The 105,978-nt window shown below is 71.7% G+C and carries 102 protein-coding genes (1 of these 102 running past the window's edge); 70 read left to right on the top strand and 32 right to left on the bottom strand.

Translation table 11 applies throughout. The annotated features are described in order from the left end of the window. The first annotated feature begins 497 nt into the window (after positions 1-497). The 8 genes from rpmH to KM427_RS25340 are packed head-to-tail and all read left to right on the top strand — an operon-like array spanning position 498 to position 5,678. Positions 498-635 carry a 50S ribosomal protein L34 gene (rpmH, locus tag KM427_RS25375; RefSeq protein ID WP_011758123.1) on the top strand — a complete coding sequence of 46 codons (138 nt, stop codon included), beginning with the start codon at positions 498-500 and terminating at the stop codon, positions 633-635. A 26-nt stretch (positions 636-661) separates the two neighbouring features. After that, a complete protein-coding gene (gene rnpA / locus KM427_RS25370; protein WP_215525779.1) occupies positions 662-1,009 on the top strand; it encodes a ribonuclease P protein component in 348 nt (115 codons plus the stop codon). Further along, the gene (yidD, locus tag KM427_RS25365; RefSeq protein ID WP_215525778.1) at positions 1,006-1,287 is read left to right on the top strand and encodes a membrane protein insertion efficiency factor YidD; all 282 of its coding nucleotides are present in this window, start codon (positions 1,006-1,008) and stop codon (positions 1,285-1,287) included. The genes rnpA and yidD overlap by 4 nt, the downstream gene beginning before the upstream one ends. A gap of 36 nt (positions 1,288-1,323) precedes the next feature. After that, on the top strand, positions 1,324-2,286 hold the full coding sequence (gene yidC, locus KM427_RS25360) for a membrane protein insertase YidC (RefSeq protein WP_252275454.1): 963 nt from the start codon (positions 1,324-1,326) through the stop codon (positions 2,284-2,286). Next, complete coding sequence (locus tag KM427_RS25355) at positions 2,279-2,851, top strand: Jag family protein (RefSeq protein WP_215525776.1); 573 nt, start codon at positions 2,279-2,281, stop codon at positions 2,849-2,851. Before yidC ends, KM427_RS25355 begins: the two co-directional genes overlap by 8 nt. A 3-nt stretch (positions 2,852-2,854) precedes the next feature. Then, positions 2,855-3,598 carry a 16S rRNA (guanine(527)-N(7))-methyltransferase RsmG gene (gene rsmG, locus KM427_RS25350; protein WP_215525775.1) on the top strand — a complete coding sequence of 248 codons (744 nt, stop codon included), beginning with the start codon at positions 2,855-2,857 and terminating at the stop codon, positions 3,596-3,598. After that, entirely contained in the window at positions 3,598-4,695 is a 1,098-nt protein-coding gene (locus KM427_RS25345) for a ParA family protein (protein WP_353846992.1), read from the top strand. The genes rsmG and KM427_RS25345 overlap by 1 nt, the downstream gene beginning before the upstream one ends. Positions 4,696-4,697: 2 nt before the next feature. Beyond that, a complete protein-coding gene (locus KM427_RS25340) occupies positions 4,698-5,678 on the top strand; it encodes a ParB/RepB/Spo0J family partition protein (protein WP_502887145.1) in 981 nt (326 codons plus the stop codon). A gap of 48 nt (positions 5,679-5,726) precedes the next feature. Here KM427_RS25340 and KM427_RS25335 read toward each other — a convergent pair whose 3' ends face one another. Both KM427_RS25335 and KM427_RS25330 read right to left on the bottom strand, forming a co-directional pair. Further along, positions 5,727-6,494 (bottom strand): lysophospholipid acyltransferase family protein, encoded by a 768-nt coding sequence (locus KM427_RS25335; protein ID WP_215525773.1) that lies wholly within the window; start codon positions 6,492-6,494, stop codon positions 5,727-5,729. 15 nt (positions 6,495-6,509) lie between these two features. Further along, a complete protein-coding gene (locus KM427_RS25330) occupies positions 6,510-7,724 on the bottom strand; it encodes a pyridoxal phosphate-dependent aminotransferase (RefSeq protein WP_215525772.1) in 1,215 nt (404 codons plus the stop codon). A gap of 61 nt (positions 7,725-7,785) precedes the next feature. On the opposite strand from KM427_RS25330, the gene KM427_RS25325 reads away from it, so the two are divergent. Further along, the gene (locus KM427_RS25325; RefSeq protein ID WP_215525771.1) at positions 7,786-8,466 is read left to right on the top strand and encodes a GNAT family N-acetyltransferase; all 681 of its coding nucleotides are present in this window, start codon (positions 7,786-7,788) and stop codon (positions 8,464-8,466) included. 44 nt (positions 8,467-8,510) lie between these two features. Here the strand turns inward: KM427_RS25325 and trxA are convergent, their stop codons facing one another. From trxA to KM427_RS25290, 7 genes are all read right to left on the bottom strand, one after another. After that, entirely contained in the window at positions 8,511-8,837 is a 327-nt protein-coding gene (gene trxA / locus KM427_RS25320; protein ID WP_286674247.1) for a thioredoxin, read from the bottom strand. A gap of 85 nt (positions 8,838-8,922) precedes the next feature. Then, entirely contained in the window at positions 8,923-9,948 is a 1,026-nt protein-coding gene (trxB, locus tag KM427_RS25315) for a thioredoxin-disulfide reductase (RefSeq protein WP_215525770.1), read from the bottom strand. Positions 9,949-10,038: 90 nt separating this feature from the next. Next, positions 10,039-10,767, bottom strand: a complete 729-nt coding sequence (locus tag KM427_RS25310) for a hypothetical protein (protein WP_215525769.1) — start codon at positions 10,765-10,767, stop codon at positions 10,039-10,041. A 46-nt stretch (positions 10,768-10,813) separates the two neighbouring features. Next, positions 10,814-11,509, bottom strand: coding sequence for an RNA polymerase sigma factor SigM (sigM, locus tag KM427_RS25305; protein ID WP_215525768.1), 696 nt, complete (start codon positions 11,507-11,509; stop codon positions 10,814-10,816). 7 nt (positions 11,510-11,516) lie between these two features. Continuing rightward, positions 11,517-13,346, bottom strand: coding sequence for a protein kinase family protein (locus KM427_RS25300; RefSeq protein WP_215525767.1), 1,830 nt, complete (start codon positions 13,344-13,346; stop codon positions 11,517-11,519). Positions 13,347-13,423: 77 nt separating this feature from the next. Continuing rightward, the gene (gene murJ, locus KM427_RS25295) at positions 13,424-15,094 is read right to left on the bottom strand and encodes a murein biosynthesis integral membrane protein MurJ (protein WP_252274889.1); all 1,671 of its coding nucleotides are present in this window, start codon (positions 15,092-15,094) and stop codon (positions 13,424-13,426) included. 7 nt (positions 15,095-15,101) lie between these two features. After that, positions 15,102-17,300 (bottom strand): DUF6049 family protein, encoded by a 2,199-nt coding sequence (locus KM427_RS25290; protein WP_215525766.1) that lies wholly within the window; start codon positions 17,298-17,300, stop codon positions 15,102-15,104. A 99-nt stretch (positions 17,301-17,399) separates the two neighbouring features. On the opposite strand from KM427_RS25290, the gene KM427_RS25285 reads away from it, so the two are divergent. Then, a complete protein-coding gene (locus KM427_RS25285; RefSeq protein WP_215527760.1) occupies positions 17,400-18,818 on the top strand; it encodes a CCA tRNA nucleotidyltransferase in 1,419 nt (472 codons plus the stop codon). Positions 18,819-18,928: 110 nt separating this feature from the next. Here the strand turns inward: KM427_RS25285 and KM427_RS25280 are convergent, their stop codons facing one another. From KM427_RS25280 to KM427_RS25270, 3 genes are all read right to left on the bottom strand, one after another. Next, positions 18,929-19,783 (bottom strand): hypothetical protein, encoded by an 855-nt coding sequence (locus KM427_RS25280; RefSeq protein WP_215525765.1) that lies wholly within the window; start codon positions 19,781-19,783, stop codon positions 18,929-18,931. A gap of 300 nt (positions 19,784-20,083) precedes the next feature. After that, the gene (locus KM427_RS25275) at positions 20,084-21,169 is read right to left on the bottom strand and encodes an inositol-3-phosphate synthase (protein WP_183595673.1); all 1,086 of its coding nucleotides are present in this window, start codon (positions 21,167-21,169) and stop codon (positions 20,084-20,086) included. Positions 21,170-21,198: 29 nt separating this feature from the next. After that, the gene (locus KM427_RS25270) at positions 21,199-21,846 is read right to left on the bottom strand and encodes a PadR family transcriptional regulator (protein WP_183595672.1); all 648 of its coding nucleotides are present in this window, start codon (positions 21,844-21,846) and stop codon (positions 21,199-21,201) included. A gap of 205 nt (positions 21,847-22,051) precedes the next feature. Here KM427_RS25270 and KM427_RS25265 point away from each other — a divergent pair, with 205 nt between their 5' ends. Together KM427_RS25265 and KM427_RS25260 are read left to right on the top strand one after the other, a co-directional pair. Continuing rightward, positions 22,052-24,400 carry a transglycosylase domain-containing protein gene (locus KM427_RS25265; RefSeq protein ID WP_183595671.1) on the top strand — a complete coding sequence of 783 codons (2,349 nt, stop codon included), beginning with the start codon at positions 22,052-22,054 and terminating at the stop codon, positions 24,398-24,400. A gap of 29 nt (positions 24,401-24,429) precedes the next feature. After that, the gene (locus KM427_RS25260; RefSeq protein ID WP_252274887.1) at positions 24,430-25,881 is read left to right on the top strand and encodes a glycosyltransferase family 87 protein; all 1,452 of its coding nucleotides are present in this window, start codon (positions 24,430-24,432) and stop codon (positions 25,879-25,881) included. Here the strand turns inward: KM427_RS25260 and KM427_RS25255 are convergent. The 3 genes from KM427_RS25255 to KM427_RS25245 all read right to left on the bottom strand — a co-directional run bounded on the left by KM427_RS25255 (position 25,823) and on the right by KM427_RS25245 (position 29,552). Then, positions 25,823-27,136, bottom strand: coding sequence for an ISL3 family transposase (locus tag KM427_RS25255; RefSeq protein WP_215525763.1), 1,314 nt, complete (start codon positions 27,134-27,136; stop codon positions 25,823-25,825). The genes KM427_RS25260 and KM427_RS25255 overlap by 59 nt on opposite strands. Positions 27,137-27,324: 188 nt before the next feature. Then, positions 27,325-28,407, bottom strand: coding sequence for an alanine racemase (locus KM427_RS25250; RefSeq protein WP_215525762.1), 1,083 nt, complete (start codon positions 28,405-28,407; stop codon positions 27,325-27,327). Beyond that, entirely contained in the window at positions 28,407-29,552 is a 1,146-nt protein-coding gene (locus KM427_RS25245) for a lipid II:glycine glycyltransferase FemX (RefSeq protein ID WP_252274885.1), read from the bottom strand. The genes KM427_RS25250 and KM427_RS25245 overlap by 1 nt, the downstream gene beginning before the upstream one ends. A gap of 177 nt (positions 29,553-29,729) precedes the next feature. Between KM427_RS25245 and KM427_RS25240 the strand changes: the two genes are divergently transcribed. The 3 genes from KM427_RS25240 (at position 29,730) to KM427_RS25230 (ending at position 32,646) form a co-directional block, all read left to right on the top strand. Continuing rightward, complete coding sequence (locus tag KM427_RS25240; protein ID WP_215525760.1) at positions 29,730-30,347, top strand: RNA polymerase sigma factor; 618 nt, start codon at positions 29,730-29,732, stop codon at positions 30,345-30,347. Between the two features lie 145 nt (positions 30,348-30,492). Continuing rightward, entirely contained in the window at positions 30,493-30,954 is a 462-nt protein-coding gene (locus KM427_RS25235) for a carboxypeptidase-like regulatory domain-containing protein (protein WP_183595661.1), read from the top strand. 6 nt (positions 30,955-30,960) lie between these two features. Beyond that, entirely contained in the window at positions 30,961-32,646 is a 1,686-nt protein-coding gene (locus tag KM427_RS25230) for a S8 family peptidase (RefSeq protein WP_215525759.1), read from the top strand. A 349-nt stretch (positions 32,647-32,995) separates the two neighbouring features. On the opposite strand, the gene KM427_RS25225 is transcribed toward KM427_RS25230, so the two are convergent. Next, a complete protein-coding gene (locus KM427_RS25225) occupies positions 32,996-33,208 on the bottom strand; it encodes a hypothetical protein (RefSeq protein WP_183595663.1) in 213 nt (70 codons plus the stop codon). Positions 33,209-33,241: 33 nt separating this feature from the next. On the opposite strand from KM427_RS25225, the gene KM427_RS25220 reads away from it, so the two are divergent. Both KM427_RS25220 and KM427_RS25215 read left to right on the top strand, forming a co-directional pair. Then, on the top strand, positions 33,242-35,110 hold the full coding sequence (locus KM427_RS25220) for a CHAT domain-containing protein (protein ID WP_215525758.1): 1,869 nt from the start codon (positions 33,242-33,244) through the stop codon (positions 35,108-35,110). A gap of 83 nt (positions 35,111-35,193) precedes the next feature. Further along, a complete protein-coding gene (locus KM427_RS25215; RefSeq protein ID WP_215525757.1) occupies positions 35,194-35,517 on the top strand; it encodes a hypothetical protein in 324 nt (107 codons plus the stop codon). A 360-nt stretch (positions 35,518-35,877) separates the two neighbouring features. Here KM427_RS25215 and KM427_RS25210 read toward each other — a convergent pair whose 3' ends face one another. Genes KM427_RS25210 through KM427_RS25675 form a run of 3 tightly spaced genes read right to left on the bottom strand, consistent with a single transcriptional unit; the run spans position 35,878 to position 38,566 of the window. Next, positions 35,878-36,675, bottom strand: coding sequence for a deoxyribonuclease IV (locus KM427_RS25210; protein ID WP_215525756.1), 798 nt, complete (start codon positions 36,673-36,675; stop codon positions 35,878-35,880). After that, positions 36,672-37,640 carry a threonine dehydratase gene (locus tag KM427_RS25205; protein WP_252274883.1) on the bottom strand — a complete coding sequence of 323 codons (969 nt, stop codon included), beginning with the start codon at positions 37,638-37,640 and terminating at the stop codon, positions 36,672-36,674. Before KM427_RS25205 ends, KM427_RS25210 begins: the two co-directional genes overlap by 4 nt. A gap of 5 nt (positions 37,641-37,645) precedes the next feature. After that, positions 37,646-38,566: a serine/threonine-protein kinase gene (locus tag KM427_RS25675; protein ID WP_252274882.1), complete on the bottom strand. Its 921-nt coding sequence runs from the start codon at positions 38,564-38,566 to the stop codon at positions 37,646-37,648. Between the two features lie 190 nt (positions 38,567-38,756). Here KM427_RS25675 and rpsF point away from each other — a divergent pair, with 190 nt between their 5' ends. The 4 genes from rpsF to rplI all read left to right on the top strand — a co-directional run bounded on the left by rpsF (position 38,757) and on the right by rplI (position 40,614). Then, complete coding sequence (gene rpsF / locus KM427_RS25200) at positions 38,757-39,047, top strand: 30S ribosomal protein S6 (RefSeq protein WP_183595669.1); 291 nt, start codon at positions 38,757-38,759, stop codon at positions 39,045-39,047. Between the two features lie 118 nt (positions 39,048-39,165). Further along, positions 39,166-39,738 carry a single-stranded DNA-binding protein gene (locus KM427_RS25195; RefSeq protein WP_215525754.1) on the top strand — a complete coding sequence of 191 codons (573 nt, stop codon included), beginning with the start codon at positions 39,166-39,168 and terminating at the stop codon, positions 39,736-39,738. Positions 39,739-39,916: 178 nt separating this feature from the next. Next, positions 39,917-40,153, top strand: a complete 237-nt coding sequence (rpsR, locus tag KM427_RS25190) for a 30S ribosomal protein S18 (protein ID WP_179661957.1) — start codon at positions 39,917-39,919, stop codon at positions 40,151-40,153. A gap of 14 nt (positions 40,154-40,167) precedes the next feature. After that, a complete protein-coding gene (rplI, locus tag KM427_RS25185; protein ID WP_183595633.1) occupies positions 40,168-40,614 on the top strand; it encodes a 50S ribosomal protein L9 in 447 nt (148 codons plus the stop codon). A gap of 77 nt (positions 40,615-40,691) precedes the next feature. Here rplI and KM427_RS25180 read toward each other — a convergent pair whose 3' ends face one another. Next, the gene (locus KM427_RS25180; RefSeq protein WP_215525753.1) at positions 40,692-42,038 is read right to left on the bottom strand and encodes an MATE family efflux transporter; all 1,347 of its coding nucleotides are present in this window, start codon (positions 42,036-42,038) and stop codon (positions 40,692-40,694) included. Positions 42,039-42,643: 605 nt separating this feature from the next. Here KM427_RS25180 and dnaB point away from each other — a divergent pair. Together dnaB and KM427_RS25170 are read left to right on the top strand one after the other, a co-directional pair. Continuing rightward, on the top strand, positions 42,644-44,989 hold the full coding sequence (gene dnaB / locus KM427_RS25175; protein ID WP_215527759.1) for a replicative DNA helicase: 2,346 nt from the start codon (positions 42,644-42,646) through the stop codon (positions 44,987-44,989). A gap of 315 nt (positions 44,990-45,304) precedes the next feature. Then, positions 45,305-45,802: a pyridoxamine 5'-phosphate oxidase family protein gene (locus tag KM427_RS25170; protein ID WP_183595630.1), complete on the top strand. Its 498-nt coding sequence runs from the start codon at positions 45,305-45,307 to the stop codon at positions 45,800-45,802. Positions 45,803-45,924: 122 nt separating this feature from the next. Here the strand turns inward: KM427_RS25170 and KM427_RS25165 are convergent, their stop codons facing one another. Continuing rightward, positions 45,925-46,155, bottom strand: a complete 231-nt coding sequence (locus KM427_RS25165; RefSeq protein WP_215525752.1) for a mycothiol transferase — start codon at positions 46,153-46,155, stop codon at positions 45,925-45,927. A gap of 130 nt (positions 46,156-46,285) precedes the next feature. On the opposite strand from KM427_RS25165, the gene KM427_RS25160 reads away from it, so the two are divergent. The 12 genes from KM427_RS25160 to KM427_RS25105 all read left to right on the top strand — a co-directional run bounded on the left by KM427_RS25160 (position 46,286) and on the right by KM427_RS25105 (position 60,043). Then, entirely contained in the window at positions 46,286-47,122 is an 837-nt protein-coding gene (locus KM427_RS25160; protein ID WP_183595628.1) for a FadR/GntR family transcriptional regulator, read from the top strand. A 228-nt stretch (positions 47,123-47,350) separates the two neighbouring features. Beyond that, entirely contained in the window at positions 47,351-49,009 is a 1,659-nt protein-coding gene (locus KM427_RS25155; RefSeq protein WP_215525751.1) for a class I adenylate-forming enzyme family protein, read from the top strand. Then, complete coding sequence (locus tag KM427_RS25150; protein ID WP_215525750.1) at positions 49,006-49,800, top strand: class II aldolase/adducin family protein; 795 nt, start codon at positions 49,006-49,008, stop codon at positions 49,798-49,800. The genes KM427_RS25155 and KM427_RS25150 overlap by 4 nt, the downstream gene beginning before the upstream one ends. A gap of 89 nt (positions 49,801-49,889) precedes the next feature. Then, on the top strand, positions 49,890-50,723 hold the full coding sequence (locus tag KM427_RS25145; protein WP_215525749.1) for an alpha/beta fold hydrolase: 834 nt from the start codon (positions 49,890-49,892) through the stop codon (positions 50,721-50,723). A 36-nt stretch (positions 50,724-50,759) separates the two neighbouring features. Then, positions 50,760-52,010 (top strand): amidohydrolase family protein, encoded by a 1,251-nt coding sequence (locus KM427_RS25140; RefSeq protein ID WP_215525748.1) that lies wholly within the window; start codon positions 50,760-50,762, stop codon positions 52,008-52,010. Positions 52,011-52,233: 223 nt separating this feature from the next. Continuing rightward, positions 52,234-52,491: a hypothetical protein gene (locus KM427_RS25135; RefSeq protein ID WP_215525747.1), complete on the top strand. Its 258-nt coding sequence runs from the start codon at positions 52,234-52,236 to the stop codon at positions 52,489-52,491. Between the two features lies 1 nt (position 52,492). Further along, positions 52,493-53,893: an amidase gene (locus tag KM427_RS25130; RefSeq protein ID WP_215525746.1), complete on the top strand. Its 1,401-nt coding sequence runs from the start codon at positions 52,493-52,495 to the stop codon at positions 53,891-53,893. Between the two features lie 20 nt (positions 53,894-53,913). Continuing rightward, on the top strand, positions 53,914-55,545 hold the full coding sequence (locus tag KM427_RS25125; protein ID WP_215525745.1) for a sugar ABC transporter ATP-binding protein: 1,632 nt from the start codon (positions 53,914-53,916) through the stop codon (positions 55,543-55,545). Continuing rightward, the gene (locus KM427_RS25120; protein WP_215525744.1) at positions 55,538-56,539 is read left to right on the top strand and encodes an ABC transporter permease; all 1,002 of its coding nucleotides are present in this window, start codon (positions 55,538-55,540) and stop codon (positions 56,537-56,539) included. The genes KM427_RS25125 and KM427_RS25120 overlap by 8 nt, the downstream gene beginning before the upstream one ends. Before the next feature lie 225 nt (positions 56,540-56,764). Further along, positions 56,765-57,856: a sugar ABC transporter substrate-binding protein gene (locus KM427_RS25115; protein WP_215525743.1), complete on the top strand. Its 1,092-nt coding sequence runs from the start codon at positions 56,765-56,767 to the stop codon at positions 57,854-57,856. Positions 57,857-57,920: 64 nt separating this feature from the next. Further along, positions 57,921-58,439: a nuclear transport factor 2 family protein gene (locus tag KM427_RS25110; RefSeq protein WP_183595618.1), complete on the top strand. Its 519-nt coding sequence runs from the start codon at positions 57,921-57,923 to the stop codon at positions 58,437-58,439. A gap of 350 nt (positions 58,440-58,789) precedes the next feature. Next, a complete protein-coding gene (locus tag KM427_RS25105; protein ID WP_183595617.1) occupies positions 58,790-60,043 on the top strand; it encodes a pyridoxal-phosphate dependent enzyme in 1,254 nt (417 codons plus the stop codon). Positions 60,044-60,068: 25 nt separating this feature from the next. Here KM427_RS25105 and KM427_RS25100 read toward each other — a convergent pair whose 3' ends face one another. Beyond that, positions 60,069-61,253, bottom strand: coding sequence for a PucR family transcriptional regulator (locus tag KM427_RS25100; RefSeq protein ID WP_215525742.1), 1,185 nt, complete (start codon positions 61,251-61,253; stop codon positions 60,069-60,071). A gap of 137 nt (positions 61,254-61,390) precedes the next feature. Here KM427_RS25100 and KM427_RS25095 point away from each other — a divergent pair, with 137 nt between their 5' ends. From KM427_RS25095 to KM427_RS24990, 22 genes are all read left to right on the top strand, one after another. After that, on the top strand, positions 61,391-62,623 hold the full coding sequence (locus KM427_RS25095) for a M24 family metallopeptidase (RefSeq protein WP_183595324.1): 1,233 nt from the start codon (positions 61,391-61,393) through the stop codon (positions 62,621-62,623). A 17-nt stretch (positions 62,624-62,640) separates the two neighbouring features. After that, positions 62,641-63,324: an SRPBCC family protein gene (locus KM427_RS25090; protein WP_215525741.1), complete on the top strand. Its 684-nt coding sequence runs from the start codon at positions 62,641-62,643 to the stop codon at positions 63,322-63,324. After that, positions 63,321-64,217, top strand: a complete 897-nt coding sequence (locus tag KM427_RS25085) for an FAD binding domain-containing protein (RefSeq protein WP_215525740.1) — start codon at positions 63,321-63,323, stop codon at positions 64,215-64,217. The genes KM427_RS25090 and KM427_RS25085 overlap by 4 nt, the downstream gene beginning before the upstream one ends. Then, positions 64,214-64,759 carry a (2Fe-2S)-binding protein gene (locus KM427_RS25080; protein WP_215525739.1) on the top strand — a complete coding sequence of 182 codons (546 nt, stop codon included), beginning with the start codon at positions 64,214-64,216 and terminating at the stop codon, positions 64,757-64,759. The genes KM427_RS25085 and KM427_RS25080 overlap by 4 nt, the downstream gene beginning before the upstream one ends. Beyond that, positions 64,752-67,157, top strand: coding sequence for a xanthine dehydrogenase family protein molybdopterin-binding subunit (locus KM427_RS25075; protein WP_215525738.1), 2,406 nt, complete (start codon positions 64,752-64,754; stop codon positions 67,155-67,157). Before KM427_RS25080 ends, KM427_RS25075 begins: the two co-directional genes overlap by 8 nt. Beyond that, on the top strand, positions 67,154-68,320 hold the full coding sequence (locus KM427_RS25070; protein WP_183595328.1) for an ABC transporter substrate-binding protein: 1,167 nt from the start codon (positions 67,154-67,156) through the stop codon (positions 68,318-68,320). The genes KM427_RS25075 and KM427_RS25070 overlap by 4 nt, the downstream gene beginning before the upstream one ends. 24 nt (positions 68,321-68,344) lie before the next feature. Next, entirely contained in the window at positions 68,345-69,214 is an 870-nt protein-coding gene (locus KM427_RS25065) for a branched-chain amino acid ABC transporter permease (protein WP_183595329.1), read from the top strand. A 3-nt stretch (positions 69,215-69,217) separates the two neighbouring features. Continuing rightward, complete coding sequence (locus tag KM427_RS25060; protein ID WP_215525737.1) at positions 69,218-70,234, top strand: branched-chain amino acid ABC transporter permease; 1,017 nt, start codon at positions 69,218-69,220, stop codon at positions 70,232-70,234. After that, the gene (locus KM427_RS25055) at positions 70,231-71,052 is read left to right on the top strand and encodes an ABC transporter ATP-binding protein (RefSeq protein ID WP_215525736.1); all 822 of its coding nucleotides are present in this window, start codon (positions 70,231-70,233) and stop codon (positions 71,050-71,052) included. The genes KM427_RS25060 and KM427_RS25055 overlap by 4 nt, the downstream gene beginning before the upstream one ends. Next, complete coding sequence (locus tag KM427_RS25050; protein WP_183595332.1) at positions 71,036-71,758, top strand: ABC transporter ATP-binding protein; 723 nt, start codon at positions 71,036-71,038, stop codon at positions 71,756-71,758. Before KM427_RS25055 ends, KM427_RS25050 begins: the two co-directional genes overlap by 17 nt. Beyond that, a complete protein-coding gene (locus KM427_RS25045; RefSeq protein WP_215525735.1) occupies positions 71,755-72,792 on the top strand; it encodes an LLM class flavin-dependent oxidoreductase in 1,038 nt (345 codons plus the stop codon). The genes KM427_RS25050 and KM427_RS25045 overlap by 4 nt, the downstream gene beginning before the upstream one ends. A 64-nt stretch (positions 72,793-72,856) precedes the next feature. Next, the gene (locus tag KM427_RS25040; RefSeq protein ID WP_183595334.1) at positions 72,857-73,828 is read left to right on the top strand and encodes an LLM class flavin-dependent oxidoreductase; all 972 of its coding nucleotides are present in this window, start codon (positions 72,857-72,859) and stop codon (positions 73,826-73,828) included. 23 nt (positions 73,829-73,851) lie between these two features. After that, a complete protein-coding gene (locus KM427_RS25035) occupies positions 73,852-74,253 on the top strand; it encodes a RidA family protein (RefSeq protein WP_183595335.1) in 402 nt (133 codons plus the stop codon). Continuing rightward, on the top strand, positions 74,246-74,917 hold the full coding sequence (npdG, locus tag KM427_RS25030; RefSeq protein ID WP_215525734.1) for an NADPH-dependent F420 reductase: 672 nt from the start codon (positions 74,246-74,248) through the stop codon (positions 74,915-74,917). Before KM427_RS25035 ends, npdG begins: the two co-directional genes overlap by 8 nt. 36 nt (positions 74,918-74,953) lie before the next feature. Further along, entirely contained in the window at positions 74,954-75,622 is a 669-nt protein-coding gene (gene cofC / locus KM427_RS25025) for a 2-phospho-L-lactate guanylyltransferase (RefSeq protein WP_183595337.1), read from the top strand. Between the two features lie 49 nt (positions 75,623-75,671). After that, positions 75,672-75,824, top strand: a complete 153-nt coding sequence (locus KM427_RS25020; protein ID WP_215525733.1) for a hypothetical protein — start codon at positions 75,672-75,674, stop codon at positions 75,822-75,824. A gap of 105 nt (positions 75,825-75,929) precedes the next feature. After that, on the top strand, positions 75,930-77,459 hold the full coding sequence (locus KM427_RS25015; protein ID WP_183595339.1) for a Re/Si-specific NAD(P)(+) transhydrogenase subunit alpha: 1,530 nt from the start codon (positions 75,930-75,932) through the stop codon (positions 77,457-77,459). A 3-nt stretch (positions 77,460-77,462) separates the two neighbouring features. Beyond that, entirely contained in the window at positions 77,463-78,884 is a 1,422-nt protein-coding gene (gene pntB / locus KM427_RS25010; RefSeq protein WP_183595340.1) for a Re/Si-specific NAD(P)(+) transhydrogenase subunit beta, read from the top strand. Between the two features lie 78 nt (positions 78,885-78,962). After that, positions 78,963-79,343: an MmcQ/YjbR family DNA-binding protein gene (locus KM427_RS25005; protein WP_246391565.1), complete on the top strand. Its 381-nt coding sequence runs from the start codon at positions 78,963-78,965 to the stop codon at positions 79,341-79,343. Positions 79,344-79,421: 78 nt separating this feature from the next. Continuing rightward, the gene (locus tag KM427_RS25000) at positions 79,422-79,862 is read left to right on the top strand and encodes a MarR family winged helix-turn-helix transcriptional regulator (protein WP_215525732.1); all 441 of its coding nucleotides are present in this window, start codon (positions 79,422-79,424) and stop codon (positions 79,860-79,862) included. Next, positions 79,859-80,491: a hypothetical protein gene (locus KM427_RS24995; protein WP_215525731.1), complete on the top strand. Its 633-nt coding sequence runs from the start codon at positions 79,859-79,861 to the stop codon at positions 80,489-80,491. The genes KM427_RS25000 and KM427_RS24995 overlap by 4 nt, the downstream gene beginning before the upstream one ends. Before the next feature lie 87 nt (positions 80,492-80,578). After that, positions 80,579-81,214 carry a dihydrofolate reductase family protein gene (locus KM427_RS24990; protein ID WP_215525730.1) on the top strand — a complete coding sequence of 212 codons (636 nt, stop codon included), beginning with the start codon at positions 80,579-80,581 and terminating at the stop codon, positions 81,212-81,214. Positions 81,215-81,232: 18 nt separating this feature from the next. On the opposite strand, the gene KM427_RS24985 is transcribed toward KM427_RS24990, so the two are convergent. Both KM427_RS24985 and KM427_RS24980 read right to left on the bottom strand, forming a co-directional pair. Continuing rightward, entirely contained in the window at positions 81,233-81,814 is a 582-nt protein-coding gene (locus KM427_RS24985; RefSeq protein WP_215525729.1) for a GNAT family N-acetyltransferase, read from the bottom strand. A gap of 47 nt (positions 81,815-81,861) precedes the next feature. Beyond that, positions 81,862-82,548 carry a winged helix-turn-helix transcriptional regulator gene (locus KM427_RS24980; RefSeq protein WP_215525728.1) on the bottom strand — a complete coding sequence of 229 codons (687 nt, stop codon included), beginning with the start codon at positions 82,546-82,548 and terminating at the stop codon, positions 81,862-81,864. 138 nt (positions 82,549-82,686) lie between these two features. Here KM427_RS24980 and KM427_RS24975 point away from each other — a divergent pair, with 138 nt between their 5' ends. Then, the gene (locus KM427_RS24975) at positions 82,687-83,508 is read left to right on the top strand and encodes a class I SAM-dependent methyltransferase (protein ID WP_215525727.1); all 822 of its coding nucleotides are present in this window, start codon (positions 82,687-82,689) and stop codon (positions 83,506-83,508) included. Positions 83,509-83,595: 87 nt separating this feature from the next. On the opposite strand, the gene KM427_RS24970 is transcribed toward KM427_RS24975, so the two are convergent. From KM427_RS24970 to KM427_RS24960, 3 genes are read right to left on the bottom strand one after another with little or no spacing between them, the layout of a single operon-like run. Beyond that, positions 83,596-85,008, bottom strand: coding sequence for an NAD(P)/FAD-dependent oxidoreductase (locus KM427_RS24970; protein ID WP_215525726.1), 1,413 nt, complete (start codon positions 85,006-85,008; stop codon positions 83,596-83,598). After that, positions 84,995-86,302, bottom strand: coding sequence for an aspartate aminotransferase family protein (locus KM427_RS24965; RefSeq protein WP_215525725.1), 1,308 nt, complete (start codon positions 86,300-86,302; stop codon positions 84,995-84,997). The genes KM427_RS24970 and KM427_RS24965 overlap by 14 nt, the downstream gene beginning before the upstream one ends. A gap of 29 nt (positions 86,303-86,331) precedes the next feature. Continuing rightward, positions 86,332-87,846 (bottom strand): CoA-acylating methylmalonate-semialdehyde dehydrogenase, encoded by a 1,515-nt coding sequence (locus KM427_RS24960; protein ID WP_183595375.1) that lies wholly within the window; start codon positions 87,844-87,846, stop codon positions 86,332-86,334. An 82-nt stretch (positions 87,847-87,928) separates the two neighbouring features. Here KM427_RS24960 and KM427_RS24955 point away from each other — a divergent pair, with 82 nt between their 5' ends. Then, positions 87,929-89,524: a PucR family transcriptional regulator gene (locus KM427_RS24955; protein WP_215525724.1), complete on the top strand. Its 1,596-nt coding sequence runs from the start codon at positions 87,929-87,931 to the stop codon at positions 89,522-89,524. A 112-nt stretch (positions 89,525-89,636) separates the two neighbouring features. On the opposite strand, the gene KM427_RS24950 is transcribed toward KM427_RS24955, so the two are convergent. Both KM427_RS24950 and KM427_RS24945 read right to left on the bottom strand, forming a co-directional pair. Continuing rightward, positions 89,637-90,278, bottom strand: coding sequence for a LysE family translocator (locus tag KM427_RS24950; protein WP_183595377.1), 642 nt, complete (start codon positions 90,276-90,278; stop codon positions 89,637-89,639). Positions 90,279-90,323: 45 nt separating this feature from the next. Beyond that, positions 90,324-90,764 carry a nitroreductase family deazaflavin-dependent oxidoreductase gene (locus KM427_RS24945; RefSeq protein ID WP_215525723.1) on the bottom strand — a complete coding sequence of 147 codons (441 nt, stop codon included), beginning with the start codon at positions 90,762-90,764 and terminating at the stop codon, positions 90,324-90,326. A 75-nt stretch (positions 90,765-90,839) separates the two neighbouring features. Here KM427_RS24945 and KM427_RS24940 point away from each other — a divergent pair, with 75 nt between their 5' ends. From KM427_RS24940 to KM427_RS24890, 11 genes are all read left to right on the top strand, one after another. Continuing rightward, a complete protein-coding gene (locus tag KM427_RS24940; RefSeq protein ID WP_183595379.1) occupies positions 90,840-92,069 on the top strand; it encodes a YibE/F family protein in 1,230 nt (409 codons plus the stop codon). Positions 92,070-92,095: 26 nt separating this feature from the next. Next, positions 92,096-93,193, top strand: a complete 1,098-nt coding sequence (locus KM427_RS24935; protein ID WP_215525722.1) for a carbohydrate kinase — start codon at positions 92,096-92,098, stop codon at positions 93,191-93,193. Then, complete coding sequence (locus tag KM427_RS24930) at positions 93,190-94,116, top strand: pseudouridine-5'-phosphate glycosidase (RefSeq protein WP_215525721.1); 927 nt, start codon at positions 93,190-93,192, stop codon at positions 94,114-94,116. Before KM427_RS24935 ends, KM427_RS24930 begins: the two co-directional genes overlap by 4 nt. Before the next feature lie 310 nt (positions 94,117-94,426). Beyond that, positions 94,427-94,576, top strand: coding sequence for a hypothetical protein (locus tag KM427_RS24925; protein ID WP_183595382.1), 150 nt, complete (start codon positions 94,427-94,429; stop codon positions 94,574-94,576). Between the two features lie 46 nt (positions 94,577-94,622). After that, positions 94,623-95,807, top strand: coding sequence for a cytochrome P450 (locus tag KM427_RS24920; protein WP_215525720.1), 1,185 nt, complete (start codon positions 94,623-94,625; stop codon positions 95,805-95,807). Beyond that, positions 95,804-96,283: a helix-turn-helix domain-containing protein gene (locus tag KM427_RS24915; RefSeq protein ID WP_215525719.1), complete on the top strand. Its 480-nt coding sequence runs from the start codon at positions 95,804-95,806 to the stop codon at positions 96,281-96,283. The genes KM427_RS24920 and KM427_RS24915 overlap by 4 nt, the downstream gene beginning before the upstream one ends. Positions 96,284-96,297: 14 nt before the next feature. Beyond that, positions 96,298-97,950, top strand: a complete 1,653-nt coding sequence (locus tag KM427_RS24910) for a DUF429 domain-containing protein (protein WP_215525718.1) — start codon at positions 96,298-96,300, stop codon at positions 97,948-97,950. 526 nt (positions 97,951-98,476) lie between these two features. Beyond that, entirely contained in the window at positions 98,477-99,727 is a 1,251-nt protein-coding gene (locus KM427_RS24905) for a hypothetical protein (protein WP_215525717.1), read from the top strand. A gap of 366 nt (positions 99,728-100,093) precedes the next feature. Then, on the top strand, positions 100,094-100,597 hold the full coding sequence (locus tag KM427_RS24900; RefSeq protein WP_215525716.1) for a mycothiol transferase: 504 nt from the start codon (positions 100,094-100,096) through the stop codon (positions 100,595-100,597). A gap of 412 nt (positions 100,598-101,009) precedes the next feature. Then, the gene (locus tag KM427_RS24895; protein ID WP_215525715.1) at positions 101,010-101,321 is read left to right on the top strand and encodes a helix-turn-helix domain-containing protein; all 312 of its coding nucleotides are present in this window, start codon (positions 101,010-101,012) and stop codon (positions 101,319-101,321) included. Beyond that, a complete protein-coding gene (locus KM427_RS24890) occupies positions 101,318-102,580 on the top strand; it encodes a type II toxin-antitoxin system HipA family toxin (protein ID WP_215525714.1) in 1,263 nt (420 codons plus the stop codon). The genes KM427_RS24895 and KM427_RS24890 overlap by 4 nt, the downstream gene beginning before the upstream one ends. Before the next feature lie 15 nt (positions 102,581-102,595). Here the strand turns inward: KM427_RS24890 and KM427_RS24885 are convergent, their stop codons facing one another. The 3 genes from KM427_RS24885 to KM427_RS24875 all read right to left on the bottom strand — a co-directional run. Beyond that, positions 102,596-104,059, bottom strand: coding sequence for an SDR family NAD(P)-dependent oxidoreductase (locus KM427_RS24885; RefSeq protein ID WP_215525713.1), 1,464 nt, complete (start codon positions 104,057-104,059; stop codon positions 102,596-102,598). After that, positions 104,056-105,345, bottom strand: a complete 1,290-nt coding sequence (locus KM427_RS24880; protein WP_252274879.1) for an MFS transporter — start codon at positions 105,343-105,345, stop codon at positions 104,056-104,058. Before KM427_RS24880 ends, KM427_RS24885 begins: the two co-directional genes overlap by 4 nt. A gap of 132 nt (positions 105,346-105,477) precedes the next feature. Further along, positions 105,478-105,978: the end of an IS110 family RNA-guided transposase gene (locus tag KM427_RS24875; protein ID WP_215525712.1), read on the bottom strand. The gene runs 570 nt beyond the window's last position; only the last 501 of its 1,071 coding nucleotides appear in the window; its start codon lies off the right edge, out of view — the gene reads right to left on this strand; the stop codon is at positions 105,478-105,480.

Here is a 105,978-nt window from a genome sequence, read left to right as displayed (position 1 = left end):
TGCTCGCTGTCCAGAACTGTGTGTCCACAACTTTGTCCACAGGTTGTGAACCTGATCCTCTCACTGTGGAGAGAGTCGGTCCGAGACACGACCCAGACCCGGTCTACCTCGCGTTTCCGCAGGTCAGACGGTCTGTGACGGCCGCTGTGGCGGGCGTCACACGCCCTGTGGAGAGGTAGTGGATCATGGCCGGCGGGGAACCTCGGTCACCACGAACGTAACAAGCCGACGACCGGAGCGGCAAGACGTCATCCACAGGCGGGCGCCGAGCGGGCCGTGGCCGGTTTGACCCTGTGGATTGCGGACGCGTACCGTTGGGCGGTCACCCGGTGTCGACCGGTGCCGCATGTCCACGAAGAGCAGTCGCCCACCTGGGCGTTTGTCGTGGGTGGGCGGTGCCAGCCGAAGAGGCTACTGCACGCGTCGCCCGGCCCGGGATGGCTGTTCCTCGGACTTCGCCCGACCGAATCGGGCCCGACCAGCATGGAGAGAAGCTCGTGAGCAAGCGCACGTACCAGCCGAACAACCGTCGCCGGCACAAGGTGCACGGCTTCCGACTGCGCATGCGCACCCGTGCGGGCCGCGCGATTCTGTCGTCGCGTCGTCGCAAGGGTCGCAAGAGCCTCGCCGTCTGAGGCACGGCCGCGGCCCACGCCGGCACGTGCTCTCCACGGCTCATCGCCTCACCGACAGCAGCTCTTTCCAGCAGGTCGTTCGCGGCGGACGCAAGGCGGGTTCCCGGACGCTGGTCGTCCACCTCGCTGAGTCCGCCGAGCCTGCTCGGGTGGGGCCGCTCGTGGGGTTCGTGGTCAGCAGGGCCGTGGGCAGCGCCGTGGTCCGCAATCGCGTGAAGCGCCGACTTCGTCACCTGGCCCGGGAGCACCTCGCGTCGCTCCCGGGCTCTGCTGTGCTGGTGGTCCGGGCACTCCCCGCCGCCGCGACCGCGTCGTACGCGGAACTCGAGGGCGACCTCCTGCGTTGCCTGGTTCGAGCGGGGGTGACGGTGTGAGGTACGACCCCGTCCGGTACGCCCTGATCGGGTTCCTGCGCGCCTATCGATTGCTGATCAGCCCGCTGTACGGCCAGGTCTGTCGCTATCACCCGTCGTGCTCGGCGTACGCACTCGACGCGGTGACCCGGCACGGCAGTCTCCGTGGCACCTGGCTGGCGGTCCGGCGGCTGGCCCGGTGCCATCCGTGGGCTGCCGGCGGCTACGACCCGGTGCCACCACCTCGCACTTCCCGCTCCTCGGCGGGCACGTTCCCAACATCTGAGCAAGGAGCCTGACCCGTGGGATTCCTGGGCGACCTCGGCGGCCTGATCATGACGCCGCTCTACTACGCGATCTCGGCGGTGCTGGTCGCGTGGCACTGGCTGTTCGACACGATCGGGCTGGACCCGGACAGCGGCCTGGTGTGGGTGCTGTCGATCATCGGACTGACCCTGACGGTGCGCGCGGCGCTGATCCCGCTCTTCGTCAAGCAGATCAAGTCCAGCCGGAACATGCAGCTGATCCAGCCGAAGGTCAAGGAGCTGCAGAAGAAGTACGGCCACGACCGGGAGCGTCTCGCCCAGGAGACGATGAAGCTGTACAAGGAGAGCGGGACGAACCCGTTCGCCTCGTGTCTCCCGCTGCTGATCCAGATGCCGATCTTCCTGGCGCTGTTCCGGCTGCTCGACCACCACGCGGCGAAGGGCGACGGCAAGGCGTTCATCACCTCGGACCTGGCGACGAGCTTCCAGAACGCCGAGCTGTTCGGGATCCCGCTCAAGGCGACCTTCCTGAAGGCGGACGGCGACGTCGCCGTGATGATCGTCGCCGCCATCCTGGTGATCGCCATGACGGCGACGACGTTCACCACCCAGCGTCAGCTGATGAGCAAGAACATGCCGCCGGACGCGCTGAGCGGGCCGTACGCCCAGCAGCAGAAGCTGCTGCTGTACGTGCTCCCGGTCGTGTTCGCGGTGGGTGGCATCGCCTTCCCGATCGCCGTCCTCTTTTACTGGACCACGTCGAACCTGTGGACGATGGGCCAGCAGTTCTACGTGATCCGGAACAACCCGGCGCCGGGTACCGCGGCCGCGAAGGCCAAGGAGGAGCGCGACCGGCTGAAGGCGGCCAGGCACGGAAAGCCCGCTGAGGTGGAGGTCGCTCCCGAGCCGGAGCCGGAGCAGCGCCCGCAGCAGCGTCAGCAGCCGAAGCGCCAGTCGCGCCAGCAGCGCCGGAAGAGTCCGGACCAACGACCAAGCCCGAAGCCGAAGCCCGAGGGAGGCACCCATGACTGAGGAGACCGTGACCGAGGAGAGCGTGAGCGAGGAGAGCGTCGCAGACGAGGCCGGAACCGACGAGGCCGGAACTGACGAGGCCACGGCGTCGGTCGAGGAGGGCGCCCGCCTCGAGCAGCTGGAGCAGGAGGGTGACATCGCGGCGGACTACCTCGAGGAGCTGCTGGACATCGCGGACCTGGACGGCGACCTGGACATGGACGTCGACGGAGATCGCGCGGCCGTGTCGATCGTGGGTGCGGACCTGTCCCAGCTCGTGGGTGACAACGGTGAGGTGCTGGAGGCGCTCCAGGAGCTGACGAGGCTGGCCGTCTACCGGGAGACCGGCGAACGGACCCGGCTGATGCTGGACATCTCGGGCTTCCGGGCGCGCAAGCGCGAGGAGCTGGAGCGGCTCGCGGAGGAGTCGGTGGCCACCGTGAAGGAGAGCGGCGAGCGGCTGTCGCTCTCGCCGATGACGCCGTTCGAGCGGAAGGTCGTGCACGACGCGGTCGCCGCCGCGGGGCTGACGTCGGCCTCGGAGGGCGTGGAGCCGCGCCGATTCGTCGTGGTGCTGCCGGGCTGATCGATGGATCACCACGTTTCACGTGAAACGCCCTCCACGCCCGAGTTGGCGCGGAGGGCGTTTCCGTCCGACCGGCTGCGGCTCGCTGAGCGATACGCCGAACTGTTGGCGACCGAGGGCGTCGTCCGAGGCCTGATCGGTCCCCGGGAGGCCCCGCGGCTCTGGGACCGGCATCTGGTCAACTGCGCCTTGCTGACAGAGCTGCTGCCCGAGGAAGCCTCGGTGTGCGACATCGGGAGCGGTGCGGGTCTTCCCGGACTGGTGCTCGCGATCGTGCGGCCCGATCTGCAGGTGACGCTGGTGGAGCCGCTGCTGCGCCGGACCACCTTCTTGGAGGAGGTCGTCGAGGATCTCGGTTTGGAGGGGACCGAGGTGGTGCGCGGCAGGGCCGAGGCGCTGCACGGGACGCGCAGATTCCAGGTCGTCACCTCCCGCGCGGTCGCCCCGTTGGACCGGTTGCTGGGCTGGTCGATGCCGTTGGTCGAGCCGGAGGGAGCCCTGGTGGCGATGAAGGGAACATCGGTGGCTGCGGAGGTGGAGTCGGCCAGACAGGTGCTGGCCGACCTCGGTTGCGCAGAGCCCGAGGTGCGGGTGCTGGGCGAGGGCCTCCCGGTGTCGGCCACGGTTGCCGTCCGGGTGGCCTGGGCGGATCCGCGGCAGGTATCTTTGCCGCTTGCGACGGGCCCGGCGACGCGGCGGACCGCGGGTCGCGGACGGTCGACAGCGAAGCGGAGGCGCAGCAGGTGATGGAGAACGCCGGATCCGGGGCAGGGTTTTCCACCGGCTCGGAGGCGCCCCGTGAGCGTCCTTATCCACAGAACGAGGCGGTTCCTCCACAGGTGGACGGCGGAACGGAGCGACCGGCCGTTTCACGTGAAACCGGATCGGAGCGGCCGTTCCGAGTCCAGACCGCCGAGGAGCTCGCGGTCGGCGCACCCGCCTTCGAGGACGACCACGGGACGCCGTTGGCCCGGGCGGCGGAGCACACGGTGCTTGCCCGGACCGGGGTGCGGATGCGCCCGCCGATGGCACGGCCGGGTCGCACCCGCGTGTTCGTGGTGGCCAATCAGAAGGGCGGCGTCGGCAAGACCACCTCGACCGTGAACATCGCCGCTGCACTGGCCCAGCTCGGCCAGCGGGTCCTGGTGGTCGATCTGGATCCTCAGGGCAACGCCTCGACCGCACTCGGCGTCGAGCACCGACGCGGCGTGCCGTCGACGTACGACGCGCTGGTCGACGGAGAGCCCCTGGTCGACGTCGTGAGCGCGTGCCCGGACGTCGAGAACCTGTGGGCCGTCCCAGCCACCATCGACCTCGCCGGGGCCGAGATCGAGCTGGTCTCGGTCGTCGCCCGCGAGAGCCGCCTCCGCAAGGCGATCCATGGCCACCCCTGGGTGGGCTCGGCCGCCGAGGCGGGGGAGGAGCGGTTCGACTACGTCTTCGTCGACTGTCCGCCCTCGCTGGGCCTCCTCACACTGAACGCGCTCGTCGCCGGCGACGAGATGCTGATCCCGATCCAGGCCGAGTACTACGCCCTCGAGGGCCTCGGGCAGCTGCTCGAGACCGTCGAGATGGTCAAGGCCCACCTGAACCAGCGCCTCGACGTCTCCACGATTCTGGTGACCATGTACGACGCGCGCACCCGGCTCGCGTCCGGCGTAGCCGAGGAGGTCCGCGAGCACTTCGGCGACCACGTCCTCAAGACCACGATCCCGCGGTCGGTACGGGTCTCCGAGGCCCCCTCGTACGGGCAGACCGTGATGACCTACGATCCGGGTTCGCCAGGCGCGCTGTCCTATCTCGAGGCCGCGCGCGAGATCGCCGCCCAGGGAGCCAGCCAGTGAACGTGAACCGCCCGCAGCGTCGTGGGCTCGGCCGTGGCCTGGGTTCGTTGATCCCCACCGCGCCGACGACGGATCCGGCTGACCCGGCCGGTGCCACCGACGCCGTGGAGGGCACTCCGCCGCAGCCGCCGGGCATGCTCGACGGCACCGCGGGACTCGCCCCGGTCGCGGGCGCCTACTTCGCGGAGCTCCCGGTCGGCCAGGTCCGGCCCAACCAGGTCCAGCCCCGCCAGGTGTTCGACGAGGACGCGATGGCCGAGCTCGTCCACTCGGTGCGCGAGATCGGAGTGCTCCAGCCGGTGGTCGTCCGTCGGCGCGGGCCCGAGGACTACGAGCTGGTCATGGGGGAGCGGCGCTGGCGGGCCACCCAGGCGGCCGGCCTCGACATGATTCCGGCGATCGTCCGCGAGACCGACGACGTCGACATGCTCCGCGACGCCCTGCTCGAGAACCTGCATCGCTCGCAGCTGAACCCGCTGGAGGAGGCGGCGGCGTACCAGCAGATGCTGGACGACTTCGGTTGCACCCACGAGGAGCTGGCCGGCCGGATCGGCCGCTCCCGTCCGCAGATCAGCAACACGCTGCGGCTGCTCAAGCTCAGCCCCGCGGTCCAGCGGCGGGTCGCCGCCGGGGTGCTGTCGGCCGGACACGCCCGGGCGCTGCTGTCCGTGGCCGATCCGGAGGTGCAGGACCGGCTCGCCTCCCGAGTGATCGCCGAGGGGATCAGTGTCCGCGGCCTGGAGGAGATCGTCGCGGTCCGCGACGACGACGGCCCGACGGCCGTACGCGTGCAGCGCAACAAGCCGGTGGCTCCCGGACTCGCCGACCTCGCCGAGCGGCTCTCCGACCGGTTCGAGACGAGGGTGAAGGTCGACCTCGGTCGGGCCAAGGGCAAGATCACCGTGGAGTTCGGCTCGCTCGACGACCTGCAGCGGATCGTGGACATCATGGATCCGCGCAACCGGTCCGACCGGCCGATCTGACGGGCGGACCGGCCATAGATCACCAAGCAGATAAGCAGTCTTAGTAATCTATCTCTTTGTCGACTTATTGCTACGTCGCTCCCGACGTCGTCGCAGCTCCTCGGCGTCGAGGCGCAACGCCTCCTCGGGTGTCGGGGCGCCGCCGCCGTACGACGCGGGCAGCCACCACGACCCGGGCGGCTGCTCGCCGCTCGGATAGGCCCGGATGGTCCGATCCAGCAGCGCGGCCATCGCCGCCTTCAGCTCCGCGGTCTCCGCGACCGGATCGGCGCCGGTGGGGTGCAGCGGCTCGCCGACCGTGATCGCAATCGTCTTCCCGCGGGACAGGTCGCGGGGGTGGTCCTTGGTCAGCACCCGCTGGGTGCCCCACAACGTGACCGGGACCAGCGGGACACCCGCCTCCGCTGCGATCCGGACCGCGCCGGTCTTGAACTCCTTGAGCTCGAAGGACCGCGAGATCGTCGCCTCGGGGAAGATCCCGACCGCCTCGCCCCGGCGCAGGTAGTCGACCGCGGTGCGGAAGGACCCGACGCCCGCGCCCCGGTCGACCTCGATGTGGTGCATCGAGCGCATCACGGGGCCGCCGATGCGGTGCCGGAAGATCTCCCGCTTGGCCATGAACCGCACGAGCCGCCCCGACGGGTTCGCCGCGAGACCGCCGTAGATGAAGTCGACGTACCCGACGTGGTTGTAGGCGAGCAGCACGCCGCCCGACCGCGGGACGTGCTCGGTGCCGGTCAGCTGGAAGCGCTGCCCGAGCAGCCGGAAGGCCGCCTTGGCGGTGAGGATGATCGGAGGGTAGGTCAGGTCGCGCATCGTGAGTGACCGTCCTCAGCGACGGGTGGCGAGGAAGTCGGCGATCCGGCCGATGGCCTCCTCGAGCACCTGGACGTCGGGCAGCGTCACCAGCCGGAAGTGGTCGGGGCGGGTCCAGTTGAAGCCGGTGCCGTGGGTGACCAGGATCTTCTTGGCGCGAAGCAGCTCGATCACGAACGCCTCGTCGTCGTGGATCGGGTAGACCTCGGGGTCGAGGCGGGGGAAGCAGTAGAGCGCGCCCCGCGGCTCCACGTTGCTGACACCGGGGATCTCGTTGAGCAGGCGACTGGCCAGCTTGCTCTGCTCGTAGAAGCGGCCGCCCGGGACGATCAGCTCCTCGATGGACTGGTAGCCGCCGAGCGCGGTCTGGATGGCGTGCTGGGCCGGCACGTTGGCGCACATGCGCATGTTCGCCATCAGGGTGAGGCCCTCGAGGAAGTCCTCGGCGGTCTCCTTGGGGCCGGAGATCATCACCCAGCCGGCGCGGTAGCCGCAGACCCGGTAGGCCTTCGACAGGCCGCTGAAGGTCAGGCACAGGACGTCGTTGCCGGCGTACGTCGCTGCGTGGTGGTGCACCGCGTCGTCGAAGAGGATCTTCTCGTAGATCTCGTCGGCGAAGACGACCAGCTCGTGGCGGCGGGCGATGTCGATGAGGCCCTTGACCGTCGCCTCGCTGTAGACCGCACCTGTGGGGTTGTTCGGGTTGATGATCACCAGGCCGTGCGTGTTCTCGGTGATCTTGGCCTCGATGTCGGCGAGGTCGGGGTTCCAGCCGTTGCTCTCGTCGCACTCGTAGTGGACCGCGGTGCCACCCGAGAGCGTGACCGCTCCGGTCCAGAGCGGATAGTCCGGCGCGGGCACCAGGATCTCGTTGCCGTCGTCGATGAAGGTCTGGAGCACCATCGTGATCAGCTCGGAGACGCCGTTGCCGATGAAGATGTCATCGACGCCGACGTCCCGGAGCCCGCGCGACTGGTAGAACTGCGCGACCGCGGTGCGCGCCGGGTAGATGCCCTGGCTGTCGCTGTAGCCCTGCGCGTCGGGCAGGTGGTGCACCATGTCGGCGACGATCGCCTCGGGCGCGTCGAACCCGAACGGTGCCGTGTTGCCGATGTTCAGCTTCAGGATGTGGTGGCCCTCGGCCTCGAGGCGCTGCGCCTCCACGAGGATCGGCCCGCGCACGTCGTAGCGGACGTTCTGCAGCTTGCGGCTCTGTCGGATCTTGCGCACCCGGCCATCCTGACAGGCCGACGCCTACGATGGCTCCGGAGAGCACCCGACAGGAGGTGTGATGTCGCGCAAGGTCACCCGGCTGACGCTCGACCATCTCGAGGCGCTCTCGGCGCCGTGCCGCTCCTGCCTGTTCTGGGAGTTCGACCCGGTACGCCGCGAGCGGGTCGACGACCCCCGGGCCGAGAAGGACGCCTGGGTCTCACAGGTGCTGCGCGAGTGGGGCTCGTGTGGTCGGGTGGTGATCGTGGACGACCGACCGGTGGCGCACGCCGTCTACGCGCCCGAGTCCTTCGTGCCCGGCGCGGCCGGCTTCGCCACCGCGCCCGTCTCGGCCGACGCGGTGCTCCTCACGACCGTGCACGTGGATCCGGCGTACCGCGGCGGCGGGCTGGGCCGGATGCTGGTGCAGGCCGCCGCCGCCGACCTGGTGCGGCGTGGCGGGTTCGGGGCGATCGAGGCCTTCGGCGACCCGGCGGGACGCGGAGGGCGCTGCCTGCTGCCCGCGGAGTTCCTGGCGAACGTGGGGTTCAAGACCCACCGGGCCCACCCGGCGACGCCGCGGATGCGGATGGAGCTGCGCTCGACGGTCACCTGGCGCGACGAGGTCGAGGCCGCGCTGGAGAAGCTGGTCGGTGTGGTGCGGCCGAAATCGCAGCGAGGCCCGGCGCCGAAGGCGACGCGGGCCTCTGAGGTGCCTCGGACCGAGCTTGCTCGGTCCGAGATGCTGCACCCAGGTTGAGGAGCGACGAGCGTCTCGAAACCCGACTCAGCGCACCGCCACGATCAGCCCGTGAACTCCTCGAGTTCCTTGAGCAGCGTGGCCTTCGGCCGCGCGCCCACGATGCTCTTCACGACCTCGCCGCCCTGGTAGACGTTGATGGTCGGGATGCCGGTGACCCGGTAGCTGGAGGGCGTCACGGGGTTCTCGTCGACGTTCATCTTGAAGAACGTGATCTTGTCACCGTGGGCGGAGGCGATCTCGTCGAGGATCGGGGCGACCTGGCGGCACGGGCCGCACCACTCCGCCCAGAAGTCCACGAGGACCGGCTTGTCGGACTTGAGGACCTGCGCCTCGAACTCGGCGTCGGTCACGGCGTTGATGTTGCCCACGGAGGGATCCCTTCTTCGGTGAACTCGGAGGTCTGATCACACAACACGACGTCGGGAACGGATGTTCCCGGCACCGACCCGGTCCTCAGGCGCCCGCGGTCTGGACGACCTCGGTGATCAGCTCGGCGTCGGCGCGGTCCTGGGCGTCGCGCGGACCGGTCGCCGCGTGGTCGAGCTCGGCCAGGTAGCGCTCCGCGTCGAGGGCGGCGGCGCAGCCGGTGCCGGCGGCGGTGATCGCCTGGCGGTAGTGGTGGTCGACCAGGTCGCCGGCGGCGAAGACGCCGGGCAGGTTGGTGCCGGTCGAGGGGTGGCCGACCACGACGTACCCGTTGTCGTCGAGGTCCACCTGGCCCGGGAGCAGCTCGGAGCGCGGGTCGTGGCCGATCGCGATGAACAGGCCGGTCGCGGGCAGGTTCCGGGTCTCGCCGGTGACGGTGTCCTTGAGGGTGACCGACTCGAGGCGGTCGGCGCCGTTGATCTCCTCGACCACGGAGTTCCACAGGATCTCCAGCTTCGGGTCGGCGAACGCGCGCTCCTGCATGATCTTGGAGGCGCGCAGCTCGTCACGGCGCACGATGAGGGAGACCTTGGAGCCGAAGCGGGTCAGGAAGGTCGCCTCCTCGATCGCCGAGTCGCCGCCGCCGACGACCGCGATGTGCTGGTCGCGGAAGAAGAAGCCATCGCAGGTCGCGCACCACGAGACGCCGCGGCCGGAGAGCTCCTCCTCGCGGGGCAGCCCGAGCTTGCGGTAGCCGGAGCCCATCGCGAGGATCACCGCGCGGGCGCGGTAGGTGTCGGTGGCGGTCTTCACGGTCTTGATGTCGCCGGTGAGCTCGACCTCGACGACGTCGTCGGCGATCAGCTCGGCGCCGAAGCGCTCGGCCTGGGCGCGCATCTCGTCCATCAGCGCCGGGCCCATGATGCCGTCGCGGAAGCCGGGGAAGTTCTCGACCTCGGTGGTGTTCATCAGCGCGCCACCGGCGGTCACCGAGCCCTCGAAGACCAGCGGCTTCAGGTTGGCCCGCGCCGTGTAGAGCGCGGCGGTGTAGCCGGAGGGGCCGGAGCCGATGACGATGACATCTCGGACGACGTCGCGAACGGTGTCGGGCATGGAAGCCTGCTTCTCCTCGGTTGGATGTGGTCTGCGACCAGTAGAACCGATCGTAGGTGAGGAAACTTCCCGGCCGCAGCGCGGCACGGATCAGGGCGTCGGGACCGTCGTCGACCGCGTCGGCTCGTCGGCGCCGCAGAGGTACAGGTCGACCCGACGCTCTCCGGCCGCGGCCGGGCGTACGACGAGGACCGCGGGCTGCCCGTCGTACCGGGCCGGGACCTTGCGGCCGCGGCCGAGGTCGCCGGCGCCACAGCGCGACGCATAGCCGTCGGACAGGCTCTCCGGGGCGGCGCCCGCCCCGGTGCCGGCCGAGCCGGCGAGTCCCGTCGAATCGGGGGCGGCCGGGGGCGACGAGCCGTCCCGCAGGGCGCTCAGGTCGAGGTTGGTCAGCCGCCGCTGGAGCAGGGCGGACCGCCGTACCTGGCGTTCGAAGGTGTCGGAGTGCAGCACGAGCGGGGCCGGGGCAGGGGCCGACGCCGCGGCGTCGCCGCCGCTCTCGGACCGGAGGGCTTCGGACTGGTCGTGGGCGGCGGTGCCGGAGTCCGCGTCGCCGCCGGGAAGGTCGATCTGGGTGCTGCCGACGCCGACCACGACGACCGCGGCGGCCGCGAGCACCAGGTTGCGCAGTCGGCGGCGGCGTCGGGCGGCGTGGTCGGGCAGCGGCGCGACGGACGCCGGCGCCGTGTCGTCGCCGAGGTCGGCGAGCACCCCGTCGAGCCGGGCGGCGACGTCGGCGGGCATCGGCTCGTCGAGCCGGGCGTCGGCGAGCAGGGCGCGGATCTGCTCCTCGGTGGGTGTCAGGTCGGGCTCGGGCACGGGGTGTTCACCTCCTCGGGACGGTCTGGATCGGTGTGGGCGGGGCTCAGCCGGCGGCGGGGGGCCCGCGGGGAGCTTCGGTGGTTTCGACGGGTGCCGGCGGGACCGGGTTCCGACGCGGCGTGTCGCGCGGGTCACGGTCACGCTCGTCGAGCAGCGGCGCCAGCACCTCGGCGAGCCGGCTCCGGCCGCGGGAGCAGCGCGACTTCACGGTGCCGACGGCGCAGTCGAGGATCGCGGCGGCCTCGGCGACCGGATAGCCCTCCATGTCGACCAGCACGAGCGCGGCCCGCTGCTCCGCGGGGAGCCGGCGCAGGGCCGCCAGCACCAGTGCGCGCCGCTCGCCACCGGTCGCGAGATCGGCGGGGTCGTCGGCCTCGTCGGTCGCCGACAGCAGGGACCCCCGACGCGCGCCCAGTTCGTCGAGGTCGTCGGGCAGCGCCTCGGTACGACGTACCCGGGCCGCGCGGAGCCGGTCGAGACAGGCGTTGACCACGACCCGGTGCAGCCAGGTGGTGACGGCCGCGTCGCCGCGGTAGGTCCCGGCCCGCCGGTAGGCCGCGACCAGCCCGTCCTGGAGGCCGTCGGCGGCGTCCTCACGGTTGCCCATGGTGCGCACCGCCACCGCCCACAGCCGGTCGCGGTGCCGCGCGAAGAGCACGCCGAACGCGTCGCGGTCGCCGGCGACGTGGGCGGCCAGCAGCTCGCGATCGGTCCGGTCGTCCTCCGGGACGCGGCTCATGGCGCGCTCATCCGCGGACCGTCACCTCGGCCACCTCGCCGCGGAACTCCGAGCCGACCGCCGGGATCGACGTCAGCCAGACCACGACGTACTGCGCCTGGACGGGCTCGGGGAGAGGGATCTGCTGGGCGCTGTCGACGGTCGCCGACGCGGCGGGCGTCAGGCCGTCGACGGAGGTCGGTGCGGTGTCGCTGACGAAGAGCGAGACGCCGGTGGAGCCGCCGAGCACGGCCACGTCGACCGCGGAGACGTTGCGCACGGAGCCGAGGTCGAGCAGCAGGCCGACCCCGTTCTTCAGCCCGCCCGGGCCGAAGTTCTGCTTGTAGTCCATGGTCCGCCAGGCGGTCTCCGGGTCGCCGTCGACGGCGAGCTCGGCCAGCTCGGGGTTCTCGTCCGGGGGGTCGCCCTCCGGGTCGAAGTCGGTCGCGACCACGCCGCCGATCGGGTCGGAGGCGGGCGGGATCGGGGTCTGGCCGGCGGGCGTCGGGGCGGGACTGTCGTCGTCGGGTACGGCGCCGAGCGGGGTCCGCCCGCGACCCAGGTTGTAGGCGACGACGACCGCGAGCAGCAGCAGCACCGCGACCGCGATCAGGGCGGCTAGCCGCAGCCAGCTGCGACCGGGCACCTCCTCCTCGGGCTCCTCCGGCAGCGGGATCAGGCCGGTGCCGGTGTCCCAGGGCCAGAAGCCGCGACCGCCACCGGGTGGCGTGGGCGGCGGGACCGGGTGCATGGCCGGCGGCTCCGGGCGGGGGCGCGGCGTCCGGGCGGGGCCGCCGCCGGTCGGCGACGGCGCGAACAGCGGCCGCTCCGGTGGCTCCTCGAACGGCGGTGGGGGCGGCGCCGGCGTGCCGGGCGCGGAGAGCCACGAGACGTCGTCGTGTTCGTCGTCGAAGATCGGGAGGCCGGCCTCGGTCGGCAGGTCGGTGGACGGGCCGGGCTCGGGTGCGGGCTCGGGCCGGGGCTCCGGGGTGCGTGCCGGCGGGTCGGCGAGCGGGGGGAGCACCGCGATCTCGGTGGTGTCGCGGTGACCGGCCTTCGCCTCGGCCTCGGCGAGTCCGGTGGGGTCGCCGACGAACGTCGACAGGTAGTCGGCGACGCCCTGGGCCGACGACAGGTCGTGGGCCTCGCGGAGCCGGGCGCCGGCCGCGTCGGAGTAGGGGTTGACGACCTCGTCGCACAGCCCGTCGAGCGGGCGGGGGATGCCGGCCCGGACCTGGCGCGGCCGGAGCACCCGGCCCTGCACCAGCGGCGCGGGCGGCACCGCCGAGATCGAGACGCCCGGCCACTTCCCGGTCAGGGCGCAGTAGAGGAGTCCGCCGAGGTCCGCCACGTCGGTCGACATCCGTCCGGGCGGGAGCCCGTGCAGGGCGGCGTCGACGGCGTACCCGATGATCCGGACGGCGCCGGTGTGCTCGACGAGGACGTTCTCGGGGATCAGCCGGCCGTGGGCGACGCCGGCCTGGTGGCCGGCGGCGACGCAGCCCGCCACCTCCGAGACCAGCCACGCGGCCCGGCGCGGCCCGAGTGGGCCGGAGGCGAGCATGATGTCGAGCGAGTCGCCCGACCCCCACTCGTTGACGACGTAGCAGTACCCGTCGGCGCGGTCGGCGTCGAGCACCCGCAGCAGCCGCCGGTCGTGGATGGTCGCGGAGCGCTTGGCGGCGCCCAGCAGCGCGGCCGCGCGCTCGTCGTGCTCGGGGATCACGTGCAGCGCGACGTGGCGCTCGAGCACCCGGTCCTGGGCTCGCCAGAACCGGCCGCCCCCGCTCTCGGTGAGCAGGTCGACCAGGCGGTACCGGTGGGCGAGCACGTCGCCCGGCCGGATCGAGCTCGGCACTCAGCTCCCCTCGTGTCGGCTACCCGTGCGGCACCAGGACCCCGTCGTCGGGTCCGTGGGCCCATCGTAGGGCGGACTCAGGGCCGTCGTGGGATGGGCAGCCGCCGGGCGATCGTGTCGACGATCGTCGTGATCTCGTCGAGGCGCATCGTGCGCGCCGTGCCGAGCAGCACGAGGCCGCCCACGAGGCCGGTCACGACCACGGACACGACCGCCGCCCAGAGCCGGGCGACGCCGATCAGGTCGTGGACGAGGTACGCCGTGCCCGCGGCCGCCGCGGCGGCCAGGACGGCGGCGACGGCCAGCCGGGCGAGGAACCGCCACAGCTCCCGGGTGGGCAGGCCACCCAGCCGCCGGGAGAGCAGGGAGTAGGACACCAGCGCACCCACGACGTACGAGCAGGTGTAGGCGAGCACCAGCGCCGGGGCGGTGCCGGCGGCGTCGGTGCTCGCCACCAGCACCAGCGCGGCGACGATGTTGGTGCCGGCGACCGCGCACTGGATCCAGAAGACGGTCCGGGTCTGCTCCAGCGCGTAGAAGCCGCGCAGCACCAGATAGTGGACGGTGAAGAAGACGAGGCCACCGCCGAAGAGCGCGAGCGACGGCGCGTAGTCGGTGTAGTCGTCGGCCGCGGCGCCGTAGCCCCAGATCAGCCGGGAGACGCCGAGCGCGACGCACGGCATCAGCAGCGCGAACGGCAGGATCAGCGCGAGCGCGCTGCGCAGGGTCTCGCCGAGGGAGGTCGCCAGCCCGGCGTCGTCGCGCTCGGCCGCGCGGGCCGCCAGCCGGGGCAGGATCGCGGTGGCCAGCGACACGGTGATCACCGCGTGCGGCACCATCATGATCAGGAACGTCTGCGAGTAGATCGAGTAGCCGGTGCCGTCGGTGGACGACGCGGTGCCGCCCGACGCCAGCCGGACGACCACGGTGTAGGCGACCTGGTTGACGATGACGAACAGCACCGTCCAGACCCCGAGCCGGAAGGTGTGGCCGAGCCCGGTGTGCAGGAAGTCGAACCGCGGCCGGTAGTGGAAGCCGGTGAGGCGCAGGTAGGGCACCAGGATCGCGAACTGCGCGGCGATGCCGAGGGTCGAGCCGAGTCCGAGCAGCAGTTCCTGGTTCGCGTCGTACGGGCCGAAGACGTCCTGGGCCGGGCCGAAGACCACCAGGTAGACGACGAGCACCGCGATGGAGATGACGTTGTTGGCGATCGGCGCCCACATCATCGGGCCGAACCGGCCGCGGGCGTTGAGCACCTGGCCGATCAGCACGTACATGCCGTAGAAGAAGACCTGCGGCAGGCAGTAGCGCGCGAAGTCGACGATCGACTCCCGCTGCGCGGCGTACGCGGCGGCGTTCAGCTCGTCGGTGAGGAAGAGCTGGATCACCCACGGCGCGGCGACGACGAGCAGGATCGTCACGACGCCGAGGAAGAGCCCGGCCAGGGTGATGATCCGGTTCGTGTACGCGTCGCCGCGGTCCGGGTCGTCCTTGATCGCGCGGACCAGCTGTGGCACCAGCACCGCGTTGACGACCCCGCCCGCGAGCAGGATGTAGAGCATGTTGGGGATCGTGTTCGCGATGTTGAACAGGTCCGCATGCAGCTTCGCGCCGAGCGCCGCCGCCAGCAGCGTCGACCGGACGAACCCGCTGAGCCGCGAGACGACGGTGCCGGCCGCCATCACCGCGCTGTTGGCGAGGACGCGCCGGCGCTCGTCCTCGCGCCGCTCGTCGTCGAATGCGCTCACGACGCGGTCACGACCTCGTCGCCGTGCGGATCCGGCGGACGAGCCGCACGACGATCGTGGCGAACAGCAGCGCGACGCCGGTGCCGAGGATCAGCCAGATCACGTTGCTCACCCGGTTGGACCGGATCGGCAGCGAGTCCGACGACCCGATCGGAACACCGTCGCTGTCGGTGAGCAGCAGGGTGACGTTGCGGACGCCGATCGCCGACGACGAGGCGTTGAGCAGGATCGTGGAGCGCGAGTGGGGCGCGATCTCGACGTCGTCGTCGGGGACCACCACCTCGAGGGCGGGGTCGGTCTGCGCCTCGAGGCGCACCGTGACCGGCTGGTCGAGCCCGTTGGTGACGGTCGCGGAGAAGCGGCCGCTGCCGCTGGAGAGGATGACCGCCTTGGGCGCCTCGACGGTGACCGACCCCAGGCGCTGCTCGATCCAGGCGCGTGACCGCACCGCCGAGGCGCGGCTGACCAGCGGGAGGCGGCGGTTGGCGTACGACACGTCGGTGAGCGCCTCGTCCTGCACGTCCGTCCCGACCTGGTCGTTCAGGGTGAGCAGGTTCTGGAGCATCGCGCCGGCCTCGGTGAGTCCGTTGGCGGCGGCGAAGTCGAGCGGGTCGAGCTCGGCCTCGCGCTGACTGTCGGGGTAGACGATCCGGTCGGCGGGGACCTCCCGGCCGGTCCGCCGGGCGATATCGTCGACCGTGGTCAGGCGCAGCCAGCCGGTGTCGAGGCCGTCGAAGAAGCCGTAGCTCGTCTCGGGCGCCCAACCCTGCGGGAGCACGGCCACCAGCGGCTTGCGGCCGGGGGTCAGCAGCCGCACCGCCGCCTCGCTCACGATGCGCTGGCGCACCGACAGCGGTGAGAGCGGGTCTCCCGGACCGGGTCCGCCGCTCGCGGCGCCCGACGAGGCGACCACCATCGCGTGGCCATCGGTCCGGGCGACGGTGGGCGCGTTGTCGGCGCGGTCACCGAAGACCTGGTCGGAGACCAGCACCTGCGTGCCGGTGTCGGCGAGGTCCAGCGCGGCGGTCGAGAGGAAGCCGGAGGGCGGCGCGATCACCGGCGTCATGGGCAGTCCCCACGGGGCGAGCTCGGTGCCGGTCCGATCGCGGGCGGCGCGGTACGTCGCGGGGTCGTGGCTCGCGGCACCGGCCACGTCGAGGTCGCCGTACGGCAGGCCGAGCACCTCGTGCCCGTCGAGCGCGGACTGCAGCCGGGCCAGCCAGTCGGTCGCCGCCGCCGCGGCGGCCTCGGTCACCGCGGGGTCCTCGGTCCCGGTGTCGGGGGACGCGCCCTCGTCGGCCTCCCCGTCGGTGGCGTCGTCCGTGGCCTCGGGGTCCTCCGACGGGGACGGCGATCCGGACTCCCCGCCGTCCGGCTCCTCGGGCTCGATGGTCGGCTCGATCGTGCGCGGCGGGTTGCCCTCGCCGATCCGGACGGCCGCGTCGACGACGGCCGGGTCGACCAGCCACGAGATCGGGTGGTCGCCCGCGGTGGTGCCGAAGTCGGCGATCCGGCGCAGCTGGCCGGTGCCGCCGAAGGTCCGGGTCCAGCGCGTGAGGTTCGCGATCCGGCCGTCCGCCTCGTGCTGCACCGAGCGTCGTACCGGCAGCACGAGCGCGGTGTCCACGGAGCGCGAGGTCTCGGGGACCAGCGGCAGGAACGTCCGGGCCCGGCCGTCGGCGAACTCGTCGCGCGGCTCCGCCGCCTGGCCGAGGGCGTGGACGCCGAACCAGTAGACGCCGGGTGCGTCGACGGCCACCCCCCGCGGTGACTCGGCCGCGATCCGCTTCCGCGGGACCGAGAAGGAGAAGTCGCGGGTCTCGCCCGGCGCCAGCTGCTCGATCGTGTAGTAGGGCCCGGGGTCGGTGACGCGCTCGCCGACGAAGTCCTCGGAGCCGGCGGTCGCGGCGTCGGCGAGCTCCGCGGTGGTCGTCATCGGAGCGTCGGAGATGAAGGAGTAGAGGTTGATCGTCGTCCACGCCTGGTCGTCGACGTTGGTGACGGACCCGCTGACCCGCATCGGTCCGCGGCGCGGCAGCGTGGACGGCGACAGCGTCTCGAGGGTCACCTCGAGCGGCGCGGCGTCGACCTTCGACGTGGCCTTCGACGTGGCCTTGGTCTCGCCGGCGGTGGCGGGCGGCGTGAGCAGGAGCCCCGCGAGCGCCGCGGCCACGAGGGCAGGCAGCAGCGACACCGGGCGAAGCACGCAGTGACTCTACTGGCCGACCGTGTGCGAATCGGGCCCCCGGTGCCGCCACCACTAAACTCGTCTCCCGTGCCTGACGCCCCTCCGCCGCCACTCAACATGGCCGATGTCCAGCGCTCGGTCGCGAGCGAGCTGGACCGGATCGCGCCGGTGCTCGACGACCTCGGCCGCCGGTTCGCCGAGGCGGGCCACGAGCTGGCCCTGGTCGGCGGGCCGGTGCGCGATGCGATGCTCGGCCGGCAGCACAACGACCTCGACTTCACCACCTCGGCGCACCCCGACGAGACCGAGCGGCTGATCAAGGACTGGGCCGACGCGATCTGGGACATGGGCCGCGGCTTCGGGACGATCGGCTGCCGCAAGGGGCCCTGGCAGGTCGAGATCACGACGTACCGCTCCGAGGCCTACGATCCCGACTCGCGCAAGCCGGAGGTCGACTTCGGCGACACGCTCGACGGCGACCTGGGTCGCCGCGACTTCACGGTCAACGCGATGGCGGTGCGGGTGCCGGGCCGCGAGGTCGAGGACCCGTACGGCGGCATCGTCGACCTGGCCCACCGGGTGCTGCGGACTCCCGGCCGTCCGGAGGACTCCTTCTCCGACGACCCGCTGCGGATGATGCGCGCGGCGCGGTTCGCCGCGCAGCTCGGCTTCACGGTCGACCCGGCGGTCGTCGAGGCGATGCGCGCGATGGCGAACCGGATCGAGATCATCTCGGCCGAGCGGGTGCGCGACGAGCTGGTCAAGCTGGTGTGCGCGCCGTACCCGCGCCTGGGCCTGACGCTCCTGGTCGACACCGGCCTGGCCGCCCTGGTGCTGCCCGAGCTGCCGGCGCTCGCGCTCGAGCGCGACGAGCACCACCGCCACAAGGACGTCTACCAGCACACCCTGACCGTGCTCGAGCAGGCGATCGACCTCGAGGACCGGCTGCCCGACGGCGGCCCCGACTTCGTCACCCGGTTCGCCGCGCTGATGCACGACGTCGGCAAGCCGCGCACCCGGCGGTTCCTCGCCGACGGCACCGTCACCTTCCACCACCACGACGTCGTCGGCGCCAAGATCACCCGCAAGCGGATGAAGGCGCTGCGCTTCTCCAACGACGCGATCGACGAGGTCAGCCGGCTGGTCGAGCTGCACCTGCGCTTCCACGGGTACGGCACCGGCGAGTGGACCGACTCCGCCGTCCGCCGCTACGTACGCGACGCGGGCGACCAGCTCGACCGGCTGCACGTGCTCACCCGCGCCGACTGCACCACCCGCAACCGGCGCAAGGCCGAGCGGCTGCGGCGTACCTACGACGAGCTCGAGGCGCGGATCGCGAGGCTCGCCGAGCAGGAGGAGCTGGACGCGATCCGGCCCGACCTTGACGGCAACCAGATCATGGAGATCCTCGGCATCGGCCCCGGCCGCGAGGTGGGCGAGGCGTACCGGTTCCTGCTCGAGCTGCGCATGGACCACGGGCCGATGAGCGAGGAGGACGCCGGCGCCGCGCTCCGGGACTGGTGGGCGTCGCGGTGATCGGGCTGGCCTGGCTGGCTGGCCTGGCCTCACCGTTCTGAGCGTCGAGGCACCCAGAATGGCGGCCATCTGGCCGGTACGGCAGCCATTCCGGGTGTCTCGACGACTCTTCAGGCCGACCGGCGATCCAGGATCTCGTCGAGGGTGGGCGCTGCTGGCGGACCGACCCGCCAGTGACGGGTGAGGTGGACGGCGCGGGCCGCCGCCTGTTCCATCCGGCGGGTCACCTTGCGCGCGTCGCGCAAGTCCCGCCCGACCGTCTCGACGTACTCCAAGCCGACGTCGCGCAGGATCGCCTCGCGCTCGATGTCCGACTCGTGCCGGTCGATGTCCCGGTGGTCGGCCCCGGCGTACTCCCCGACGACCCCGCGGACCGGATCGAGCAGGTCCGGTACGGCGACCAGGCTGCCGCGCTCGTCGAGGATGTCTCGGTTGATCAGGGGGCGACCCCAGCCCGCGGCGTACTCCCAGATCAGACGGAAGCGATCCTCCTGTGGCGACCGGCATCCCTCGACGGACATCTCCACCGCCTCCTTGACCAGCCGGACGTCGCGGTACCAGCGGCGGGTCGCGGCGTAGAGCCGCATCCGCCTGACCGAGGTCAGCCGGCCGGCGTAGGCGGCCCCCGCCGCGACCGCCATCTCCGGTACGTCGCCGATGCGCCGCATCTCGTCGAACAGCGCCCGCTCGACCCGCGTGCACCGCACGCCATGGAGGTCGATCACCTCGTCCGGCGGGATGCGGTCCTCGACGATCCGCAGGCCGGACGCGGCCCGGACCCGGCCCTCGTTCGCCGCGATCGGGACCGGGAGGCGGGTCCGTCCGTCACGGGCGAGGCCGTCGAAGAAGCCACCGCCGTGGAGCCGCAGCGCGGCCCAGCCGGTCACGACCGCGTCGGTCCCGCAGCGGGCCCACGCCTCGACGATGCGTTGTTCGACCAGCGCGTCGCTCACGTGTCCGGGCACGAAGAGCCCCGGCCCGGTCCTGCGCCAGCCGGGCCCACGGGACTGGCCCCGGGTCGGTCCGGTCCGGCCTCGGGGGTCCACTCTGGCCGGCAGCACGAGACCGGAGACGGGCGGAGCGACCGGATCCCAGCGATGTGCCACGGATCCGGCATTCCCGGATTCGCCTGTGGACGAATCAGCTGTTCGGCGTACCTGTGGAAACGCGTCGAGACACCAGAAATGGCTGCCAGGATTAGATCCTGACAGCCATTCTTGGTGTCTCGACGGTCTCCGCGTCAGCGGAGGACAGTCAGCGGCAGGTCACTCTTCCCCGCGGATGAAGGCCTCCACGCGGCGGCGACCCTCGTCGTCGGGCAGCTGCACCGGCGGGGACTTCATCAGGTACGACGAGGCCGAGATGATCGGGCCGCCGATGCCGCGGTCCTTGGCGATCTTCGCGGCGCGGATGGCGTCGATGATGATGCCGGCGGAGTTCGGGGAGTCCCAGACCTCGAGCTTGTACTCGAGGTTCAGCGGCACGTCGCCGAAGGCGCGGCCCTCGAGGCGGACGTAGGCCCACTTGCGGTCGTCGAGCCAGGCGACGTAGTCGGACGGGCCGATGTGGACGTTCTTGTCCTCGATCTTGCCGGCCAGTGGGCCGTTGAGGTTCGAGGTGACGGCCTGGGTCTTGGAGACCTTCTTCGACTCCAGGCGCTCGCGCTCGAGCATGTTCTTGAAGTCCATGTTGCCGCCGACGTTGAGCTGGTAGGTGCGGTCCAGCACCACGCCGCGGTCCTCGAACAGCTTGGCCATCACGCGGTGGGTGATGGTCGCGCCGACCTGCGACTTGATGTCGTCGCCGATGATCGGGACGCCGGCGTCCTCGAACTTCTTGGCCCACTCGGGGTCGGAGGCGATGAAGACGGGGAGGGCGTTGACGAAGGCCACGCCGGCGTCGATCGCGCACTGGGCGTAGAACTTGTCGGCCGCCTCGGAGCCCACCGGCAGGTAGGAGACGAGGACGTCGGCGCCGGTGTCCTTGAGGACCTGGACCACGTCGACCGGCTCGGCCGCGGACTCCTCGATGGTCTGCCGGTAGTACTTGCCGAGACCGTCGAGCGTGGGGCCGCGCTGCACCTCGATGCCGAGGGTGGGCACGTCGCAGATCTTGATGGTGTTGTTCTCGGAGGCGTTGATCGCCTCGGACAGGTCCTTGCCGACCTTCTTGTCGTCGACGTCGAACGCGGCGACGAACTGGACGTCGGCGACGTGGTACTCACCGAACGTGACGTGCATGAGACCCGGGACGGTGCCCTCAGGGTCGGCGTCCTTGTAGTAGTGCACGCCCTGGATCAGGGAGGTGGCGCAGTTGCCCACCCCCACGATTGCCACTCGTACCGATCCCATCGGGATTCCTTCCTTGTTCACTGCTCGGTCTAGTTCTGCGGTGCGGCCTGCTGGCCGGTGGCCGGGTGGCCGCTGCTGGTGTCGGACCGGCGCTCCTGGCCGGAGGTGTCGGTCCGGGACCGGTGGAGGTCGCCGTTGCGCTCGGCGTTGATGAGGTCCGACAGCCACCGGACCTCGCGCTCGACCGACTCCACCCCGTGGCGCTGGAGCTCGGCCGCGTAGCGATCGACCTCCTTCTGGGTGATCGCGAGCTGGCCCTGCACCCGGTCCAGACGCTCCTGGAGGCGGGTACGGCGACCCTCGAGCACCCGCAGGCGGATCTCCATGTCGGTCGAGGAGAAGAACGCGAAGCGGATGTCGAAGTTGTCGTCCTCCCACGCGGTGGGCCCGACCTCCGACATCAGGCGCTGGAACTCCCGGGTGCCGGCCTCGGTGACCTGATAGGTGATGCGCGGACGCTTCGACACCGGGGTGCCCGGCGTCTTGGTCGTCATGGTCTCCTCGATCAGCGAGGCGCGCAGCATCTTCTTCAGGGCCGGGTAGAGCGACCCGTAGGAGAGCACCCGACCCCAGCCCAGCATCAGGTTGAGGCGCTTGCGGAGCTCGTAGCCGTGCATGGGTCCCTCGTGCAGCAGCCCGAGGACTGCCAGCTCGATGGTCTCCGCACGACGTGCCACGGGACCTATCGTAGCGATATATCCGCCCGTTGCGAATACCGGACCCGTCGGGGTGTTCCATCGGGTTTCCATCGCGCACGTCACCCTGCGTCGTCTTGGGCGGGTGTGGCGGCCCCCCGTACCCTGTCGAACGGCCCGGACGCCGTTCCGGCCCTCTCCCCAGCGGCAGAGAACCCCGAGCAACCGACCAGCGGAGCCAACGACCGTGAGTGGCAAGCGCCGGGCCGCCGGCCCCGCACAGAGCAGCGCCCCTGCGAAGAAGGGCGCGGCGACGAAGCGACCCCGCACCCGCAAGCAGCGGGTCTGGCGGGTCGCCAAGTGGTTCCTGATCGTCGGCCTGGTCTGCTCGCTGGTCGCCGTCGGCGGGTTCATCTACGCCTACCAGACCACGGACATCCCCGACCCGAACGAGGACTTCGAGACCCAGACGTCCTTCGTCTACTACTCCGACGGCCAGACCGAGGTCGGCAGCTACGCCACCCAGAACCGGCAGTCCATCCCGCTCGACCAGATGCCGCAGAACCTGCAGGACGCCGTGGTCGCCGCCGAGAACCGCTCGTTCTGGAGCGACAACGGCATCGACCCCAAGGGCATCCTGCGCGCGGCGTTCAGCAACGCGAAGGGCAACGCCACCCAGGGCGCCTCCACGATCACCCAGCAGTACGTCAAGATCCTCTACCTGACGCAGGAGCGCTCCTACCAGCGCAAGCTGAAGGAGGCGATCCTCTCGCTGAAGCTCCAGCGGGAGATGTCCAAGGAGCAGATCCTCGAGGGCTACCTCAACACGATCTACTTCGGGCGCGGGGCGTACGGCGTGCAGGCCGCCTCGGAGGCGTACTTCGCCAAGGACGCCAAGGACCTCAGCCTCCGCGAGTGCGCCGTGCTCGCGAGCGTGCTGAACAATCCCTCGTCGTTCGACCCCGCCAACGGCAAGGCCTCCAAGGAGTCGCTCAAGGAGCGCTACCGCTACGTGCTCGGCGGGATGGCCGACGCCGACGACGTCAGCGCCGAGAAGGCCGAGAAGGCGGCGCGGCGGCTGCCCAAGTTCCCCAAGATCCAGGCCGAGAGCAGGTACGGCGGGCAGAAGGGCCACATGCTCTCGATGGTCCGCAGCGAGCTCAAGGACCTCGGCTTCGACGACGAGCAGATCGACGGCGGCGGCCTGCGGGTGACCACGACGTTCACGAAGAAGGCGATGGACGCCGCGGCCGCCGGGGCGCGCGAGCAGCGCCCCGAGGGGCCGGAGTTCTCGGAGAAGAACCTGCACGTGGCGGTCGCCAGCGTCGAGCCCGGCACCGGTGCCGTCCGCGGCTTCTACGGCGGCCAGGACTACCTGCAGTCGCAGATCAACTGGGCGGTCACCGGCGGCATGGTCGGCTCGACGTTCAAGCCGTTCGCGGTCGCCGCCGCGCTCAAGGAGGGCTTCTCCCTCAAGGACACCTTCGACGGCAACTCGCCCTTCTACTACAACGAGCAGGGCACCGGCGCCCGGGTGCGCAACGAGGGCTACGGCTCCGACGGGCTCGGCACCGACTACGGGTCGAGGGTCAGCCTGCTGCGCGGCACCGAGGACTCGATCAACACGGTGTTCGCCGACCTGACGGTGTCGATGCCCGACGGTCCGGAGAAGATCATGCAGACCGCCGAGGACCTCGGCATCCCGAACTGGAACAAGAACCAGGCCGGCTACGACAACCTCGACAACAGCCCCGGCCTGGAGCCGGTCAGCGGCATCGCGCTCGGCTCGGCGACGATCGCCCCGATCAACATGGCCAACGCCTACGGCACCATCGCCAACGGGGGCCGCGCCGCCAAGGCGCACGTCGTCCAGAAGGTCGTGAGCAAGAGCGGCGAGGTCCTGTACCAGTTCAAGCAGTCGACCAAGCGGGCCGTCGACGAGGACGTCGCGGCCGACACGTCGTACGCCATGCAGCAGGTGGTCTCGGTCGGCACCGGTACGGCGGCACGAGCGCTGGGCCGTCCCGCGGCGGGCAAGACCGGCACGGCGACCAACAGCGACGACGACGTCGCGTCGGCGTGGTTCGTGGGCTACACCCCGCAGCTGGCGACGGCCGTCATGTACGTGCGTGGCAAGGGCCAGGAGCAGCTCGACGGGTGGCTGCCCGAGTACTTCGGCGGCTCCTACCCGGCGCGCACCTGGACCGACGTGATGGGCAGGGCCCTCGAGGGGACCGAGGTCGAGTACTTCCCGGAGCCGGCGTACCTCGACGGCGACGCCCCCGACGACGGGCACGAGCCGTACACGCCGCCGCCGAAGCCGACCAAGAAGCCGAAGCCGAGCAAGTCCGACAAGCCGACCAAGAAGCCGGACAAGCCGACGGAGACCCCCGACCCGACCGACACGCCGACCATCCCGGACACGCCGCCGACGATGCCGCCGCCCACGACCTGTGACCCGGCGGTCGGCTGCCCGCCGGAGCAGCCGGTGCCGCCGACGCCGACCGACCCGGCGGCGACGGTCGCCGTGCCGCCGACGCCGCCCGCGGCCCGCCAGGTGGCGCACCGCACCGAGCATCGGGTCCGGCGGGGCTGATGGCGGCGCCGGTGGGGGATCGCGCCTGGGTGGACCCCACCACCGACGACGCCGTCGTCACCACGCTCAGCGAGGGCGTCGGCGGACCGATCGGGACCCGCGCGGGGCGACATCCGTGGTGGACGCCGGTGCGGGTGCTGCTCGCCCTGACCGCGCTCTGCCTCGCGCTCGGGATGTTCCAGAAGGCCGGCTGCTACGACAACACCTGGCAGGACGGCCAGTCCCGCTACAGCCAGATGTGCTATTCCGACCTGCCCTACCTCTACACCGGCCGCGGCTTCGCCGAGCTGAACTGGCCCTACTCCGACGACCACCAGGTGCGGGACCGGTTCGAGGTGATGGAGTACCCCGTCGGGATCTCGTACTGGGCCTGGGGCACCGCCTGGGTGACGCACTGGATCACGGGGTCGCCGGACCTGGAGCCGAGGTACGCCGCGGACACGGCCACGGTCGCCGGCTGGCCCGAGGTGCACCGCGAGATCCGGGCGTTCGTGATCGTGAACGCGATCGGGTTCGCGGTGCTTGCGCTGCTGTGCACCTGGCTGCTCGCCGGCGTGAACCCACGCCGACCCTGGGATGCCGCGGCGTTCGCGCTCTCCCCGGCCCTGCTGCTCACCGGCCTCGTCAACTGGGACCTGGTGGCGGTGGTGTTCGTCGCCGGGGCGCTGTGGGCGTGGGCGCGCGATCGGGCACTGCTGACCGGCGTGCTGATCGGGCTCGGCACGGCCACCAAGCTCTATCCGCTCTTCCTGCTCGGCGGCGTGCTCGTGATCTGCCTGCGCGAGCGCCGCTATCGCCCCTTCGGGTTGACGCTCGCCGGCGCCGTCGGGGCCTGGATCGCCGCCAACCTACCCGCGCTGCTGACCGGCCCGGCGGAGTGGAAGGTCTTCTGGACCTTCAACTCCGACCGCGGCGCCGATCTCGGCTCGGTCTGGCTGGTCGTGCAGCAGGCGATGGACACGGTGCCGGACCCGTTCTCCTTCGACCCGCACACGATCAACCTCGCGTCGTGGGTCTTCTTCGGCGCCTGGTGCGTCGGGGTCGCCGCACTCGGGCTCACCTCGCCGTCGACCCCGCGCCTGGCGCAGCTCGGGTTCCTGATCGTGGCCGGCTTCCTGCTCGTCAACAAGGTCTACTCCCCGCAGTACGTGCTCTGGCTGCTCCCGCTCGCCGTGCTCGCCCGCCCGCGCTGGCGCGACCTGCTGATCTGGCAGGCCGGCGAGGTGCTCTACTTCGCGGCGGTCTGGTGGTACCTCGGCGGCTACCTCGCTCCGGCGGCCGGCGGCGACTCCGGCTTCTACTGGGCCGCGATCCTGCTGCGCACGGCCGCCGAGCTCTACCTGGTCGCGATGGTCGCGCGGGACCTGTGGCAGCCGCGGCGGGACCCGGTGTGGCGGACGCGGATTCCCCGGTTCACCCGCTCTACTGACGTATCTGTGGGTCGCGTCCGGGCAGTCGTGGTGGATGCGGTCCGCGGCTGAGCATGGCCAGGGCGATCAGTGGTTGGGGTGAGTGGAAGCCGAAGGCGATGCGGGTCAGGAGTCGGATCTTGGTGTTGACCGATTCCACGAGGGCGTTGCTGAGCTTGTGCGTCAAGGTCGCCTCGACGCGGTCGCTGATCGCGGTGATGCGTCGGGCGAGGTGTGCGAACTCCTCGATCTGGCTGGCGGTGGCCCAGGCCAGCCACTCGTGGAAGGCCTCGACAGCCGGGCGGCCTTGCATCGCGAACAACAGCCGTAGACCTTCCTTGAGCCGGTAGGCCTCCCACAGCATCGGGTGGGTGGCCGCGACCCAGTCCAGGCGTTGTCGTTGCCGGTCGGTGAGGTCCTCGGGGTTGCGCCACAGGGCGTAGCGGGCGTCGCGCAGCGCCTTGGCGTCACCGGTGGAGTCACGACGCTGCCGGCCCTGCTCGTGTCCGTTCTTCCGGGTCGCGCCGGCGGCGCGAGCGGCCCGCCAGGCGGCGGCACGGACGATGGCCAGGGCCTGGTTGGCCCATTTGACGATGTGGAACGGGTCGGCGCACTGCACCGCGTCGGGGCAGCGGGCGGTGACGACCTCAGCAATCCAGGTTGCGGAGTCGGCGGTGACGTGGGTGATCTGGCGACTGCGCTCGGGCCCGAGGTCGTCGAAGAATCGATGCAACGTGGGCCGGTCCCGTCCGGGTTCGGCCCACACCAGCCGGCCGGTGTCGTGGTCGACGACCACGGTCAGGTACAGCTGGCCGCGGCGGTAGGAGATCTCGTCGATCCCGATCCGGGTCAGCCCATCGAGCCGGGCCCCGGTCGGGCCCCCGTGCTCGGCGTCGATACTCGCCCAGACCCGGTCGACGATCGCGCCCACGGTGCGCCAGGCGACCCGCATCAGCTCGGTCACCGCGCTCTTGGACGTCCGGACCACCAGCCAGGCGACCTGGGCGTCGAAGGTCAGGGTGTGACCGGCGCCGTGCACGGCCCACGGCACATGCGCGACCACCACGCCGTGCGCCGGGCAGCGGACCCGCGGTGCGTCGGCCTCCAGGAATGCCATCGCGACCCCGTGGTCCAGGGTCCGCCACCGCCGGCGTCCCGAGCCGGGGTCGTAGCCCGGACATCGACGCCGGCACCGGCCACACCGGCCACACCGGCGTGCCATCGGCCGCACGTGGAAGACCAGCGACCCATCCGGATCCCTGGTCACGTTCTCGATAGCGGTGTGCTCCAGACCGAGCAGACCCCGCCATAGGCTGACCCCAGGCACGCCGTTCTCCTGACCCGGTTCCTGTTCTTCGACAGCTCAGAAACCTAGGCAGCGAACGGCGTGCCGCCATCCACGGCGCGCTCAACCACCCACAGATGTGTCAGGAGAGCCGGTTCACCGGGGATTCCGGGACTTCTCGGCCGATGCAACGCCTGAGAAGTGACAGTTCCGCCTGAGAAGTCCGGGCCTCAGTCCACGACGACACGGTCGAACGACGTCGCCGTGTAGCGCACCCGGACGTCGACCTGGTCGCCCACCGCCGGCACGCGAGCGCCGTGCGGGAGGAACAGCATCGACGCCTGCATGTGCGGCGGCTCGGCGAAGAGCCGCTGCTTGCCGTCGATCGAGAACGGCGAGCGCACGAAGCCGGCCGCGTCCAGGCCGCCCCGGGCGATCGTCGCGGCCCGGCCGCGCAGGCTGGCGTCGCCGAGTGGCGCCTCCAGGCCGATGCCGTGGGCGGTGCCGCCGCTGACGACCAGTACGTGGCCGGCCTTCGGGGCGGTGCGCAGCCGGTAGCCGAAGGAGTCGCCGCGCTCGACGGCGTGCACGTCGAGCACGGTGGCGGTGACCCGCAGCGCCCCGCGGTCGCCGAGCCACAGGTCGGTGCCGATGCGGGGACGGAAGGTGAAGTCGGGGTACGACGAGCGCAGCGCGGTCAGCTCCGCGGCACTGAGATGGCTCACCCAGACCGTGTCGAGCGGGAGCTCGGTCGCGACGACCTCGGTCATCAGCCGGTGCACCTCCGAGAGGTGCGCGCCGTTGGCGAGCGGCAGGTGCAGCGCGACGCCGGCGACCCGGGCCTTCGGGTTCGCCCGGACCACCTCCGCGGTCGACCACAGCTCACGGGCCGTCATGCCGTGCCGCAGCATGCTGGTCGCGCGCTCGAGCACGACCCGGGCCTCGGGCTGCCGGCCGAGCAGGTCGATCAGGTCGTCGACCCGGCTGACGGTGTGGATCACCCGCCGGGCCAGCGCCGGCGCGAGGCCCGCGGCGGGGTCGGCGGCCGCGCCGAAGGGGCGCCACGGAGTGAGGACGAGCAGGCCGCCGTCGTACCGGCTCGCGACCTCGGGCAGCTCCTCGTAGGTGCCGACGGCGAGCGTGTCGACGCCGAGGCCCTGGTCCTGGAGCCACTGGGCCCGGCGGGCCAGGCGGCCGAGGGTGAAGCCGTAGCCGTTGCCCTTCGCGACCGGCACCAGGTCGGGCTCGGCGATCGCGACCGCGCGCAGGTGGCCGCGCCAGCGGTCGCCGTCGACCGTGAGCGTGAGCGCCATCAGCGGGCCCCGGACCGGCGGCGCATGTAGACGTCGAACGCCGCGTAGAGCGCCTTGTTCAGCGGAAGGTCCCACTCGCCGACGTACTCGACGGCCTCGCCGCCGGTGCCGACCTTGAACTGGATCAGCCCGAGGTGCGGGTCGTCGGACGCGAGCGTGTCGGTGATGCCGCGCAGGTCGTAGACCTCGGCGCCGGCGGCGATCGCGTCGCGGATCATCTGCCACTGCACGGCGTTCGAGCCGCGCACGTCGCGCTTCTCGGTCGAGGAGGCGCCGTAGGAGTACCACGCGTGCGCGCCGACCCGGATCGCGATCGTCGAGGCGACCAGTGTGCCCTCGTGGCGGGCGTGGTAGAGCCGGATCCGGTCCGGCTCCTCGCCGCCGAGGGCGTCGACCATGGTGTCGAAGTACGACAGCGGCCGCGGCGTGAAGTGGTCGCGCTCGGCGGTGTGGACGTAGAGGTCGTGGAAGGACTTGAGCTCCGGCTCGATCGCCGGGCCGTCGTACGACGTGACCTCGACGCCCTCCTTGGCGGCCTTCTTGATGTTGCGCCGCCAGAGCTGGTTCATGCCGGCGAGCACCTGGTCCTCGGTGCGGCCGGCGAGCGGGATCTGGAAGACGTACTGCGGCTGGCCCGCGGCGAAGCCGCCCTCGACGGCCTGCGCCCGCCACCCGTAGTCGCGCAGTTGCGCGGTGACGCGCGCCCCGCCGTGGCTGCGCTCGGTGGGCGCGAGGTCGCCGAGGCGGCGTACGTCGTCGTCGGCGATGCCGGCCTTGACCGTCGCGGCGTCCCAGCGCCGGGTGACCACGGGCGGCCCCATCCGCACGCCGAACGCGCCGCGGCTCTTCAGGTACGCCGCCATCGGGCGCAGCCAGCCGGCGAGGTCGTCGTCGTCCCAGTCGATGACCGGGCCCTCCGGAAGGTAGGCCAGGTAGCGCTTGACCTTCGGCAGCTGGCGGTAGAGCACGAGGGCGGCACCGACCAGCTCGGAGCCGCGGAACCAGCCCAGCGACTCGTGCCGCCACTCCGACTTCACGCGGCCCCAGGCCGGGGTCTGCAGGAAGCTCGCGGAGTGCCGGCTCCGGATCAGCTCGAGGTGGTCGGCGGCCGGGATCTCGCGGACGGTGAGGGCGGCGCTGGACACCATTCGAGGCTATCGGACGGCGGGTGGCGGCCGACGCCTGCACCGGATCACCTGAAGCGGACGACTGCGGTATGGCGAATATCCGAATATCTTCTGCACCGGAGGTATCAGGACCGCATCAGGCCCCTCCTCAGGGGCGTGATCCTGACTGAGACGCATTGGGGAGCGAGACGTCCCATGAGCAGGACCGGGCACACCCGGGCGGGCGACGGCCCGGCCGGAGACGATCCGCGCCCCCAGGCGGTGTGGGCTCAGGCGACCGACGGCTTCAACCGGTGGATCGCCGGTGACCCCGCCGGTCTGGACGACCTGGTCGCCGTGATGACCCCGGTCCTCTGGCACGTCGTGCGCGCCTACCGGCTCAGCGACAGCGCCGCCGAGGACGTCATCCAGAACACCTGGCTCGCGCTGGTACGCCGCCGCTCCGCCATCCTCGACCCGGTGGCCGTCGGCGGCTGGCTGACGACGACCGCGCGCCGCGAGGCGTGGCGCACCGCCGGTGGCAAGTCCTCCCCGACGCCGGTCGAGGACGACGAACTCGCCCACGCGCTGCCGCAGCAGCGCTCGGCCGAGGACAGCGTCGTCCAGCGCGACGAGGGCGACCGGCTCTGGGCCGCCGTCGACGGGCTCCCGGAGCGCTGCCGGAGGCTGCTGCGCGTGGTCGCGTTCGAGAACCGGCCCGACTACCGCGAGCTCGCGACCGAGCTCGGGATGCCGGTCGGCAGCATCGGCCCCACCCGCGGCCGGTGCCTGGCGAAGCTGCGGGTCGCACTGATCGAAGCAGGAGGGATCTGAGCATGAGCACCCCACGCAATCGCGGGCTTCCCCCGCAACGCTTCACCCCACGGCCTTGCGGCTCCCCCGCTCCGCTCCTCCGCCACCAGCCCGCGGGGTCCCCGAAGCTTCGCTCCTCCACCCCACGATTCCGCGAGGACCCCGCATGACCGAGCTGAGCCGAGAGGCCCTCCTGGAGATCGTCCGCGACGTGTGGGAGCGCCACGACCCGGTGCCCGACCATCTCGTCGCGACCATGCAGGCCGCGGCCGCGCTCGCCGCCACCGACCTCGACCTGGAGCTCATGGAGCTCGTCGAGCGGTCCACCGAGCTGGCCGGGGCACGCGGCTCCACGTCGTACACGCTCCGCTTCGTGCACGGCGACACCGACCTCCTCCTGCGCATCGCCGTCGACAACGGACGCTCCCGCGTCGACGGCTGGATCGTGCCGGCGGAGCCGATGACCATCCGCGCACTGCCGGGCGAGACCCCGGCCGCACACGAAGCCGTGACCACCGACTCGGGTCGGTTCTCGCTGACCGGTCTGCCCGTCGGGCTGATGCGGCTCCAACTGGAGCCGCACGACACCGCCCGCCCGGCTTTCGCCACTCCCACCTTCGAGATCTGAGGAACCGTGGACAAGCCCGAGAACGACTCTCAGAACGACCCCCAGAACGACACTGAGAAGGGCCGCGACAAGACGCGCGACAAGAGCCAGCGCCCCGGGCGTCCCGGCCGCCGGCCCCTCGACCGCGACCCGCGCCCGCCGGCGTCGGCCACCATCGCCGCCGTCCAGGGCCGACTGCTCGACCCCGCCACCGCACTGGTCGTCGACGGTGTCGTGCCCCGGCCGACGGTGTACGTCGGGTCGCGCCTGCTCGTGTCGAAGGCGGTCGACGTCGACGGCGCGATCGCTGTGCTGCGTGCGGTGGCCGAGCCGCTGGGCTGGGACGTGGTCGCCGAGGAGGAGGACCGACGGACGGTGAACCTCCGCTTCGGCTACCTGCCGCTGCGCCTGATCGTCGCCTCCAACCGCGCCACCATCGCCCCCGACGCGTGGACGCTCCTGCAGCAGACCCGCGCGCAGTTCGGCGTCGACGCGGTCAAGGGCGTGAGCCTGGACCACCTGGTGGTGCCGGCCATCGAGGCGAGTCCGCTTCACAATGGTCATCCGTTGCATGACGGTCACCCGCTTCACGATGGTCATCCGTTGCATGACGGCCATCCGTTGCACGACGGCCATCCGGCTTCCGATGCCCGCAGCTCACGGGCGATCGCTTCGTACTTCGAGGCTGGATCAGGGGGACGTCAGCCCGTCGCCTACGTCGGCGCGGCGCCCGGTCGCCGGCCGGATAGCACGATGTCCGGTCGCCGGCCGGTGGTCGCGATCCTAGACACCGGCTGCGGGAGTCACCCCTGGCTCGACGGCATCGTTAAGAAGGATGTCACCCTGGATGGGGTGCCGATCGGCTACTCCGACGGGACCTCGGTCTCGCCCGAGGACGACGGGGACCAGTCCGGTCCGCTCGACGGGTCGATCGATCCGATCTCCGGGCACGGCACCTTCATCTCGGGCCTGATCCGGCAGCGCTGTCCCGATGCGGACATCCTCGCGTGGCGGGTGATGCCTTCGGACGGCCCGATCGTCGAGTCCGACCTGGTGGCGACGCTCGCCCAGATCGCCGAGCTCGCCCGGCGCCATCGCGCTGGCGAAGAGGGCGGACACCCGATCGACGTGCTCAGCCTGTCGATGGGCTACTACCACGAGACGCCCGAGGACGAGCTGTTCGACCCGACCATGTACGCGATCCTCGAGGAGCTCGGGCGCAACGGCGTGGTCGTGGTCTGCTCGGCCGGCAACGACGCCACCAGCCGACCGTCGTTCCCGGCCGCCTTCTGCCGCTGGTCCGACGACAGCGGGCCGATCCCCTTCGATCGGACGCTCGCCCCGATCGTCTCGGTCGGTGCGCTCAACCCCAACCGCACCGACGCCCTCTTCAGCAACGCGGGTCCCTGGGTGCAGACCTACGTGGCCGGCGCAGCGGTGGTGAGCACCATGCCGGCCTTCCGGGGTGGTTATGAGCCCGTGGCGCGTACCTCCGCTTTCGGGCGCGTCCGTGAGGCGATCGACCCAGATGACTTCCAAGGGGGCTTCGCGGTCTGGAGCGGCACTTCGTTCAGCGCACCGATTCTGGCTGGCGACGTCGCCGCTGCGCTCGTTGATCGACTGGAAGGCGTCGACGACCCCGTCGGCCCAGCCGACGCGGTCGCCACCGTGTGGACCGCTGTTTCCGCTTGCACTGGACTGGCGCCATCATGAGGCGGTGACTTCACCCCAGGAGCTGCACTCCCGGGGCGTCCACGCCGCCTACCGAGGACGTCACCGGGAGGCTCGGCGTCTTCTTGAGAAGGCCCGAGTGGCAGCAGGTCGCCAGGGTGAGTTGACTCCTGATCTCGACGCGCGCATTGCGACCAGCTTGGCCTACGTGCTGTCGGAGACTGGCGAGCATGACGCAGCGATGCTGCTGTGTCGAGAGATCTTGCAGAACGACGCGGTCGCCGACAGTACTCGTGGCACGCTCCACTCTCAGCTCGGTCTCCTGCACATGCTCCGGGGTGAGACTTCAGCAGCGATGGTCGAGTTCGATCAGGCGCTTGCGACTCTTGACTCACCAAGCGTCACGGCCCGGGTCCATCTCAACCGCGGAAATGTTCATCTCCAGCGGTGGGATCTCCCGTCGGCGAGATCTGACTTCCAGCACTCGTTCACGGCGTACCGCGAAGCTGGCGACGAGTACGGTGCCGCGAAGGCGCTGCACAATCTCGGATACGCGCGGTTCCTCGCAGGCGATCTGGTCGCTGCGCTGCGTGACCTCGGACATGCCTATCCAACCGTCGCCGCCGAGGGACCGGTCATGACGGCAATGGTTGAGCAGGACCGAGCCGAGGTGCTGATGGCGGCCGGTCAGCACGACGAAGGCGCAGCTGCTCTGGCGGCAGCGGTCGAGGCCTACGGCCGACGCCGTCTCTACCAGCGACGAGGAGAGGCCGAGCTCGCCCTGGCCCGCAGTCTGCTGCTGCGGGATCCGGATCGGGCACGCATCGCTGCCCGTGACGCGCTGCGGCGATTCCGACGTACCGGCGCCCGTGCCTGGGAGGTGCGTGCCGACGCCATCCTCCTCGGCGCCGAGGTCGAGGCCGGCGGCCGCGGGCTCGGGCTCGCCCAACGGGGTGCGCTCCTGGCCGACGAGCTGGCGGGCCAGGGCCTGCGGTGGGAGGCGGCGCTCGCCCGCATCGACGTGGCGCGCGTGCGGATCCGGCGCGGCGACCCCGACCTGGCCCGGGTCCACCTGCGCAGGGTGGGTGGCACCCGTCAGGCGCCGATCACGGTCCGGCTGCGCGACCGCGACGTACGCGCCGAGCTGGCGGCGGCGACGGGCCGCCGTACCGTCGCCCTCAAGCACCTGCGCGCCGGACTGTCCGACCTACATTCCTGGCAGAGCTCCTTCGGCTCGCTCGACCTCCAGACCGGGGTGGCCGGGCACGGCACCCGACTCGGGGTGCGCGGCCTCGCGCTCGCCGTGGAGTCGCGGCGACCCGAGGTGCTCTTCGAGTGGTCGGAGCGGGCGCGGATGCTGGCCAGCCGGGTGCAGCCGGTGCGCCCGCCCGAGGACGAGCAGATCGCCGCCGACCTCACCGAGCTGCGCGAGATGGCCGCCGAGCGGGTGCGCCGCGACCCGGCTCGCGAGGCGGAGCTGCGCCAGCGGGTGCGCGAGCGCGCCTGGCAGAGCCGCGGCTCGGGCGAGGTCGCCGACCCGGTGACGCTCGCCGAGCTGACGGCGGCGCTCGACGACGACACCGCCCTGGTCGCGTACGTCGTCACCGCGGACGCCGTCGTCGCGCTCGGCGTGACCTCCGACGGACCGACCTGGACGGACCTCGGCCACCGCGACGAGCTCGACCACCTGCTCGGCGGGCTGCTGCCCGACCTCGACATGGCGGCCTCGGACCTGCCCGACGCGATGGGTGCCTTCGTGCGGGCCGAGTTGGCGCAGCGGCTCGACACGCTTGCGGGGCTGCTCGTCGCGCCCGTGCTCGAGGCGGTGGGCGACCGCCGGGTCGTGCTGACCCCGTCGGGGGTGCTGGCCGGAGTGCCGTGGACGTTGCTGGCGGGCTTCGTCGGCCGTCCGCTGACCGTCGCTCAGTCGGCGACCGCCTGGCTCGCGCGTCGGGCGACGCCGCTGCGCACCAGGAGCGCCGGCTTCGTCGCCGGCCCGCGGGTCGCCCGCGCCGAGGACGAGGTGACCGCCGCGGCCAAGGAGTGGGATCGGTCCAGGGTGCTGGTGGGATCCGATGCGACGGCGAGCGCGGTGTCGACGATGGCCGACACCGTCGACGTCCTGCATGTCGCCGCCCACGGCCGGCACAGCGCGGAGAACGCCATGTTCGCCGGTGTACAGCTCGTCGACGGGCCGTGGTTCGGCTACGACATCGACCGGCTCCGGCAGGTGCCGGACGTCGTGCTGCTCTCCGCCTGCGAGGTCGGTCGCTCGACGGTGCGCTCGGGCGAGGAGCTGATCGGCATGACCACCGCCTGGCTGCACGCGGGCGCCCGCTGCGTCATCGCGTCGCCGGCGGCGATCAACGACCAGGCGGCGTACGACGTGCTCGTCGCCGTCCATCAGCGTCTGGCCGCCGGGCTGGACCCCGCGGCCGCGCTGGCCGAGGCGGTGCCGGCGGTGTCCGCCGCGAGCCCGCCGGTGCCGCTGGCCTGCTTCGGGTGACTCGACGAGGTATCTAGGGTCCGGGGCTTCGCTCCTCAACCGACGTCAGGGAGACCGATCGACCTGCGGAGGAGCACCCCGTCATGACGCTCATGGCCACACCCGGCACCATCGCGCGGGGCAGGACCGTCCACATCGTCCACGACCCCCAGCCCGGCCAGCGACTGACGGTGCCGGCCGGGTCCCGGCTGGCGGTGAGGTTCCGCCGCCGCGGCCTCGGCCTGAGCCGGTGGCAGGTCCTCGACCGGCCCGGCCACCTGCTGCCCCTCGAGGAGGGGCCCCACGGGTTCCTGTTCCTCGTCTTCGACGCCGACACCGGCCAGGAGCAGCCGCTGCGCCTGGTGCGCCAGCGGGTCGACCGCTCGGGCCCCGGTGAGGTCCGCGACCTGGTGATCCGGGTCAGCTGAGTCGTCCGCGCCGGTCGGACGCCGCGGGGGAGCGTCCGGCCGGCGCGGTCTCATCGCGGGTGGTGGGTGAAACTCCGCCTCGGAAGCGTCGCTCCATCAAGGGATGAGGGTGGAGCCTCGCCTCCCAGGCTGAGTTCGCCATGGGAAGCGTCGCTCCATCAAGGGATGATGTCGAACCGCCCGCTGCTCGGCCTTCATCCCGTGATGAAGCGCCCGCCACCGCACAGCGCCGGCACGACCGCAGCAACGGCCTGCAGACGCTCGGGTTTCGAGACGGCCGGGCACCCCGCCGCTGCCGCGTCGGTGTGCCCGGACCTCCTCAACCTCCTCGCTGAGGCTGCAGCCCGGGCTTCGCCCGGTCTACAACCGCTCGGACAGCCAGCCCGCGTCGGCGGTGTGCTCGGCGGCGCCACCCGGCGTCTCGAGGATGACCGGGGCGCCGGCGTCGCGGACGACGGCGGCCAGCAGGTCGGGGTCGACCTTGCCGGCGCCGAGGTTGGCGTGCCGGTCGGCACCGGAGTCGAACTCGTCGCGGCTGTCGTTGCAGTGCACCAGGTCGATCCGTCCGGTGATCCGGCGTACGTCGTCGACGACGGTCTCCAGCGCGTTGCCGCCCGCGTGGGCGTGGCAGGTGTCGAGGCAGAAGCCGACCAGGTCGAACTGCTCGGTCGCCGAGATCGCGTCCCACACCCGCTCGATGCGCTCGAGATAGCGGGTCATGGCGTTGTCGCCGCCGGCGGTGTTCTCGATCAGCAGCGGCAGCTTGAGGTCGACCGCCTCGATCGCCTTGCGCCAGTTGTCGAAGCCCTTCGCGGGGTCGTCGGCCTTGTTGACGTGCCCGCCGTGCACGATCAGGCCGCGCGCCCCGATCGACGCCGCGGCGTCGACGTGCTGCTGGAGCAGCTTGCGGCTGGGGATCCGGATCCGGTTGTTGGTGGTGGCGACGTTGACGATGTACGGCGCGTGCACGTAGAGGCCGACCCCCGCGGCCTCGGCGTCGGCCCGCAGCGCCTCCGCGCCCCCGGCGTACGCGAACTCCGGCCCTTTGTAGCCCTGCGGGTCGCCCAGGAAGAACTGCACGTGCGGCATCTGCCGGGCCTGCGCCTCGGCGATCGGGTCGGCCTGGTCGACGTGCGCTCCGATGGCGATCGCGTTCATGGGGCCACAGTAGGCGGCGCCGCGGACAGCGCCCCCGCCAGCACCTCGAAGTCCGCGTTGCCGCCGGTCTGCACCACCGCGACCCGGCGCCCGGCGACGAGATCGCGCTCGGCGAGCAGCCCTGCGAGGGCCAGCGACCCCGCCGGCTCGGCGAGGTTGTGCGTCGCTCGGTAGGCCAGCGCCATCGCCTCCCGCGCCTGCTCCTCGCTCACCCGCACGATCCGGGCGGCGCCGGCGACGATCCGGCGTACCGCCTCCGGGTCGGGCGTCCGGCAGGCCACGCCGTCGACGAAGGTGTCGGCCGCCGGCGTCGACACCGGCTCGCCCGCCGCGAAGGAGAGGGCGTACGCCGGGGCCCGATCGGCCACGACGCCGACGACCTCGGTGCCGGCGCCGACGAGGTCGCGCACGGCGATGTTCGCGCAGATCCCGCTGCCCATCCCGACCGGCACGTAGACGACGTCGAGCCCGGGCACCTGCTCGTGCAGCTCCGCGGCGTACGTCGCGACGCCCTCGACCAGCCACGGATGGAACGGCGGCACCGGCGTCAGGCCGCGCTCCTCAGCAAGCCGCATCGCGTGCTCGAGCGACTCCTGGAAGTCGCGGCCGTGGACGACGAGCTCGGCGCCGTACGCCGCGGTGGCGGCGTTCTTGTCGGGCGAGTTGCCCTCGGGCACCACGATCGTCACCGGCACCCCGTACGTCGCACCGGCGAAGGCCAGGCTCTGGCTGTGGTTGCCCCGACTGGCCGAGATCAGGCCGCGCGTGCCGCCGGCGTCGAGCAGGCGAGCGGCGAAGTTGAGCCCGCCGCGCACCTTGAAGGCTCCGGTGGGGTTGTGGTTCTCGTGCTTGACCCAGGTCTCGGTGCCGGTCGCGCGCTCCAGCAGCGGCCACCGGCGGGTCGGCGTCGGTGGGACGTGAGCGGCGACCCGGGTGCGGGCGGCGGCGAGGTCGGCGGCTTCCACGTTCCTCACCCTAGGAGGAGCATCGCGAGCGCCGCGCCGCAGAGCGCGATGGCCGCGACGAAGCACCCGATCGCCACCGTCGCCGCCCGCTCGGCCGCGTGGGGAGGTGGCGGCAGCCGGTCTGGTACGACGGGCCACGGGCCGTCGCGCGGCACGTCGATGCGCCGCAGCCGCCCGAGCGCGGCCGCGGCGGTCGGCCGCAGGGTCGGGTCGGGGTCGAGCAGCGCGCCGACCAGCGGCCGCAGTGGTCCCTCGGGCACGAGCAGCGGATGGCCCGGGCGGGGCGGTCGGTCGGTCAGCAGCTGGGTGGCGACCACGCCGGCGGCATACACGTCCTGGGCCGGATCGGGGACCGAGCGGTCCCGCTGCTCCGGCGCGAGGTAGCCGTCGGTGCCGACCACCGCCGGGCCGTGGGTGAGCCGCACGTCGTGGAGTGGCACCGCCACGCCGAAGTCGCCGAGGCGCAGGAACGGCGGGCCGTCACCGGTCGGATCGAGCAGCAGGTTGGCCGGCTTCACGTCGCGGTGCACGACGCCGGCGTCGTGCACGACGGCCAGCGCCTGGAGGAGCTGGTCGAGGAGCAGCGCGGCGTACGACGGGGGCAGCGGGCCGGTCTCGGCGAGCAGCTCGGCGACCGTGCCGCCGCGCACCAGGTCCATGCCGAGCACGACCCGGTGGTCGTCGGCCGCCCAGCCGCTCGGCGTGAGCACGTGCGGATGCCGGATCCGCAGCCCCTGCTCGCGGACGAAGCGCAGCAGCGTGCCGCTGTCATGGGGCCCGAGCAGCTTGGCCGCCACGAGCCCGCCGGTCCGGGCGTCGCGGGCCCGCCAGACCGTGCCCATGCCGCCGGTGCCGATCCGGTCGATCAGCTCGTACCGGCCGGCGAGCACGGTGCTCGGCGTACGCTGGCGCCTCGGTGGGGACATCGGGCGGACACCTACCCGGTGACCTGCGGATTCACGCGGGCGACGGGATTTCTGGGGACGGTCGCGCCACTGTTAGCCTTGGGCGTTCTCCGCGTCGGCCCACCGACGGGCGCGCCGCGGGTACCAACGCAAAGCCCTCCTGCCACGGAGAGTCCGTGGCCGCCTTAGTCCAGAGGAGGTGGAGACCGCTGTGCGTGCCTACGAAGTGATGGTCATCCTCGACCCCAGCCTCGAAGAGCGGACCATCGAGCCCGCGCTCGACAAGTACCTCAACGTCATCCGCAAGGATGGCGGCACCATCGAGTCCGTCGACGTGTGGGGCCGGCGTCGCCTGGCCTACGAGGTCAAGAAGAACGCCGAGGGCATCTACGCCGTCATCACGCTGAACGCCGAGCCGGCGACGGTCAAGGAGTTCGACCGTCAGATGAGCCTCAACGAGTCCGTCCTCCGCACGAAGGTCATGCGCCCCGCCGCCCACTGACGGCGCATTGACTGTGGACGACCACTTCCGCCTGTCGGCGCTTGCCGCAACGATGGGCAGCATGTGGTCGTCCGACCCGGACTGACTCCGATCAGAACCAACGCTTAGGGAGCCCTTCATGGCAGGCGAGACCGTCATCACGGTGGTCGGCAACCTCGTCGACGACCCGGAGCTGCGCTTCACCCCGTCGGGTGCGGCCGTGGCGAACTTCCGGATCGCGTCGACGCCGCGCACCTTCGACCGCCAGACCAACGAGTGGAAGGACGGCGACGCGCTGTTCCTCTCCTGCTCGGTGTGGCGGCAGGCCGCGGAGAACGTCGCCGAGTCCCTGCAGCGCGGCATGCGCGTGATCGTGCAGGGCCGTCTGCGGCAGCGCTCCTACGAGACCCGTGAGGGCGAGAAGCGCACCGTCATCGAGCTCGAGGTCGACGAGGTCGGCCCCGCGCTCAAGTACGCCACCGCCAAGGTCACCCGCACCACCCGCCAGGGTGGCGGGGGCGGCTACGGCGGCGGCGCACCGCAGGGTGGCGGCGGCGGGGACGACCCGTGGGCCACCCCGGCGCCCGCCCAGGGCGGCGGCAACCGCGGTGGCGGTGGCGGCGGGTACGGCGGTGGTGGCGGCCAGTCCGCCCCGGCCAACGACCCGTGGGGCGCCCCCGGCGGCGGCAGCTCCGAAGAGCCGCCGTTCTGAGCTCACCGGCCCGCTGCTGAGCCTGCGAAGCAGCGGATCGGCCGGGGAGATTGAGGAGCGGCACGGCCGAGCGAAGCGAAGCCGTGACCCGCGTCTCGAAATCCAATCATCCGAACACCCTCAACCATTCCGGCTCAACCCATTCGTGGGGCCGGGCTTCTAGAGAGGAAGCACCACAATGGCCAAGGCAGTGATTCGCAAGCCGAAGAAGAAGGTTTGCCAGTTCTGCAAGGAGAAGGCGACCGGTGTCGACTACAAGGACACCGCGCTGCTCCGCAAGTTCATCTCCGACCGGGGCAAGATCCGCGCGCGTCGCGTGACCGGCAACTGCGTCCAGCACCAGCGCGACGTGGCCATCGCGGTCAAGAACGCCCGTGAGCTCGCCCTGCTGCCCTACACCTCCACCGGTCGCTGAAGGGAGCCGACGACATGAAGCTCATCCTGACCCAGGAAGTCACCGGTCTCGGTGCCCCCGGCGACGTCGTCGAGGTGAAGGACGGCTACGGCCGCAACTACCTCGTGCCCCGTGGCCTCGCGCTGCGCTGGACGCGCGGTGGCGAGAAGCAGATCGAGTCGATCAAGTCGGCCCGCGCCTCCCGCGCGGTGCGCGACCTCGGCCACGCCGAGGAGATCAAGACCAAGCTCGAGGCCCAGCCGGTCAGCGTGCAGGTGCGCGCCGGTGCGGGCGGCCGCCTCTTCGGCGCGGTGACCGTCGGCGAGATCGCCGACGCGCTCTCCTCGACCTCCGGCGAGAAGGTCGACAAGCGCACGATCGTGGTCACCAACCCGATCAAGGCCCTCGGCACCCACGAGGTCTCGGTCAAGCTGCACGACGGGGTGTCCGCCACGGTCGCCCTCAACGTGATCCCGGCCTGACCCACCCGCAGCACGCCGTACAGGGGCCGTTCCTCCTCCGGGAGGAGCGGCCCCTGTCGCATTTGCTCGGGGCCGGGTCAGACCGCTGCGCCGGTGACGAGCCAGGCGTCGCCCCGCGCCCGCCGGACCAGGACGACGAGCCGGGCGCCCATGAACACGGTGCAGAACGCCACCCAGATCGCGACCAGGCCGGCCGACCAGGCCGCGAGCGCCAGCGCGACCGGGGCGTAGGCGACCAGCGTGACCAGGCCGGCGCGGGCCAGGTAGCGGCCGTCGCCGGCACCGATCAGCACACCGTCGAGCACGAACACGACCCCCGCCACCGGCTGGCCGAGGGCCGCGACGATCAGCACCACCACCAGCAGGTCCCGCACCGCCTGGTCGTCGGTGAAGAGCCCGCCGAGCCAGGGGCTGGCCACCGCGAGCAGCACGCCGGTGACCACGCCGCTCCACGCACCCCAGCGCACCATCCGGTCCGTGGTCTCGCGGGTGCCCGCGACATCGCCCGCGCCGAGCGAGCGGCCGGTCAGCGCCTGCGCCGCGATCGCGATCGCGTCGAGTACGAAGGCGAGGAACCCCCACAGGGTCATCGCGAGCTGGTGGGTCGCCAGGTCGACGCGCTGCTCCTGCCGGTCCAGCGCGCCGAGCGTCACGGCGTACGTCGTGAGCAGGATCGCCGCGCGCAGGGTCAGGGTGCGGACCACGAGCGGCCAGCCCGCGTGCGCCGCGGCGCGGATGCCGGGCAGGTCCGGCCGGAGCGGGGCGCCGTGGCGCCGCGCGGCCCGGACGACCACGATCACGAACACGACCGCGCTGAGCGCCTGGGCGATCACCGTGCCGAGGGCGGAGCCGGCGATGCCCAGGCCGGCGGGGTAGACGAGGACGAGGTTGAGCACGACGTTCAGGGCGTTGCCGCCGATCGCGACGTACAGCGGGGTCCGGGTGTCCTGCAGCCCGCGGAGCACGCCGGTCGCGGCCAGGATCGTGAGCAGCGGGACGGTGCCGAGGAAGGCGATCCGCAGGTACGTCGCGGCCTCCCCGGTCACGTCGCCGTCGGCGCCGAAGAGCCGGACCAGCGGCTCGGTGAAGATGACGCCCAGCACCGTCGCGACCGTGCCGATCAGCACCGCCAGCCAGATGCCGTCGATGCCGATGGCCAGGGCGCCGCGCAGGTCGTCGGCGCCGAGCCGGCGGGCGACACCGGCGGTGGTGCCGTAGGCGAGGAAGATGCACAGGCCGATCAGGGTCTGCAGGATCACGCCCGCGATGCCGAGGCCGGCCAGCTCGGTGGTGCCCAGGTGCCCGACGATCGCGGCGTCGGCCAGCAGGTAGAGCGGCTCGGCGACCAGGGCGAGGAAGGCGGGGACGGCGAGCCGCAGGATCTCGCGGTCCTGAGTCCGGTGGCTGCTGCGGGTCGTCACCATGCCCTGGTCCGCGCTCTAGTCACTGTCACGGGCATGGCGGTCATCTGATCCTTACGGGCACTAGTCATCGGTGCTGTGGACAACCCCGGGATAACCGGCGCCACCACGCTATGTCGACAAACCGCCAGGTGACGGGAAGGTGTCGTGGGCCTGAACAGAACTTCGATGCCGAGAATTTCCGTTCCACAACCGTTGGAACCCATTGTCGCAGGTCAGAGGGCTAGTGCAGGCCCGGGGGTGGCGGATGTCCACAAGAGACTCCCCAGCCTGTGCACACCTGGCGGCGTGTCGTCCACGCTCGATCGCCGGTTATCCCCAGGGGCTGGAGTGACCTGTGGATACGGGGGTGTCGCGAGCGGCCCCGAACCACGTACGGTCCGGTGGTCCGGCACTGTCGGCGGCCCCGTCTAGCGTGGCGCGCGCAGGGTCGGGACGGGGTCGGGTCTGGCAGCAATCGAGGGGAGCAGCAGGGCGGAATGAGCCTCACCGAGCAGGACTCCCGGAGCTTCCCCGAGCCGCCGCTCGACGACTGGGGCGACGGCCCGGTCGCGTACGCCCCCGGTGAGCGGCCGACCTCGCCCGGCGACCGCACCCCGCCCCAGGACATGGCCGCCGAGCAGTCCGTGCTCGGCTCGATGCTGATCTCCAAGGACGCGATCGCCGACGTCACGGAGGCGATCCGTGGCGTCGACTTCTACCGGCCCTCCCACGAGACGATCTTCGACGCGATCATCGACCTCTACGGCCGCGGCGAGCCCGTCGACATGGTCACCGTCGCCGCCGAGCTCCAGCGCCGGGGCGAGCTGCAGCGCATCGGCGGCGCGCCGTACCTCCACACGCTCTCGGCCAACGTCCCGATCGCCGCCAACGCCGGCTACTACGCCGAGATCGTCCGCGAGAAGGCGATCCTGCGCCGGCTGGTCGGCGCCGGCACCAAGATCGTGCAGATCGGCTACGCCGGCGAGGGTCAGGTCGACGACATCGTCGACCAGGCCCAGGCCGAGGTCTACAAGATCACCGACAAGCGGGCGACCGAGGACTACGCCCCGCTGAGCGACATCATGGACGGCGTTCTCGACGAGATCGAGGCGATCTCCAACCGCGAGGCAGGCCTCTACGGCGTCCCCACCGGCTTCGCCGACCTCGACGACCTCACCAACGGCCTGCACTCCGGCCAGATGGTGATCGTCGCGGCCAGACCCGCGATGGGCAAGGCACTGGCACTCGATACCCCGCTGCCGACGCCCGGTGGCTGGACGACGATGGGCGAGGTCCGGGTAGGCGACCGGCTGTACGACGCGCAGGGCCGCCCGACGACGGTCGTCGCCGCCACCGAGGTGATGACCGGACGCCCCTGCTACGAGGTCGTCTTCTCCGACGGCTCCACCATCGTCGCCGACGCCGAGCACCAGTGGCGCACCGAGACGCGGGCCGCGCGGAAGTCGAAGTGGGCGGCCGACCACCACTACAACCGGGCCCGCAACCAGAACATCTTCCCCTCCGTCGTGACGACCGAGGAGATCGCGGCGAGCGTCCGCATCAACTCGGAGCAGCGCGCCAACCACGCAGTCCTGAACGCGGCGCCGCTGAGCGCGGCGGACGCCGACCTCCCCGTGCCGGCGTACGCCCTCGGCGCGTGGCTGGGCGACGGACACAGCGCCTCGGCTCGGATCACCTGCGAGACCGCCGAGATCCCGATGTACCTCGAAGGGTGCGGACTGCGGGTCGACCATCACGGCGAGATGCTCTACAGCATCAAGCTGCCCGAGGGTGATCCACGAGGTTCGGTCCAGGGCCAGCTCCGCGAGCTCGGCGTCCTCAACGACAAGCACATCCCCACGGCGTACCTCCGCGCCTCGGAGCGGCAGCGCCGTGAACTGCTCGCCGGCCTCATGGACACCGACGGCACGGTCGTGAAGGGCGTCGGCTCCTGTCAGTTCGCGGTCACCAGCAAGCGGCTGGCCGACGACGTGCACGAGCTGGTCGTGAGCCTCGGCTACAAGTGCGGCCGCACCACCAAGCGGGTCCAGGGGCGCTCGGAGGAGACGTCGACCTGCTACATCCTCAACTTCTCGACGACCGACGACGTCTTCCGTCTGGAGCGCAAGCACCTGCTGCACAAGCAGGAGCGGCCCGCGACCACGGCACGGATCGGCCGCCGCTACATCACCGAGGTTCGTCCGATCCAGAGCGTCCCGGTCCGGTGCGTCCAGGTCGACAACGACGACCACCTCTACCTCGCCGGCCGGTCGATGATCCCGACCCACAACTCCACCCTGGCCCTCGACCTGTGCCGCGCGGCGTCGATCCACAACAACCTCGCCAGCGTCTTCTTCAGCCTGGAGATGACGCGGTCGGAGATCACCATGCGGTTGCTCTCCGCAGAGGCGAAGGTGCCGCTCAACCACATCCGCAACGGCCAGATGAACGACGACGACTGGGCCAAGCTCGCCCGCAAGATGGGCGAGATCTCCTCCGCACCGATGTTCATCGACGACTCCCCGAACATGACGATGATGGAGATCCGGGCGAAGGCCCGCCGGCTCAAGCAGCGCCACGACCTCAAGCTGATGGTGATCGACTACCTCCAGCTGATGACGTCGGGCAAGAAGGTCGAGTCCCGCCAGCTCGAGGTCTCGGAGTTCTCCCGCCAGATCAAGCTGCTGGCCAAGGAGCTCGAGGTCCCGATCATCGCGCTCTCCCAGCTCAACCGTGGTCCCGAGCAGCGCGGCGACAAGCGCCCGATGATGTCCGATCTCCGCGAATCCGGGTCAATCGAACAGGACGCGGACATGGTGATCCTGCTGCACCGCGACGACGTCTACGAGAAGGAGTCGACCCGCCCCGGCGAGGCCGACCTGATCGTCGCCAAGCACCGCAACGGCCCCACCCGCGACATCACCGTCGCCTTCCAGGGCCACTACTCGCGGTTCGTCGACATGGCGCACTGAGTCCGAGCCGACATGCCGACGATGATGAGGATGATGGCTTGAGCGCGGTCCTCGCGCGCCGCCGCCGGGCGCTGCTGAAGCGCCCACGCGTCACGATTCAAGTCTGCGCGGACCGGCACAGATGCCTACGCCTAGGCCGGGCCGCGGCTCCGTCGGGGCCTGCCGATGTCAGGCCCATCGTGTGACCTCAGGTGGTGTGCGCTGATGCCGAGCGGCCGACCCCCACGTCGCCAGCCAGGCACGAACCCGGTGCTCGGCCCTCAGCGGAGCATGGATGACCGATGAGTCCGCGTCCGGGTGGTAGTCGACTCCGGCATGACCACAGGACAGATCGACGACCGCTTCGGCGACCCCACAGCGGCGGCTCCCTCATGGGAGTCCGTGGAGGCCCTGCTCAACCGGGCCGAGCTCTACTGGTTGACCACCGTGCGGGCCGACGGACGTCCGCACGTGACACCCCTGGTGGGTGCCTGGAGCGACGGGCGCTTCGCGTTCTGCACCGGAGTCGGCGAGCAGAAGCACGTCAACCTCCAACACTCCCCGCTCGTAGCCGTGACGACCGGCAGCAACGGCTGGAAGTCCGGCACCGATGTCGTGGTGGAGGGGACCGCGCAGCGGGTCACTGGACGCGAGCGGCTTCGGCCGCTCGCCGAGGCCTGGTGGCGCAAGTACGGCGATGACTGGGCGTGGGACGCCGACGACGAGGGCTTTGCGGGCGGCGACGGCAGCCGTCCGTGGGTCTACGTCGTACCGCCTGCGAAGGTGATCGCGTTCGGCAAGGACCCACATTCGCAGACGACCTTTCGCCCCTAGGACGTTCCACGGGGCTTGCGGCTGGGACGCTCCCGACCCGCCGAGGTCAACCGGATCTGCCACGATCAGTGCGTCCCGCCGTGCTCCGCCATCCGCTGCGAGCCGGACGTGCGCCGTGCCGGTCAGTGCTCTCTGGTCTCGGTGGCGTACCGGTCGACCTGCGGGTTGGGGTCGTCGCACCTGACGGAGTAGACGACCTCGACGTTCAGCGCGTGCTCGGCGATGCCCAGCAGATTCGTGCCCGTGCGCGGCTCCCGCAGGTCGCGCTCGGCGAGGCCGTCCAGCTTCCACTCCAGCGCGTCCCGCGCGCCCTGGCGGTAGTCCTTCAGCACGCCCTCGGGCGCGGTGATCACGGATGGGCGTGAGACGGCCGGGTACCCCGTGGCCCCGATCGGCGGAGGAGTTCACCCGTCGGCGAGCTTGGTGGTCGAATCTTCCATATGATTGAGTCGGCGCGGTTCGGTGGTCAGCCGCCGACCGTCCATGTGGAAGGAGGCCGGTATCAATCCTCAAAGCGGCCGTTCGCCGGCGAGCAACGTGCGGTTCGCACGCCTCGCCGAGCAGGTTGCCGACGACCTGCGTAGTCGCCTGCTCGTCGGTGATCTCGTCGATGCCACCGAGCTGCCTATCGAGGAGTCGCTTCGCAGCCAGTACGGCGTCAGCAAGCCGACCTTCCGCGAGGCCATGCGGGTCCTGGAGGCCGAGGGCCTGATCACGATCCGGCGGGGCGCGATCGGTGGGGCCGTCGTGCACCGCCTGGAAGCCGAGCACGTCGCCTACACGCTCGGCATGGCCCTGGCCGGTCGGGGCGTCGACATCTCCGACGTGGCGCAAGCGCTGCAGGAGGTCGAGCCGGCCTGCGCGGCCGCGTGCGCTCTTCGCGCCGACCGGGCGCAGGTGGTCGTGCCGGTCCTGACCGAGTTGCACGAGCAGGCGGTCGCGGTGGTGGACAACCTCGTCGCGGTGACCACCCTGTCCCGGAAGTTCCACGAGGCGATCGTGGATCTGTGCGGCAACCAGTCGCTGTCGATGCTGGCGGGCGCGCTCGAGTCCTTGTGGAGCTCCCATGAGTCGGCCTGGGCCAACCGCCGCCCGGAGGGGCTCGACATCCCGCCCAGCGAGCGACTCGACGTGTTGGGTGAGCACCGCCGGCTGATCGACAGCATCGCCGACGGCGACGCCGATGCCGCGCGGTCGCTCGCCCTGCGGCATCTGATCAGCTCCCAGAACTACCCCACTGCCGAGTGGCCCGAGGTGTTGATCTCCCCCGCCTCGGTGCGCGCCCGGTTCATCGAGACCTCGACCGGCTCGCCCGGATAGCGGGAGCGCTGCCCCGCGGCCCATCGCGGTTCGCGGCATGAGTTCGGCCGGCTGAGCTTCGCCCGGTGAGTCGGTCGTACGACGTCGGCCGGGTAGGCGAGCCATGCGTTCGCGACCGGGGCGGTCCCGTGGTCCGACCATTCGTGGACGAGCCACGAGGGTGCCCCCTGCCCTCGTCCGGCTGCCCGGGGTTGACGAACACTCAAAAAACATCTAAAACATTTGACCATGAGAAGGGCTTCCTCGGCGTTGGCCGCTGAGTACCACCGGCGCGGCTGGTGGACGACGGACACGCTCTCGGCCGCGGTCACGCGGCACGCGGTCGACCGACCCGACGGGCCGGCCTACACCTCCGGCTCCGACACGGTGAGCTGGGCGGAGCTGGACGCGGGTGCCTGGCAGCTGGCCCGGTTGCTCGCCGGCGCCGGTGTCTCGCCGGGCGATCGGGTGGCCGTCTGCCTGCCCGACGGCATCGGCGTGCACCTGGCGTTCCTGGGGATCGAGCGCCTCGGTGCCGTCGTCGTGGGCGTCGGTGCCAAGGCCGGAACGCGGGAGATCGCACACCTGCTGGGCAAGAGCCGGTCCGGCGTGCTGATCACCGGGAGCGGTCGGGAGGGTGTCGCGCAGGAGATGCTCGGGCGGGGCGTCGTGATCCGGCACCTGGTCCTGGGTGTCGACGGCGGCGGTCCTCGGCTCGCCTGGGGCGTGGACGCCGGCTCGGAGGCGTCGGAGATCGTGCCCGCGCCGTTGCCGAGCGTGGAGCCGGATCCGGACGAGCTGTTCCTCATCAACTCGACGTCGGGGACGACCGGCCTGCCCAAGGCGGTGCTGCACACGCAGAACCGGTGGCACTACTTCCACACCCGTGCCGTCGCGAACGGCGATCTGCGGGCCGACGATGTCGTCCTGGCGATCGTTCCGGCGCCGTTCGGCTTCGGGCTCTGGACCTCGCACGTGACCCCGATCAAGCTCGGCGCCCACACCGTGGTCCTGCCTAGGTTCGATGCGCGGACCGCGGCGCTGGCCATCGAGGAGCACGGCGTCACGGTGCTCTGCTGCGTCTCCACGCAGTTCGTGATGATGCTGGCCGACGGCGTGCTCGACGGCGTCGACCTGTCCTCGTTGCGCGTGGTCTTCACCGGCGGCGAGCTGGTCCCGTACCGCCAGGCCCATGAGTTCGAGGCGCGCACCGGCGCCACGATCCTGCAGTTCTACGGATCGAACGAGACGGGGCTCCTCTCCGGCACCACGCTGGAGGACACCGCCGAGAAGCGGCTGCGGACCGCCGGCCAGGTGGTCTCGGAGATGAACGTGCGGCTGTACGACGGCGAGCGGGAGGTCACCGCCGGCGGTCGCGGCCAGCCGGCCTGCTGGGGACCCGGCCTCTCACTCGGGTATCTCGACGACGACGCGGCCAACCACACGTTGTTCACCCGTGACGGCTGGATGCTGATGGGCGACATCTGTGAGATCGACGCCGACGGCTACCTGTCCGTGGTCGGTCGGATCTCGGAGTTCGTCGTCCGCGGCGGCAAGAACATCAGCCTCGCCGTGGTCGAGGACGATGCGCTGAGCCACCCGGCGGTTCGCCAGGCTGCGGCCGTTCCGATGCCGGACCCCGTGCTGGGGGAGCGGGTGTGCCTGTTCGTCGAGCTGCTCCCAGGCGAGGCACTCGACCTCGACGCGCTCGTGACCCACCTGGCCGCCCAGGGCGTGTCGCGCGAGCTCTTCCCGGAGCGACTGGAGGTCGTCGACGAGCTGCCGCGCTCCAGCGGCGCCAAGGTGGCGAAGAGCGTGCTCCGCGAACGGATCGCGGAGCTGCTCGCAGCCGAAGCGCCCGGTAGGCCGTTCGCCGCATCCCATCTGAGAACAGGAGCAAGGACATGACTGACATCTCGACCCTCGACCAGGACAGCCCTCGTCGTGGCGGCCTCGAGGTCTGGGCGCCGTCCGTGATGCCGGCGGTCGGCGACGGCGCGCTGAGCGACGAGCAGACGCTCGCGGCCGCGTTTCGCGTGCTGGCCAGTGAGGGCTTCTCGGAGAACATGGCCGGCCACATCACCTGGCAGCGTCCGGGCGGCACCGACATGCTGGTCAACCCGTGGGGACTGTGGTGGGCCGAGCTCACCGCCTCCGACATCTGTGTGGTGAACGAGGACGCGGACGTGGTGAAGGGACGCTGGGACGTGACCCCGGCGATCCACATCCACACCGAGTTGCACCGGCTGCGTGAGGATGCCCGGGTCGTCGTCCACAACCACCCCTACCACGTATGCGTGCTGGCCGCGCTCGGTCGGCTTCCCGAGCTGGTGCACCAGACGGGCTCGATGTACCTCGACGAGATGGTCTTCGTCGAGGAGTACGCCGGTGAGATCGACACGCCGGTGCTGGCGCGCGAGCTCGCCGAGCAGATCGGCGACGCCAAGGTGGCGGTGCTCGCGAGCCACGGCGTGATCGTGACCGGTGCGGACCCGGTCGAGGCGACCTACCGCGCGGCGTCGTTCGAGCGGGCCTGTCGGCTCGCGTACGACGTCCTGGTCACCGGTCGTGAGGCGCTGCCGCTGCGCCGCTCCGTGATGGTGGGGATGAAGGCCTCCCTGATCGAGCGGGCGGCCGAGGTCTATTGGGGTGGAGCGGTACGCCGCCTGCTGCGGGAGGAGTCCGACGTACTCCTGTGAGAGCCCGCCTGCCCGCCCCCGAGGGTGACTCCGAGCCTCGCCCTCACCCCACCGACGCGTCCGTCCGTGCCCGAAGGAGGATCCGATCCATGGCAGCGCCGAGCCCGCTCGTCGTTCCCGATCACGCCCTGCAGGGGTTCGAGGTCGGGGCCGGTGAGCCGTTGGTCGTGCTCCACGGCTTCGCCGCCGGGGCCGACAGTCGGACCGAGTTCGTGCCTCAGGTCGCCGCACTGTCCGAGGGCCATCGCGTGCTGATGCTCGACCTGCCGGGGTTCGGCGCCTCCGGCGCACTGCCGATCGCGGAGGACTACCTCGAGGACGCCGTCGTCCGGCTGCTCGACACGCTCGACGCGCTCGGCCTCGACCGGGTCTCGGTGCTGGCGACCTCGCTGGGTGCGTGGGTCGCGTTGCGGGCCGCGGTCGACCACGGCGATCGGCTCGATCGGCTTGCTCTCCTGGCGCCGGGTGTCCTCCATGCGGGCTCGGCCGGCGCTCGGCCGGCCGAGGGCGTCCGGCTGCTGTCGGCCTTCCTGGCTCGGCCCACCGCCGGGGCGATGCTCGACTGGCTGGAGAGCCAGGTGGCGGACCCGGTGCGGATCGTCGACGCCGACGTCGAGCGTGAGCTCGCCCAGGCGATGGTGCCCGGCGCCATCGCCCGGCTCAAGGCGGTCGCGCGGACCTTCGACAGCGGGGAACAGGAGTCCGCCCTGTGGCTCCGGACGTCGGAGGTGACCCGGCCGGTGCTGCTGATCTGGGGGCGGGAGAACCGCGACTTCCTCCTCGACGGCGCACTGTACGGCGCGCGTCGGGTGCCGAACGCCGACCTGCACGTGTTCGCGTCGTGCGGTCACCGTCCGCACCGTGAACGGCCGGAGGCGGTCACCCGCCTGGTCCTCGACCTCCTCAACTCGAAACCTCACTGACCCCGCTCCGCGGGCCCGACCACAAGGAGACATCTGATGGCGAGCATCGAAGAACTGCAGAGGAACACCGACTTCACGACCGCGGTGAAGGGCAAGGTCACCTTCCTGCCCGAGCCGGAGAAGGCGGATCGCAAGTTTCCGATGATCTCGGTGGACGACCACATGGTCGAGCCGCCGAACACCTTCGAGGGCCGGATGCCGGCCAAGTTCGTCGACCAGGCGCCTCGAGTGGTCGACAAGGAGGGTGCGGATGTCTGGATCTACGACGGCAAGGAGCTGCCCAACGTCGGCTTCAACGCGGTGGTCGGCCGGCCCGTCGACGAGTGGAGCTTCGAGCCCGCCCGGTTCACCGACATGCGCCGCGGCGCATGGGACATCGATCACCGGATCAAGGACATGGACCTGTCGGGCGTCTATGCGTCGCTGTGCTTCCCCTCGTTCCTCGCCGGCTTCGGCGGGGTTCGACTCCAGCAGACCACCAAGGACCCGGAGCTGGCGCTGGCCGCGGTACGCGCCTGGAACGACTGGAACATCGAGGAGTGGTCGGGTGCCTACCCGGACCGGATGATCCCGTGCCAGCTGCCCTTCATGCTCGACCCGGAGATCGGCGCTCAGGAGATCTACCGCAACGCCGAACGCGGGTTCAAGGCGGTCACGTTCTCCGAGGCACCGCACCTGCAGGGGTTCCCGTCGATGCACTCGGCGCACTGGGACCCGATCATGCGGGCCTGCGAGGAGACCGGCACGGTGATCAACCTGCACATCGGCTCCTCCGGCACCTCGCCCTCGACCTCCGAGGACGCCCCGCCGGACGTGGTGGGGGTGCTCTTCTTCGGCTACGCGATCTTCGCGACCGTCGACTGGCTCTACTCGAAGATCCCGGTGCGCTTCCCGGACATCAAGATCTGCATGTCCGAGGGCGGGATCGGTTGGGTGCCCGCGCTGCTCGACCGCCTGGATCACATGACGACGTACCACTCGATGTACGGGACCTGGGACGGCATCGACCTCGCGCCGGCCGACGTGCTGCAGCGCAACTTCTACTTCTGCGCGGTCGAGGACCCCTCGTCGTTCGCCCTGATCGACAGGATCGGGGTCGACCACGTCATGGTCGAGGAGGACTACCCGCACTCCGACTCGCTCTGGCCCCGGACGCAGAGCGTCGTCCAGGAGTCGGTCGGCGGCCTGTCGCCCGAGGCGATTCGCAAGGTCACCTGGGAGAACGCCTCGAAGCTGTACCGCCACCCGGTGCCGGAGGCCGTGGTGGCCGACCCGAACAGCTTCTGAGCAGGAGAACGCCCGGGTCCGGGGTCCGTTCGGAGGCGACGTTCTCGGGGTTCGGTCGGGACGGTTGAAGAAACATCCAAATAACTTCTAACATTTGGATAATAGGCGGGCATCGACAGCTACGCCGTGGGTGGAGCGATGCCGGCCCCGCGGGAGACGAGCACGGTGGGCCTCGGGCAGGCGGGCCTCGCGGCCGTGACGGTGGACAAGAAGGAGTAGGCACGTGGATCGTTCTGCACTCTCGGCCGAGACCATCAGGGAGCTGGCTGCCAGCCGGGGCCTTCCGCTCACGGCGGACCAGGTCGCCGGGGTCCAAGGGTTCCAGCGCGCGATGGCCGGCGATCTGGCCCGGCTCCGTTCGGTCCCGCTCGACTTCGTCGGCGACCTGCGGATCCCCGCCGACGCGACCGCCTGGCTGGAGGGCTTCCCCGAGATCGGTCCCGGGGGCCACCCCGTCCCCGTCGACTGCGAAGGGGTGTGAGGTGACCAGCCTGCTGGGCAGATCGGCCACCGAGCTGGTCGACGACTACCGATCCGGGGCCCTCTCGCCGATCGAGGTCGTCGACGCCGCGCTGGCCGAGGTGGAGAGCGACCCGCACAACTCGGTCATCACCTCGTGCCCGGAGAGCGCTCGGGCGGCCGCCGTCAGGTCCGCCGAACGGTACCGGCGGGGCTCCGCGCTGCCGATGGACGGCGTTCCCATCGGCATCAAGGACACGATCGCCACGCGGGGCATCGAGACCTCCGGAGCCGACGCGATCTACGCGGGCTGGGTCCCCGACGAGGACGCCACCGTCGTCGCCCGGCTGCTCGCGGCGGGGGCGGTGCCGGTGGCGAAGCACAATGCCTACGCCTTCGCGCTGGGCCACACCAACACGCACCACGGTGTGGTCACCAACCCCTGGGATCCGGCACGCACCACCGGCGGCTCATCGTCGGGAGCCGGCGCTGCGGTCGCGACCCGCCAGGTGCCCATCTCGATCGGGAGCGACACCGGCGGATCCATCCGGCTGCCGGCGTCCTGGTGCGGCGTCTCCGGCCTGAAGCCGACCTACGGCCGGGTCCCCAACCGGGGTGCGATGCCACTGGCCTGGTCGTTCGACACCATCGGCCCCCTCGCCCGGACCGTCGACGATCTGGCGCTGACCATGCAGTGCATCGCCGGACACGATCCGCGCGACGGCTCCTCGAGCCGTCGGGCGGTGCCGGACTACCTCGATGGCGGGCGGACCGATGTCGACGGACTGCGGATCGGCCTGCCGGAGAACTGGTTCTTCGACATCTGCGACCCGCAGATCGAGGCCGCCGTGCGCGCCGCTGCGCTGGAGCTCGAGGAGGCGGGCGCGACCATCGTCCCCGTCTCGTTCCCGCACGCCGACCTGACCATGGTCGTCGGGTGGATCTGCATGCTCGGCGAGATCGCATCCGCCCACGAGCCCACCGCCCACCGCTTCGACGAGTACGACGAGGCGTTCCAGGAGTACCTGCTCACCAGCTCGTTCGTCGAGCTCAAGGACTACCTGCGGGCGAGCCGGCTGCGCACCGTCGTCCAGGACGACTACCGGGCCGCCTTCGAGCTGGTCGACATGATCATCGCCCCGGGCAACGTCACCTACGCTCCGCGCCTCGACGACTTCCTGTGCCAGGTGGGTGACGAGCAGTACGGCTGGATCGAGGTCTCGGCCCGGTCCACCTACATGGCCAACATCACCGGCCTGCCCTCGTTGGCGCTCCCCGCGGGCCTGGGGTGGAACGGCCTGCCGCTCGGCATCCAGTTCCTGGGGAGGCCGTTCGACGAACGAACCATGCTCCGCGTCGGCCGCTACTACCAGTCGGTCACCCAGCATCACGAGCTGGATCCGGCTGACCGCAGGCCCCGATGACTCCCCCGATGACGCCCCCGATGACTCCCCCGGTGACCGGGCGCGGACCGGTGCTCTCGGTCCGAGACATCTCCAAGACGTTTCCGGGCCAGAAGGCGCTGTCATCGGTCGACCTCACGGTGCAGCCGGGCGAGGTGCATGCCCTGCTGGGCCACAACGGTTCGGGCAAGTCCACGCTGATCAAGGTGCTGGCCGGGTTCCATGTCCCGGACGCCGGTGGCGAGGTCCTCGTCAACGGCGAGCCGCTGGAGCTCGGCGCGCCCTCGCGCAGTCACGAACGAGGGCTTCGCTTCGTCCACCAGGACCTGGCGCTGCTCGGTCCGATGACGGTGGCCGAGAACATGGCCTTCACCATCGGCCACGTCCGGACCCGGGTCGGCACCATCGATCGGGACAGTGAGCGGTCGCGGACCACGGCCTTGATGGACCGGATCGGGATCCAGGTCGACGTGGACGCGAAGGTCGAGGACCTCGATCCCATCGATCGGGCGATCGTGGGCATCGCCCGGGCACTGGACGGCCTCGATGGGAACGGCGGCCTGCTGGTGCTCGACGAGCCGACTGCGGCCTTGCCTCCCCACGAGGTGGGCCGCCTCTTCGCGGTGGTCCGTGACCTGCGCGACCGTGGTGTCTCGTGTCTCTACGTCACTCACCGCATGGACGAGGTGCACGAGCTCACCGACACGTTCACCGTCCTTCGTGACGGCGAGGTCGTGCAGAGCGGGCGGACGGCGGACTACTCGGGCGACGAGCTGATCGGCTTCATCCTCGGTGCCCAGGCCCGGCAGCAGACGCGGACCCCCGGCGGTGCGCGCGAGTCCACGGACGGCGAGGGTCGCGCCGGAGCCGCGCTCGTGGTCGAGAACCTTCGAGCGGCCCGGGTGGAGCGGTTCAGCCTGAGCGTGGCCCCCGGCGAGGTCGTGGGCATCGCCGGGGTGATGGGGTCGGGTCGGGAGTTCATCGGACCCGCCCTGACCGGTGCCGTGTCCGCCACGGCGGACCGGTACCAGACGTCGAGGGGGCCGATCGGGGCGATCTCGCCGCGGAACACCCGGCGCCACGGCGTGGTGATGGTCCCCGGCACGCGCGGTCCGGGGTCCATGATCGAGAGCTTCTCGGTCACCGAGAACCTCACCTTCGCCACGCTCGACCGCTACAGCCGCCTCGGCTGGCTGGACCGGCCAGGCGAGCGGCGGGCGGCCACCTCGTGGGTGCAGCGCTTCGGGGTGCGGCCGGCGGACCCGGACCGGGCGCTGCGGTACCTGAGCGGGGGGAACAAGCAGAAGGTCCTGGTGGCCAAGTGGCTCAACACCGATCCCTCCGTGGTGGTGATGGATGAGCCGACCGCGGGCGTGGACGTCGGCGCCAGCGCGGCCATCCACGACATGATCGTCGACGTGGCCGCCCAGGGGGTGGCCTGCATCGTGACCTCCTCGGACCTCGACGACCTGATCGCCGTCGCCACTCGCGTCATCGTGATGGACCGCGGCGTCGTCACCGCCACGCTCTCGGGGGAGCAGATCGAGAAGAACTCGATCCTGTCCGCGATGAGTGGCGCCACCGACGCGCGCGCCGACCGCGCCGACCGCGCCGACCTCATGGAGCGGTCGCGCCAACCCGACCACCTGGATCTGGAGGAGCCCCATGTCTGACCTGGCAGTGGAGCCTGTTGCCGCCGACGAGAGGACCGCGCGGTCGGCCAGATCTGGCCTGGCCCGGCTGTCGTTCCGCAACGTCGGGGCTGTCTACGTGTGGCTCGCCATCATCGTGCTGTTCGGCGTGCTGAGCCCGGACTCGTTCCTCACGGCCGACACCGCTCGGACGGTTCTGAACAACTACTCGGTGACCGGCCTGGTGGCGCTGAGCCTGGTCATTCCCATGGCCGCCGGGCTCTTCGACGCCTCGGTGGGGAACATGGTGGGCCTGGCCGGCATCTTCTCGGCCTATGCCGTGGCCACCTGGGATCTCGGCGGTGGGACGGCGATCCTCCTCACCCTCGTGCTGTGCGCTCTGTGTGGCCTGTTCAACGGCTTCGTCGTCGTGGTCCTCCGGGTGCACTCCCTCATCGGGACGCTGGCCACCGGATCGCTCTTCCTCGCGCTGACCTTGGCGATCTCGAAGGAGCAGAGCATCACGCAGAACGTCGGGCGTCTCCGATCGGTGCTGGCGGGTCACTACGTCCTCACGGTGACGATCCCGGTGATCGTGTTCCTGGCGCTGACGGTGGTGCTCACCGTCGTGATGGACCGGACCACCGTCGGCCGGTCGTGGTACGCCCTCGGCTTCGACGCCGAGGTCGGCCGCTTGGTCGGGCTCCGGGTCCGGTCGCTGCAGATGACGGCGCTGGTGATCGCAGCGGTCATCTCCGGCGTGGCCGGCATGCTCCTCACCGCGCGCATCGGCTCGGCCTCGCCCGCGGTCGGTCCCAGCTACCTCCTGCCGGCCTTCGCGGCCGTGTTCCTCGGGGCGACGCAGTTCCGGGGAGGTCGGTTCAACGCACCGGGCACCGCCGTCGCCGTGCTCATGATCGGCACGGGGACCATCGGGCTCTCGTTGGCGGGTGCGCCGACCTGGTCCTCCCAGGTCTTCCAGGGGGTCGTCCTGATCGCGGCCATCGCGCTGTCGTCCTTCGGGCGGCGCGGCTGAGCCCGGTGGCGCCGCGCCGGGAGCGCCTCTTGACTCATATATTCAAATCTTCTATAACTTAACCAGTCGCTGCGAGGAAGCGCCTCCGGCGGCCCCGACAAAGCCGGCCGAACGCCGCCTGGTCGTGGACGTGCTCACCGCCACGCGAAAGGCGTTCCTCGCCGAGCATCCTGAGGAGCAGATGTGTTTCGATTCCACCTCGCGCGTTCCGGGGCGATCGCCCTCGTGACGGCTCTCCTGGCGGCGGGTTGCAGCGCCGCCGATGACAGCGGATCCACCAAGGAGGCGTCGACCGACGACGTCGCCGCCGCCGCGGCCGGGCAGCTCAAGGAGTACCGGGACCGGCCCACGGCCATCAACGTGACCGAGCCGCTCGCCGGCAAGCCGCCGGCGGGCAAGACGGTGTACTGGATCCAGTGCGGCGCACCGGCGTGTGCGACGCTCGGCGACTTCGCCGAGGAGGCCGGCGAAGCGCTCGACTGGAAGGTGGTTCGGGTGAACGCCGGGCTGTCGCCCGAGACGATCAAGAACGCGTGGGGCGAGGCGGCACGGGCGGTTCCGGCCCCGGACGGGGTGATCTTCAGCGGGTTCCCGCGGGAGATCTACGAGGACGAGATCCAGACGCTGGCCGGCAAGGACGTTCCCATCGTCACCATCTCGGTCGACGAGGAGGCGGGCAACGGCGTGACGGCGGTGCTCGGCGCCGCCCAGGAGCGCAACGTCAAGACCGGCCACATCCAGGCCCTCTACTTGCTCGCGCAGGAAGGCGCCGACGCGAATGCGGTGTTCTTCCAGGTTCCGGCCTTCCCGACGCATCTCATCCAGGCGGCGGCGTTCGAGGAGACCTTCGGTGAGCTGTGCGGCGACTGCGCGCTCGACGTCGTCGACCTGCCCGCGGAGAGCATGGGCACCGACATGCCCCAGCGAATCGTCGCCTACCTGCAGGCACACCCGGACGTGAACTCGGTGACGCTCGCCCTCGCCGACATGGCCATCGGTCTGCCGGCGGCCATCCGCGACGCCGGGCTCCAGGACCGCATCACCATCGTGACCGACACTCCGGACACCACGGTCGCGACCTACCTCGCGGAGGGCGACGTGGTGGTCGCCTCGACCACGTACCCGGGCAAGGAGATGATCTGGCAGGCGTTCGACATCTTCATCCGCCAGATGCTGGGTGAGGACTTCGCCGAGTCGGCCGGCGCGCCCACCCTCGCGTGGCTGGTCACCAAGGACAACATCCCGGACCCGGCCAAGCCGTTCCCGCTCGTGGAGGACTACCGGGAGCAGTTCCTCGAGCTCTGGAACCTGGGCTGATCGACCGTGGTGCCGCTCGGCCGAGGGCGAGCACCAGTCCCACACCTGCGAAAGAGAGGACGTCATGTCCGAGATCGAGGACCTGAGGCACCAGGTTGCGCGGCTCCAGGCCGTGCACGACATCAGCACCCTGATGGCGGAGTACGCCCGCCGGTGCGATCTCCGCGAGAACATCGACGCGATCGGCGAGCTGTTCGCCGAGGACGCCGTCTACGAGACGCAGGGTCATCTGGCCGAATCTCCACCGGTCGTCGGCCGTGCCGCGATCGTCGACCTGTTCAAGGGCCTTCCGGACCTGCTCAGCTTCACCGCGCACTTCCTGGCGAACCCGAACGTGCAGGTCGGGCCGGACGGTGACACGGCGCGGGGTCAGTGGCACACCCTCGAGTTCGCCACCACCTCGACCGATCCGAGCGAGCAGCTCGTCATGGTGGCGTGGTACGACAACGACTTCGTCCGGGAGGGGTCGCGCTGGGTGCTCCAGCGCATCCGGTTCCGCGACACGGGGGTCTTCCCGTACTCCGAGGGCTGGGCGAAGGTGCGCTACGTCTCCCTGAGCACCCTCGAGCGGGTGCCGCACTGAGGGGCACCGGCATGAGGCCGTAGCACCGGCCGGGCAGGACGACTCGTCGTCCTGCCCGGCCGGAACTGCTTTCCGGGGAGGACCGGCGAGTCCCGCCCACCGCCCGCCGCTGTAGCGAATCCACCAGCGGTGGCCTCGGACATGGGCTCGAGTTGTGGAGTATCCACGGAACCGCGCCGGACAACTTGCCGCGCATCCACGTGGTGGGCCGCCGCCGCGGACGACACCATGAGTCGCTCAGGGAGCGCTGGCGGTAGTCGAGGAGGCAGGTCACGTGGTTGGCGGGTTGGTCGGACGGTCGTGCGGGTCACCCGCGGTCTCGGGCTCGGGTCAGGGGACGGAGCGTCGTCATGCCGTTCGCTGAGTCGGTGCGGTGCCCGCGGTGCCGGGCGGCGTACGCCGCCCGCGACGACCTCCGTGGTGGGTGCGCACGCTGCTGGGCCGAGGACGGCGTCCGGGTGAACCTCCGGTGCGAGGTGCCGCTCGACCCCGAGGAGGCGCGCCGCGCGCTGCTGAACGCGCCGGGTCGCAGCATGTGGGACTTCCAGGCGCTCCTGCCCGTCGACGAGAAGGACCGGGTCGACCTCGGCGAGGGGTGGACCCCGATGACCAGGCTCGAGTCGGCCGGCGAGCGGCTCGGCGTCCCGCAGCTGTGGGCCAAGAACGAGGCCAGCAACCCGACCTGGTCCCACAAGGACCGGCTCTGCGCGGTGGCCACGGCCGCCGCGCGGCGGCTCGGTGCGCGCGCGACGACGGCGGTCTCGACCGGCAACCACGGCGCCTCCGTCGCGGCGTACGCCGCGCGGGCCGGCCTGCCGTGCGTCATCTTCACGCTGCAGGACGTGCCCGAGGCGATGCTGGCCTTCATCAACGCGTACGGCGCGACGGTGGTGGCGGCCCGCACCGTCGCCGACCGCAACGAGCTGATGCGCCGGGCGATGAGCTCGCACGGGCTGTACCCCATCTCCAACGCGTCCACGCCCTCGGTCGGGAGCACGCCGTTCGGCATCGACGGCTACAAGACGATCGCGTACGAGACCTGGCTCCAGCTCGACCAGCGCGTCCCGGACTGGGTGGTCGTGCCCGTGGGCTATGGCGACTGCCTCAGCGGCGTGGCTCGTGGGTTCGAGGATCTCGTCGAGCTCGGGCTGACCACCCGGGTGCCGCGCCTGGTCGCGGCGGAGGTGTTCGGAGCCGTGGGCGCTGCCATCTCCGGCGGAGCCACGCCCCGGACGGGCGAGCCGAGCTCGACCAAGGCCTTCTCGATCGCGACCACCACCGCGACGGACCAGTCGATCCGGACCGTCCAGGACTCGGGCGGGGTCGCCGTGACCGTCGGCGAGGACGCGATCATCGACGCCCAGCGCCTGCTCGGCGTCGAGGAGGGGCTCTTCGTCGAGGCGTCGGCGGCCGCGGGCTTCGCGGCCGCGGCCAGCCTCGCCGGGGACGGCCACCTCCGGCCGGAGGACCAGGTCGTCGTGCTGTCGACGTCGTCGGGGCTCAAGGATCCACTCGGCGCCCAGGCGTGGCAGCGGCCGGTCGTGCGCGCCGACTCCGGGGAGGCCGACCTGCGGGCCGTGCTCGACGAGGCGCTCGCGCGCTGAGCCACGGCGTCCGGACCGGCCCGGGTCAGGCCGGGTGCGCCTCGCCGACGCCGATCTCCCCGGCCCGCAGCGCGAGCAGTACGTCGGCGCGCACCAGCTCGGCGGCCGAGTCGGCGCCCATCTGCTCGCAGATCCGCCGGATCCGGTAGGTGACGGTGTTCTCGTGCACCCGCAGCGCGCCCGCGGTGGCGCGCGTCGACATGCCGGACTCGAGGAACGTGCGCAGCGTGTCCAGGAGCGCGGCCGAGCCGATCCCGCCGAGCACCGCGGACACCATCTGACTCGCCATCACCGGGTTCTCGACCAGCAGCACCTCGGGGATCACGTCCTCGAACCTCGTCAGCTCCCGGCCGGTCAGCTGCCCGACCTTCAACGCGTTGAGGGCCTCGCGCAGCGAGCCCGCGCACTCGTTGAAGCGGGGCCGGCTCTCCCCGAGGCCCAGGGCGGTCCCCTCCGGTACGTCGGCGTCCCCGAGCGCCCGGGAGAGCACCTCCTCGGCCCGCGCGAAGTCCGCGAACACCAGGATCGTGAAGCCCTGGTGACTCCCGATCAGGGTGCGGTTCGCGACGTGGGGACGGAGGCGCTCGGTGATCGCGCGCCTGGCCCGCGCGACGAGCAGGCCGTCCTGGCGGCGTACGGAGAGCGCCACCGCCCGGTGCGGCAGGTGCGCCTCGACGCCGACCATGCTGGCCCGCCGGTCCAGGTCGGCCGGATCGAGCGCCTCCGCGCCGGCCAGACGCGAGACCAGGTCGACGCCCACGTGGCTGACCTGCGCGTGCAGCTCGCTCGCGATCTGCCGGTACGACGTGGTGCTCGCCGTGATCATCGCGTCGATCGCGACACCGACCCGGCGGGCCGCCTCCTGGACCTCGCCGGCGGTCAGCGCACCCGTGCCCCCGAGCAGCCGGGTCAGCAGCACCCGCTCGGCGTTGTGCCACGAGCCGACGACGCTCTCGATCGGCACACCCTGGACGGCGCGCCGCTCGCTCAGCCGCCGGGCCGGCGCCAGCTCGGCGTCGTTCGGAGGGCGGCGCTCGATCACCGCCAGCAGGATGGACCGCATGCTGGCGGTGATCGCCTCCGACAGCTCGGTGCGGTCCAGCATGCTCACCTCGTAGCCCGGGAGCCGCTCCCACACCGCGGCGGTCAGGTGCTCCGCGATCTGCTCGTCGGTCGCCAGCAACTCCCGCGCACGTTGTGTGATGTCCACAGTTCTCCCATGAATTTCTCGCCAGGATCCACGTATCTCAACAAGATGCTAGTGGCCAAGATCATCCTCATGATTGTTCAGGCCACGACCGGCCGCCGCTCCGCCGGTGCCGGCTCCGGGGACCCGGTGGTCGACGGATGACCGCCCTGCCGCAGCACGCCTCGATCGCCGTCGACGCGCCCACGCCCACCCTCCCGACGCGTCCGGTCGTCGACCAGCAGGCGCTGGCCACCGCCCGCCGGGACCGGCTGCGTCGCGTCATCGACGAGATCGGCGTCCACGCGCTGGTGCTGCTGACCCCCGACGCGGTGCAGTACGCCACCGGCTACCGCTCCGTCGGCGCCGGCCTGTACGCCACCCACCGGATGGCCGCGATCCTGACCGCCGACGACTGCTGGCTGGTCTGCCCCGCCGGCGACGCGGGCGCCGCCGTCGACGCCGGCCTCCCCATCGAGCGCATCGTCCCCTTCGGGACCTTCTTCTTCGAGAGCGTCGACCGCTCCCCGCTGAGCGAGAACGTCGGGCGCCACCCGCACCTCGAGGCGGCGGTCCGGTACGTCGTCGGCGCCGTCGGGTCGGTCGGCTCCGGCGTCATGCGGTGGGGTGTCGACGGCCTGTCGACCAGCCACGAGTTCGGCGACCGGGTCAGCCTCGTCGACGCCACCGACGCGGTCGCGCGAGCGCGCCGGGAGAAGCTGCCCGCCGAGGTCGACCTGCTCCGGTACGCCGCGCTCCTGACCGAGGCCGCCATGGCCTCGGCGGTCGCGCACGCCGGCGCCGGCATGACCGAGAAGGAGATCGCCGACCACGTCGCGGGCGTCATGGTCGCCGGCGGGGGCGAGCCGCGGTTCGTGGTCTCCGGGACCGGGACCCGCTCGGCGCTCTCCGACAGCTTCGCCTCGGGGCGGACCTGGCAGCCCGGGGAGATCCTCCGCTTCGACGCCGGATGCGTCGTCGACGGCTACTGGTCCGACCTGGGCCGCACGGTCGTGCTCGACACGCCCTCGCAGGTCCAGCTCGTGCGGTACGAGGCGATCCTGGCCGGCCAGGAGGCGGCGTTCGAGCTGACGAGGAGCGGAGCGACCGGACGCTCCCTGTTCGAGGCCGCGGTGCGCACCGTCAACGCGCGCGGCCTGCCGTACCGCCGGCAGCACTGCGGCCACGGCATCGGGCTGTCGATCTACGAGCGGCCGAGCGTGTCACCCGCGGGTGACGCGCCGATCCCCGTCGGTAGCACGCTGTGCATCGAGACGCCGTACTACGAGCTCGGCTGGGGCGGGATGATGGTGGAGGACACCGTTCTGGTCACCGAATCCGGTTACGAGCGCCTCAACGAAACCGACCGGCGGCTCTGGGTCGCCGAGGCCTGAGACGGAACGGAGATCCGATGATCATCACCAACGACTTCGAGGTCGGGGCACCGCTCGACCGGGCCTGGCCGGTGCTGCTGGACATCCCGCGGGTCGCCCGCTGTCTCCCGGGCGCCCAGCTCGAGTCGAGCGACGGCGCCGTCCACCGCGGGCGGATGAGCGCGAAGATCGGACCGATCAGCGCGACGTACGCCGGCACCGCGACCGTCCTCGAGATCGACGACGACGCCCACGTCGTCGTGATGCGGCTGGAGGCTCGGGAGGCACGGGGTCAGGGGAACGCGAACGCCGTCCTCACGATGCGCCTGGCCGGCGGCGACGACTCCACCCGGATCTCCGTCGAGACCGACCTCAAGATGACCGGCGCGCACGCCCAGTTCGGGCGCGGCATCCTCCAGTCCGTCGCGGGCGCGATGATCACGACGTTCGCCGCGAACCTGGAGGCCGAGATCAGCGGCGGCGGACCGGACGCCGCGCCGGCCGAGGACGCACCCGCGGCGCAGGCCGCCCCGGCTCCCACGGCCGGCGGCGCTCCGCTCGACGTCGCGAGCCTGCTCCCCGCGCTCCCGATCCCGGCCCTCGGCCGGACGGCGGTCGTCGCCGTGGCCGGCCTGGCCGTCGGCCTCCTGCTCGGCCGCCGCAAGCGGTCCGGCGTCACCGTGCACCTGCACTTCCACCCGACGAGCGTGACGAAGCCGTGAAGCCCCCGCCGTTCGACTACACCGCGCCGCGCTCGCTGGGGGAGGCCCTCCGTGCGCTGGCCGACGCCGCCGGCGACGGCAAGGTGATCGCGGGCGGACAGAGCCTCGTGCCGCTGATGAACTTCCGCTTCGCCCGGCCGGGGCTGCTCGTCGATGTCAACCGGATCCCCGAGCTCACCGGCATCCGCCGCCGCGACGGCGAGCTGCGCATCGGCGCCACGACCCGGCAGGCGGACGCCGAGCAGTCCGGCATCATCGCCCGGGGCTGGCCCCTGCTCCACCAGGCGCTCCCCCACGTCGCGCACCAGCAGATCCGCAACCGCGGCACCGTCGGCGGCTCCGTCGCCCACGCCGACCCGGCGGCCGAGATCTGCTCCGTGCTGCTGGCGTACGGCGGACGGGTCGAGGTCGCCTCGGTGCGCGGCGTGCGCGAGATCGACGCCTCGGACCTCTTCGTCGGGCAGTTCGTGACGACGATCGAGGCCGACGAGATCCTGACCGCCGTCGTCGTGCCCCCGCCGCCGGCCGGCACCGGGACGGCCTTCCACGAGGTCGCCCGCCGGCACGGCGACTTCGCCCTCGCCGGCGCCGCCGCCGCCGTCACCACCGACGACCGGGGGCGGTGCGAGCGCGCCTCGCTGTGCCTGCTCGGAGCGGCCCCGACCCCGATCTGCCGCGCGGCCGCCGAAGCGCACCTCGTGGGCAACGAGCTCACCGACGCGGTGCTGGCCGAGGCGGTCGCGCTCGCCACCGCCGACATCGAGCCGCCCTCCGACGTGCACGGCAGCTCGGCGTACCGCACGAGAGCGGCCCGGGAGATGGCCGCCCGGGCCCTGACCGAGGCGTTCGCGCGGTCCGCCCGCGACCGGGGCCAGAGGAAGGAGGCGTCGTGAGAGTCGAGATCAACCTCAACGGGAAGCCCTTCGCCGCCGACGTCGAGCCGCGCATGCTGCTCTCGGACTTCATCCGCCACGAGGCGTGCCTGACCGGCACCCACGTGGGCTGCGAACAGGGTGGCTGCGGCGCCTGCACCGTCCAGGTCGACGGTCGCGCGGTCCGTTCCTGCCTGCTCTTCGCGATCCAGGTCGACGGCTCGACCGTGCGGACCGTCGAGGCGCTGAGCGACGAGCGCGACGGCGCACTGCACCCGCTGCAGGAGGCGTTCCGGGAGTGCCACGGCCTGCAGTGCGGCTTCTGCACCCCGGGATTCCTGATGAGCCTGGAGCCCGCGCTGGCGAGCGGCCCGCTCGACGACGAGCAGGCGATCCGCGACGCCATCAGCGGCAACATCTGCCGGTGCACCGGCTACGCGGGCATCGTCGACGCCGTCCGGCACGCCTCGAACACGATCTGGAACGACCCCGACATCGGCACGGTCGACGACCTCGGGTCGCTGGGCGAGGACGCGCCTCGGTCGGGAGCCGGCGATGAGTGAGATGATCCCCCGCCTGGTCGGCCAGCGCGTCAAGCGGGTCGAGGACCCCCGGCTGCTCACGGGTCGCGGCGAGTACGTCGACGACGTCCACCTGCCGCGGATGCTCCACGTCGCACTCCTGCGCAGCTCGGTCGCCCACGCGCGGATCGTCGGCATCGACACCGCGGCGGCCGCCGAGCTGCCCGGCGTGCATCTGGTGGTGACGGCCGACGACCTGCGCGACCGGGTGCAGCCGATCGTCTGCGACATCCTGCCGCCGGGCGCCTGGCAGACGAGCGCGTACCCGATCCTCGCCGACGGCAAGGTCCGGTTCGTCGGCGAGCCCGTCGTCGCCGTGGTCGCGGACAGCCGCTACGTCGCGGAGGACGCGATCGAGGCGATCGGGGTCTCCTACGAGGAGCTCCCTCCGGTGATGACCGTGACGGCCGCGGAGGCGGGTCCCGAGACCCAGGTGCACGAGGCCTGGGACGAGGCGTGGTTCACCCACAAGCAGCTCCGCGTCGGCGACATCGACCGGGTCTTCGCGGAGGCGGCCGGGGTGACCCGCCGCTCGGTCGAGGTCGGTCGCCACACCGGCATGCCGCTCGAGACCCGGGCGATCATCGCCGACTACAACCCGTCGAGCAACGCGCTCACCGTGCACATGACGACCCAGATGCCGCACATCATGCGCACCGGCCTGGCCGACCACCTCGGCATGCCGGAGCACCAGATCCGCGTCATCTCCAAGGACGTCGGCGGCGGGTTCGGGGTCAAGGCCGAGCTCTACCCCGAGGACATCCTCGTGTCCCACCTGGCCACCCGGCTCGGGCGCCCGGTCAGCTGGGTCGAGGACCGACGCGAGCACCTGCTCGGCACGATCCACGCCCGCGAGCACTTCTACGAGCTCGAGGCCGCGTGGGACGAGAGCGGGCGCATCCTCGCCGTCCGCGCGGAGATCCGGGTCGACGGCGGTGCGTACTCCGTCTACCCCTACAGCGCCTCCATGGAGCCCGGGATGGCGATGGGCGTGCTGACCGGCATGTACGACGTACCGGTCTACCACGCCGACTCCTGGGCGATCGCCACCAACAAGACCCCCCTCGGTCCGTACCGGGGCGTGGCCCGGCCCTCCGCGTGCTTCGCCATGGAGCGGCTCATGGACGCGGTCGCCCACGACACCGGCATCGACCCGCTCGAGCTGCGCCGGCGCAACCTCGTCCGGGCCGACCAGATGCCGCACACCACGCCGTCGGGTCTCGAGTACGACAGCGGCGACTTCGAGGCCACCTTCCGCAAGGCCGCCGAGATCCTCGGCTACGACGCCACGCGTGAGCAGCAGGAGGAGCTGCGCGGCGAGGGGCGCTACCTGGGCATCGGGGTCGGGAGCTACGTTGAGCAGACGGCGCACGGCGCGGCCGAGTTCGTGAAGCGCGGCCTGCCGGTCATCTTCGGCTACGACACGAGCCGGATCCGCATCGACGCCTCCGGGAACGTCCTGGTGCACCCGACCTCGCACTCCCACGGGCAGGGTCACGAGACGACGATCGCCCAGGTCGTCGCCGACGCGCTCGGCATCGAGATCGAGCGGATCCGGGTCGTGTACGGCGACACCCAGGACGTGGCGTACGGCAGCGGCACGCTCGGGAGCCGGAGCATGGTCATGGCCGGCGGCGCCGCCCACCTCGCCGCGGTCGAGCTCCGCGACCGACTGGTCCGGATCGCCGCGCACAACCTGGAGGTCGACCCCGGTGACCTCGAGGTCGCCGACGGCGAGGTCCGGGTCAAGGGGTCGCCCGCGACCGCGGTCGCCATCACCGAGATCGCGCGGTGGGCGCACCACCGGCCCGAGCGGATCCCGAGCGACCTGGAGCCCACCCTCGAGGTGACCTCCAGCTACGGAGCGCCGCCGGGGACCGGTGCGTTCTCCCACGCGGTGCACATGGCGCTGGTCGAGGTCGACCCGGCACTCGGGACCGTCCAGGTGCTGCGCTACGTCGTCGCCGAGGACTGCGGCCGGATCGTGAACCCGATGATCGTCGACGGCCAGGTCACCGGCGGCGTCGCGCAGGGTCTCGGTGGCGCGCTCCTCGAGGAGATCGTGCACGACGCGGAGGGGCAGCCGCTGACCACGTCGCTGCTCGACTACCTCTGGCCGACCGCCCACGACGTCCCCTTCGTCGAGATCGGCCATCTCGAAAGCCTCTCGCCCTTCACCATCGGCGGCATCAAGGGCATGGGAGAAGGCGGCGCCATCGCACCGGGTGCGGTGATCGCCGGCGCAGTTGAGGACGCCATGCGTCCACTCGGGGGCGGATTCGTCCGCAAGGTCCCGCTCACCCCGGAGCGGGTGCTCAACCTACTGAACGTCGACCCGACCGGGCGCGTTCCGGAATCCCATGAGGAGAACCAGAAATGAAGCTCAACCGCACTCTGTGTCTCACGGCCGTCGCCACGCTGGCGAGCGCGATGACGCTGGCCGGCTGCAGCGACGCCGGCGGTTCCGGTGACAGCGACACGTACAAGATCGGGATGCTGGCGGCCCTGTCCGGACCGTCGGCCCAGGCCGGACAGCACCAGCGCGACGGCGCCCAGGCCGCGGTCGACGCCATCAACGCCGCCGGCGGCGTCAACGGCCGCGACCTCAAGCTCGTGGTCCGCGACGACGCGGGCAACCCGAACACCGCGGTGAGCGGGTTCAACGACCTGATCCGCGACCAGAGCGTGATCGGCATGTTCGGCTCCACCTTCGGCGCCGCGACCCTCGCCATCAAGCCGCTGCTGGCGCGCAACAAGATCGCCGTGCTGGCCCCCAACACCACGCACGAGGTCACCAACCCGGTCGACGAGTGGCTCTTCCGGGGCATCATCTCCGCGCAGACCGAGGTCGAGGCCGTGGTCGACCTGCTCCAGCAGGCGGGTCTCACGAAGGTCGCGATCCTCCACTCGACCGACGCCTACGGCGCCCAGGGAGGCAAGCTCCTCAGCGAGAGCGACCTCGACGTCGTCGCCGTCGAGGAGATGGAGGCCGACGCCACCGACGTCACCACGCAGCTGACCCGGATCAAGGCCAAGCAGCCCGACGCGCTCCTCGTCTGGTCCATCACCCCGGGTGCGGGCCTGGTGCTCAAGAACGCCGGGCAGGTCGGACTCAACATCCCCATGCTCAGCGGCGTCGTGGGCCCGACCGCCGGCAACCTGACCGCGGCCGGCAAGTCCTCGGTGCTCGAGCACTGGCTCAACGTCGGCCTCATCGACCCCGCGAACCCGCTGCCGCGCCAGGAGGACGCGATCGCGACGCTCAAGAAGGCGCACAGCGACTACGAGCCCGACGTCTACTCCGTGACCGGGTACGCCGGCATCGACCTGATCGCCCAGGCCCTCGAGGACGCCGGCGACGACGCCGACCGCGAGTCGCTGCGCGACTCCCTGGAGAGCCTGCAGGACGTCGACACGGTCGCCGGCACGTTCAGCTACTCCGCGGACAACCACGACGGCGTCGGCATCGACAGCGTCGTCTGGCTCGCCGTCGAGGACGGCACCTACCGCCGCGTCGACGACCCGATCTCGGTCCTCGACTGATCCGACGATTCGGAGACCACCACCATGGACCAAGCCATCCAGTTCACGCTGGCCGGCCTCACGACCGGCAGCATCTACGCCCTGATCGCCCTGGGCTTCACGCTGACCTACAACTCCAGCGGAGTCGTGAACTTCGCGCAGGGAGAGTTCGTCATGCTGGGCGGGTTCCTCGCCGTCGCGCTCTACCTCACGGGCCTGCCGCTCGGCCTCGCCGCCGTCGGTGCGGTGATCGGGTCGGCCCTGATCGCCGGGATCGTGCACCTGCTGACGCTCTCCCGGGTCCCGAAACTCGACACCTTCGGACTCCTGATGGTCACCGTCGGCATCGCGATCGTGCTGCGCACCCTCATGCTCCTGGTCTGGGGCAGCGAGGAGCGCTCGCTGCCCGCCTTCACCGACGGTGAGTCCATCCACGTCCTGGGCGGCACCATGCCGCCGCAGGCGCTCTGGGTGATCGGGACGGCGCTCGTCGCGATGCCGCTGCTGTACGTCTTCTTCACCCGGACACGCATCGGCGACGCGATGATGGCGGCCTCCGACAACCGCACGGGCGCCAAGATCGTGGGCATCCGCACCAACCGGGTCGCGCTGTTCGCGTTCATGCTCGGTGCCGGGCTCGCCGCCCTCGGCGGCGTGCTCATCGCGCCGATCACCACGATCAGCTTCGCGCTCGGTCTGGAGTTCTCGGTCAAGGGCTTCACGGCGGCGGTCCTCGGCGGCTTCGGCAGCCCGGTGGGCGCCGTCGTCGGAGGGCTCTCCCTCGGCCTCATCGAGAAGTTCGGCGCGGGCTACATCTCCACGGGCTACCAGGACCTCTTCGCGCTCGCGACCCTGCTCGTGATCCTGATCATCCTTCCCCGCGGGATCGTCGGATCCCGCGCCCTGGAGGCCTGAGACATGCTGCGCAAAGCCAGCGTCGGTCTCGTCGTCGCAGTCGCACTGGTCGCGCCGTTGGTGGTGGACCTGTTCTGGCTGAACCTGCTGACCCTCGCACTGATCTACATGCCGATGGTGATCGGCCTCAACGTCCTGTTCGGCAAGGCGAACCTGGTCTCCTTCGGCCAGGGCGGATTTTTCGCGATCGGCGCCTACGTCTCAGCCCTGCTCACGCTCCAGCGCGGCTGGAACGTGTGGCTGGCGATGCTGGTGGGCTGCGTGGCCGCGGTCGTGATCGGCTACGTCATCGCCCGTCCGGTGCTCCGGCTCAAGGGGCTCTCGCTCGCCATGGCCACGCTCGCGTTCGGCCAGATGGTCTTCATCCTGGTCCAGCAGCTCGACGTCACGGGCGGCCCGGTCGGACTCTCGGGGATCCCCGCTCCGTCCGCGCCGGGCATCGACTTCCTCGAGCCGCGGAACTTCTACTGGCTGGCCCTCGCCGTGGCCGTGCTCGCCTTCGTGATCGCCAGCAACCTCGCGAGGTCGCGGTACGGGCGGATGTTCCACGCGCTGGCCGACAGCGAGGTGGCGTCCCGCTCCGTGGGCGTCCGCGTCGACCGGGTCAAGACGCTGGCCTTCTGCTTCGCCGCGGGACTGGCGGGCGTGGCCGGCGCGATGTACGCGCACTACTTCTCCTTCATCAGCTCCGACACGTTCAACCTCGAGCTGTCCCTGCTCGTGGTGATCATGGTCGTCGTCGGCGGCATGAAGGACCTCTGGGGCGCCGTGGTCGGCACCATCGCCATCTTCGTGATGCGTGAGTACCTGCGCTCCTACCAGGAGTACTCCGAGCTCGTCTACGGGCTGCTCCTGATCCTCGTCTTCATGTTCGCCCGGGGCGGCATCACCGGCACCGCCAAGGCGGTGTTCCGGCGCCTGAGAGGTGGCACCGACAGCGGGGGTGGGCCCGGCGCGGGCGACGGCACCGCCGCGCCGGTCGCCGCCGGACCGCTCCCGAAGCAGGAGGTCGGCCGATGACCACCACCACGACGGCGGCGGTGGAGCTGCGCGGGGTCACCATGCAGTTCGGTGGGCTCCGCGCCCTCTCCGACGTCTCCCTGCGCCTGGACCACGGCGTGGTCACGTCGCTCATCGGGCCGAACGGAGCCGGCAAGACCACGGCGATCAACGTGATCTCGGGCGTGCTGCGCCCGACGTCCGGCAACGTGCTCGTCAACGGCGAGACCATCACGAACCAGGCCGCGGAGCGCCGCACCGACATCGCCCGCACCTTCCAGATCTCGCAGGTCTTCAAGAGCCTGACCGTCCTCGAGAACGTCGTCGTCGCGCTCCAGGCCGACAGCGGCTACGGGTTCGGACGCGCGCTCCTCGGCGGTCCGGGCGTCCGGCACGCCGAGAAGGCGGTCCGGCGCGAGGCCCTCGAGCTGCTCGACCGGGTCGGCATCGGACACCTCGCCGACCGGGAAGCGAGCACCCTGCCACTCGGTCAGGAGCGTCTCCTCGAGGTCGCCCGCGCCCTCGCGATGCGACCCAAGGTCATCCTCCTCGACGAGGTCGCCTCCGGACTCACCGCCGGGGACCGGCACGAGCTCGCCGGGCTGGTGCGCTCGCTCGGCGCGGACGGGTACGCCGTCCTCGTGGTCGAGCACAACATGCGGTTCGTCCAGGACACGTCCGAGGCGCTCGTGGTGCTCAACTTCGGCGAGCTCCTCTACACCGGGACCGTCGCCGAAGGGCTTCGCGACCAGGGGGTCATGGACGCCTACCTCGGCCACGCCACCACGACCGATGCCGGTCCCGACGAAGAGGTGAAGAGCGATGCTGCGCTGTCATGACGTGTCGGTCGCCTACGACGGACTGAAGGCGATCGAGAACGTCTCCATCGAGGTCCCGGCCCACCAGACCGTCGGGATCGTGGGCCCCAACGGGGCCGGCAAGACCAGCCTCCTGCACGGCGTCTGCGGGATCGTTCCCCTGGCCGGCGGCACCGTCGTCTTCGACGAGGAGGACGTCACGGGCCGGCCGACGCCGGACCTGGTCCGCCGGGGGATCTCGCTGGTGCCGGCGGCGCGGGAGCTCTTCCCCAACCTCAGTGTGCACAAGAACCTCCGCCTGGGGGCGCACACGCACCTGTCCTCGCGGCAGGGTCGGACGCAGGCGGCCGCCGACCTCGAGCGGGTCCTGGAGATGTTCCCGATCCTGCGCGAGCGCGGCAACCAGGCGGCCGGATCGCTGTCCGGCGGGCAGCAGCAGATGGTCGCCATCGGCCGCGCGCTGATGGCCCGGCCCCGCCTGCTCGTGCTCGACGAGCCCTCCCTCGGCCTGGCCCCGCTGGTCCTCGGTGAGATCTTCGACGCCCTGCACAACCTGGTCGCGTCGTCCGACGTCTCGGTGCTCCTCGTGGAGCAGAACGCGGAGCTGACGACGGCGTTCGTCGACTACGTGTACGTCCTGGACTCCGGTCGGGTCGTCAACGGCGGCCCCGCGAGCGAGATGACCAGGGACGACATCGCGCGCGCCTACATGGGGGCCGAGGCGTGACGGCAGCCGCGTCGGGGCGACCACAGGTCGGGGTGCTGATCATCCCGGACCTGCCGGTCAGCGACCTCGTCGAGCGGGCCGTGCACGTCGAGCGGTCCGGGCTCGACTCGGTCTGGGTGGCGGACGAGAAGTTCTACCGCGACCCGTTCGTCACCCTGACGGCCGTCGCGGCCCGGACCGAGCGGATCGGGATCGCCACCTGCGTGACCGAGCCCTACGCCCGGCACCCCGCCCTGATCGCGATGGCGATGGGCACCCTGCACGAGCAGGCGCCCGGACGGGTGACCATCGGCATGGGCGCCGGAGGCTCCGGGTTCCCCCCGATGGGGGTCACCCGGCGCGCCCCGGTCGCCGCGCTGACCGAGGCCGTCGCGATCATCCGCGGGCTGCTGAGCGGCGAGGAGGTGAACGTCGAGGGCAAGGTGCTGAGCTTCACGGCCGGACGGCTCAACTTCCCGGCGGTCCCGCTGCCGATCTTCCTCGCCGGCCGAGGGGAGAAGGTGCTCCAGGCGGCCGGGCGGGTCGCCGACGGGGTGATCACCGCGCCGTTCGCCTCGAGCCTCACCCTGGGCGGCGCCGCCGCCGCGGTCGCGGCCGGGGTCGAGGCCCGCACCGACGGCGTTCGCCCGCCGATCGTGGCGCGCGTCGACGTCGCGATCTCCCACGACCCGGTGGTCGCCCGCGACGCCGTCAGGTACATGGTCGCGATGCCGATCTGGTCGAGCTACCCGAACCTCGACTACGTCGAGCCGACCGGCGTCGAACTGCCGGCTGAGGTCGTGGAGCTCGTCGCCACCCGGCGATACGAGGCCATCGGGTGGGCCGCGCCGCACATCCCCGACGGCCTGGTCGACCACTTCGCCGTCGCCGGCACCTTCGACGAGGTCGTCGCCCGGCTCCGGGACATCGGCGAGGTCGCCGACCAGATCCTGGTCAACCCGGTGCCGACCACCGACCACGACGTCGACCAGACGATCGCCGCGATCGCCCGTGCCCGGGACGCGGCCTTCCCCGTCCCAGCACACCCCGCCTGAGTCCGGAACAACCCCAGGAGCAACGATGAGGTTTGGCGTAGGCCTGCCCACAGCCACCGCAGGAATGATGTACCCGACCCCGTTCGCCAGCGCTGCCGACGTGGTCGACATCGCCGTCGAGGCCGAGCAGCTCGGCTACTTCGAGGTCGCCGGCAACGACCACATCACCACCCAGCAGTACGTCCGGGAGTCCTACCCGGTCCCGCCGGACTTCTTTGAGCCGCTGGTGACCTACGGCTACATCGCCGCGCGGACGTCGACGCTCCGCCTGATGACCGGCATCCTGGTGATGCCGATGCGGCAGCCGGTGCTCCTCGCCAAGCAGCTCGCGACGCTCGACCAGCTCTCCGGCGGCCGGGTCATGGTCGGCGCCGGCAGCGGCGCCTACCGCGAGGAGTTCGTCGCGTCCCAGCCGCACCTGGCGCACGCGCACCGGGGGCGGCTGCTCAACGAGTCGATCGAGGCCGTCCAGCTGCTCTTCCGCGAGCGGCGCGCGAGCTACGCCGGTGAGTACGTCTCGTTCGACGACATCGAGATGTACCCGAAGCCGGTCCAGGACGTGCTTCCGATCTACCCCGCCGGGAACGCCGACGCGTCCATCCGCCGGGCCGCCCGCTACGGCCAGGGCTGGCTGCCCGCCGGGCTGAGCCCCGCCGCCGTCGGAGCGGGCAGGGAGAAGCTGCGGGCGTACGCCGCGGAGGAGGGCCGGGCAGACCAGGAGTTCGCCATCGCCCCGCAGGTCATGGTCTGCATCGCCGACACGACCGAGGAGGCCGAGGACACCTACCGCCGCTCCCAGCTCTTCCACCACCTGGTCACCCTCCAGCAGTCGACGCTCAAGGGCGTGAGCGTCGACACCTACGTGACCAACAACTGCATCGGCAACCCGGACGACGTGATCGCGAAGGTCAAGGAGTTCGAGGAGGCGGGGGCGACCCACCTCGCCGGCATCTACTTCGCCGCCGACAACGTGGAGCAGCTGCGCGCCCAGATGCGCCGCTTCGCCACCGAGGTCATGCCGGCCTTCACCGACTGAGAACGAAAGGCACCACCACCGCGATGAGCACGATCACCCCCGTCGTCAGCGACGCCGCCCCCGAGGCCGTGGGACCGTACGTCCACGCCGTCCGGCACGGCGACGTCCTCTACTGCTCCGGGTCCCTGCCCCTCGACCCGGCGTCCGGCGTCCTCGACGACGCCGACCTCGCCGCGGAGACCCGGCGGTCGCTCGCGAACCTCCAGGCCGTCTGTGCGAGCGCGGGCACCTCGCTGGAGCACGCGCTGCGGATGACGATCTACACGACCCGGCTCGACGGGTTCGCCGAGATCAACGACGCCTACGCGGCCGGGTTCCCGGGCCACGTCCCGGCCCGGACCACCGTCGGCGTCGCCGCGCTCCCGAAGGGCGCCCGCGTCGAGATCGACGCGATCGTCGCGATCCCGGGCTCCTCCGATGAGTGAGTCGATCGCCGTCCTCGGAGGCACCGGAGCGCTCGGGTTCGGCATCGCCGTCCGGCTCGCGGCCGCGGGCCATGCGGTCGTCATCGGGTCCCGGGACGCTGGCCGGGCCGAGGGCGCGGCGGACCGGCTGCGCGCCCTCCTGCCCGAGGCCGACGTCCGAGGCTGCGCCAACGGCGACGCGGCCCGCGCGGCCGACCGGCTGGTGATCCTCTCGGTGCCGCTGACGAGCCAGGTCAGCACGATCAAGGCCGTGGCCGAGGACCTGGAGGCGGGGAAGATCCTCCTCGACGCCACCGTCCCCCTGGCGCCGGCCGTCGGCGGGCGGCCGACCCAGCTGGTCGGCCTGTGGAGCGGGTCGGCGGGGGAGCAGGCCGCCGCGGCGGTGCCGCCCGGCGTCGGGGTCGTCTCCGGGCTCCACACGCTGAGCGCGGCGTCGCTGGAGGCGCTCGACCAGGACCTGGATCAGGACACGCTGATCTGCGGAGACTCCAAGGACGACAAGCAGGTCGTTCGCGACCTGATCGGGTCGGTCACGGGGCTCCGGGTCGTGGACGCCGGACGCCTCGAGATGAGCCGGCTGGTGGAGAGCCTCACGCCCCTGCTGATCGGCATCAACATCAGGAACAAGACCCATGCAGGTATCCGCATCGTCGGCCTTCCCTGACCCGCTCCGGCGGCGTCCACTCACCCGGAGGGTCGGGTGAGCTCCTCGTCGCCGGGCCGGGGGGAGTTCCAGGTGCTCCTGCCCGTCAAGAGCCTCGACACCGCGAAGTCCCGCCTCGAGCTCACCGACGCGGGACGACGAAGCCTGGCACTGGCGTTCCTGCTCGACACCCTGCGAGCCGCCGCCGAGTGCCGGTTGGTCGGTGACCTGGTGGTCGTCACCCGCGACCAGCAGGTCACCGACGTGGTCCGGGAGGGCGGTGCCAGCGTCGTGGTCCCGGGCGACGCGAGGGGCCTCAACGGCGAGCTCGCGCAGGTGCTGGCCGAGCGCCTGCCCGGCGGGCGACCCACCACGATCCTGATGCCGGACCTGCCGTCCGTGACCGCTCACGAGCTCGAGGAGGCGTTGACCCTCGGACGTCGGGAGCACCGGCCCACCTACGTCGAGGATCTCAGTGATGGCGGCACCACGATGCTCACCAGCCGGCGGGGGGACCTGGTGCCCGCCTTCGGCGCGCGCTCCGCGGCGCGCCACCGGTCGGCCGGGGCCCGCCCCGTCGGAGGCGAGCTCGTCGGCGCCCGGTGCGACGTCGACGACCTCGAGTCCCTCCGGATGGCCGTCTACATCGGCGTCGGCCCGCACACGAGGCAGGCGCTCGAGCGCCTGCCGGGCCTGTCGGCGCTCGGCGAGATGGCGCACCCGTGATTTCGAGACGGGTCCCGGCGCGCCCCCGACAACCGCCAGACTCCTCGGCATGGCGGCGCTCACCGCGGCGGAGGCCGACCCCGAGAGCGCGGCCCAGCGTGCGCTGACGTCGGTGACCGCGGAGCGTGCCCGGCCGCTCGGGCGCGGGCGCACCACCTACGATCAGGTGGCCCGCTTGGCGGCGACAGACCCGAACCCCTGACGCCGGCCCGCTTCAGCACCTCGGAGCCGGCCGGCGCAGCGTTGCATGTCCACACCCAGGAAGCAGTCCAGGAAGAAGCCCAGGAAGCAGTAAGGAGAGCATTCGGTGCTCATCGGCATTCCCCGTGAGTCAAGACCGGGCGAGACACTCGTCGCGGCGACCGCGAAGACGACGGCCCAGCTTGTCGAGCTCGGCTACGACGTCATCATCGAGTCCGGCGCGGGTGCGTCCGCGGACCAACCCGACCAGGCGTTCGTCGAGGCCGGGGCCCGGATCGGGTCGCCGGAGGAGGTCTGGGCGGCCGACGTCGTCGCCAAGGTCAACGCTCCCACCGACGGCGAGATCGCCCGGCTGCGCCGGGGCGCGACGGTCATCTCGATGATGGCGCCCGCGCGCAGCCCCGAGCTGCTGGCCGCGCTGCAGACGGCCGGCGTGACCGCCCTGGCGATGGACGCCGTGCCCCGGATCTCGCGGGCCCAGTCCATGGACGTGCTCTCGTCGATGGCGAACGTCGCGGGCTACCGCGCGGTGGTCGAGGCCGCACACGAGTTCGGCCGGATGTTCACCGGCCAGGTCACCGCGGCCGGCAAGATCCCGCCGGCCCGGGTGTTCGTGGTGGGCGCCGGCGTGGCCGGCCTCGCCGCCATCGGCGCGGCCTCGGCGATGGGCGCGGTCGTGCGCGCCTTCGACGTCCGCCCGGAGGTCGCCGAGCAGGTCGAGTCGATGGGCGCCCAGTTCGTCAAGGTCGACTTCGAGAGCGAGGTCAGCTCCGACGGCTACGCCAAGGAGATGACCGCCGAGCAGGAGGCCGCCACCGCGGAGATGTACGACGCGGAGGCCCGCGCCGCCGACATCGTGATCACCACCGCGCTGATCCCGGGCCGACCGGCGCCGAAGCTGCTCAGCGCCGAGACGATCGCCGGGATGCGGAACGGGTCGGTGATCGTCGACATGGCGGCCGCCAACGGCGGCAACGCGGAGGGGACGCAGCCCGGGGATCGGATCGTGACCTCGGGTGGCGTCACGATCCTCGGCTACACCGACCTGGCGGGCCGGCTGCCCGCGCAGACCTCGCAGCTCTACGGCACCAACATCGTCAACCTGCTCAAGCTGCTGACGCCGGCCAAGGACGGCGCGCTCGCGCTCGACCTCGACGACGTCGTGCAGCGGGGCGTCACGGTGGTGCGCGATGGCGAGTCGATGTGGCCGCCGCCGCCGGTCCAGGTCTCGGCCGCGCCCGCCGCGCCGGCCGCCGCACCGGTGGCGGCCGCGAAGCAGCGGACCCCGATGACCACGAGCAAGGCGCTGACCATCGTCGGTGGGCTGGCCGCGGTGCTGTTCGTCCTCGTCGGACTGGCGCCGGCCCAGCTCCAGCTGAACCTCACCGTCTTCGCGCTCGCGATCGTGATCGGCTACTACGTGATCGGGCACGTGCACCACGCGCTGCACACCCCGCTGATGTCGGTCACCAACGCGATCTCCGGGATCATCGTGGTCGGCGCCCTCCTGCAGATCGGCAGGGGTGACACGGCCGTGACCGTCATCTCGTTCGTCGCGATCCTTCTCGCCAGCATCAACGTCTTCGGCGGCTTCGCCGTCACCCGTCGCATGCTCGGCATGTTCTCCAGGAGCTGACCCGTGGACATCTACTCTGCCTCGGTGGCGGCCTACCTGGTCGCCGCCCTCCTCTTCGTGCTGGCCCTCGCGGGCCTGTCGCGGCACGAGTCGGCCAAGCTCGGCAACTACTTCGGGATCCTGGGCATGGCCATCGCGCTGGTGGCCACGGTCGCCCTGGCCATCGACACCGACATCGAGTCGGTCGGACTCGTCCTGCTCCTCGTGGCGGTCGCCCTGGGCGCGGTCATCGGCCTCCAGCTCGCCCGGACGGTCGAGATGACCGGCATGCCGGAGCTGATCGCGCTCCTGCACAGCTTCGTCGGCCTCGCCGCGGTGCTGGTCGGCTGGAACGGCTACCTGCACATCGAGCACCACCCGGACGGCGTCGACGCCGTCGTGCTGGAGGCGGCCGGCCTGCTCGGCATCCACAGCGCCGAGGTCTTCATCGGCATCTTCATCGGCGGCGTGACCTTCACCGGCTCGATCGTCGCCAACCTCAAGCTGTCGGCGCGGATGAAGTCCGCCCCGCTCATGCTCCCGGGCAAGAACCTCATCAACATCGGGTGCCTGGTTCTCTTCCTGGCCCTCACCGTGTGGTTCGTCGTCGACCCGCAGCTGTGGCTGCTGGTGGTCGTCACGATCCTCGCGCTCGCCCTCGGCTGGCACCTGGTCGCCTCGATCGGCGGCGGCGACATGCCGGTCGTCGTCTCGATGCTGAACAGCTACTCCGGCTGGGCGGCCGCGGCGTCCGGCTTCCTGCTCAACAACAACCTGCTCATCATCGTGGGCGCGCTCGTCGGCTCCTCGGGTGCCTACCTGTCCTACATCATGTGCGCGGCGATGAACCGCTCCTTCATCTCCGTGATCGCCGGTGGCTTCGGCCTCGAGGCGGGCCCGGGCGACGCCAAGGACTACGGCGAGCACCGGGAGATCCAGGCCGCGGGCGTCGCGGAGCTGCTCGAGCGCGCGTCGTCGGTCGTGATCACGCCGGGCTACGGCATGGCGGTCGCCCAGGCCCAGTACCCGGTCGCCGATCTGACCGCGAAGCTGCGGGCCAAGGGGGTCGACGTCCGGTTCGGCATCCACCCGGTCGCGGGCCGGCTGCCCGGGCACATGAACGTGCTCCTGGCGGAGGCCAAGGTGCCCTACGACATCGTGCTCGAGATGGACGAGATCAACGGCGACTTCGGCGACACCGACGTCGTGCTCGTGATCGGCGCGAACGACACCGTCAACCCGTCGGCCGCCGAGGACCCGGCCTCGCCGATCGCCGGCATGCCAGTCCTCGAGGTGTGGAACGCGCACGACGTGGTCGTCTTCAAGCGGTCGATGGCGGCGGGGTACGCCGGCGTGCAGAACCCGCTCTTCTTCCGCGACAACAGCCAGATGCTCTTCGGTGACGCCAAGGACCGGGTCGAGGACATCGTGCGGGCGCTCGGCTGACGCCGACGTCCGGTGTAGCCCGGGGTGGCCCCGACCGATGAATCGGGGCCGCCGCCGCGGTCGACCCTCGGGTAGACGATGCGCGAGGAGTGGACGGCGATGGCGGTGCTCGAGGACGTCCGGCCGCTGGGCGCGGAGCTGGAGCGCTCGTACGAGGTGTACGTGCGCGGCAGGCTGAAGTTCCGCGTCCAGCAGCTGGTCTACGTGGCCTTCTCCCTCGACGAGCGGGTGATGGGCTTCGCCTTCCCCAAGGAGGAGCGGGCCGCGCTCGTCGCGAGCGAGCCCCACAAGTTCCAGCTGCCGTCGGAGTCGGACCTGCGCTTCAACTGGGTGCACGCCGATCTCGCCGCGCTGGACCGGGCCGAGGCCCGCGAGCTCGTCGTCGACGCCTGGCGGATGGTCGTGCCCCAGAAGCTCTCCCGCGCCTACGACCTCAGCCATCCCGACGGCCCGGGCTGACCATCGGCTCCCGGACCTCGTGGCGGGACGCCGGTGCGCAATTCGTGAATTCACTGGATAGTGCAGTATATTCACGATATGCCCGAGACCACCCCCGTCGACCAGGTCATGGAGATGGTGTCCCTGCTCCAGCGGGACATGGCGCACTCGTTCGCCCGCGACGGGCTCACCGAGGCGCGGGCGCACCTGCTGTGGGTGCTCCAGGACGGTCCGACGACCCAGCGGGCGCTGGCCGACGCGCTGCGGGTGACGCCACGCAACATCACCGGCCTCGTCGACGGGCTGGTCGCCTCCGGCCACGTCGTACGCCGCGCGCATCCGACCGACCGCAGGGCGACCCTCGTCGACCTGACCGAGCCCGGCGCCGACCTGCTGCGGTCGATGACCGAGGGCTACGCGGAGATGCACGAGGTGCTCTTCGGCGGCCTCCCCGACCGCGAGCTCGCCGCCTTCGGGCGCACCCTCGGCCGGGTCGTCGACCGACTCCGGGCCAGGCTCGTCGAGGAGGGGATCGGATGACGCGCCTGTGGGGCTGGATCGTCGTCGGCGTCCGCTTCGAGATCAACCTGTACGTCGCGCTGGGCCGATGGCTGCTCCGTCGGCCCGCGGTGCCGGCGGGCGCGACGCCGTGGGGCTACGCCCGCCTGGTCACCCCGGTGATCTGGCTGTGGATCTTCGGGTCCGCGGTGGAGGTCGTGGTGGTGCACGTGATCACGCCCTGGCTCGCGGTCCGGCTGGTGCTCCTCGCCGTCGGCGTCTGGGGCCTGCTCTGGATGGTCGGGCTGCTCGCGAGCTACCGCGTCTACCCGCACCTGGTCGACGACGACGGCCTGCGGGTGCGGCACGGCAAGCGGGCCGACGTCCGGGTGCCGTGGGAGCGGATCGCCCGGGTGACGACGGTCGACCGCGACCTGCCCTCGTCCGTCCGGACCTTCCAGCCATGCCCCGCAGGGGTCGACGGCGAGGGCGGCATCGACCTCCAGATCGGCGTCAGCGGCCGCGCCAACGTGCACCTCGTGCTCACCGAGCCGATGACCGTCCCGGTGTCCGGCGAGCCGCTGGCGGTCACGGCCCTGACGTTCCTGGTCGACGACCCCAGGGAGTTCGTGGCGCAGGTCCGCAGCGCCGTCCGGTCGACCGCGCACTGACCGGCCACCGATGAGAGTCCGCGGCCGCGCCGGTCAGTTCCTCCGGAGGAGACTGCACGGCGCAGTCACGAGTCGAGGAGCGCGCGGATGTCACTGACCCGGGTCCACAACCTGTCCATCTCGCTGGACGGCTTCGCCACCGGCGAGCCGCAGTCGCTCGAGGCGCCGTTCGGACATGCCGGCGAGCGCCTGCACGGGTGGATGTTCGGCACCCGGTTCTGGGACGCCGGCGGGAGCGCCGGCGTCGACGACGCCTTCGCGCAGCGCCACAGCCAGGGCATCGGCGCCGAGATCATGGGCTCCCACAAGTTCGGCCCGCCCGGCTGGCACGACGACCCGGAGTGGCGCGGGTGGTGGGGGCCGAACCCGCCGTTCCACACGCCGACGTACGTGCTCACCCATCGCCCGCGGCCGCCGCTCGAGATGGCGGGCGGCACCACCTTCCACTTCCTCGACGCGACCCCGGCCGAGGCGCTCGCGGTGGCCCGCGAGGCCGCCGACGGTCAGGACGTCCGGATCGGCGGCGGCGCCACCGTGGTCCGCGACTTCGTCGCCGCCGGGCTGGTCGACCTCATGCACCTGGTGCAGGTGCCGATCGTGCTCGGCCGCGGCGTCCGGATCTGGGACGGCCTGGAGGCGCTCGAGGACGGCTACGACATCGAGGCGGTCTCCGCTCCCAGCGGCGTCACCCACCTCACCTTCACCCGCCGGGCCACCGCCTGACAGGCCCGGCATCGAGGCTCAGCCGACCTGCCGGTCCCGCCACTCCTCCGCGAGCAGCGCGTAGCCGTAGCCGTCCAGCCAGCCCCGGGTGCGGTGCAGGGACTCGCGCACGTTGTGCGCCTCGCGGCGCATGCCGAGCCGCTCCATGATCCGCCACGAGGCGACGTTGTCGGCGAAGCAGAGCGCGGTGACCCGGTGCAGCCCGAGCGGCTCGAAGCAGATCCGCAGCAGGGCGGCGGCCGCCTCGGTCGCGTAGCCCTGCCCCGCGTGCTCGGGCGCGATTACCCAGCCCAGCTCGGCCTGCCGGCCCCGGGCCCGGTCGGCGACCTCCTCCTGCGCCCAGGGCGACTCGATGCGCAGCATCAGGTCGCCGACCACGGCGCCGTCGCGCTCGACCACGAGCGTCGCGGCGAACCGGTCGGGCTCGGCGAACAGCCCGGCGTACTCGTCCCGGTCGCGCACCAGCCGGTGCAGCCACTCGCCGACCTCGGGGAGGCGGCGGTAGGCCCAGGTCGGGTCGAGGTCGTCGACGGTGGCGGGGCGGATCGAGAGGCGCTCGGTGCGCACCGGCCAGTCGACGGCACTCAGGTCCTGGGGCATGCGCCGATCCTGCCCGACCGGGGCGGGGGTTCGGCACCGACTTTTCCCTAGGCCGGCTCGCGCAGCGGGTGCGGCACCGCGGCGGTCGCCATCTGGCCGAGCCACGACGGGACCGCACGGCGTACGTCGGAGGGCGCCTCGATCCGCACGTCGCCGGTGCGCATCGCGTCGTCCCAGGTGCGGTCGACCCGCCACAGCCGGACCATCGTGCCCAGGGTCGTGGTGACGGTCGCGGTCACGTCGAAGCCGGGATCGAAGTCGCAGACGTCGGCGTCCTCGCCGTTGACGCACAGCCACCACGAGGCGGTGCGCGCGGGCTGGTCGGTGAAGTCGAAGCGCACCACGGTGCGGCGGCGTGGCCACGCGTCGAGCGGCACGGTGCGGCGGATGTCCCAGAGCAGCAGGTGCGGGTCGAGGTCGTCCTCGCCGAGCGTGCCGATCCAGCGGATCCCCCAGGCGCCCAGCGCCTCGACCACCGGCCGCAGCTCCTCGCCGCACTCGGTGAGGCGGTAGCTGGTGCGGCCGCCGACGACGTCGCGCTGGATCACGCCCGCGCGCTCGAGCGTGCGCAGCCGCTTGGACAGCAGCGCGGGCGACATCTTGGGGTTGCCGCGGCGCAGCTCGTTGAAGTGGGTGCTGCCCGCCAGCAGCTCGCGCACGACCAGCAGCGTCCACCGCTCGTCGAGCACCTCCATCGCCTTGGCCATCGGACAGAACTGGCCGTACGTCGCCATCCGGCACCTCCCCCGGCGCTCCGCGCCTCCACCAGTAGACGCCCGGAAGGGCGCCGGGCACCAGTACAGATCGTGAACCGGGGCCGATACAGACTCGGCACTAGAGGCCGGGGCGGCTCGGGGCGGACGCTCTCTGGCATGACTACTGACACCACCACCAACACCACCAACACGACCCAGACCCCCACTCCGCTCTGGGCTCTCGGCGACTACCACGCCGTGGCCACCGAGGTGATCGCGCCGCTCGGCCGGCGCCTGGTCGAGGCCGCCGGGATCGGCGCGGGCCAGCACGTCATCGACGTCGCGGCCGGCACCGGCAACGCCGCGCTGCCCGCGGCCGGCACCGGTGCCGACGTGGTGGCCTCCGACGTCACCCAGGCGCTGCTCGACGTCGGGCAGCGGGCCGCCGAGGCGCAGGGACTCGAGCTCGACTGGCGAGCCGACGACGCCCAGGCGCTGCCCTACGACGACGGCGAGTTCGACGCCGCGATCTCCTGCGTCGGCGTGATGTTCGCGCCGCGCCACCAGGACGCCGCCGACGAGCTGGTCCGCGTCGTCCGCCCCGGCGGCCGGATCGGGCTGGTCAGCTGGACGCCGGAGGGCTTCATCGGGCAGATGTTCGCGACCATGAAGCCGTATGCCCCCGCTCCGCCGCCGGGTGCGCAGCCGCCGCCGCTGTGGGGCGCGGAGCCGCACGTGCGCGACCTGCTCGGCGACCGGGTCTCCGGCGTCGAGGCGGTCCGCGAGCGGCTGCCGGTGACCCGCTTCGCGACGGGTGCGGAGTTCCGCGACTTCTTCAAGGCCACCTACGGCCCGACGATCATGGTCTACCGCACGCTGGCCGACGCGCCGGAGCGGGTCGCCGAGCTCGACGCCGCCCTCGCCGCCCTGGGCGACGCGGCGCTGGCCGACGGCCGGATGGAGTGGGAGTACCTGCTGCTCACCGCCACCCGGACCTGAGCACCCGCGGGACGTCATACGGACGGAGGAAGGGGACACACTGTCCGTATGACGTCCCGGCGGCGTCGGTCGAGAGCACGCGGTCACTCATGAGTCGAACCCCAGTCCCATCGCGTCGAGCGAGCGCAGCCACAGGTTGCGCCGGCCCTCGCGGTGGTCGGCGCGGTCCAGCGACCAGCGGGTGGCGTTGATGCCGATCGCCGCGAGCGGCTCGGGCGGGAACGGCAGCGGCTTGCGGCGCACCATCGCCAACCGGGTCCGCGGCGTGGACAGCCCGGAGAGCCGGTCCAGCATCACCTCGGCGGCGAACCGGGTGGCGCCCACGCCCAGGCCGGTGAAGCCGGCGGCGTAGGCGATCCGGCCCCCCGCCGCCAGCCCGTGGAACGCCACGAACTGGGTCGAGGTGTCGATCGCCCCCGCCCAGCGGTGCGTGAACGCCACGCCCTCCAACTGCGGGAAGGCCGCGAGGAAGTGCGCGGCCAGGCGCCGGAACGTCTCCGGCCGCTCCTCGTACGCCGCGCGCACCCGACGACCGGCGTGGTAGATCGCGTCGTACCCGCCCCACAGGATCCGGTTGTCGGCGGTGAGCCGGGCGTAGTGGAACTGGTTCGCCAGGTCGCCCAGCCCCTGCCGGTTGGCCCAGCCGATCGACGCCAGCTGCGAGTCCGACAGTGGCTCGGTCATCAGCACGTAGTCGTAGACCGGCACCGTCATCAGCCGGGTGCGGCGCAGCAGCGACGGGAACACGTTGGTCGCGAGCGCGACCCGGTCGGCGGTGACCGCACCGCCGGTGGTGTGCACGACGACGGGTCCGCGAGTCGGCGTGTCGAGTCCGGTCACCCGGGTCCGCTCGTGGATCTCCACGCCCAGGTCGCTCGCCACTCGCGCCAGCTCGCGAGCCAGGCGCGCAGGGTGCACCAGCGCGCAGGTGTCGCGCTCCCAGTCACCGCCGAGGAAGAGCGGGCTGTCGATCTCGGCTCGGACCGCGTCGGCGTCCAGGAAGCCCGGCTCGTCGCGCAGCCATGCGAGCTGGTGCGGCTCCACCGCGACCGTGAGCGACCCGGTGCGCTCGAGCTGGCAGTCGATGCCGAGCTCGCGGACGTCGGCCTCGAGGGCGTCGAGGTTCTCCCGGCCGAGCCGCTCGATCTCGTCGTACTCGTCGGGCCAGCGGCCGCGGCCGTTCTCCTCGCCGTGGGTGAGGCTCGCCTCGCAGAAGCCGCCGTTGCGGCCCGACGCGGCCCAGCCCACGGTCGCGGCCTCGAGCACCACCACCCGGGCGCCGGGGTTGCGGCGCTTGGCGAGCACGGCGGTCCAGAGTCCGCAGTAGCCGCCGCCGACCACGGCCAGGTCGGCGGTGGTGGCGCCGGTCAGGGGTGCGTACGTCGTACCCGGCGCGTCCTCGAGCCAGAAGACCGCCTGTCGCGAGCCCGCGAGCGCTGCGTCGACGGCAGCGCTCGCGGGTGCGTTCCGCTCGTAGGCGGTCGGGCTAGGCCCCGACATGCTGGTCGCCGGCCTTGAGCGCCTCGTCGAGGATCGCGAGCCCCTCGCGGGCCTCGTCGTCGCTCATCGTGCACGGCGGCACCACGTGGATCCGGTTGGTGTTGGCGAAGGGCAGCAGGCCCGCTGACTTGCACGCCGCCACCACCTCGTTGAGCGCGGCCGGCGGCAGCATCGCCTTGGTCGCGCGGTCGGTCACCAGGTCGAGCGCCCAGAAGGCGCCGACGCCGCGCACGTCGCCCACGCACGCGTGCCGTTCGGCGATCGCCGCCAGGCCGGGGCCGAGGATCTCGCGGCCGAGCCGGTCGGCGTTCTCGACGATGCCCTCGTCACGCATCGTCTGGATGGTCGCGACGGCGGCCGCGCAGGCGAGCGGGTGCCCCGAGTAGGTGAGGCCGCCGGGGTAGGGCCGGTGGCCGAAGGTCGCCGCGATCGGGTCGCTGATGATCACGCCGCCGAGCGGGACGTAGCCGGAGTTCACGCCCTTGGCGAAGGTGATCAGGTCCGGGACGACGTCGTACAGGTCGAGCGCAAGCCAGGAGCCGGCGCGGCCGAACCCGGCCATCACCTCGTCGAGGATCATCACGATGCCGTGCCGGTCGCACAGCTCGCGGACGCCGGCGAGGTAACCCGGCGGCGGCGCGAAGATGCCCGCGGTGCCCGGGATGGTCTCCAGGATGATCGTGGCGATCGTGTCGGGTCCCTCGGCCTCGATCGTGCGGCGCAGGTGCGCGAGTGCGCGGTCGCACTCCTCCTGCTCGGTGCTCGCGTGGAACTCCGAGCGGTAGCGGAACGGGCCGAAGAAGTGCACGACCCCGTCGGTCGCGGTGTCGTTGGCCCAGCGGCGCGGGTCGCCGGTCACGTTGATCGCGGTCTGGGTGCCGCCGTGGTAGGAGCGGTACGTCGACAGCACCTTGAACCGCCCGGTGTGCAGCCGGGCCATCCGGATCGCGTGCTCGTTGGCGTCGGCGCCGCCGTTGGTGAAGAACACCTTCTCGAAGCCGTCGGGCGCCAGTCCGGCGATCAGCTCGGCCGCCTGGGCGCGCTGCTCGTTGGCGTGCTGCGGCGCGATCGTGCACAGCCGGTCGGCCTGCTCCTTGATCGCCGCCACCACGCGCGGGTGCTGGTGGCCGATGTTGGTGAAGACCAGCTGGCTGGAGAAGTCCAGGTAGCGACGGTCCTCGTCGTCCCACACGTAGGACCCGCGCGCAGCGGTGATCACCATCGGGGTGATCTCGGCCTGCGCGGACCAGGAGTGGAAGACGTGCTTGCGGTCCAGGTCGTAGGCGGTGCTCATGGTCCTCTTCTCTCGTCGTGGGAGGAGTTTCAGTGGTTCTTCGGGAACGCCAGCTCCAGCCCGCCCGCGGTGCCCGGGTCGGGCCAGCGGGTGGTGACGACCTTGCCACGGGTGAAGAAGTGCACGCCCTCGGTGCCGTGGGCGTGGGTGTCGCCGAAGAGCGAGGCCTTCCAGCCACCGAAGGAGTAGTAGGCCATCGGCACCGGGATCGGCACGTTGACGCCGACCATGCCGACCTGCACGTCGTGCTCGAACGCGCGCGCCGCGCCGCCGTTGCCGGTGAAGATCGCGGTGCCGTTGCCGTACCGGTTGGCGTTCACCAGGTCCAGCGCCTCCTGGTAGGTGTCCGCGCGGACCACCGAGAGCACCGGGCCGAAGATCTCGTCGGTGTAGACGCTCATCGACGGGGTGACGTGGTCGAAGAGGGTGGGGCCGAGCCAGAAACCGTCCGCCTCGCCCTTCGCGTCGACTGCGCGCCCGTCGACGACCAGGGTCGCGCCCTCGGCCTCGCCGCCCTCGACGTACGACGCGACCTTGTCGCGATGGGTGCGGGTCACGAGCGGGCCCATGTCCGCCTCGAAATCGGGCTGGGCCTGGGCGCCGTCGCCGATCTCGAGGGTGCCGGTGCGCTCGGCGATCTTCTCCACCAGCCGGTCGCCGATGTCGCCGACCGCGACGACGACGCTGATCGCCATGCACCGCTCGCCGGCCGAGCCGTAGCCGGCGCTGACCGCGGCGTCGGCGGCCAGGTCGAGGTCGGCGTCGGGCAGCACGACCATGTGGTTCTTCGCGCCGCCGAGGGCCTGCACCCGCTTGCCGGTCCGGCTGGCGCGCTCGTAGACGTACTCCGCGATCGGCGTGGACCCCACGAAGCTGATCGCCGCGACGTCGGGGTGGTCGAGCAGGCCGTCGACGGCGACCTTGTCGCCCTGGAGCACGGTGAAGACGCCGTCCGGCAGGCCGGCCTCCCGCCACAGCTCGGCCATCCAGATCGAGGCCGAGGGGTCCTTCTCGCTGGGCTTGAGGACGACGGCGTTGCCGGCCGCGATCGCGATCGGGAAGAACCACATCGGGACCATCGCGGGGAAGTTGAACGGGCTGATGATGCCGACCACGCCGAGCGGCTGGCGGATGCTCTTCACGTCCACGCCGGTGGAGACCTGCGGGGAGTTGCCGCCCTTGAGCAGGTGCGGGATCCCGCACGCGAACTCGACGACCTCCTGGCCCCGCGACACCTCGCCCAGCGCGTCGGAGCGCACCTTGCCGTGCTCGGCGGTGATGATCGCGGCCAGCTCCTCCTTGCGGGAGTTCAGCAGCTCGCGGAACCGGAAGACCACCTGGGTCCGGGCGCTCACCGATCGCTGCGCCCAGTCGAGGCCGGCCTTCCGGGCCGAGGCGACCGCCGCCTCGATCTCCTCCGGTCCGGCGAACGCGACCCGGCCGGTCACGCGGCCGGTGGCGGGGTTCGTGACATCGCCGGTGCGGCTCTCGTCGCTGCCGGGGTGTGCCTTGCCGTCGATCCAGTGCGGGATGAGCGTCGTCATGCCGCTCATCGTGGGCCCTGTCGCCGCCGCGGACCAGGGTCGTACTGTCGTGAGATCCTCCATCCATGCGACAGTACGTCGCATGCCGGTCACCGTTCGCGACGCGCTCGCCCTCGACGCGCTCGCCGCCGGCGATCCGGTCGTGCTCAGCGGCGAGGCGTCCCTGGACCGCCGGCTGCGCTGGGTGCACGTCTCCGAGGTCCGCGACGTCGCCGCGGTGCTGGTCGGCGACGAGCTGGTGCTGACCACGGGCCTCGGCATGGCCGCCTCGGCCGCGGCCGCGGCGGACTTCGTCGACCAGCTCGTGGCCGTCGGTGCGGCGGGGCTGGTGATCGAGCTGGGCCCCGCCTACCCGTCGGTGCCCGACCTCGCGCTGCGCCGGGCTCGCGCCGCCGCGCTGCCGGTGGTCGTGCTGAACCGGAAGGTGCGCTTCGTCGAGGTGACCGAGAGCGTGCACCGCGCGATCGTCGCCGAGCAGTTCGACGAGCTGCGCAGCGCCTTCGACGTGCACCAGACCTTCACCGAGCTCGGCCTGGCGAGGGCGCCGATGGCCGGGCTCGTGGAGGCGGCGGCGGACCTGGCCGGCGGGTCGGTGGTGCTCGAGGACCTGTCGCGGCGGGTTCTGGTCGCGGCCGCCCGCGCCGAGCCGGTCGACCGGCTGCTCACCGACTGGGAGCGGCGCTCCCGGCTCACGCCGTACCTGCGGGTGACGGGGTCCGGCGGCCCCGAGCGCTGGCTGACGACCCCGGTCGGGATCCAGGGCGGGGCCTGGGGCCGGCTGGTACTGCCCGGGCCGCGCGCGACCCGCGACGACGGTCGCGCCCGGCTGGTGCTGGAGCGGGCCGCGCAGGCACTCGAGCTGGGCCGGATGATCGAGCGCGACGACACCGCGATCCAGCTGCGCGTGCACGGTGGCTTCCTGCTCGACCTGCTCGACGAGCGGCTCGGCTCGGAGGTCGCGGCCGCCGCGCGGCTGCGCGCGCTCGGGGTGCCGGACCGGGCCGGCGGGTCGGGGTACGTCGGCGCCGTGGCGCGGCCGCGCGAGGAGCTGCCCACCGACGTCGGTGCCGCCCAGCGGCGGATGGTGCGGCTGAGCGAGCAGGTGCACCAGGCGCTCACCGCGGCCGGCGCGACCGGGCTGGTGGGCGTGCTCGACGGCGGGCACGTCGGCGTGCTGCTCACCGAGGAGGACGTGCTCGACCGGCTGGCTCGCGAGCTGCGCGTGCTCGAGCCCGACGCGGTGCTCGCGGCCGGCCAGGGCGTCGACCGGGTGCTGGCCGCCGCCGCCTCGCTGCGCTCGGCCCGCGTGGTCGCCGACGTCGCCGCCACGCTGCCCGCCGTCGCCGGCTGCGCCCGGCAGGCCGACATCCGGCTGTCGGGCCTGCTGATGTCGCTGCGGGAGGACGCCCGGCTCCAGGAGTTCGCCGAGGCCGAGCTGGGCACGCTGCTCGAGCACGAGGCCCGGCACGGCGGCGGCCTGGTCGACCTGCTGCGCCAGTTCCTCGCGGTCGGCGGCAACAAGGCCGAGCTGGCCCGCGTCGCCCACCGCAACCGCACCTCGCTCTACCCGGCCCTGCGCCGACTCGAGGAGCTGGTCGGCCACCCCCTCGACGACCCCGCCTCCCGGCTCTCCCTCGGGGTGGCGCTGCTGGCCTACGACCAGGGCCGGCAGCTGTAGGGGGTCGGCCTGCGGTTTTGGCTGCTGACAGCCGAAACCCGCACGGCGCGCCGTGTCGCATGGGCGTGTCGCGCGGGTTCTGGCTGCTGACAGCCGAAACCCGCAATTGGCGCTACTCGGACGCCGCCATCGTCGCGCCCAGCCCGATCATCATCACCCCGCCGGCCACGCCGAGCCGGTCGAGCCGCTGGGGACGCCGCGCGAACCAGTCGCGCGCCTTGCTCGCGGCCAGCGCCCAGGCACTGTCGGAGCACACCGCCATCGCGCCGAAGACGGCGCCGAGCAGCGCGATCTGCATCCCGGTGTGGCCGGCGGGCTCGTTGACGAACTGCGGCAGGAAGGCCACGAAGAACACGATCGTCTTCGGGTTCGTCAGCCCGACCGTGAAGCCGATCCGCAGCGAGCGCCGCGCGGAGGCCCGCGCGACGGCCAGCTGGTCGACCGCACCGAGCGCAGCCCGCGCGTCGGCGCGGTGCCGGATCGCCTGGATGCCGAGCCAGACGACGTACGCCGCGCCCGCGACCTTCAGCACCACGTAGGCCTGGGCGCTGGCGGCGACGACTGCGCCGAGCCCGACGGCGACCAGGAACACCTGGGTGGTCACGCCCAGCGCGTTGCCGACCACCGAGAGGAGGGCGTCGCGGCGGCCGACGGTCAGCGCCCGGCCGATCGTGAAGAGCAGGCTCGGGCCCGGCACCTGGATGAAGAGCGCGCTCGCGATCACGAAGGCGAGCCACTGGCTGGTGGTGGGCACGCGAACATTCTGGTGCCGGCCGGGCCGGGCGGCCAGCGGATTCCGTCAGGTGGCGTCGCGCAGGGTCAGCCGCACCAGGGGGATGTCGGTGCCGGAGAGCTCGGCCATGGTGGCCGAGAGCCGCCGCCAGGCGCGCGGGTGCCGGCGCGCGTAGTCGGCGAGCACCCGGTCCCGCTCGCCGCGGTCGAGCACCGCGGCCGTGGCCGGGTGCCGGGTCCGGCCGAGGGTGACGTGGCACGCGGGCGTCGCGACCACGTTGCGGAACCACTGCGCGCGCGGCCCGAACCCCGACGCCACGATCACCGCCGTGGGGGCCTCGCGGGCGACCACCTCGAGTACGACGTACCGGGCCTGCCCGGACGAGCGGCCGACGTGCTCGAGCAGGAGCAGCCGCCCGCCGAACAGCCGGCCCCAGCCGTGCCGGAAGAGCGGGATCGGCGTGCGGACCAGCCACCGCGTCGACAGTGCCCGGCTCGCGAGGCTCACCCGACGAGGATGCCAGATCGTGGACCGGGCGACCGGCCGTGCGCGGGCGCACCGTCGATCGGGGAGGATGCCTCCATGGGCGCTGGACACTCGCACGGGTCGCATCGCGCGGGCCGGGGCGGTGCCGATGACGGCCTCGAGGTCCCGCGCACCCCGCGCCTGGTGCTCCTGGTGTCGCTCGGACTCGCGGGGATCGCCACCGTGGTGGGCCTGATCGCGCTGTGGCCCGACGGCGGCGAGGTCGACCGGATCAAGGAGGGCGCTCCGTTCGCGGTGCCGGGGGTGACCTTCCCGACGGCGACCGTCGACTCCGTCGGCAGCCCCTGCACCGCGGAGGAGATCGGTCGCGGGGGCGACTGCGGCCGGATCCGGGTGACGATCGACGAGGGCGCGGGCGAGGGCGACCGGGCGACCCTGGACGTCTCGCCGCAGGTCATGGAGTCCGGCCTGACCGCCGGCGACCGGGTCAAGGTCCAGCGGTCCCCCGCCGCGGACGGCGGCGACGCGGCGTACTCCTACTTCGGCACGGTGCGCTCCGGCCCGCTGCTGGTGCTGACGCTGGTCTTCGTCGGGCTGGTGCTCGTGGTGGCGCGCTGGCGCGGGCTGTTCGCGCTGTTCGGCCTGGTCTTCAGCGGCCTGGTCATCTGGCGGTTCGTGCTGCCCGCGCTGCTCACCGGTGGACCCGGCGTCGCGATCGGGCTCACGGGCGCGGCGCTGATCCTCTTCGTCGTGCTCTACACGACGCACGGCTTCTCCCTGCGCACCAGCACCGCGCTCGCCGGCACCCTCGTCGGCGTCGCGCTCACCGCGGGCATCGGCGTGGTCGCGACCTCGGCCACCCGCGCGACCGGAGTCGCCGACGAGCAGGCCGGGATCCTGTCGGCCCTCGTCGGCGACCTCGACTTCCAGAGCCTCTTCGCGTGCGCCGTGCTGATCGCCGGGCTCGGCGTCCTCAACGACGTCACGATCACCCAGTCCTCGGCGGTGTGGGAGATCCGCGCGGCGGCGCCGGGGATGGGCCGCGCGGAGGTGTTCGCCAGCGGGATGCGGATCGGCCGCGACCACATCGCGTCCACGATCTACACGATCGTGTTCGCCTACGCCGGTACGGCGCTCGCCGTGCTGCTCGTGCTGCAGCTGTACGGCCTGCCGGTCGAGGACCTGCTCACCACCGAGGACATCACCCAGGAGCTGGTGCGCACGCTCGCCAGCAGCATCGGCCTGGTGCTCGCCGTCCCCCTCACCACCGCGATCGCGACCCTGGTGGTGGCGAGCGCGCGTCCTCGCGAACCTGTTGCTTATTGAACTGAAGCAGACTTATGCTGACAAGCATGAGCCTGACCGACCGGGAGCGCGAGATCGTCGCGCTGCTGCGCCGTGACCCGCTGATCGGCTCCGAGGCGATCGCCCAGGAGCTCGGCACCACCCGCGCCGCCGTGAACGTCCACCTGTCCAACCTCGGCAAGAAGGGCGTCATCCTCGGCCGCGGCTACGTGCTCAGCGAGCAGCAGTCGGTGGTCGTCGTCGGCGGCGTCAACATGGACGTGAAGGCGCGCAGCCGCCGCGCCGTGGTGTCCGGCACCAGCAACCCCGGCACGTCCGCGATGTCGGCCGGCGGGGTCGGTCGCAACATCGCCGAGAACCTCGCCCGGCTCGGCACCCGCACCCACCTGGTCGCCGCCATCGGCGCCGACGGGCTCGGCGACCAGGTGCTCGCCGCGACCTCGGCCGCCGGCGTCCACGTGGAGCACGTACGCCGCTCCGCCCGCGCGACCGGCACCTACACCGCCGTTCTCGACGCCAACGGCGAGCTCGTCGTCGCGGTCTCCGACATGGCGGCGACCGACGAGCTCGACCCCGACCACGTCAACGCCGCGCGCGACCTGGTCGCGGCGGCGTCGCTGGTCGTGCTCGACGGCAACCTGGCCACGGCGACCCTCGACTTCGCGCTCGACCTCGCCACCCGGGCCGCCGGCCGCGTGGTCCTCGAGCCGGTGAGCGTCCCGAAGGCCGCCCTGCTCGCACCGCTGCTCGACGCCGACCGGCCGATCTTCGCGGTCACCCCCAACCGCGACGAGCTGGCCGCGCTCACCGGGCTGCCGACCCGCACCGACCTCCAGGTCGAGAAGGCCGCTCGCGCGCTGCACGACCGCGGGGTCGAGCTGGTCTGGGTGCGGCTCGGCTCCGGCGGCTCGCTGCTCAGCGGCCCCGCCGGGCTGGTCACCCTCGACGCCGTGCCGACCGAGGTCGTCGACGTCACCGGGGCCGGCGACGCGATGCTCGCGGCCTTCTGCCACGCCCTGCTCGACGGTGCCGAGCCGGCCGCCGCGGCGGCGTACGGCCACGCCGCCGCCGCGCTCACCATCGCCAGCCCCCACACCGTCCGCCCCGACCTCACCGATCGACTCGTCAGGAGCACCACCACATGAACGCAACTCCGCACCCCGCCCTGCAGCTGTCCCCCGAGGTCGCCGACGCTCTCGCCGCAGGCCGGCCGGTCGTCGCGCTCGAGAGCACGATCATCAGCCACGGCATGCCCTATCCCCAGAACGTCGAGATGGCCACCGAGGTCGAGGGCATCGTCCGCGACCACGGCGCGACCCCGGCCACGATCGCGATCCTCGACGGCCGCATCTGCGTCGGCCTCTCGCCCGAGCAGCTCGAGGTGCTGGCCAGCGACGACGACGTCGCCAAGGTCAGCGTCCGCGACCTGCCGTACGTCGTCGCGCGGCGCGCCCACGGGGCGACGACCGTCGCCGCGACGATGCGGGTGGCCGCGATGGCCGGCATCCGGGTCTTCGTGACCGGCGGCCTCGGCGGTGTCCACCGGGGCGCGCAGCAGACCTTCGACGTCAGCGCCGACCTGACCGAGCTCGGCCAGACCTCGGTCGCGGTCGTCTCCGCCGGCGTGAAGTCGATCCTCGACATCGGCCTCACCCTCGAGACGCTCGAGACCCTCGGCGTGCCGGTGCTGGTCAACGGGGCCGACGAGTTCCCGTCGTTCTACTCCCGTTCCAGCGGCTTCGACGCCCCGATGCGCGTCGACGGCCCGGGCGAGGTGGCCGACGTGATGCGCGCGAAGTGGGACCTCGGCCTGGCCGGCGGCATCGTGATCGCCAACCCGATCCCCGCCGAGGACGAGATCCCGGCCGACGAGATCGGCGTGATCATCGACCGGGCGCTGGCCGACATGGACGAGCTCGGCATCCACGGCAAGGACGCCACGCCGTACCTCCTCGGCCGGATCGTCGAGATCACCGCGGGCGCCTCCCTGACCGCCAACATCGCGCTGGTGCGCCACAACGCCCGCCTCGGCGCGGCCATCGCGGCGGCGTACGCCGGCACCGCCTGACGAGTGCCCACGGCTCGACGCACCTGACGTGAGTGTCGCGTTCCGGCCCGGATCGGAGCACTCCGGTCAGGTTCGACGCGGCCGAGCCGACCGCGGGAGGGCAGAAAGTTCGGATCCGGAGGCAACCGGGGAGCTCACTGGGGCGTACCCCCTGAGCGACCGGATCCGAAGCAGAGACGCTGAGGCACCTCAGTTCTCGTCGTGAGCGACGTATCTGGCCGCGATATCGGGACTCCTCCCGATGTCTGGACAGCACCTCATCGGGGAGCGTGACTGACCACCGGATCCCCCCACTCACGAGAAGGCAGTCATGAACCCCCTCAGCGTCAACCCCGCGATCGCCCTCGACCACGCGCTGCGCGCCGAGTCGGTCGACCGAGCGGCCCGCAGCCGCCGGACCCGCCGGGTGCTGCACGCCGCGCGCACCGCCCGGGTGGCCCTGGAGCGCGTCGAGCGCTGATCCGAGAAATTGGACAAATCTTCTGATTTGTCTCACTCTGGTCGGCATGTACCAGCCGGCCACGCCCGAGACCTGGGCCCGCCCGTGGTCGATGTACGCCGACCTGCGCGACCACGACCCGGTCCACCACGTCGACCGCCCCGGCGGCCGTGACTACTACGTGCTGTCCCGGCACGCCGACGTGCTCGCGGCCGCGATCGACACCGCGACGTACTCCTCGGCGAGCGGGCTCACCGTCGAGTACGACGAGCTGGAGCGGATCGGCCTCGCCGACAACCGGCCGCTGGTGATGCTCGATCCTCCCGACCACACGGCCTTCCGCAAGCTGGTGGCGCGCGGCTTCACCCCGCGGCAGGTGCGCACGGTGGAGCCCCAGGTGCGCGACTTCGTCGTCGAGCGGATCGAGCGGGTGCGCGCGGTCGGGGAGGGCGACATCGTCGCCGAGCTCTTCAAGCCGCTGCCGACCATGGTGGTGGCCCACTACCTCGGCGTGCCCGAGGGCGACCGCGACCGCTTCGACGAGTGGACCCACGCCATCGTCGGCGCGAGCTCGGCCGGCGCGGCGGGCGCCGTCTCGGGCGCGGCGGAGGCGGTGGCGGAGCTGATGGGCTACTTCGCCGAGTTGGTGGAGCGCCGGCGGGTCGAGCCCGGCGACGACACCGTCTCCCACCTGGTCGCGGCGGGCGTCGGCGACGACCAGGCCGGCCTCCTCTCGATCCTCGCCTACGTCTTCACGATGGTCACCGGCGGCAACGACACCACGACCGGCATGCTCGGCGGCGCGGTGCAGCTGCTCGACCAGCGCCGCGACCAGCGCCGGATCCTGCTCGACGACCCGGCGCGGATCGGCCCGGCCGTCGAGGAGCTGCTCCGGCTGACCAGCCCGGTGCAGGGCCTGGCGCGCACCACCACGACCGACGTCGAGCTGCACGGCACGACCATCCCCGCGGGCCGCAAGGTCCTGCTGCTCTACGCCGCCGCCAACCGCGACCCGCGCCGCTACGGCTCCGACGCCGACGAGCTCGACGTCCGCCGCAACCCCGGCCAGCTGCTCACCTTCAGCCAGGGCAGCCACCACTGCCTCGGCGCCGCGGCCGCGCGGATGCAGGCCCGGGTCGCGCTGGAGGAGCTGCTCGCCCGCTGCCCCGACTTCGCCGTCGACCTCGACGGGGTCGCGTGGGCACCCGGGCCCTACGTACGCCGCCCCACGACCGTGCCGTTCACGCCGTGACCACCGACCGGATCCTCGACGCGGCGGCCGGGCTCTTCGCCGAGCGGGGCGTCGACGCCGTCGGGATGGGCGAGATCGCGCGGGCCGCGGGCTGCTCGCGGGCGACGCTCTACCGCTACTTCCCGGACCGGCGCCGGCTGCACGTCGCGTTCGTGCAGCGGGAGGCGCGCCGGATCGGGGCGCTGCTGCCGGCCGGCGACCCGGTCGAGGTGATCCTCAAGGCGCTGGCGCAGGTGCGCGCCCGCCCCGAGCTGCTCGCCTGGTTCGGCGCGGCCGACGCCGGCACGACCGCGGAGATCGCCCAGTCCGACGCGGTCATCGGGATGCTCCGCCCCGACGCGGGCGACGAGGAGACCGCCCGGTGGCTGGTCCGCGTCATCGTGTCGCTGCTGATCGTGCCCGGGCGCGACGAGGCCGAGGAGCGGGCGATGGTCGAGCGGTTCGTCGTGCCCACACTCGCACCGCGGGTCCGATAGGGCAGTCTGGACGCGTGTTCTACGTCGGCATCGACCTCGCCTGGGGTGAGAAGCAGCGCACCGGCCTGGCCGTGCTCGACGCGGACGGCCACCTCGTCCACCTCTCCTCGGTGCACACCGACGAGGAGATCGGCGACGCGCTGGCGCCGTACGTCGAGGGCCCCTGTGTCGTCGGCATCGACGCCCCGCTGATCGTCACCAACCCCACCGGGTCGCGGGAGGCCGAACAGGCGCTCAACCGCGACTTCCACCGGTTCGAGGCCGGCGCGCACCCGTCCAACACCGGCAAGCCGGAGTTCGCCGGCGGCCTGACCCGCGGCGCCCGGATCTGCAGGCAGCTGCGGCTCGACATGGACCCGCGCTCGGGCCGCGAGCGGCGCGCGATCGAGGTCTACCCACACCCGGCGACGATCGTGCTCTTCAACCTCGCCAAGACGCTGAAGTACAAGGACAAGCGCGGCCGCACCCTCGACTCGCTGCGCGCCGAGCTGCTGCGGCTGATGGACCACCTCGAGCGGATCGTGCCGCCGGACCCGACCTGGCGGGCGCTGCGTGCGCAGGTCGAGGCGGCCACCCGCAAGAGCGAGCTCGGCCGCGCCGAGGACCAGGTCGACGCGGTGGTCTGCGCCTACGTCGCGCTGATGGCGCACCGCTGGCCGAAGCGGCTGACGACGTACGGCTCCTTCGAGCAGGGCTACATCGTCACGCCCACGCTGCTCGACACCCACGGCGCGATCCAGCAGGCGGTGGCGGAGTACGCCGAGCGCCAGCCGCAGCTGGTCGCCGTCGCGGCGGAGTACGTCGAGCAGGTCACCGGCCTGCTCGACGAGGCGGGCATCAACTACCTCTCCGTCGCCGGCCGCGCCAAGAGCGTCGACTCGTTCGCCGCCAAGGCGGCGCGGACCGTCGACGGACTGCCGGCGTACTCCGACCCGCTGCGCGAGATCGGCGACCAGGTCGGCGTCCGGGTGATCACCTACGTGAGGGCCGACGTGAGCGCGGTCGCGGACGTGCTCGGCGCCCAGTTCGACGTGCTCGACGACCGCGACCTCGGCAACGAGACCGCGAGCGAGGGCCGCTTCGGCTACGCCAGCCGGCACCTCCAGGTCGCGCGCGAGGACGGGCAGGTGGCGCAGGTGCAGGTGCGCACGGTGCTGCAGCACGCGTGGGCGGAGTTCGAGCACGACATCCGCTACAAGGGCAGCGTCCCGACCGAGCACGCCCGCGACTTCGACCGCCGCTTCACCCTCGCGGCCGGGCTGCTCGAGCTCGCGGACCAGGAGTTCACCACGATCCGCGAGCGGCTGCGCGGCGCCGCCGTCGGCGAGGTCGACGCCGCCGCCGAGGGCGTCAGCCCGCGCGAGCTGGCGGCGTACCTCGCGGGGCAGTACGCCGACGCCGAGTGGTCGCGCCCCGACCACTACGCCTGGATCGCCGGCCTCCTCCCCGAGCTCGGCCTCACCACCCTCGCCGCCCTCGGCGACGTGCTCGCCGACGTCGACGCGGGCGAGATCGTCGAGCGCATGGACTACCGCTACCCGCCCGGCGCCGTACGCCGGCTCGACGACGCCCTCCTCTCGGCGTACGGCGACCGCTACGTCGACCTCCCCGGCAACGCCCACCGCCGCCCCCTCCTCGCCGTACGACTGGAGAAGATGCGCGGCTGACGCCAGGCGGTGGTTGAGGAAGGCGCGCTAGCGCCTGTCTCGAAACCACCCGCGCGACGGCGACGACTTCGGTGGTTGAGGAAGGCGCGCTAGCGCCTGTCTCGAAACCACCGCGACCGGACGGCGTCCCGCCGTCACACCTCCGCTGCAGCGGCTGGAGCCGATTGCCTATCCAACCGATACCGCGCGATCTGCCGACCGCTGTACGCGCCGACGACGGCGATGGGGAGTCCGACGAGCACGGCCGACGTGTCTTCGAGACCGAGCAGATTCAGAACTCCGTAGTACGCCGCGCAGACCAAGGCCCCCAGCAGCAGAGTCCGCCGCAGGATGTGTGGGTACCTGCGCACCGTCCGCCAGGTCACGCGGAGCGGAGGCACCCGGCGAAGGTCGTTGCGCAACCACGCCACAAAGCCTTGCCGGTGGCGACCGCGATGCCGGAACACACCCGGAGTGTGGCAGAAGGCCCCGCGATGTCGCGGATGAACCAGCCGAAGTTCTTGAGACCTGTGACGCTGCCACGGTGGTGAGATTCCAGGCGATCAACTTCTGGCCTGCGACCGGGCATCGAGACCGGCCCTGGCGGGACGAGCCCGAGATCGACGCGTGGCTGAAGTCGGCGCGTCGGGTGGAGGAGCTGTACAGCGAAGCCCTGCGGTCAGTGGATCTCACTGGACCGGTGAGCACGCTGCGCCTCCACTCGTTTCCGGCCGACGACGGTGCCGCGACGATCCGTGCGGAGGTCTGGGTCGACCGGCCCGACGGTTGGGAGTTCTGCGGTGTCTCCGTCCCGCCGGCTGTTGCCGCCCTGTCTGGGCGAGCGCGCGGTCGGCTGGTGTTCGAGGTGATCGACGCCGCCCTCACCGAGCTCGCCCCACGGCGGGACTGGCCGCCCGAGGTGCTGGCCGAGGCCCGCGAGTACGTGCGGGCTCGCGACCTGCGCTTCACCTGGTCGTCTCCGTGGAAGGCAAGCCCGAGTCGCGCACTGCAGGCCAGGGCGTTCTTCCAACTCGCCGACGACGGGTACGGGCGCGTCGTCATCGAGATCCGTGACCGGACGACCGAGGCGCTGGTTGCGCGGTCCCCGGAGGCGGTCGCATACAGCACACTCGCCGGCTTCAAGCGGGCGGCCCGGACCTTTCGCTGGGTCGACGGTGCTGTGGAGCTGGTGCCGTACATCGACTCCCTCGGGCAAGCAGTCGGTCACCTGCGCTGGGGCCCGGACGACGGCGTGACGCCGCTCGTCCTGGTCGACGACGGCGAATCTGCGGCCAGTGAGCCGGCGCTCCCGATCGAGGTGGTTCGCACCGGTGAGCCATCGGATTCACCGTCCATCGTCGTCCTCGGTGGTGGCCCGACCAATGAAGTGCCCGATGCCTACTTGGACGCGTTGCACGCCTGCCTGCTAGTGATCCAGGACAGTCACCTGGACTGGTGGTCGGATGCGGACCGTCAGCAGCTCGAGATCACCTACAGCTTCGGCGACGCCCCCGAAGTCCCGGTGACGCGCCGGACCAAGGACAAGCTCATCGCCCGCATCCATCGCGATCCCAAGACCTTGCGGGCCGCATCCGACCACGTGCGGTTGGCGCGCGCTGACGCGATCGCACTCCTGAACGCGGCCGGCGACAAGATGCGCCTTGGCCCACCGCTGACCTCCGAAGCTGACTGCGTCCCGCAGATTGCGTGCCGACGCGTCCTGCCCCAGTCGCGGCGAATAGACGCACTCCGCTGCCCTACCCATCGACGGCACGGAAGTGTCGGTGCCTTTGTTTAGCCTCCTGACGTCGCCAGATCGGCGACGCACTGAGATAGGAGCAACTGTGAAGGTTTCGGCGTACCACTCCAGCAACAAGTCCGACCCGGACGTCTATCACGACCACAACGACTGCCCCACTGGGCAGCAGATTCCCTCGTACAACAAGGTCAGCGGCACTGGCGGCTTTCCGCGCTGCAAGCAGTGCGTCGATAAGGGGTGATCATCAGCGCTCCGTGTTGCGCGGGCAACGCGGGGACGCACCGTCTGGGCATACGCAGCAAAGTGACACACCGACGCCGTGCTGCCTCCTGGGACTTACCCAGGGATCGTGATGGAGCCGCCGCGCGGCTGACCTGACCGTAGGCCTCGGCGTACGGTCGAGGTATGACCCCAGCGGACGTGTACGTGGACTTTTTCGAGCGGGTGCTGGAGAACGGCACGGCGGTGGTGGGTGGGCTCGACGAGGAGCAGCTCGCGCACCGGCCGAGTCCTGATGCGAACTCGATCGCGTGGCTGGTCTGGCACGCGGCGCGGGTGCAGGATGCGCAGATCGCGGACGTGGCGGGGACCGAGCAGGTGTGGTTCACGCAGGGGTGGGTGGAGAGGTTCGGGCTCGACCTCGATCCGCAGGACCACGGCTACGGGCACACCAGCGAGCAGGTCGCGAAGGTGCGGGCCACCGGGGAGCTGCTGGCGGCGTACCTCACCGCGACCCACGAGGCGACGGTCGCCTACCTGCGCACCCTGTCCGACGACGACCTCGACCGGATCATCGACGAGCGGTGGGACCCGCCGGTGTCGCTCGGGGTGCGGCTGGTCAGCGTCGCGGACGACGACGCGCAGCACGTCGGGCAGGCGGCCTACCTGCGCGGATTGCTCGACGTCTAGGGCCGACGCCGCTCGTAGGCGCCGAGGTCGACCTGTCACCCCGACCCGTGCTCTGGAAGGGCTAGCGGAGCGACGCGCCCCGAGTGTCAGTCGGTACGACGCAGCTCGCCGTCACCGGCGCGCCCTCGCAGCAGGGCCGGATGTAGCCGCATCGGTCGCACCGTGAGTGCGAGGTCTCCCAGCGCATCGTCGCCCCGCAGCCGTCGCACTCCATCGCGTCCATGGGACGCGATCCTGTCAGTGCGGGGTGGGGCCGAGGTGGAGGCGCGCGGCCCGCGCGAGCCGGGTAGGGGCTCGGGAGCCTCTTCACGATGGCACCGGGGAGGCGGTGACTAAATTAATGCCAAGTATAGTTAGCGGTAAGTGACTTAGTGACTGCTATGCTTTGCATTAAGTCGAGAGGAGCCGCCCGATGGCCAAGCGTCCACCGCAGGCCCGTCTCGTGCGCGCGGGCCGACAGCTCGGCAGTCATGTCGCCACCTGGCGCAAGCTCCAGAACCTGACCGCCGAGCAGCTGGCCGACCGGGCCGGAATCAGCCGCCCCACGCTCACCAAGCTCGAGTCCGGCGACCTCGGAGTCACCCTCAGCACGTATCTGAACGTGCTGCGCGCGCTGGGTCAGCTGGACCGCGCCGTCGAGGCGCTCGACCCGTACGAGACCGACCTCGGTCGCGCCCGGGCCGACGACGCGCTGCCTCAGCGGGTCCGGGGGCCGGCCAGGTGAGCGTGGCCCGGCCCGAGGCGCTCGACGTCCACGTCGTGCTCGCGGGTGCCACGGTGCTCGCGGGGACCGCGACGTTCCGCTATCACGGTGCGACGACGACGACGGAGTTCACCTACGCACGCGACTACCTCGCGAACCGCGCGGCGTACGAGCTGGACCCCGCCCTGCCGTTGTCTCGAGCCTCGACGGTGCTCGGGGCGCTCCCGTCGGCGTTCTCGGACTCCACCCCGGACTGGTGGGGGCGTCAGCTCGTGTCCAGGAAGCTCCGCCTGGAGGCGGCAGCGGCCAGGAAGCCGGTGCCGCTGCTCACCGAGCCGGACCTCCTGGTCGGTGTCAGCGACCAGATGCGACAGGGCAGCCTGCGCTATGCGGCTCCCGGGACGACGACGTTCGTCGGCACTGACGCATCGGTCCCTAAGCTGGTCGGCCTGCCGGAGCTCCTCGAGGCCGCCGACCGGGTCGCCGCAGACGACGAGGCGGGAGTGGCAGACGCCCTCAAGCTCCTCCTCGCCGCGGGCAGTGGCACCCTCGGCGGTGCCCGACCCAAGGCGTCGGTCCAGGACGAGGGGCGACTCCTCATCGCCAAGTTCCCCTTTCGCGAGGACGAGTGGGACGTCATGGCGTGGGAGAAGACCGCCCTGGACCTGGCGGAGCTGTGCGGCATCGAGGTGCCGGAACGACGCCTGGTCGAGGTCGGGACACGTCACGTGCTACTCCTGGGGCGCTTCGACCGGGACGGCGCGGGCCCTGATGCCGGCCGCATCGGCTACGTGAGCGCCCGCACGATGGCCGAGGTGGCCAGCAGCGCCGGGAACGACTACATGGACCTGGTCGACGCCATCGAGGACCACTCCGCGAGCACCGCCGCGGACCTGCGGGACCTGTGGCACCGGATCGCGTTCACCGTGGCCCTGAACAACACCGACGACCACTTCCACAACCACGGCTTTCGCCGCACGGCCCGCGGGTGGACCCTCGCGCCTGCCTTCGACCTCAACGTCAACCCACAGCTGGCGATGCCCCGCACCACCACGCTCTCGGGAGCGGGCACCCGCGCGGACTCGCTGCGCGCGTTGGTCACCCAGTCCGAGTACTTCGGCCTGGACGCCGATGCTGCGCGCCACGGCCTCCTCCGGATCCGCCACGTCCTCGAGGACTGGCGGGGGCACGCACGAGCCAACGACGTGCCGGACCAGGAGCTCGACCGGGTGGGATGGGTGATCGACGACTACCGGGACCGGGTCGCCGACCTCAGCTAAGCCCTGCCGCCCCGCTCACCAGGGCGCGGGCTCGAAGTCCTTAAGGAAGTGGCCGTAGAGGTCCTCGCCGGCCTCGCCGCGCACGATCGGGTCGTAGACCCGCGCGGCCCCGTCGACCAGGTCCAACGGCGCGTGCCAGCCGGTGGCCGCGATCCGCAGCTTGTCCTCGTGCGGGCGCTCGTCGGTGATCCAGCCGGTGTCGACGGCGTTCATCAGGATCCCATCGGACTCGAACATCTCGCCCGCGCTGGTGCGGGTCAGCATGTTCAGCGCCGCCTTCGCCATGTTGGTGTGCGGGTGCCCCGACCCCTTGTAGCGGCGACCGCCGAACTGGCCCTCCATCGCCGAGACGTTGACGACGTAGGTACGCCGTGCCGTCGACGCCCGCATCGATGCGCGCAGCCGTGAGATCAGCAGGAACGGCGCCGTCGCGTTGCAGAGCTGCACCTCGAGCAGCTCCAGCGGATCGACCTCGTCGACGGTTTGGGTCCAGGAGTTGTTGACCTGGCGGTCGGGCAGCAGTCCGCCGGCGTCGACGGCGGTGCCGGCCAGGTGCGCCTCGAGGCTCGCGTGGCCCGCCTGCAGCGCGAGCGCGGTGATCGAGGCCGGCGTGTGCGCGGGCGTCTCGTGGTGGGCGATCGCGTGCTGCTGCAGAGTGCCCGCGAGGGCGGCCGGGTGGGCGTCGCTGATCCGGTCGAAACTCACGATCTCCGGCAGCGGCACGCCGGTCTGCAGCGGCGCGAGCTCGGCCTCGACGAGCGGCGCGTAGGAGCCCGGTGACCTGCGCACCGTCTGGCAGGCGTTGTTGATCAGGATGTCGAGCGGGCCCGCGGCGGCGACCTCGTCGGCGAGCGCGATGACCTGGGTCGGGTCGCGCAGGTCGATGCCGACGATCGTGAGCCGATCGATCCAGTCGGCGCTGTCCTCCAGCGCCGAGAACCGGCGTACGGCGTCGTGCGGGAAGCGCGTGGTGATCGTGGTGTGCGCGCCGTCGCGCAGCAGCCGGAGCGCGATGTACATGCCGATCTTCGCGCGGCCGCCGGTGAGCAGCGCGCGGCGCCCGGCGAGGTCCGTGCCCTGGCCGCGCTTGGCGTGCGACAGGGACGCGCAACTGGGGCAGAGGTAGTGGTAGAACGCGTCGACCAGCGTGTAGTCGGTCTTGCAGATGTAGCAGCCGCGCGGGTTGATCAGCTCGCCCGCGAAGGCGCCCGGCGCGGTCGAGACCAGCGGGATGCCCTGGGTCTCGTCGTCGATCCGCATCGGCGACCCGGTCGCCGTCGCCTCGGTGATCGCCCGGTCGTGGGCGAGCTCGGCCTGGCGCTTGCGAGCCCGGCGCTCGGACTTGAGCGCCTTGTACATGTGCGAGGCCGCGCGCTTGACCGTCACGAGGTCCGGGTCGTCCTGGTCGAGGTGGTGCAGCTGACCGAGCACGCGCACGGTCGTGGCCAGGTCGTCGGGGTCGATCACGGGGCGAATCACCGGGCGATGGTAGTGGTGCGGCTGAGCCGGTAGCGCACGAACGACGGGACGGCGACGGCGGCGACGACCGTGCCGACCACGACCAGCACCCCACCACCGGCGGCGGCAGCCGCGGTGCCGACCATCGCCGCGCTGGTGCCGTGCACGACGTCGGCGATCCGCGGGCCGCCGGCAACGACCACGACGAACACGCCCTGGAGCCGCCCGCGCACCGAGTCGGCCGCGGCGCTCTGCAGCATGCTGGTGCGGAAGGCGGCGGAGGCCATGTCGGCCGCGCCGCCGATCACCAGCATCAGCAGCGCGACCAGCAGCATGCCCCGGTAGTCCGCGAGCGCCACGGCGACGCCGAAGCCGGTCATGGCCGCGCCCCACACCAGGATGCAGACGATCACGGCGTACCCCTGCCGGTCGACGCGCGAGACCCACCCGGAGAAGACCCCGCCGAGCACCGCCCCGGTCGGGATCGCGGCGAAGAGCAGCGCGAAGACCAGGCCGCCCTCGTCGGGCCCGCCGAAGGAGACGTGCGCGATCTCGGGGAACAGCGCCCGCGGCATGCCGAAGATCATCGCGATCAGGTCGACGACGAAGGACATCAGCAGCACCGGGTGGCCGCCGAGGTAGCGGAAGCCCTCCAGCACCGACCGCAGCCCGGGGCTGGTCGTCGGTCCCTCCACCGGGAGCCGCGGCAGCCGCACCACCGCGCCGAGAGTCGCGAACAGCGTGATCGTGTCGACCAGGTAGAGCCACTGGTAGCCGAGGATCGGGATCAGCACGCCGGCCACCAGCGGGCCACCGATCGCGCCGGCCTGGAAGACCGTCATGCTCAGCGAGTTCGCGGCCGGCAGCAGATCGGGGGTGAGCAGCCGGGGCAGGATCGCGGCGCGGGTCGGCTGGTTGACCGCGAAGAACGCCTGCTGGACCGCGAACAGCCCGAGCAGCAGCCACACATTCGTGTTGCCCATCGCCGCCTGCAGCCAGAAGAGGGCGCTGGTGCCGATCAGTCCGCTGGTGGTGATCATCAGCATCGTGCGCCGGTCGAAGACGTCGGCCAGCGCACCGCCCCACAGCCCGAAGACGATCAGCGGGACCAGACCGAAGAGCCCGGTGAGCCCGACGTACGCCGACGAGCCGGTCACGTCGTAGATCTGCGCCGGCACGGCGACGACGGTCAGCTGGGCACCGACCACCGTGATGATGTTGGCCAGCCACAGGCGCCGGAAGTGCTCGTTGCGCAGGGGACGGGTGTCGGCGACCAGGCCCGCCATCCGTTCCCTCAGCCCGCGCACGATGCCCCAACCTAGTGGCCATCACTGGAAGTTCTTCGGGTGGCCCGCACCCCGGGCACGCACCTCGCCGCGTTGGCGACGCTCGGTAGACAACCAGGTATGCCGTCGCGCCGCCGACGCTCCTATGGGACGTCAAGTGGTGCTGCCGGCTTGGAGGAGTCGGTAGAGGTCTCGTGCGATGTATCGCTTGAGGCAGCGTTTGATCTCGCGGGGTGTCTTGCCCTGGGTAGTTCGTCGGGCCACGTAGTCACGGGTGCGTTGGTCGTGGCGGCAGCGGGAGAGGGCGACGGTGTGCAGGGCGCGGTTGAGCTGTCGGTCGCCGCGGCGGTTGAGGCGGTAGCGGGTGGTGACCTGGCCGCTGTTGGCTGGGATGGGTGCGACCCCGGCCAGCATCGCGAACGCCGCTTCGGAGCGGACTCGGCCGGGGTGGGACCAGGCGCACAGCACGGTCGCGGCCACGATCGGTCCGACGCCGTGCTGGGCGAGGAGGTCGGGTCGCCAAGACCGCACGATCGCCAGGATGGCTCGCTCGTGCTCGGCAGCTTCTTCGGTGAAGGCTTGGATCCGGCGCGCCAGGGTGCGCAGCATGGTGACCGCGGTCCGTGTCTCGACGTCCCACGAGGCGCGAGTGCG

This window comes from Nocardioides sp. LMS-CY (assembly GCF_018732145.1).
In the GTDB taxonomy this organism is placed as follows: domain Bacteria; phylum Actinomycetota; class Actinomycetes; order Propionibacteriales; family Nocardioidaceae; genus Nocardioides; species Nocardioides soli.
Note: the sequence above shows the minus strand (reverse complement) of the source record. Positions and strands in the feature narration are given on the sequence as shown.

Excerpts from the sequence above, each read along its gene's own strand:
- yidC (WP_252275454.1), top strand. The coding sequence starts at position 1,324 with ATGACGCCGCTCTACTACGCGATCTCGGCGGTGCTGGTCGCGTGGCAC.
- KM427_RS25355 (WP_215525776.1), top strand. The coding sequence starts at position 2,279 with ATGACTGAGGAGACCGTGACCGAGGAGAGCGTGAGCGAGGAGAGCGTC.
- rsmG (WP_215525775.1), top strand. The coding sequence starts at position 2,855 with ATGGATCACCACGTTTCACGTGAAACGCCCTCCACGCCCGAGTTGGCG.
- KM427_RS25345 (WP_353846992.1), top strand. The coding sequence starts at position 3,598 with ATGGAGAACGCCGGATCCGGGGCAGGGTTTTCCACCGGCTCGGAGGCG.
- KM427_RS25335 (WP_215525773.1), bottom strand. The coding sequence starts at position 6,494 with ATGCGCGACCTGACCTACCCTCCGATCATCCTCACCGCCAAGGCGGCC.
- KM427_RS25325 (WP_215525771.1), top strand. The coding sequence starts at position 7,786 with ATGTCGCGCAAGGTCACCCGGCTGACGCTCGACCATCTCGAGGCGCTC.
- trxB (WP_215525770.1), bottom strand. The coding sequence starts at position 9,948 with ATGCCCGACACCGTTCGCGACGTCGTCCGAGATGTCATCGTCATCGGC.
- sigM (WP_215525768.1), bottom strand. The coding sequence starts at position 11,509 with ATGAGCCGCGTCCCGGAGGACGACCGGACCGATCGCGAGCTGCTGGCC.
- KM427_RS25285 (WP_215527760.1), top strand. The coding sequence starts at position 17,400 with ATGGCCGATGTCCAGCGCTCGGTCGCGAGCGAGCTGGACCGGATCGCG.
- KM427_RS25275 (WP_183595673.1), bottom strand. The coding sequence starts at position 21,169 with ATGGGATCGGTACGAGTGGCAATCGTGGGGGTGGGCAACTGCGCCACC.
- KM427_RS25250 (WP_215525762.1), bottom strand. The coding sequence starts at position 28,407 with ATGGCGCTCACGCTCACGGTCGACGGCGACCGCTGGCGCGGCCACCTG.
- KM427_RS25240 (WP_215525760.1), top strand. The coding sequence starts at position 29,730 with ATGAGCAGGACCGGGCACACCCGGGCGGGCGACGGCCCGGCCGGAGAC.
- KM427_RS25235 (WP_183595661.1), top strand. The coding sequence starts at position 30,493 with ATGACCGAGCTGAGCCGAGAGGCCCTCCTGGAGATCGTCCGCGACGTG.
- KM427_RS25225 (WP_183595663.1), bottom strand. The coding sequence starts at position 33,208 with ATGTCCGAGGTCACGCAGCGCAGCGACCAGATCGCCTGCGAGGAACCG.
- KM427_RS25220 (WP_215525758.1), top strand. The coding sequence starts at position 33,242 with ATGACGGCAATGGTTGAGCAGGACCGAGCCGAGGTGCTGATGGCGGCC.
- KM427_RS25215 (WP_215525757.1), top strand. The coding sequence starts at position 35,194 with ATGACGCTCATGGCCACACCCGGCACCATCGCGCGGGGCAGGACCGTC.
- KM427_RS25210 (WP_215525756.1), bottom strand. The coding sequence starts at position 36,675 with ATGAACGCGATCGCCATCGGAGCGCACGTCGACCAGGCCGACCCGATC.
- KM427_RS25675 (WP_252274882.1), bottom strand. The coding sequence starts at position 38,566 with ATGTCCCCACCGAGGCGCCAGCGTACGCCGAGCACCGTGCTCGCCGGC.
- KM427_RS25195 (WP_215525754.1), top strand. The coding sequence starts at position 39,166 with ATGGCAGGCGAGACCGTCATCACGGTGGTCGGCAACCTCGTCGACGAC.
- rpsR (WP_179661957.1), top strand. The coding sequence starts at position 39,917 with ATGGCCAAGGCAGTGATTCGCAAGCCGAAGAAGAAGGTTTGCCAGTTC.
- rplI (WP_183595633.1), top strand. The coding sequence starts at position 40,168 with ATGAAGCTCATCCTGACCCAGGAAGTCACCGGTCTCGGTGCCCCCGGC.
- KM427_RS25180 (WP_215525753.1), bottom strand. The coding sequence starts at position 42,038 with ATGGTGACGACCCGCAGCAGCCACCGGACTCAGGACCGCGAGATCCTG.
- dnaB (WP_215527759.1), top strand. The coding sequence starts at position 42,644 with ATGGCCGCCGAGCAGTCCGTGCTCGGCTCGATGCTGATCTCCAAGGAC.
- KM427_RS25170 (WP_183595630.1), top strand. The coding sequence starts at position 45,305 with ATGACCACAGGACAGATCGACGACCGCTTCGGCGACCCCACAGCGGCG.
- KM427_RS25160 (WP_183595628.1), top strand. The coding sequence starts at position 46,286 with ATGTGGAAGGAGGCCGGTATCAATCCTCAAAGCGGCCGTTCGCCGGCG.
- KM427_RS25155 (WP_215525751.1), top strand. The coding sequence starts at position 47,351 with ATGAGAAGGGCTTCCTCGGCGTTGGCCGCTGAGTACCACCGGCGCGGC.
- KM427_RS25150 (WP_215525750.1), top strand. The coding sequence starts at position 49,006 with ATGACTGACATCTCGACCCTCGACCAGGACAGCCCTCGTCGTGGCGGC.
- KM427_RS25145 (WP_215525749.1), top strand. The coding sequence starts at position 49,890 with ATGGCAGCGCCGAGCCCGCTCGTCGTTCCCGATCACGCCCTGCAGGGG.
- KM427_RS25140 (WP_215525748.1), top strand. The coding sequence starts at position 50,760 with ATGGCGAGCATCGAAGAACTGCAGAGGAACACCGACTTCACGACCGCG.
- KM427_RS25125 (WP_215525745.1), top strand. The coding sequence starts at position 53,914 with ATGACTCCCCCGGTGACCGGGCGCGGACCGGTGCTCTCGGTCCGAGAC.
- KM427_RS25120 (WP_215525744.1), top strand. The coding sequence starts at position 55,538 with ATGTCTGACCTGGCAGTGGAGCCTGTTGCCGCCGACGAGAGGACCGCG.
- KM427_RS25110 (WP_183595618.1), top strand. The coding sequence starts at position 57,921 with ATGTCCGAGATCGAGGACCTGAGGCACCAGGTTGCGCGGCTCCAGGCC.
- KM427_RS25105 (WP_183595617.1), top strand. The coding sequence starts at position 58,790 with ATGCCGTTCGCTGAGTCGGTGCGGTGCCCGCGGTGCCGGGCGGCGTAC.
- KM427_RS25095 (WP_183595324.1), top strand. The coding sequence starts at position 61,391 with ATGACCGCCCTGCCGCAGCACGCCTCGATCGCCGTCGACGCGCCCACG.
- KM427_RS25090 (WP_215525741.1), top strand. The coding sequence starts at position 62,641 with ATGATCATCACCAACGACTTCGAGGTCGGGGCACCGCTCGACCGGGCC.
- KM427_RS25075 (WP_215525738.1), top strand. The coding sequence starts at position 64,752 with ATGAGTGAGATGATCCCCCGCCTGGTCGGCCAGCGCGTCAAGCGGGTC.
- KM427_RS25070 (WP_183595328.1), top strand. The coding sequence starts at position 67,154 with ATGAAGCTCAACCGCACTCTGTGTCTCACGGCCGTCGCCACGCTGGCG.
- KM427_RS25065 (WP_183595329.1), top strand. The coding sequence starts at position 68,345 with ATGGACCAAGCCATCCAGTTCACGCTGGCCGGCCTCACGACCGGCAGC.
- KM427_RS25060 (WP_215525737.1), top strand. The coding sequence starts at position 69,218 with ATGCTGCGCAAAGCCAGCGTCGGTCTCGTCGTCGCAGTCGCACTGGTC.
- KM427_RS25055 (WP_215525736.1), top strand. The coding sequence starts at position 70,231 with ATGACCACCACCACGACGGCGGCGGTGGAGCTGCGCGGGGTCACCATG.
- KM427_RS25050 (WP_183595332.1), top strand. The coding sequence starts at position 71,036 with ATGCTGCGCTGTCATGACGTGTCGGTCGCCTACGACGGACTGAAGGCG.
- KM427_RS25040 (WP_183595334.1), top strand. The coding sequence starts at position 72,857 with ATGATGTACCCGACCCCGTTCGCCAGCGCTGCCGACGTGGTCGACATC.
- KM427_RS25035 (WP_183595335.1), top strand. The coding sequence starts at position 73,852 with ATGAGCACGATCACCCCCGTCGTCAGCGACGCCGCCCCCGAGGCCGTG.
- npdG (WP_215525734.1), top strand. The coding sequence starts at position 74,246 with ATGAGTGAGTCGATCGCCGTCCTCGGAGGCACCGGAGCGCTCGGGTTC.
- KM427_RS25020 (WP_215525733.1), top strand. The coding sequence starts at position 75,672 with ATGGCGGCGCTCACCGCGGCGGAGGCCGACCCCGAGAGCGCGGCCCAG.
- KM427_RS25005 (WP_246391565.1), top strand. The coding sequence starts at position 78,963 with ATGCGCGAGGAGTGGACGGCGATGGCGGTGCTCGAGGACGTCCGGCCG.
- KM427_RS25000 (WP_215525732.1), top strand. The coding sequence starts at position 79,422 with ATGCCCGAGACCACCCCCGTCGACCAGGTCATGGAGATGGTGTCCCTG.
- KM427_RS24995 (WP_215525731.1), top strand. The coding sequence starts at position 79,859 with ATGACGCGCCTGTGGGGCTGGATCGTCGTCGGCGTCCGCTTCGAGATC.
- KM427_RS24990 (WP_215525730.1), top strand. The coding sequence starts at position 80,579 with ATGTCACTGACCCGGGTCCACAACCTGTCCATCTCGCTGGACGGCTTC.
- KM427_RS24985 (WP_215525729.1), bottom strand. The coding sequence starts at position 81,814 with ATGCCCCAGGACCTGAGTGCCGTCGACTGGCCGGTGCGCACCGAGCGC.
- KM427_RS24980 (WP_215525728.1), bottom strand. The coding sequence starts at position 82,548 with ATGGCGACGTACGGCCAGTTCTGTCCGATGGCCAAGGCGATGGAGGTG.
- KM427_RS24975 (WP_215525727.1), top strand. The coding sequence starts at position 82,687 with ATGACTACTGACACCACCACCAACACCACCAACACGACCCAGACCCCC.
- KM427_RS24970 (WP_215525726.1), bottom strand. The coding sequence starts at position 85,008 with ATGTCGGGGCCTAGCCCGACCGCCTACGAGCGGAACGCACCCGCGAGC.
- KM427_RS24965 (WP_215525725.1), bottom strand. The coding sequence starts at position 86,302 with ATGAGCACCGCCTACGACCTGGACCGCAAGCACGTCTTCCACTCCTGG.
- KM427_RS24960 (WP_183595375.1), bottom strand. The coding sequence starts at position 87,846 with ATGACGACGCTCATCCCGCACTGGATCGACGGCAAGGCACACCCCGGC.
- KM427_RS24955 (WP_215525724.1), top strand. The coding sequence starts at position 87,929 with ATGCCGGTCACCGTTCGCGACGCGCTCGCCCTCGACGCGCTCGCCGCC.
- KM427_RS24940 (WP_183595379.1), top strand. The coding sequence starts at position 90,840 with ATGGGCGCTGGACACTCGCACGGGTCGCATCGCGCGGGCCGGGGCGGT.
- KM427_RS24935 (WP_215525722.1), top strand. The coding sequence starts at position 92,096 with ATGAGCCTGACCGACCGGGAGCGCGAGATCGTCGCGCTGCTGCGCCGT.
- KM427_RS24930 (WP_215525721.1), top strand. The coding sequence starts at position 93,190 with ATGAACGCAACTCCGCACCCCGCCCTGCAGCTGTCCCCCGAGGTCGCC.
- KM427_RS24925 (WP_183595382.1), top strand. The coding sequence starts at position 94,427 with ATGAACCCCCTCAGCGTCAACCCCGCGATCGCCCTCGACCACGCGCTG.
- KM427_RS24920 (WP_215525720.1), top strand. The coding sequence starts at position 94,623 with ATGTACCAGCCGGCCACGCCCGAGACCTGGGCCCGCCCGTGGTCGATG.
- KM427_RS24900 (WP_215525716.1), top strand. The coding sequence starts at position 100,094 with ATGACCCCAGCGGACGTGTACGTGGACTTTTTCGAGCGGGTGCTGGAG.
- KM427_RS24895 (WP_215525715.1), top strand. The coding sequence starts at position 101,010 with ATGGCCAAGCGTCCACCGCAGGCCCGTCTCGTGCGCGCGGGCCGACAG.